Consider the following 115,343-nt stretch of genomic DNA (forward strand, 5'->3'; position numbering starts at 1 on the left):
ACCGACGAGCGATTATCACGCCTCGACTGGAGCACCACGCAGCGCGCCTCTCTGGTGGAAGCGATGCTGGAAACCGGCGTGGCGATCCCTTCTATGTGCTTGTCTGCCCACCGTCGTTTCCCGTTTGGCAGCCGCGATGAAACCGTGCGCGAACGCGCCCGTGAGATCATGAGCAAAGCCATCAGGCTGGCGCGTGATTTAGGCATTCGCACCATCCAGCTTGCCGGGTATGACGTCTATTACGAAGCGCATGACGAGGGGACGCAACAGCGCTTTGCCGACGGGCTGGCCTGGGCCGTAGAACAGGCCGCCGCCGCACAGGTGATGCTGGCGGTGGAGATCATGGACACCGCGTTTATGAACTCCATCAGCAAGTGGAAAAAGTGGGACGACATGCTCGCCTCACCGTGGTTCAGCGTTTATCCGGACATCGGCAACCTGAGCGCGTGGGGTAACGACGTCACCGCCGAGCTGACGCTGGGCATTGACCGCATTGCGGCTATTCACCTGAAAGATACCCAGCCCGTCACCGCACAAAGCCCCGGGCAGTTCCGCGACGTGCCGTTTGGCGAGGGCTGCGTCGATTTCGTTGGCGTGTTTAACACGCTGCATCAACTGAACTATCGCGGCGCATTTCTGATTGAAATGTGGACCGAAAAAGCAAAAGAGCCGGTGCTGGAGATTATCCAGGCGCGCCGCTGGATTGAAGCCCGTATGCAGGAAGGAGGCATGACATGCTAGACGAACTTAAAGCCGAGGTACTGGCAGCAAACCTGGCGTTGCCCGCCCACCAGCTGGTGACGTTTACCTGGGGCAACGTCAGCGCAGTGGACCGCAAAAGCGGCATGATGGTCATTAAACCGTCCGGTGTGGAATACGACGTGATGACGGCGGAGGATATGGTGGTGGTGAATATCGCCACGGGCCAGGTTATTGAGGGGAATAAAAAGCCCTCTTCAGACACGCCCACCCATCTTGCGCTGTATCGTCGTTACCCGGAGATTGGCGGCATCGTGCATACCCATTCGCGCCACGCCACTATCTGGTCCCAGGCGGGGCTGGATTTACCGGCCTGGGGAACCACGCACGCGGACTATTTCTACGGGACCATCCCCTGCACACGCCTGATGACCACAGCAGAGATTGCAGGGGAATACGAATACCAGACGGGTGAAGTGATCATCAAAACCTTCGAGGAGCGCGATCTTAGCCCGATGCAGATCCCGGCGGTGCTGGTCCACTCCCACGGTCCGTTCGCCTGGGGTAAAGACGCGGCCGATGCGGTTCACAATGCCGTGGTGCTGGAAGAGTGCGCCTATATGGGCCTGTTCTCTCGCCAGCTCGCGCCACAGCTTCCGGTTATGCAGCAGGAACTGCTCGACAAGCATTATCTGCGCAAGCATGGGGCCAATGCCTATTACGGACAGTGATCATTGATAGAGGTTTTAGGGAACAGCAGTACAGGCACGATCGTAGGCCGGGTAAGGCGAAGCCGCCACCCGGCTTTACCACATCAGAAACGCCAGGTCAGGCCGGTCATCAGCGCGAAGCTGTCGTCGCGGTCGATCATCGGGCTGTTCTTCACGTCGTCAGGCAACACGGTGTAGACCGCACTGGCATTGAGATACAGCTTCTGGGTTAACTGATATTTAGCCGCCAGACCAACGTATGGCGTCCAGCTGTCACCAGCGGTGTATTGATCCAGCCCGGAGCGGCGAGACTCGCTGCCGGATACGCCGTAGTAGTAGTCGTTATAGCTTTCGTCGCTGTAGAACACCCCCACAGAAGGCGTCAGGGTCAGGCGATCCATTTTGATTGGACGGAAGTATGATACTTCGCCGATCACGCCGCTGCTTTCATCCGTGGCATCACCAGAGACCGCCACTTTCAGCGACCCCCAGCTTTCGTGGCGGTAGTACGCACCGCCGAGGAAGGCGGACGCTTTACGCTCATCCAGCTGCTTCATCTGATGGTCGTCATTATCGTCAGGGTCGAAATGCAGCGGCATCCACGTTGCGGTCAGGCTTAATTCATTTTTTGCATCTTTCCACAGGATCCATCCGCCCGTGGTCTGGCGAACGTAAAAGCGATCGCCTTCGTAGCTAATTAACGGTACCGCAGTCGTATTTTCGTTATAGCCTTTGTATGGAGACTCATTAAATACAGCCCCCGCTCCAAGTGAAAATTCACCGGCCATGGCAGACGTTGATGCAAATAACGTGGCAGCGATGAGTAAATTGTATTTAATAGTCATTCTATGTAATCCATTTAAATGCCAAACAAGCGAGGCGCATAATAATGGTTACAAAATTGCCAATGCAACGCTGCGGTTTATATAATATTATATATAAAATCATATAGATGGATGTGCATGATGAGTACATTACAGCTAAAACCACGCGAATTAAAAATTATCTCCGTCATCGCCGCCACCCACAGCATTGGTGATGCCGCCGCCCTGCTGGGTATGGCGCAGGCCAACGTGAGTAAATATCTGTCTGATTTTGAAACGCGGGTTGGGCTCAAGGTTTTTGAGCGCACCACGCGCCAGCTGGCCCTGACCCAGTTTGGTGAAGCGTTACTCCCCTACGTGAACGCCACGCTGGATAAGAACAGCCAGCTTGTTAATTTCATTGCTGATTATAAGCATGAAAAGCGCGGAAAAGTGACGATCTATGCCCCAACAGGTATCGTGACCTACCTCGCGCGACACGTGATCCATCAGATAGAAGACATCGGCGACATCCGCATCTCCCTGAAAACCTACAATCTGGACCGGAATGAATTTTCAGAAGGCGTTACCTTTCCGGATGACTGCGACATTTTAATTACCTATGCTCAGCCAAAAGACGAAAGTCTGGTTGCCAGCGTGCTGACAAAATATTCCGTTACGGCCTTCGCAACCGTAGAATATTTAAATAAACATCCCTTAACCGGACCTGAAGATTTAATTAATCACTCCTGTATTCTCATTGACTCCATGCTGGTCGATGATGCCAACATCTGGCGTTTCCGCGTGCACGGCAGCGATGACGTGCATGACTACCGGGTGACCGGTAATTATATTTGCGACAATACGCAGACGGCCCTGGAGTTGGCCAGAAATAATCTTGGGATTGTTTTTGCACCAAAAGAGAGTCTGAAAAAAGAATTAACGAAAGGCATGCTGGTCCCCTGCTTCCCGCATCAGGAGGAGTGGTGGCTCGATCTGACGGCCATCTTCCGCAAACGCGAATACCAGCCCTGGCGCGTGCAATACGTTCTGGATGGCGTCCTTAACTGTCTGCGCCAGCAAATTGCTCAGGCCGCCCACGGACGGCCTGAGCTGGGCGACTAGAACAGCCCCAGTGGCTTATCGGAATAGCTGACCAGCAGACATTTGGTCTGCTGGTAATGCTCCAGCATCATCTTGTGGGTTTCACGTCCGATGCCCGACTGCTTATAACCGCCAAATGCCGCGTGCGCCGGATAGGCGTGGTAGCAGTTGGTCCAGACGCGCCCGGCCTGAATGCCGCGGCCCATTTTATAGGCCAGATTACCGTTGCGACTCCAGACGCCTGCGCCCAGGCCATACGGCGTGTCGTTGGCAATCTCCAGCGCCTCCTCTATCGTTTTAAAGGTGGTCACGGCCAGCACCGGGCCGAAAATCTCCTCCTGGAAAACGCGCATGTTGTTCTGGCCGAAGAGGATCGTCGGCTCAAGGTAATAGCCGTCCTGCAGATCCCCTCCCAGCACCTTACGACGCCCGCCGGTGAGAATATCCGCCCCCTCTTTCTTGCCGATGTCGATGTAGTTGAGGATCGTTTCCAGCTGTCCGTGCGAGACCTGCGCCCCCATCTGTGTAACGTTATCGAGCGGGTTACCGCTGCGAATAGACTCAACGCGGCGAATGGCCCGCTCCATAAAGCGCTCGTAGATGGATTCCTGCACCAGCGCACGGCTTGGGCAGGTGCAGACTTCGCCCTGGTTAAACGCAAACAGCGCAAACCCTTCCAGGGCTTTATCGAAGAAGGCATCCTCTTCCTCCATCACGTCCGCGAAGAAGATGTTCGGGGATTTCCCGCCCAGTTCCAGAGTCACCGGGATAATGTTCTGCGTGGCGTACTGCATGATCTGCTGGCCCACTTCCGTCGACCCGGTAAACGCCACTTTGGCGATACGTTTTGAGGTAGCCAGATATTCGCCTATCTCCCCGCCCGCGCCGTTCACTACGTTAATCACGCCCGGCGGCAGGAGATCGCCAACGATTTCCATCAGCAGCAGGACCGAGAGCGGGGTCAGACGCGCCGGTTTGAGCACAATACAGTTTCCGGCCGCCAGCGCGGGCGCCATTTTCCAGCTCGCCATCAGCAGCGGGAAGTTCCACGGAATAATTTGCCCGACGACGCCCAGCGGTTCGTGGAAGTGATACGCCACGGTGTCGCTGTCAACTTCGCTGATCCCGCCCTCCTGAGCGCGAATACAGGAGGCAAAATAGCGGAAGTGGTCAATAGCCAGCGGCACGTCAGCCGCCATCGTTTCCCGGATCGGCTTGCCGTTATCCCAGGTTTCCGCCGTCGCCAGCAGCTCCAGATTCTGCTCCATCCGGTCGGCGATTTTGAACAGGATCGCCGCCCGGTCCTGCACGGAGGTGTGAGCCCATTTCTCTTTCGCTTTGTGCGCCGCATCCAGCGCCAGGTCGATATCACGCTTACCGGAGCTGGCAATCTCGCACAGCGGCTGGCCGGTAACCGGGGTCAGGTTGGAATAGTATTCGCCGTCGACGGGAGCGACCCAGTCGCCGCCAATAAAGTTGTCATAACGGGGCTTCAGCTTGAGGGGAAAACCATACTCGCCGGGCTGGATACGCGATGAGGGAGGATTGTTTGTCATGTCCGTCTCCTTGCTGTTGGTGTACAACAAGGGTAGTTCCGGCTGGCGATTTTCTCGCCAGCCGGTAACGGTGTTTACGACGGAGGTCACGGAGTTTCAGGAAATAATAACGAATCGCGTAACAGATGATCGTTACCGCGACGGCGGGTAAAGCCGATGCGGTTGAAGTATTCCAGGATCTGGATCGCGAGCTTGCGCCCCACGTTCAGCCGATCGCGGAAATCCGCGGCGCAGGTCGAACCGCGCGCCTGATCCAGCTCGCGGATCAGGTTGGCAAACGCCACAATGCGATCGTTACGGTAGTAACGATCTTTCACGATCGCGACGATTAGCCCCTGCTGCGCCGCATGGCGCAATACCTGGCGCATCACCTGCTCATCGGTGTTGGTTTCGCGAGCCAGATCGCGAACCCACCACGGCTCATCGCCAAACAGCGGGGCCGCTTTTTGCCATATGGCCTCTTGCTCGGCGGTGAACCCAGCCTTGTGATCCGGCAGGTGCAGCCAGCCGTGGTGGCTTTTAATCACGCCGCTTTCGCGCATGTTTTCGATCAGCAGCAGCACCAGCGCATCGTCTTCCATCGGCAGCGCCATGCGTCGCAGACGCTCGCGCCCCGGGCCAGGCTCGTCCTGATGCTGTTCATGGTAAGTCGCAAGCGTGTTCAGTATCTTACGCTGCCATTGCGCAGCAACCGGGGCATTGAGCAGGCTGTTGCCGGCCTGAATAAAGCCCGGCTCCTGGGTCAGCTGCCGTAAGCCTTCCCCACTCAGCTGGCGCGCCCATGCAAAATCACGCAGACTCACCGCCCCGCGATCGAGGTGCACCCGCAGCACGGCGTTATCATCGCTGGCCTGCGCCAGCGCGGCCAGCCACTGCAGATATTCAGGTTTACGCTTGCCGCGTCGGGGTGGGTTAAGCGCCACCACGCGCGCACCCGCCAGCGTTTCCCTTGCAGAAATGTCACGCAGTACCAGACGATCGTTATCTGCCAGCCAGAGCGGCGAATCGAATACCAGCTCGGCAAGGTCGTTTTCCAGCAGCGACACGCGCCCGGTGATATGGCTGGCCGCGTGGTGAATATGCAGCGGCTGCCATTGGGTCAACGGCATGTGTGTCTGCAGGGAGACAATCACGCGTTCAGACGGTTCCGGCGGGGCATCGGCCAGCAGCCAGTCTCCGCGATTAAGCTGCTCTTTTTCCGCATCCCCGGCAATGTTCAGCGCGATACGCTGCCCGGCGTGGGCATGGTCAGCGGGCTGGTTTTGTGCGTGCAGTCCGCGCACGCGCATCGGTTTGTTCACGCCCGTCAGCCAGAGGGTATCTCCCACGCTGACTTCACCACTCAGCGCGGTGCCGGTCACGACCAGCCCCGCACCTTTTACGGTAAACGCCCGGTCGATCGCCAGACGGAAACGATGATGGCTGGCGTGGTCGCGTGATGAAAGGTGCTGTAAATGGTGGCGAAGTTCGTCGATACCATGCCCTTCTGTCGCCACGGTGACAAAAAGCGATGCGTCGGCAAAACCATACTCCCGCAGGGTCGCCTGGACCGTTTCGCGCACCTCGCTGACGCGCGCGTCATCCACGCGATCGGCTTTGGTCAGCGCCACGGTCAGCTGCGGGTTGCCGGTTAGCTGCAGGATCGCCAGGTGCTCGCGGGTTTGCGCCATCACGCCGTCATCGCAGGCCACCACCAGCAGGGCATGATCGATGCCGCCCACGCCCGCCAGCATGTTGGACAGAAACTTTTCATGCCCCGGCACATCAATAAAGCCCAGCACGCGACCATCAGGCTGGGGCCAGTAGGCATAGCCCAGATCGATGGTCATGCCGCGCTTTTTCTCTTCCGGCAGGCGATCGGCGTTTACGCCGGTAATGGCCTGCAGTAACGTGGTTTTTCCGTGGTCGACGTGACCGGCGGTGGCAATAATCATTTCAACAACATCTCCAGAAATCGCTCTTCATCTTCAAGGCAGCGCAGATCCAGCCACATTCGGCCGTCGTAAATCCGCCCGATAACCGGCGTCGAGAGACCGCGCCAGCGCGACGACAGCGCCTCAAGCTGGCTGCCGCGCCCGTCACGCGGCGTGAACGTCAGCGCCTCACTCGGCAGCCTGTCCACCGGCAGCGACCCGCTGCCAATCTGCGACTGGCAGGGCTCAATGCGAACGTCAAAATCGGGGTAGTGCGCGGCGACGCGCGGCAGCAGCAGTTCGGCCTGGGCGCGAATCGAGGCGGCATCGCGGCTTAACAGACGCAGCGTGGGCAGACGGTCAGCCAGTTTTTCCGGGTGGAGATAGAGCCGCAGCGTCGCCTCCAGCGCGGCAAGCGTCATTTTATCGGCGCGCAGGGCGCGCTTAAGCGGGTGCTGCTGCAACTGCGCAATCAGCTCGCGCTTGCCGACGATAATCCCGGCCTGCGGCCCGCCCAGCAGTTTGTCGCCGGAAAAGCTGACCAGGCTAACGCCCGCCGCAATCATCTCCTGCGGCATCGGCTCTTTTGGCAGCCCGTACAGGCTCAGATCCACCAGCGAGCCGCTGCCGAGATCGGCAATCACCGGTATATTCAGTTCGCGCCCAATCGCCGCCAGCTCCGCCTCGTCAACCGTTTTGGTGAAGCCTTCAATATGGTAATTGCTGGTGTGAACCTTCATCAACAGGGCGGTATTTTCATTCACCGCCGCGCGATAATCTTTCGCATGGGTACGGTTTGTCGTGCCCACTTCATGCAACGTGCAGCCTGCCTGGCGCATCACGTCCGGAATACGAAACGCCCCGCCAATCTCCACCAGCTCGCCGCGGGACACCACCACCTCTTTGCCGCTGGCGGTGGCCGCCAGCATCAGCAACACCGCGGCGGCGTTGTTATTCACAATGCAGGCATCTTCCGCGCCGGTCAGCTGGCACAGCAGCTCCGCCAGCGCGCGGTCGCGGTGCCCGCGTCCGGCGCCGTCCAGATCGTACTCCAGCGTTACGGGCGCTTGCATGGCCTGCACGACCGCGGCAACGGCCTCTTCCGCCTGCTGCGCGCGCCCCAGGTTGGTATGCAGCACGGTTCCGGTCAGGTTTATCACCGGGCGTAACGCGCTTTGCGCCTTCTCATCCAACCGCTGTTCAACTTCCTGCTCCCACGCGCTACACCAGTCGGGCAAGGCGTTTTCTGCCTGAATCGCGCAGCGGGCTTCGTCCTGAAGCAGGCGTAACATTTCCACCGTCGCGGTATGGCCGAAACGCTCAACAACAGCATGAATGCGGGGTTCGCGAAGAAGACGGTCGGTAGCGGGGATCTGGCTGTACAGCGAATGATGAGTAGTCATGAAAGCGCCTGGCGAGTAAATATCTTCCCCCCTCCCGACGGGAGAGGGAGTTAACATGTGAGGGGATTGTACCGCCTCCGACGGCGAAGTGTTATAACCCGCGTCAAGCCTTTGGCGGTTCGGTACGGGCAAAGCTCTCGCGACTAAACAGCGTGTCTGCAAGCTTCACCAGCAGCGGACGGTCGACGCACCAGCCCGGGGAGACGCGGCGGAAGTTGAGATAACCAATCGCGCAGGCGATGGCGATGGTCCCCAGGTTCAGGCTGTCGGTGTCGATCTTACCCTCCCGGATTAGCTGTTCGCATCTGTCCAGGCTGCGGCTGATTTTTTCCCGCTGGCGTAACAGTTCCGTTTCCGACTGCTGGGCGGCGGGCCTTGCCTGTTCCCGTACGGAGGTTAACGCCGCATCCATAATGCCATCGGCCAGGGCTTCAACCTGCTTCACCGCCAGCGCCGCTTTTGGGTCTGCTGGCAGCATTGCCGGGGCAACGCCCAGCAGCTCGATATACTCCGCAATAATCGGGGAATCAAACCAGTATTCGCCCTCGTCCGTGACCAGCGCCGGGACTTTCCCCAGCGGGTTGTACTGCGCGACGCCGTTTTCCGCGTTGTAGGGCTGTTCATTCACGAATTCAAATTCAATCCCCTTCTCCAGCAGGAGAATCGAGATTTTTCGCACGAAGGGACTGGTATAGCTGCCGATGAGTTTCATTGCCTGATCCTTGATGCCGGAAAAAAGTCAGTATGGATCAAGCGATGAAAAAAGGGCAGGTCTGCGTGTCGCATTCCTGCCCTGGAAGGATTAGTGATCGAGGTAGAGGTAGTGCATCCAGCTGGTCATACGCAGCAGTACTTTACGCATAACCGAGACGTGGGCGAAGTGGTCCGAATAGACCGCCACCTGGGCATAGATACCATCCGGCAGGGCATCGACTTCGGCGTTGGGTTCCAGCTCAATAAGTGCCTGAACGCCGTCCGTTCCCGGCACCACCGTCAGCGACTGCAGCGCACCCTGCGCCTGATAGGTTCCCCCCGGCACCACCGGCAGAATTGCGGTGAGCTTCCCGGAGAATACCTGGCCCGGCAGCGCGTTAAACACCACTTCCGCTTCATCGCCCGGCTTCAGACGCAGCAGCGAGTTCTGGCGGAACTGGGCCACAATCTGACGCTTCTGTTCAGGAATGAAGACCATCACCGGACGCAGAGGCAGCGCGGCGGCATAGGTTCCCGGACGAATCAGTACCTGAGTGATATAACCATTGCTCGGCGCACGCACCACGGTCTGGTCCAGGTTATATTTGGCTTCGGCAAGCTGGGCGCGTAACGACGCAATCTGCGACTGTTCACCGTTCACCATGCTGTCTAACTGGCTTTGGATCTGCACCTGTTCAGCCACGGAGCCTTTCACCAGCGCATCCTGTGCCAGATAGTTCTGACGCGCGTTGTCGATATCGCTTTCAGAGAACGGATTCACCTTCGCCTGGCTGCCTTTCAGGTAGCGCTGATAATCTTTATAGAGGCGATCGCGTTCAGCGGAGACGCGTGTGGTATTGGCAACGGCTTCCGCCAGCTGCGCTTTCAGATTATCGATATTGTGCGTCGCGGTCACCAGGTCAGCCTGAAGTCTGTCGACGCGCGCCTGATAGCGGCCTGGATCCAGTTTAAATAACACTTCGCCTTTTTTAATTAGCTGGTTATTTTTATCGGTCACTTCGCTGACCACACCGGTCACCTGCGGCGTGATTGGAATAGAAATAACCGCTTTTTGCGCCGTAAAGGTATACGGGTGGTTATAGTTCATTAGCAGAATAAGTCCGGCAACAATAAATACGCCGCCTAATGTTGCGGTGGCAAGCGTCCACTGGTTGACCGGAATTCGGAATATTTTAAAGATGGCCCAGGCAAATGCCACGTAGGTCAAAATAATCAACAGATCCATGATTAGCGCTCCAGCGTGTTCTTATCAGCAGCAGGCTTTACCGCGGCCAGCTTTTGTTCAAGTTCCGCCACGCGTTTGGCGAGCGCATCCATGCCCGGGACCTCATCAGGCTTTGTGATGTGGTTTTGCATGCCCCAGCCGCGATCCTCGCGGTACAGCGTGGCCCAAATCCACAGGAATGGCCAGATGGCATGGAGCGTAAACAGGCTAATCCAGCCAGCCGTATGAATGGCATCGGCATGCGGATGGTTACGCTTTTTGGCCATATTATAAGGAATATCATGGATGGCGATGATTCCGTAAAAGAGAACCAGAAATACAAAAATCAATACGCCCAGCGCAAAATAGTTGAGAAACATATTCTCCTCACTTAAACAACGTCAACTCATTAAATTAATAAAACGGTACGCAACCTAATTAATTTTTTATAAACACGGGGTTGTGCTTACTATTTCCGAGCCGGGGAGTATCGGTTTTTATAATATCTCCATGCAAGTTTATAAGCGTGTCAAAATATATCCTGAATAATAATAGACTTAACCTTACAATATGAGCGTAATCCACCTTTTAACTTTTCGCCATACCACACATCAAAAGTGGTTTTTTAGCTTATCGTGTCGTGCAATATCATCCTGGCGCTGAATCGCGAAGCAGAGTTTGCCGCCGATCACAGCCGGAGAAATCTGCATAAAAATATTTTGTGAAATCAGTCACAATCCAGAAACAAACTCACCAGAACAAAACGTGACAACAATCACATAAAAGGGTGGATTTTGCTTTTTTTGTCGCCATTGTGTTTTTTTTGTCCGCAGATTTTGTGATTGAGATCACTCCATTGATATCCCTACCCCCTGCCTTTACGTGACACGCATCACACAAATTTTCCCTGTCTGGACAGTTGAACGATTCAGTGCCAGATTTCACAGCATCAGAACAGGGTCCGGCTACCTCTGCCGCCTCATTAACAATAAACCTCGGGCCGCAAGCCTAAGCGTAAACAGAAGAAGGGGTGTTTTATGTCATCCGATTTCAAGATCAAAGTTCAAAGCTTTGGTCGTTTCCTCAGCAACATGGTGATGCCAAATATCGGCGCGTTTATCGCGTGGGGTATCATCACCGCATTGTTCATTCCGACAGGGTGGTTGCCTAACGAAACGCTGGCGAAACTTGTTGGCCCAATGATTACCTATCTCCTGCCGCTGCTCATCGGTTTCACCGGGGGTCGTCTGGTGGGCGGTGACCGTGGTGGCGTCGTGGGTGCTATCACAACCATGGGTGTTATCGTCGGTGCAGATATGCCGATGTTCCTCGGTGCGATGATTGCCGGTCCTCTGGGCGGCTGGGCGATTAAGAAATTCGACGTCTGGGTTGATGGTAAGATCAAATCCGGCTTCGAAATGCTGGTGAACAACTTCTCTGCGGGCATCATCGGGATGATCCTCGCCATTCTGGCGTTCCTCGGCATTGGCCCTGCGGTTGAAGTGCTGTCCAAAATTCTGGCGGCAGGCGTTAACTTCATGGTGGCGCACGAGATGCTGCCGCTGGCGTCTATCTTCGTTGAACCGGCGAAAATCCTGTTCCTTAACAACGCCATCAACCACGGCATCTTCTCGCCGCTGGGTATCCAGCAGTCTCACGATCTCGGCAAGTCTATCTTCTTCCTGATTGAAGCCAACCCGGGTCCAGGTATGGGCGTTCTGCTGGCGTACATCTTCTTTGGCCGTGGCAGCGCTAAACAGTCTGCTGGCGGCGCGGCGATCATCCACTTCCTGGGCGGTATCCACGAAATTTACTTCCCTTACGTGCTGATGAACCCACGTCTGATCCTGGCCGTTATCCTCGGCGGTATGACCGGTGTGTTCACCCTGAGCGTGCTGGGCGGCGGTCTGGTTTCTCCGGCCTCTCCGGGTTCTATCCTGGCGGTACTGGCGATGACGCCAAAAGGCGCTTACTTCGCGAACCTCGCGGCTATCTTTGCGGCAATGGCCGTCTCCTTCGTGGTCTCTTCTATCCTGCTGAAAACCAGCAAAGTGAAAGAAGATGATGACATCGAAGCCGCAACCCGTCGTATGCACGACATGAAAGCCGAATCCAAAGGCGCGACGCCACTGGCAGCCGGTGATGTCTCTAACGACCTGAGCCACGTGCGTAAAATCATCGTTGCCTGCGACGCCGGTATGGGTTCCAGCGCAATGGGTGCAGGCGTGCTGCGTAAGAAAGTGCAGGATGCGGGCCTGACCAACATCTCCGTGACCAACAGCGCCATTAACAGCCTGCCGCCGGATGTTGACCTGGTTATCACGCACCGCGATCTGACCGAACGCGCCATGCGTCAGGTACCACAGGCACAGCACATTTCGCTGACCAACTTCCTCGACAGCGGCCTGTATACCAGCCTGACCGAACGTCTGGTTGCCGCGCAGCGTCACGAAGACAACGAAGTGAAAGTGCGTTCCAGCCTGCAGGACAGCTTTGACGAGAGCAACGCCCACCTGTTTAAGCTGGGTGCGGAAAACATCTTCCTCGGTCGTACCGCGGCCACCAAAGAAGAAGCGATTCGCTTTGCCGGTGAGCAGCTGGTGAAAGGCGGCTACGTTCAGCCTGAATATGTCGACGCGATGCTGGAACGCGAAAAACTGACCCCAACCTACCTGGGCGAATCCATCGCGGTGCCGCACGGTACGGTTGAAGCGAAAGATCGTGTCCTGAAAACCGGCGTCGTATTCTGTCAGTATCCGCAGGGCGTGCGCTTCGGTGAAGAAGAAGACGACATCGCCCGTCTGGTGATTGGTATCGCCGCTCGCAACAACGAGCACATTCAGGTGATTACCAGCCTGACCAACGCGCTGGATGATGAGTCCGTCATTGAGCGTCTGGCCAACACCACCAGCGTTGAAGAAGTTCTGGCTCTGCTTAACAAATAACGGTACTCCTCCCTCTCCCCCCGGGGAGAGGGCTAGGGTGAGGGGAAAACGTTCCTCACCCCAGCCCTCTCGGGTAAAAACATTGATGAAGGTTAACACTATGAAAGCATTACATTTTGGCGCAGGTAATATCGGTCGTGGTTTTATCGGTAAACTGCTGGCAGACGCGGGCATTACCCTGACATTCGCCGATGTGAATCAGGTTGTCCTGGATGCCCTGAATGCCCGTCATAGCTATCAGGTCCATGTGGTCGGTGAAAACGAGCAGGTTGAGACGGTATCTGGCGTCAACGCGGTCAGCAGCATCGGCGACGACGTTATTGACCTTATCGCCAGCGTCGATCTGGTCACCACCGCCGTAGGTCCGGTTGTGCTTGAGCGCATCGCCCCTGCGGTCGCGAAAGGCCTCGCAAAACGTAAAGAGCAGGGTATCGATACCCCGCTGAACATCATCGCCTGTGAAAACATGGTGCGCGGCACCACGCAGCTAAAAGGCCACGTGCTCAACGCTGTGGCAGACGAAGACAAAGCCTGGGTTGAAGCGCACGTGGGTTTTGTGGATTCCGCCGTGGATCGCATCGTTCCGCCTTCCGAATCCGCGACCAACGATCCGCTGGAAGTGACCGTAGAAACCTTCAGCGAGTGGATCGTCGATAAAACCCAGTTTAAAGGCGCGCTGCCGACCATTCCGGGAATGGAATTAACCGATAACCTGATGGCATTTGTCGAACGCAAACTCTTCACGCTGAACACCGGGCATGCTATAACCGCGTACCTCGGAAAATTGGCCGGTCATCAGACCATTCGTGACGCGATCCTCGATGAGAAGATCCGCGCAGTGGTAAAAGGGGCAATGGAAGAGAGCGGCGCGGTGCTGATTAAACGCTACGGTTTCGATGCGGATAAACATGCAGCATACATCCAGAAAATCCTCGGTCGCTTTGAAAACCCTTATCTGAAAGATGACGTTGAGCGCGTGGGCCGCCAGCCGCTGCGTAAGCTGAGCGCGGGCGACCGCCTGATTAAGCCGCTGCTGGGCACGCTGGAATACGGCCTGCCGCATGCCAATCTGGTGAAAGGGATTGCCGCCGCAATGCACTACCGCAGCGAGCAGGACCCGCAGGCGCAGGAACTGGCTCAGCTGATTGATACCCAGGGCGCGCAGGCTGCGCTGGCGCAGATTTCCGGTCTGGACGCCAACAGCGACGTGGTTGTGGAGGCGGTTAACGCATACAACGCAACCAAATGATGCAGAATGCGGCGCAGGTTAGCCTGCGCCCGGATAACAGATTGTCAGATATGCAGGCAATAATGGAACAAACCCAGGCCTTTGAAAATCGTGTGCTTGAGCGTCTGAATGCTGGCAAAACCGTACGAAGTTTCCTGATTGCCGCCGTCGAGCTGTTAACCGAGGCGGTGAATATCCTGGTGCTTCAGGTGTTTCGCAAAGACGACTACGCGGTAAAATATGCTGTAGAACCGTTACTGGACGGAGACGGACCGCTGGGCGATTTATCCGTGCGTCTGAAGCTGATTTATGGTCTTGGCGTGCTGAACCGACAAGAGTATGAAGATGCAGAGCTGCTAATGGCGCTGCGCGAAGAACTCAATCATGACGGTAATGAATACACCTTTACCGACGATGAAATCCTGGGGCCGTTCGGCGAGCTGCACTGCGTCACCGCGCTTCCTCCGGCACCGCAGTTTGATAACAGCGACCCTGAGCTCTACGCGATGCAAAAGCTGCGTTATCAACAGGTTGTCCGTTCCACGATGGTTCTCTCCCTGACTGAGCTGATTTCCCGAATCAGCTTAAAAAAAGCGTTTCAGAAGTAAGCCTGCTCACATTGGTGTATCCTTCCCTGTAAATTCCCCGTTTTCAGAGTTATTTGTCATGAAAGAAGTCGAAAAGAACGAAATTAAACGCCTGAGCGACCGCCTGGATCTCATCCGCCACCAGATGGCGGGCCTGTCACTGGTCGAGTCCGCCGAGAAGTACGCCGAGCTTGAAAAAGAGACCGCGAAGCTGGAAGCGGAGATCGAGCGCCTGCGCGAGGTCAAAGGCCAGAAGCTGAGCAAAGAAGCGCAGAAACTGATGAACATGCCGCACCGCCGTGCGATCACCAAAAAAGAGCAGGCCGACATGGGCAAGCTGAAGAAAAGCGTTCGTGGTCTGGTGGTGGTTCACCCGATGACCGAGCTTGGCCGCGAAATGGGCCTGAAAGAGATGACGGGTTTTTGTAAGACCGCGTTCTGATTTCATGCCGGGTGGCGCTGCGCTTACCCGGCCTACTCTTTTCCCCTTCGCGTGAATTGGTCCAACCAATAGCGCAATCAATCCTCCCCCGGTTCACAATTCCATTATTTCCGCTCACAAAACCATTGCTAGCCCATAACATCTGGTTAACCATTCATTGTCATTAACCCTACAACACAACATTGGCAGGACCACTTTTACACAGACTGTGACGCAGAGATGAGCGGAGACTCACCCGCAGCGCAGGCTGTCTGGTCCCCAGGAGACCTGCATGAGCCTCTGGCAACAAAACTACGACCCGGCCGGCAATATCTGGCTGTCGAGCCTGATCGCATCGCTTCCGATCCTGTTCTTCTTCTTTGCGCTGATTAAGCTCAAACTGAAGGGCTACCTTGCCGCGACGTACACCGTAGCCATCGCCCTGCTGGTGGCGCTGTTCTTCTACAAAATGCCGGTCGATCGCGCGCTGGCCTCCGTCGTCTACGGTTTCTTCTACGGCCTGTGGCCGATTGCGTGGATCATCATCGCGGCGGTCTTTGTCTATAAAATCTCGGTGAAAACCGGGCAGTTCGACATTATCCGCTCGTCGATTCTCTCCATTACGCCGGACCAGCGCCTGCAGATGCTGATTGTCGGCTTCTCCTTTGGGGCGTTTCTGGAAGGCGCGGCAGGCTTTGGCGCACCGGTGGCGATCACCGCCGCGCTGCTGGTGGGCCTGGGCTTTAACCCGCTGTATGCCGCAGGCCTGTGCCTGATTGTGAACACCGCACCGGTGGCGTTTGGTGCAATGGGTATTCCGATTCTGGTTGCGGGCCAGGTGACCGGCCTGGACAGCTTTGAGATTGGCCAGATGGTGGGTCGCCAGCTGCCGTTCCTGACCATTATCGTCCTGTTCTGGATCATGGCGATTATGGACGGCTGGCGCGGCGTGAAGGAGACCTGGCCTGCGGTGATGGTGGCGGGCGGTTCGTTCGCGATTGCCCAGTACCTCAGCTCGAACTTCCTTGGCCCGGAACTGCCGGACATCATCTCTTCGCTGGTTTCCCTGGTCTGCCTGACGCTGTTCCTGAAACGCTGGCAGCCGGTCCGTATTTTCCGCTTCGCCGACATGGGCGCCTCGCAGGTCGATCAAACCCTGGCCCGCACCGGTTACACCGCAGGACAGGTGATTCGCGCCTGGTCGCCGTTCCTGTTCCTGACCGCCACGGTTACGCTGTGGAGCATCCCGCCGTTTAAAGCCCTGTTCGCCCCGGGCGGCGCGCTGTACGACATGGTGATTAACATCTCCGTACCGTTCCTCGACAAGATGGTCGCCCGTATGCCGCCGGTAGTGCACGCCGCCACGCCGTATGCCGCGGTCTATAAATTCGACTGGTTCTCCGCCACCGGGACCGCCATCCTGTTTGCCGCTATTCTTTCCGTGGTGTGGCTGCGCATGAAGCCTGCGGCCGCGGTGCAAACCTTTGCGGCGACCGTTAAAGAGCTGATGCTGCCGATCTACTCCATCGGCATGGTGCTGGCGTTCGCGTTTATCTCGAACTACTCCGGCCTCTCATCAACGCTGGCACTGGCGCTGGCGCATACCAGCCACGCCTTCACCTTCTTCTCGCCGTTTCTCGGCTGGCTGGGGGTGTTCCTGACCGGTTCCGATACCTCGTCTAACGCCCTGTTTGCCGCGCTGCAGGCCACGGCAGCCCAGCAGATTGGCGTGTCGGACGTCCTGCTGGTGGCCGCAAATACCACCGGCGGCGTGACCGGGAAAATGATCTCCCCACAATCCATCGCCATTGCCTGTGCGGCGGTGGGACTGGTCGGTAAAGAGTCGGATCTGTTCCGCTTTACCGTGAAACACAGCCTGATATTCACCTGCATGGTCGGGGTGATCACCACCCTGCAGGCCTATGTCTTAACCTGGATGATCCCATGATAGTGATGCCCAGACGCCTGTCCGACGAGATTGCCTCTCGCGTGCGGGCGCTGATTGAAGAACAACAGCTGGAAGCGGGCATGAAGTTGCCCGCCGAACGCCAGCTCGCCGCCCAGCTTGGCGTGTCGCGCAATTCACTGCGCGAGGCGCTGGCGACGCTGGTCAGCGAAGGGGTGCTGGTAAGCCGTCGCGGCGGCGGCACCTTTGTACGCTGGCAGCATGACGACTGGTCCGAGCAAAACATCGTTCAGCCGCTGAAAACGCTGATGGAGAACGACCCGGACTACAGCTTCGACATCCTTGAAGCGCGTCACGCCATCGAAACCAGTACCGCCTGGCACGCGGCCATGCGGGCAACCGACGCCGACAAAGAGAAACTCATCGCCTGCTTTGAGGCCACGCAAAGCAGCGACCCGGACATCGCCTCCCAGGCGGACGTGCGGTTCCATCTGGCGATTGCCGAGGCGTCGCACAACGTGGTACTGCTGCAAACCATGCGCGGGTTCTTCGACCTGCTGCAATCCTCCGTGAAGCAGAGCCGCCAGCGCATGTATCTGGTTCCGCCGGTGTTTGCCCAGCTGACCGAACAACACGAGGCGGTGCTCAACGCCATTCTGGCCGGTGATGCCGAAGCCGCGCGCAAAGCGATGATGGCGCATCTCGGTTTCGTGCATACCACCATCAAACGATTCGATGAAGACCAGGCCCGACAGGCGCGTATTACCCGTCTGCCTGGCGACAGTGATATTTCCAGGGAGAACAAAGCATGATCATTTCAGCAGCCAGTGACTATCGCGCCGCGGCGCAGCGCATTTTGCCCCCGTTCCTGTTCCACTACATTGACGGCGGGGCGTATGCCGAATACACCCTGCGCCGCAACGTGGAGGATCTGTCGGAGGTGGCTCTGCGCCAGCGCGTGCTGAAGAATATGTCTGACCTGAGCCTTGAGACAAAACTGTTTAACGAAACGCTTTCCATGCCGGTCGCGCTCGCACCTGTCGGTTTATGCGGCATGTACGCCCGTCGCGGTGAAGTGCAGGCCGCCGCCGCCGCAGATGCTAAAGGCATTCCGTTTACCCTTTCCACCGTGTCCGTCTGCCCGATTGAAGAGGTTGCCCCGACCATCAAGCGGCCGATGTGGTTCCAGCTGTACGTCCTGCGCGATCGCGGCTTTATGCGTAACGCGCTGGAGCGCGCCAAAGCGGCGGGCTGCTCCACGCTGGTCTTTACCGTTGATATGCCGACCCCCGGCGCGCGCTACCGCGATGCGCACTCCGGCATGAGCGGCCCAAATGCGGCGCTCCGCCGCTACTGGCAGGCGGTAACGCATCCACAGTGGGCGTGGGACGTTGGCCTGAACGGTCGTCCACACGATCTGGGCAACATCTCGGCGTATCTGGGTAAACCCACCGGGCTGGAGGATTATATCGGCTGGCTGGCGAACAACTTCGATCCGTCCATCTCCTGGAAAGACCTGGAGTGGATCCGCGAATTCTGGGATGGCCCGATGGTGATCAAGGGGATCCTCGACCCGGAAGATGCCCGCGATGCGGTCCGCTTTGGCGCAGACGGGATTGTGGTCTCTAACCACGGCGGACGCCAGCTCGACGGGGTGCTCTCCTCCGCCCGCGCCCTGCCGGCCATTGCCGATGCGGTGAAAGGCGATATCGCCATCCTGGCCGACAGCGGGATCCGCAACGGGCTGGACGTGGTGCGCATGATTGCACTGGGTGCCGACAGCGTGCTGCTGGGACGCGCGTATCTGTACGCCCTGGCGACGGCTGGTCAGGCAGGCGTGGCGAATCTGCTTAACCTGATCGAAAAAGAGATGAAGGTGGCGATGACGCTGACCGGTGCGAAAACCATTAGCGAAATCAGTAAGGATTCCCTGGTGCAGGAGTTAAGCAAATTACCGGCCGCGCTGGCTCCGCTTGCTCAGGGAAACGCGGCCTGAATTCTCACCCACTTTAAATTCTCTTTCTCACGCGTCCGATCTCCCCCTCGGACGCTTTTTTATGCCAAAAATAACATCCAGATAACATATTGGATAAGAAAATTTGACATCCACCTGCCGCCCGCAATTGTATAGACAAGCAAAGACAAGAACACAAAAACAACATCACATCAGAGGGGAGCGTATGACCTATTCAGGTAAGGTGGATATTCAGCAGGTGATCGACGACAGTCGCTTTTCAGGGTTTCACTGGCTACTCATTGTGCTGGGCTTTCTGGTTCTGGCGATCGATGGCTTTGATACGGCGGCAATGGGCTACATCGCGCCCACGCTGTCGGCAGAATGGGGGATCCATAAACAGGATCTGGGGCCGGTGCTGAGCGCGGCGCTGCTGGGGCTGTCGTTGGGCGCGCTGATCGCCGGTCCGGTATCGGACCGGATGGGCCGCAAGCGCGTACTGGTCTTTTCGTGTCTGTTCTTCGGCCTGGCAAGCCTGGGCACGGCCTGGGCGCAAAGCCTCAACACCCTGACGCTGTGGCGCTTTCTGACGGGCCTGGGGCTCGGCGCCGCCATGCCGAATGCCATTACGCTGATCTCCGAGTTTGCCCCCCAGCGCTGCCGCGCCATGGCGATTAATACCATGTACTGCGGCTTCCCTCTGGGTGCGGCGGGCGGCGGCGCGATCTCGTCCTGGCTTATTCCCCACCACGGCTGGCGAAGCGTGCTGCTGACCGGCGCAATTGCGCCGCTGATTTTAACGCTGCTGCTGGCACTGCTGTTGCCGGAGTCGGTGAAGTTTCTGGTGCAGCGCGGGAAAGACGTCATGCAGGTTCGCCGCATTGCCAGCCGGTTCGCCCGCGGTACGCTGGAGGGCGTCACGGGCTTTTTCCTGGCGGAGGAGAAAACCGCGTCTAAAAAGGGGAGCGTGTCGCAGCTGTTTTCGATGCCCCGGCTGCCCGGCACCCTGATGCTATGGGTGACCTACTTTATGGGGCTGGTCATCTACTACGTCCTGCTGAGCTGGATGCCGACGCTGATGCAGGGTATGGGTTATGCGCTGGCGGAGTCCGCCTGGCTCACCTCGCTGTTCACCTTCGGCGGCACGGCCGGCATTCTGCTCGCTGGCTGGATGATGGACCGCTGGGAAGCGCACAAGGTTGTCGCGGGCGGGTTTATCCTGACGATGGGGCTGATCCTGCTACTCGGCATGGAGCATAACCATATCGCCCTGTTTGGCGGGTTGATTTTCCTGATGGGGATCGCGATGAACGGCGCGCAGTCGGGTATGCAGACCCTGGCCGCCACCTTTTATCCCACCGAGTGCCGCGCGACGGGCATCGCCTGGATGCAGGGGATCGGCCGCTTTGGCGGCGTGGCGGGCACCATGACCAGCGCCCAGCTTCTTTCGATGCAGTGGCAGGCAGACAGTATTTTAATGATCCTCAGCGTACCCGCTCTTGTGGCCGCAGCGGCAACCGTCTACAAAATGCTGTACAGCCGCTCGCAGGAACCCGGCGTCGCGTAGGTCCTCTCTTTTCTGCTATCCTGCCCCCGCAATTAAGGGGGCAGCATGCTTAACATCGTTTTATTCGAACCAGAAATTCCGCCGAATACCGGCAATATTATCCGCCTGTGCGCCAACACCGGTTTTCGTCTGCACATCATTGAGCCAATGGGCTTTACGTGGGACGACAAACGTCTGCGCCGCGCGGGGCTGGATTATCATGAATTTACCGCCGTTATTCGCCACCACGATTACGCCGCGTTTCTGGAAGCCGAGCAACCGCAGCGCATTTTCGCCCTGACCACCAAAGGTACGCCAGCGCACAGCGCCGTAAGCTATCAGGAGGGTGACTATCTGATGTTTGGCCCGGAAACCCGCGGCCTGCCGGCCACGATTCTGGATGCCCTGCCCGCTGAGCAGAAAATCCGTATTCCGATGATGCCGGATAGCCGCAGCATGAACCTGTCGAATGCGGTGTCGGTAGTGGTGTATGAAGCATGGCGCCAGCTTGGGTATCCGGGCGCCATTCTCAGACGTTAAATGCCGTCACCATACTCAAACGTATGGTGAATACCGTTGAAGTGCTGATCCATATCCATGGACGGCTTATCGCTGTCTGGCTTACCGACGATGCGCGCCGGTACGCCAGCGGCGGTGGTGTGCGGCGGAACCGGCTGGAGCACCACGGAGCCTGCGCCGATCTTCGCGCCGCGCCCGACTTCGATATTGCCGAGGATTTTGGCACCCGCGCCTATCATCACCCCTTCGCGAATTTTCGGATGGCGATCGCCGCTGGTTTTCCCGGTACCACCCAGGGTAACCGACTGCAGGATCGAGACGTCGTCTTCAATCACGGCCGTTTCCCCGACAACAATCCCGGTGGCGTGGTCGAGCATGATCCCACGGCCAATCTTCGCCGCCGGGTGAATATCAACCTGAAACGTCACGGAAACCTGGTTTTGCAGGAAGATGGCCAGCGCGCGGCGGCCTTCATTCCACAGCCAGTGCCCAATGCGGTACGCCTGCAGAGCGTGGAAGCCTTTCAGGTACAACAGCGGGGTAGAATATTTATCGACCGCCGGGTCACGCGTGCGCACGGCCTGGATATCACAGGCGGCAGAGGCGATCATTTCCGGGTCAGCGGCGTAAGCCTCCTCCACCACCTCACGAATGGCAATCGCGGGCATGATCGAGGACGCCAGCTTGTTGGCGAGCATATAGCTGAGCGCGCTGCCGAGGTTTTCGTGCTTGAGTAGCGTTGCGTGGTAGAAACTGGCCAGCATAGGCTCACAGTCGGCCAGCGCCCGGGCTTCGGCTTTAATGTTGTTCCAGACGATATCCAGTTCTTCACACGGCATTGCTAACTCCAGACGATAGTATAATGACCAGCCAGTTCTGCGCTGGCTGGGTCATTCAGGTGACAACGGTTCCGACTAGTTACTGCTGCGCTCGTCCTTGCGCGCACGACCTAATAAGGTCAATGCTGCCTCGCGCGCATTTTTTCCGCAATACAATACCTGATAAATTTCCTCGGTTATTGGCATTTCGACACCGAAACGGTGCGCCAACTCGCGGACTTCTTTGGTATTGCGGTAGCCTTCAACCACCTGGCCAATCTTCTCCTGCGCGTCTTTCACATCGCTGCCCTGTCCGAGCATCATGCCAAAGCGGCGGTTACGAGACTGGTTGTCGGTACAGGTCAGCACCAGGTCGCCCAGGCCAGCCATCCCCATAAAGGTGGCCGGATCGGCACCCAGCGCTTCGCCCAGGCGGGACATCTCGGTCAGACCGCGGGTGATCAGCGCCGTACGGGCGTTGGCACCAAAACCAATGCCGTCGGACATCCCGGCACCAATCGCAATCACGTTCTTCACCGCCCCACCCAGCTGCACGCCGATAAAATCGGGGTTGCTGTAGACGCGGAAGCTCTTGCCGCAGTGCAGCAATTGCTGGAGATCGTCGGAGAAGGCCTGGTCGGTGGAGGCCAGCGAAATCGCCGTCGGCAGGCCAGCGGCCAGCTCTTTGGCAAAGGTCGGGCCGGAGATGACCGCCAGCGGGATCGCATCACCCAGGGCTTCGCGGGCAACGTCCTGCAGCAGGCGTCCGGTTTCGGCTTCCAGTCCTTTTGTCGCCCAGACAATGCGCGCATCCGGGCGCATCAGCGGCTTAATCTGACGCAGCACGTCGCCAAAGACATGGCTCGGAACCACAATCAGAATGTTGCGGCTGGCCGCCAGCGCGGTCGCAAGGTCGCTTTCAAGGTGCAGGGAGTCAGGGAACGGAACGTCCGGGAGAAACGCGACGTTGCAACGATCGCGCTGCAGCGTGGCGATATGTTTTGGGTCGTGGCCCCACAGGACCACCTCGTGACCATTTCTTGCCAGAGTAATGGCAAGAGCGGTGCCGTATGAGCCGGCACCGATCACAGTCATTGACGCATTAACAGTGCTCATCAGGCATCCTGATGTTGTTCAGCACCTTCGCCAGCCTGCTGCTGCAGATAGTTCATGAACAGCGCATCAAAGTTAACTGGCGCAAGGTTCAGTTGCGGGAATGTACCGCGAGAAACCAGGCTGGTGATGCATTCACGCGCATACGGGAACAGAATGTTCGGGCAGTACGCACCCAGGCAATGCGCCATCTGGTTGCCTTCGATGCCGCCGATAGAGAAGATACCGCCCTGCTGTACTTCACACAGGAATGCAGTTTCTTCGCCCAGAGAGGCGGTAACGGTCACACGCAGCACGACTTCATACACGTCATCTGCCAGCTGGGTAGATGCGGTATCCAGATCAAGTTTAACCTCTGGCTGCCAATCTTTCTGGAAAACGTGTGGCGCATTTGGCGCTTCGAAAGAGACATCTTTGGTGTAGATACGCTGGATCTGGAAAGTCATCTCGGTGTTGTTTTGTTCTGACATGGAAATACCCTTTTTAATTGTCCTAAAGTCTCTTAGCTCAGCAGCGGATCGAGTCCACCACGGGCGTCGAGCGCATACAAGTCATCACAGCCGCCAATGTGCTGCGCATCAATAAAAATCTGTGGAACCGTCGTACGACCACTACGTTGGATCATCTCTTCGCGTTTAATCGCGTCACCGTCGATCGGCAGTTCCTGGAACGTGACGCCTTTACTGTTCAGCAGCGCTTTCGCACGATGGCAGAACGGGCACGTCGCTTTGGTATAGATCTCAATATGGGCCATGACTGAACTCCTTATTTACCGCGCACCAAAGGAAGATTTTCCCCGCTCCAGCCGGAAATACCTTCTTTCAGCACCGTTACGTTTTCGAAGCCTGCTTTATGAAGCGCGCTGGCAGATTCCTGTGCCTGCATGCCGGTCGCATCCACAACGATAATCGGCTGGGCTTTGTGTTTTTCAAGCTCACCGACGTTGTTCGCTTTGATTTCAGCTGGCAACAGGTTGATTGCGCCCGCAATGTGACCTTTGCGGAAATCGTCACGCTGACGCAGATCGACAACGACGGCATCTTCTTTGTTAATCAGACGCGTCGCTTCACCACGGGTGATAACCTTAATCTTAGACGTCAGGCTCTTAAATGTGGTGAACAGCACAGCAGCCAGCAGGCCAATCCACGCGATGCTCAGAACCGGATGGCGGCTAACGAATTGCATAATTTCTTGCATGGAGGGTAACTACTCCCGACTAAGTGATAAAAAAAACCAGGACAGGAGTATACCTGTGCGTTCTGGCAAATACAGCCAGCGACCCTAACCTAATCCATTTTCTGCGGCATGCCACCTAAAAAAATGCCTCAAAATGGTCTGGTCAGCACCTTGCCCCTGCGCTTTCTTTGATCTTCTGCGGCTATTTGATCGATTCAGCTGTAGTAAAATTACGCAAATTTTGACTCTTGAGCATGAGGTTGTCGCAATGTCGGTTTCTAAAAAACCTATGGTACTGGTGATTCTGGATGGCTATGGCTACCGTGAAGACAGCCAGGATAACGCTATTTTCAACGCCAAAACCCCGGTCATGGATGCCCTGTGGGCAAAACGTCCGCATACGCTGATTGACGCGTCTGGCCTGGAAGTGGGCCTGCCGGACCGCCAGATGGGCAACTCCGAAGTCGGTCACGTTAACCTGGGCGCTGGGCGTATTGTGTATCAGGACCTGACGCGTCTGGACGTTGAAATCAAAGAACGCACCTTCTTCTCTAACCCAACGCTGTCTGGCGCGGTTGATAAAGCCGTTGCCGCTGGCAAGGCCGTTCACATTATGGGCCTGCTCTCTGCAGGCGGCGTTCACAGCCACGAAGATCACATCATGGCGATGGTTGAGCTGGCCGCTGAACGCGGTGCGGAAAAAATCTATCTGCACGCCTTCCTGGACGGCCGCGACACGCCACCACGCAGTGCAGAAGGCTCCCTGAAAGCCTTCGAAGACAAATTCGCCGCGCTGGGTAAAGGCCGTGTGGCCTCCATCATTGGTCGTTACTACGCCATGGACCGCGACAACCGCTGGGATCGCGTTGAACAGGCCTATGACCTGCTGACCCTGGCAAAAGGGGAATTCCAGTTCGCGACCGCCGTTGAAGCGCTGGAAGCCGCCTACGCACGTGATGAAAACGACGAATTTGTGAAAGCATCCGTGATCCGTGCTGAAGGCCAGGCCGATGCCGCGATGGAAGACGGCGATGCGCTGATCTTCATGAACTTCCGCGCTGACCGCGCGCGCGAAATCACTCGTGCGTTCGTCAACAGCGACTTCGACGGTTTTGCCCGTAAGAAAGTGGTAAACATCGACTTCATCCAGCTGACCGAATACGCGGCAGACATCAAAGCCCCATGCGCTTACCCACCCGCCTCGCTGGCCAATACCTTCGGTGAGTGGATGGCGAAGAACGACAAAACGCAGCTGCGTATTTCCGAAACGGAAAAATACGCGCACGTGACCTTCTTCTTTAACGGCGGCGTTGAAGAGCCGTTCAAGGGCGAAGAGCGCATTCTGATCAACTCCCCGAAAGTCGCCACTTACGATCTGCAGCCAGAGATGAGCTCTGCAGAATTGACTGAAAAACTGGTTGCGGCCATCGAGAGCGGTAAGTACGACACCATCATCTGTAACTACCCGAACGGCGACATGGTCGGTCATACCGGGGTGATGGAAGCGGCAGTGAAAGCGGTTGAAGCGCTGGACCACTGCGTTGAGCAGGTGGCGAAAGCGGTTGAATCCGTTGGCGGCCAGCTGCTGATCACCGCGGATCACGGTAACGCTGAACAGATGCGCGACCCGGCGACCGGCCAGGCGCACACCGCCCACACCAACCTGCCGGTTCCGCTGATTTATGTGGGTGATAAATCAGTGAAAGCCGTAGAAGGCGGCAAGCTTTCTGACATCGCGCCAACCATGTTGTCGCTGATGGGGATGCCGATCCCTGAAGAGATGACTGGTAAGCCGCTGTTCATCGTGGAATAATCGCTCCCCATGAGGGGAAAGGCGATTTTTTCAATCACATGGGTCGTGAAGCCGCTTAGGTTATCAGTCAGACCTCTGTTTTACGCCAGCGCACTCAGCGCTGGCGTATTGCTGTGCGCCGCATCCGCCCACGCGGATGACCGCGACCAGCTGAAATCCATTCAGGCCGATATCGCCGCCAAAGAGCGTGCGGTACGCCAGCAGCAGCAGCAGCGCGCCGCCCTGCTCGCCCAGCTTAAGCAGCAGGAAGAGGCCATCTCCGCTGCCACGCGTAAACTCCGTGAAACGCAAAACACCCTCGCCCAGCTGAATAAGCAGATCGACGAGATGAACGCGTCGATTGCCAAACTCGAGCGCCAACGCGATGCGCAGGAGCGCAATCTTGCGGCACAGCTTGATGCCGCATTCCGCCAGGGTGAACATACAGGACTCCAGCTGATCCTCAGCGGCGAAGAGAGCCAGCGCGGCCAGCGCCTGCAGGCCTACTTTGGCTATCTGAACCAGGCGCGTCAGGAGACGATCGCGCAGTTGAAGCAGACGCGCGAAGAGGTCTCCACGCAAAAAGCCGAACTGGAAGAGAAGCAGAGCCAGCAGCAGACGCTGCTCTACGATCAGCAGGCCCAGCAGGCGAAGCTCGAGCAGGCGCGCAACGAGCGTAAGAAAACCCTGGCCGGTCTCGAGTCTTCGATTCAGGAAGGGCAGAGCCAGCTGAGCGAAATGCGCGCCAACGAATCCAAACTGCGTAACAGCATCGCCCGTGCGGAAGCCGCGGCGAAAGCGCGCGCCGAAAAAGAGGCTCGCGAGGCGCAGGCCGTTCGCGACAAGCAGCAGGAAGCCTCCCGCAAAGGCACCACCTACAAGCCAAGCGAAAGTGAACGTTCCCTGATGTCGCGTACCGGCGGCCTGGGCTCACCTCGCGGTCAGGCTTTCTGGCCCGTTCGCGGTTCAATTCTGCATCGCTATGGCGAACAGCTGCAGGGTGAGCTACGTTGGAAAGGGATCGTTATCGGTGCGTCTGAAGGTAGCGAAGTGAAAGCGATTGCCGATGGTCGCGTGATTCTGGCCGACTGGCTGCAGGGTTACGGACTGGTGGTGGTGGTCGAACACGGTAAAGGTGATATGAGCCTTTACGGCTACAACCAGAGCGCGCTGGTCAGCGTCGGCACGCAGGTGCGCGCGGGCCAACCCATCGCCCTTGTGGGCAGCAGTGGCGGTCAGGGCCGCCCGTCACTCTATTTCGAAATTCGTCGTCAGGGTCAGGCGGTCAATCCACAGCCGTGGTTGGGAAGATAAGTTTTGCTTCAATTTCGTCGAATCGTTTTCTCCGTCGTCAGCGCGCTGGCGCTGGCTGCACCGGTATACGCAGGTAAGCTCGCTATCGTGATTGATGACTTTGGTTATCGTCCGCACTATGAAAATCAGGTGCTGGCGATGCCGTCAGCCATCTCCGTTGCCGTCCTGCCAAATGCCCCCCACGCGCGTGAGATGGCGACCAAAGCCCACAGCAGCGGGCATCAGGTGCTGATTCACCTGCCCATGGCCCCGCTCAGCAAGCAGCCGCTGGAAAAAGATACCCTGCGCCCGGATATGAGCAGCGAGGAGATCGAGCGCATCATTCGCGACGCCTACAACAAGGTGCCGTATGCCGTAGGGCTGAACAACCATATGGGCAGCGCGATGACCTCCAGCCTGTACGGGATGTTAAAAGTGATGCAGGCGCTGGAGCGTTACAATCTCTACTTCCTCGACAGCATGACCATCGGCAACAGCCAGGCGATGCGCGCCGCTCAGGGAACGGGCGTAAAGGTGATTAAGCGCAAGGTGTTCCTGGATGACACCCAGAACGAAGCCGATATTCGTATGCAGTTCAATCGCGCGGTACAGCTGGCCCGCCACAATGGTTCGGCCATTGCCATCGGTCATCCGCACCCGTCGACCGTCCGCGTCCTGCAGCAAATGCTGCCGACCTTACCTTCCGATATCACGCTGGTGCGCCCGAGCGATCTGCTTAACGAGCCGCAGGTGGATACCTCTACGCCGAATTCTGTGCAGCCCGTGCCGACTGCACCGCGTAATCCGTTCCGCGGCGTGAAGCGCTGTGTACCGAAGCAGCCGCTTGAACCGGTCTACGCGACCCGCTTCTTCTCTGTCATCGGAGACAGCATCAGTAACAGTACGCTGGTGAAATACGTCCAGCAGCAGTGGCAGGGATGGGGTAAGAAAGCCTGACCGCCTGACGCTTATTTCGCAATCTGAGAGTCCGTCTGCTCATTCGCAACGGGCTCTTTTTTCTCCTGATGCTGATACCAGGATTTGAAATACTTCAAAAAGCTGTAGGCTGTGGCATACAGTCCCGTCACGACCCCAACCTTGCCCTGACGCCAGGCTCCGCTGAACAGATACCATTTGAAGAACGCCCCGATAGCGCTGATGATGCCGCGTCCGATCGAAGGGCGAGCCGGCTGGTACTTCACCAGCCGGGTGGTGTAGCTGTTGAGCTTGTTGAACACTTCATGAAGGTTATAAAACGTGTCGTGACGCACCCGCCCCGGCATTTTCATGGCGACAATCTTGCCTTCAACTTTGTCATCCACGGGTCGTTGGTTGAAGCGAGCCTGGGTACGATTGAACAGCCGCACCGGGAAATCAGGGGAGGAAACAGGGTAGATTGTACGCACCTCTTCACCCAGCACGTGCCAGTACCGGGCGATACGCCAGGCGCGATCGGCGGAAGGTTCATCCCCGGCTTTCAGGGTCAGAATAAAGTCGACAGTCTCCGCGTCCAGAATCTCGTCGCTATCCATGCAAAGCACCCAGTCATTGCTCGCCAGATCGATCGCATGGTTCATCTGCACGCCATGCATAGCATAGGGGTGATGATGAAGGGAGAGCCCGTACTCGCGGCAAATAGAAAGAGTGGCATCCGTACTGCCGGAATCCAGAACGACAATTTCATCTGCCACCGTCAGCAGCGGAGGAATCACCTCGCGCAGCAAACGCGCAGAATTACAGGTCAATAAACAAACGGTAAGCTTGAACATAGGCGCTGTAAACTTAAACGGATAATCAACAAACTTTATAAGTGTGCGGGTAAAAAAGCGAAGGAAAAATCGAAATAATCTGATTGCGGATGTAAGAAACGTGAAGAGGTCGTAAAAAAAGCGCCCGAAGGCGCTTTCTCTGTTACTCCCAGCTCAGGATCACTTTCCCTGACTGGCCGGAACGCATCGCGTCAAAGCCCTGCTGGAACTCATCGATGGAGAAACGGTGAGTAATAATCGGGGACAGATCCAGACCGGACTGAATCAACGCCGCCATCTTGTACCAGGTCTCAAACATCTCGCGGCCATAGATGCCCTTGATGAACAGCCCCTTGAAGATCACTTTGTTCCAGTCGATAGACATATCCGACGGCGGAATGCCCAGCATCGCGATACGGCCACCGTGGTTCATGGTGTCGAGCATGGTGCGGAACGCCGGCGGCGCGCCGGACATCTCCAGACCCACGTCGAAGCCCTCGGTCATGCCCAGCTCTTCCATCACGTCGGTCAGGTTCTCTTTCGAGACATCCACCGCGCGGGTGACGCCCATTTTGCGCGCCAGCGACAGGCGGTATTCGTTCACGTCGGTGATCACGACGTTGCGTGCACCCACGTGCTTCGCCACGGCCGCCGCCATAATGCCGATTGGGCCCGCACCGGAGACCAGCACGTCCTCACCCACCAGATCGAAGGAGAGCGCCGTGTGTACCGCGTTGCCAAACGGGTCGAAGATGGAGGCCAGATCGTCAGAGATATTGTCCGGGATTTTGAAGGCGTTAAAGGCCGGGATCACCAGATATTCCGCGAAGCAGCCCGGACGGTTTACGCCCACGCCGATGGTATTGCGGCACAGATGCGTACGCCCACCGCGGCAGTTACGGCAGTGGCCGCAGGTAATATGACCTTCACCGGAAACGCGGTCGCCAATTTTGAAACCTTTTACTTCCTGGCCGATGCCCACCACTTCGCCGACATATTCGTGACCGACAACCATCGGTACCGGAATGGTTTTCTGCGACCACTGGTCCCAGTTGTAGATGTGAACGTCAGTACCGCAGATAGCCGTTTTACGAATTTTGATCAGCAGATCGTTATGACCGACTTCCGGTTCCGGCACGTCGGTCATCCAAATCCCTTCTTCCGCTTTCAGTTTGGATAACGCTTTCATCACACGTCCTCAGGCAATGACGCCCAGCTGTTTACCGATGCGGGTAAAGGCTTCCACCGCACGTTCAATTTGTTCAGGCGTATGCGCCGCAGACATCTGGGTGCGGATACGCGCCTGACCTTTTGGCACCACCGGGAAGAAGAACCCGGTGACATAAATCCCTTCTTTCTGCAGTTCACGGGCAAATTGCTGCGCCACGACCGCATCGCCCAGCATCACCGGAATGATCGCGTGGTCAGCACCGGCCAGGGTGAACCCTGCTGCGCTCATTTTTTCACGGAACAGACGGGCGTTAGACCACAGACGGTCGCGCAGCCCGGCACCGGACTCCACCATCTCCAGCACTTTGATAGAAGCGGCAACAATCGCCGGCGCCAGGGAGTTGGAGAACAGATACGGACGTGAGCGCTGACGCAGCCACTCAACCACCTCTTTGCGCGCAGCGGTATAGCCGCCGGATGCGCCGCCGAGCGCTTTGCCCAGCGTACCGGTGATGATGTCCACGCGGCCCATGACGTCGCAGTATTCGTGGGAGCCCCGGCCGTTTTCGCCGACAAAGCCCACCGCGTGAGAGTCATCGACCATCACCAGCGCGTCATATTTATCTGCCAGGTCACATACGCCCTTCAGGTTGGCGATCACGCCGTCCATGGAGAACACGCCGTCGGTGGCGATCAGCACATGGCGAGCGCCCGCTTCACGAGCCTCTTTCAGGCGCGCTTCCAGCTCAACCATGTCGTTGTTGGCGTAGCGGAAACGCTTCGCTTTGCACAGGCGCACGCCGTCAATGATGGACGCATGGTTCAGGGCGTCGGAGATAATGGCATCTTCTGCGCCGAGCAGGGTCTCAAACAGGCCGCCGTTGGCGTCAAAGCAGGAGGAGTACAGAATCGCATCTTCCATTCCGAGGAAGGTTGCCAGCTTTTGCTCAAGCTGCTTATGGCTGTCCTGGGTTCCGCAGATAAAGCGTACGGAGGCCATGCCGAAGCCGTGGGTATCCATGCCGTTTTTGGCAGCGGCAATCAGCTCAGGGTGATTCGCAAGACCTAAGTAGTTGTTCGCACAAAAGTTGATCACATGGCTGCCGTCGGCAACGGTGATGTCCGCCTGCTGGGCAGACGTGATAATACGCTCTTCCTTGAACAACCCTTCCGCACGTGCGGTCTCGAGGTCGCTGTTTAACTGTTTGTAAAAATCACCACGCATTGCAATTCTCCAGACTCGGCAAATTTCGGGACATATTACCCAAACCTATAGTTCATGACGAGATGACACGTCATCTCTTGTCGTTTTTGCAGCATAAATCACGTGTACCCTTGCGCTATGTCGGTGAATGGCTGAAGGGCAGCCATACTAATGATATGATAGAAACATTAGCGTCCGGGATTGTCCCCGGGCTCCACACTTCAAAGGTTACAGTTATGATCATCGTTACCGGCGGCGCAGGCTTTATCGGCAGCAATATTGTTAAGGCTCTCAATGACAAAGGCATCACCGACATCCTGGTGGTTGACAACCTGAAAGACGGCACCAAGTTCGTTAACCTGGTGGATCTGAACATCGCTGACTACATGGATAAAGAAGACTTCCTTATCCAGATTATGGCAGGTGAAGAGTTCGGCGAGATCGAAGCCATCTTCCACGAAGGTGCCTGCTCGTCCACTACCGAGTGGGACGGCAAGTACATGATGGACAATAACTATCAGTACTCTAAAGAGATCCTGCATTACTGCCTGGAGCGTGAAATTCCGTTCCTGTATGCCTCTTCTGCTGCCACCTACGGCGGGCGCACCTCGGACTTCATCGAGTCCCGCGAATATGAGCAGCCGCTGAACGTCTACGGTTACTCCAAGTTCCTGTTCGACGAATACGTACGTCAGGTACTGCCAGAAGCGAACTCGCAGATCGTCGGTTTCCGCTACTTCAACGTCTACGGACCGCGCGAAGGCCACAAAGGCAGCATGGCGAGCGTAGCGTTCCACCTGAACACCCAACTGAATAACGGTGAAAGTCCAAAACTGTTCGAAGGCAGCGACGGCTTTAAGCGTGACTTCGTCTACGTGGGTGACGTGGCCGCCGTAAACCTGTGGTTCTGGGAAAACGGCGTGTCCGGCATCTTCAACCTCGGTACCGGCCGCGCAGAGTCCTTCCAGGCGGTGGCTGACGCCACGCTGGCGTACCATAAAAAAGGCAGCATCGAGTACATTCCGTTCCCTGATAAGCTGAAAGGCCGTTACCAGGCGTTCACGCAGGCCGATCTGACTAACCTGCGCGCCGCAGGTTATGACAAGCCGTTCAAGACCGTTGCCGAAGGCGTAACGGAATATATGGCCTGGCTGAACCGCGACGCGTAAGTATGAGAATTCTGGTGATCGGCCCGTCATGGGTGGGCGACATGATGATGTCGCAAAGTCTCTATCGCACGCTCAAGGCGCGTTATCCCCAGGCGATAATCGACGTGATGGCACCCGCGTGGTGCCGTCCGCTGTTATCGCGTATGCCGGAAGTGAATGAAGCGATCCCGATGCCGCTCGGCCACGGAGCGCTGGAGATTGGCGAGCGCCGCAAGCTCGGCCATAGCCTGCGCGAAAAGCGGTACGATCGTGCGTATGTCCTGCCCAACTCCTTTAAATCCGCGCTGGTGCCCTTCTTTGCGGGCATCCCGCATCGCACCGGCTGGCGCGGCGAAATGCGCTACGGTTTGCTGAACGATGCGCGGGTGCTGGATAAAGCGGCCTGGCCATTAATGGTGGAGCGCTACGTGGCGCTGGCCTATGACAAAGGCGTGATGCGCAGTGCGAAAGACCTGCCGCAGCCGCTGCTCTGGCCCCAGCTTCAGGTTAACGACGGTGAAAAATCCCAGACCTGCAGCGCGTTTGGCCTTTCGTCTGAACGTCCGATGATTGGCTTCTGCCCTGGAGCCGAGTTCGGTCCGGCAAAACGCTGGCCGCACTACCACTATGCGGAGCTGGCGAAACAGCTGATCGACGAAGGCTACCAGATTGTCCTGTTCGGTTCGGCAAAAGACCACGAGGCGGGCAACGAAATTCTCGCCACACTCAGTAATGAACAGCAGGCCTGGTGCCGCAACCTGGCGGGAGAAACGCAGCTTGAACAGGCCGTTATTCTGATTGCCGCCTGTCACGCCGTGGTCACCAACGATTCAGGCCTGATGCACGTCGCCGCTGCACTCAACCGCCCGCTGGTAGCGCTGTATGGCCCAAGCAGCCCGGACTTCACGCCTCCGCTTTCCCATAAAGCGCGCGTCATCCGCCTGATCACCGGCTACCACAAGGTGCGCAAAGGCGATGCCGCAGAAGGTTATCATCAGAGCCTGATCGACATTACGCCAGCGCGCGTTCTCGAAGAACTCAACGCACTGCTGTTGAGCGAAGAAGGATAACGAATGCGGGTATTGATCGTTAAAACCTCTTCGATGGGTGATGTTCTGCATACGCTGCCGTCGCTGACGGACGCCATGCGGGCCATCCCCGGCATTCGTTTTGACTGGGTGGTGGAAGAAGGCTTCGCGCAGATCCCCACCTGGCATGAAGCGGTTGACCGCGTGATCCCGGTGGCGATTCGCCGCTGGCGCAAAGCGTGGTTCTCCGCGCCGATTAAAGCCGAACGCAAAGCCTTCCGCGAGGCGGTGCGGGCACAGCATTACGACGCCATCATTGACGCGCAGGGGCTGGTCAAAAGCGCCGCGCTGGTAACGCGTCTGGCACACGGCGTAAAGCACGGAATGGACTGGCACAGCGTCCGCGAACCGCTGGCGAGCCTGTTTTATAACCGCCACCACCACATCGCAAAGCAACAGCACGCGGTGGAACGTACCCGAGAGCTGTTTGCCAAAAGCCTGGGCTATGCGAAACCGGAAACCCAGGGCGACTATGCGATTTCCCGGCATTTCCTGCACACCTCATCGCAGAAAAGCGATCCTTATCTGATTTTCCTTCACGCGACAACCCGCGATGACAAGCACTGGCCGGAAGCGCACTGGCGCGAACTGATCGGCCTGCTGGCAAGCGCGGGGCTGCGTATCAAACTCCCGTGGGGCGCACCGCACGAAGAGGCACGGGCCAAACGTCTGGCAGAAGGGTTTGATTACGTGGACGTTCTGCCGCGCATGAAACTTGACGGCGTCGCTCAGGCGCTGGCAGGCGCTACGGCTGTGGTCTCCGTGGATACGGGCCTCAGCCACCTGACGGCGGCGCTGGACCGTCCTAACATCACGCTTTACGGCCCAACGGACCCGGGCCTGATCGGCGGCTATGGAAAAAATCAGTATATCTGCCGCCCGGAACACTCATCGCAGTTGAGCGATCTCAGCGCCGCTGCGGTATTTGCGCAATTAGAGCCTTTGCTGGCAGCAGAGAGAGCCTATGTCTGATTTTTTCTCAGCGGAGCGCCCGCCAAAGCGCGTGCTGATTATTAAGCTGCGTCACCACGGTGACGTTCTGCTTACCTCGCCGGTGTTTACCGTGCTGAAAAAGAACTGGCCGAACGTGGAAGTCGATGCGCTGGTTTATGACGATACCCAGGCGATGCTGACCAGCCATCCGCATATCGACCAGGTGCATACTATTGGGCGCAACTGGCGCAAGAAGGGCTGGTTTGAACAATTCCGCCTCTACCGCGCCCTGCTGAATACCCTGAAAGGCCGTCAGTATGACGTGCTGATTAATCTGACCGAACACTGGCACGGCGCGCGTCTGGCGCGTCGCCTGAAACCGCGCGTCTCCGTCGGCTTTAAGCCGGATAAACGCGGGGGCCTGGCACGTCGTCGCTGGGTGAAATCGTTCACCACGCTCTACCCGGCCATTCAGGACAACAGCCGCCATATGGTGGAAGTCAATCTGGATGCCCTGCGCCGAATCGGTATTCATCCGCAGTCCGACGCAGACAAGCATACGCTTTTTGTGCCTGGTGACGCGGCAGAAGCTTCTGTGGCCGAAAAACTGGCCGGGTTTGGGCTCACGAGTAAATCCTACATTCTGGTTCACCCGACCTCGCGCTGGATGTTTAAGGCCTGGGATATCAAAAAACTGGCAGCGACCATTGATAACCTGGCGGCGCGCGGCCTGCCGATCGTCCTTTCCGCCGCACCGTCAAAAGAAGAGAAGGCCTACATGGATGAGTTGCGCGCAGCCCTCACCCAGCCGGTCTTTGATTTAAGCGGTCAGCTGAACCTGAAAGAGCTGGGTGCGCTGATGAAGCACGCCCGGGTGTACTTTGGCGTGGATTCCATGCCGATGCACCTTGCAAGCGCCGTCGGTACGCCGACCGTTGCTATCTTTGGCCCTACCGGCGCCATCAAATGGGCGCCGTGGGGGGTAAATTATCGTGTGATTGTGGCCGGGTTTACCTGCCAGCCGTGCGGCAAAGCGGGCTGCGGAGACAGCGGTGTCTCAGACTGCATTACGGCCATTACCCCACAGCAGGTGCTGAGCGCAATCGATACGATGCTTCTGGAAACGGAAACCCCTGCATGAAGCTGGCCATTGTTCGACAGACCTACAACCCCAACGGTGGCGCAGAGCGTTTTGTCTCACGTGCGCTGAACGTGCTGGCGCAGGATTCCTCCCTTGATGTCACGCTGATTGCTCGCCAGTGGGAGGATGCCGCAGGCTGGAAAACGTTGACGGTCAATCCGCCGTTTCGCAATCGCATCGCGCGTGAATCCGGTTTTGCCGTCGAAGCCGCCGCGCATTTTGCGCAGTTTGATATTGTGCAAAGCCACGAACGCATACCGGGCGCCACCATCTTCCGGGCGGGCGACGGTGTTCACGCCACCTGGCTTGAGCAATATGGTCGTATTCTGTCGCCACTGGCGCGTTGGGCGCAGTCTCTGAGCCGTTATCACCGCTACATTCTGCAGGCTGAGGCGCAGATGTTTACCCATCCGCAGCTGCGCAAGGTGATCTGTAATTCGAAGATGGTTCGCGATGATATCGCCCGTCGCTTCGGACTGTCGGAAGACAAGCTAACGGTGATCTACAACGGCGTAGACACCGTTCAGTTTAGTCCTGAGGTCCGCGCCCTTTCGCAGCGTGATGCACTGGGTATTCCCCGTAACGCACCGGTACTGGCGTATGTTGGGTCAGGCTTCAGCCGCAAAGGCGTCGCCACCGCGCTGCGCGCTATTGTGGCGCATCCTGACGTCTGGCTGCTGATTGCCGGCCGCGATAAACATGCGCGGAAGTTCGAAAAGCTGGCGCAGGCGCTGGGAATTTCCTCTCGAGTGAAGTTCCTGGGCCCCGTAGCCAACGTGCGTGAAGTGTATGGCACGGCTGATGCCCTTATCCTGCCGACGCTCTACGATCCCTTCCCGAACGTCTGCGTGGAAGCCCTGGCCTGTGGTTTGCCACTGCTCACCAGCCACGGTTGTGGCGCGGCGGAGTGGATAACCGAGGGTCAAAACGGCTGGGTACGCGATGCGCTGGACAGCAAAGGTTACCAGCAGGCCATCTCGCTGTGGCTAAAAGGCCGTGAACAGGGTGTCGATTACGCCGCTGCCGCGCGTGCGACTGCGGAACCTTTCACCCTGGACAGAATGGCCCGAGAGCTACAGGCGCTTTATCGCGATTTGCTGCGCTGAGCGGCATCGGAGAAGACCTTCTCCATCGCGTCCAGCATACATTCGCGGGTAAAGTGCGTGCTCAGGTAGTCATACCCCTGTTGCGCGAGCGTCTCGCGAAGGGCTGAGTCGGCATAGAGTTTCATTATGGCATCGCGCAGTGCGTTTTCGTCGCGCTGGGCGACCAACAATCCCGTCTGCCCGTTAATCACCGCATCCCCCGTTCCACCGGCGTCCGTCGCAATAGTTGCAATACGGGTGGCTAACGATTGCAGGACGCCCTGCGGCACACCTTCCATATCATGCGAAGGACTCAGCGCAATATCAAAGGCCGGAAACCAGCGTTCCGGATCGGGTTGATGTCCCGCCATGACCACGCGCTGCTGTAATCCCAGCGCGGCGATTTCCTGTTCCAGCGTCGCCTTGTGCGGGCCTTCACCCACAATCGCCAGCTTGATGTGTGGATTGTCGATTTTCGCCAGGGCGCGCAGCAGTACGCTATGGCCTTTGTTCGGGCGCAAATGCGACACCACGCCCAGCCAGAAATCTTCCTCAGACAGGCCACAATGCGCGCGAGCTTCGTGCTTATCTCCCGGGTGAAAGCGTTGCGTATCGACCCCGCTTGGCACCGACGTACTCTGGGACATCGGCACGCCGATATTTGCGACCTGATGGCGCAGCGCCTCCCCGGTAGTCACGATGTGCGCGCAGGCGGTGCGGAACAGCCAGCGTGTCGTCCAGTTGTTGCGCGGTACGCCGGACGCATGACGAGTTCTCACCAGTGGTACAGGGTTGGAGAGCGTCAGATTCGCCAGCGCCACCAGCCAGGTATCGGCAGAGTTATGGCTATTGATGACGTCAATCGACTGACGGTTATCCTGCAGCCAGCGACGCAGCAGCTGCAGGTTTTTAAGGTTCTTACGCTTCAACGGCATCGTGACCACCGTCAGACCGGCATTGCGTGCCAGCGCGTGAAGCGGCGCAGTTTCCGGACAAAGGAGAGTCACCTGATGGCCACGCTGAATCATCCCAAGCGATTCGTTGATAATGCGCAGAGGCTGCCCGCCTTTGCCGCCGTCTGCTTCAGTGTGAACAATGTGCATATATTTCCTGTCGTTTAGCTGAAACCGCTGTCCAGGCTGCCGATTATATACGTGGGTATTACGATAATGCACAGGCGGATTAATCTTGCTTACAAACATTGTCCTTCTGTAGTTATGGCTTCTGTGGTAATTTTCTCAGGCTTTTATTCCACTCAAAATCAGTGGAATCTGCGTATGGCATTGTTAACTAACCGGTATTAACGCCGAGATCCTTTACCAGTACCAAAATTATGACAAATACTCGTAACATCCTGACAGGTCTTTTAGTGCTGTCTGTACTGGCTTTATGTTTTATCTGGCCAATCCCAAACGATCAGCTACCTTTTCATCGTAATGGACTGATTTATCCTAATATTGTGGTGGCGCTCGGTCTTTTCTTTAGCTCCTCAGTGGCGAGAAAAGCGCTGGACTTAAACAAAATTAAGTTCGTGCTTATTGTGCTCTGGGCATTAACCTTCTTTATCCTGATTAACGGCTTTTTTGTCGCGCCAGATATTAAAGAAATGGTGTCGACCTGGGATGGTCAGTGGCTACGTCCGGTATTACTTTTCTGTGCGGGTCTGGTGTTATTACCGGTGATTCAGGAGCGCTTCCCCTCTTTATCGGCAGCCCGTTTCTTTACTCTCGTCGTCCTTTTTTTCTGGGGCGTCGTCTGTATCCATCTCCTTGATACCGTCTGGCTTTACTGGCGAGACGGCGTAATCCACTGGGGCGAAACGCGGATTGTTTATAACCGCACGCGCATGAGCTTCCAGGTCAATATGATCACCGGTTTCCTGCTCGCTGAACTGCTTGCGCGCGGCCTGCTTCATCAGCGTTTCTTACGCCTGAAGACACCGTTCCTCGCCTTTATGCTGCTGTGTAACCTTGTCTGCACGGCGTTAGTCGATACCCGCTGGGGAACGATCGGCCTGGTTGGCAGCCTGTTCTCCACTTTCATTCTGCTTAGCCTGCACAGCATGCGTCGCAGCCGGGTGTTGCTCACAGGCGGCATTCTTTTGGGCATTACTATCGCTTCTGCGCTTCTGGGCTATGCTTCCTGGAAAACCGATCCGCGCTGGCAAAGTCTGGAAGATGATGCCGTAACCGGCTGGAACGCGCCTTTCACCAGTTTTTGCTATAACAAAACCAACGGAACAGTACCGACTAACGATCTCGGTCGTCCAATGAACCACTCCAACGGCTGTCGCGCGAGTTTCTTCCATCAGGGCTGGAAACTGGTGGGTGAACATCCTGCGGGAATGGGACCTCGCAAAGAGGCCTTCCGCTATGTGCTGCGTCGCGACACGCAGGACAATCGCATTGATATTCCACACAGCCACTACGGCCTGATTGAGTTTGGTATCCAGAACGGGGTTGTGGGCATTGCAGGCTGGCTGATTCTGCTGGCAGGCTGCTGGTACATCGGCTGGCGCGAGTTCCGCCATGGCAATATGATGGCAGGCATGTTCTTGCTGCTGTTTACGGTTGGTTTCTTCTCCCGAACCATGGTTGACCACAATTTGAAAGATCACTACCTGGAACAATATATGCTGTTAACCGGGTTACTTGTGGGAATGTGCGCGTTACGACCCGCTAAACGGACAGAAACAACCTCCTGATAGCGTATATTGCGCCGATGATAACAGGCATCGGCGCAACGTTACTCATCAGAACTCTTTTGCCTGCCGGCTGTCGAAAAGCCATTGCACATTGCTGTATCGCTCGTTAGCCGCATCTCACCGCGTTAAATTACGGAGTAAGCATGTCTGGAACGCCTCAATTAAGCCTCGTTGTCGCCGTCTATAATGGCGAGAATTTCCTGAGCGCTTTTTTTGACAGCATAAAGAAACAGAATCTGCCCAGCCTGGAACTTGTTATTGTTAATGACGGCTCAACTGACGGCTCCGCAGATATCATCGCCCGCTACGCCAGTGAATTCAGTCATTTTAACGTCATCGACCAGCCTAATGGGGGTGTCTCTGCGGCCCGTAATACCGGTCTGGCCGTGGCTACGGGCGAGTACGTCGCGTTCCCGGATATTGATGACGTTATCTATCCGGGTATGTATCCGCGCCTGCTGGAGATTGCACTCGCCGGGCAGTTGGACGTCGCGACCTGCAACGGTACCTATATTTATGATGACGGACGCCCGTCGAAGAAGATTTTCCCTTCAGATAAACTTGCGTCAACCGGCGTGCTGGACGGCCCGACCTGGCTGCAGATGGCGCTCGAATCACGCAAGTTCCTGCACGTAACGTGGCTGAATATCTATCGACACGCCTTTATAAAAGAGCAGGGCTTCAGCTTTGAACATGGTCTGCGCCATCAGGACATCCCCTGGACTACGGAAGTGCTGCTCACCGCCAGACGCGTGCAGTATATTGATGAGGTCTATTACGATTACCTGATCCATTCCGCTTCCGTTTCCCATACGCCAGGCACGGACGACACGCGCATGCGCTCTTCGCGCCATTACATGAAGATTCTGGAGATGCTGGACGCCATCAACAAACGCTATCCGGAACAGGTGAAACGCGTATCCGCCTGCCGCTGGCAAATCGCCAAAGAGGGTCTGGGGATCCTGCATAGCATTAACAACATTGACGATATGGCCAAAAAACGCGAGATCACCCGTGAGCTTTTCGATCGCGGTATCTGGACGCTGATTTGGCAAAATGCGCGCGGCTTCCGCCAACGGTGGCGTCTGGGACGTCGCTACTTCCGTCTTAAAAAACTGGCTGGCTAACGGAAATTATGAACAAACTTAAATTACACGCGGTTTCCCGCGCGGATTTCATCGCTAAAAACTACGCAGATTTCCAGACCCTTCTGGATAACCATGTCAATCCTGACGACATTCCGGAGCGATTTTATTGCGGTGGTCGCGGAGGCTGGACGTTCCAGACCACCCTGGCGCTGAAGCACTATTATGGTGATGCAATCGAATGTTCGTTTGGCTCTGAATGCAGGCCGGATGCCATTAACCTGATGCATAACGATGACTTTGGTTCCCGAGTGAAGCCGTGGCGTGGCTTCACCGTAGTCGCGCGTGCGGACCGCCCTCCCGTCATTGGCGCAGATGTTGTCGTCGACCAGAATCCGGAAGTGGACAATCATAGCAATCGTATCTTCGTCCCCTACTGGCCACAGCCGGGCGTAAAACCGCGTGAGCGCAACGACGAGACAATCAAAACCGTCGCATTCTTCGGCCGTGTAGACAGTTTCCCGGACCAATACCGCGAAGGGAACTTTAAGCAACGCCTTGCCGAACAAGGTATCGAGCTACGCATCTCGTTCGATAACTGGACAAACTACCAGGACGTGGACGTATGCATCAGCTTCCGCAAATCACACGATCATAAACTGGCGCGTAAGCCTGCCAGCAAGCTCATTAACAACTGGCTGGGGAAAACGGTGATGGTCTGCGATGACGAGCCGTCTTATCGCGCGATCCGCGAAAGCGAGCTGGACTACCTGATCGCCAAAAACCCTGATGAAGCCTTCGATGCCATCATGCGTCTTAAAAATTCCCCTGAACTGTATCGTCAGATGCGCGAACAGGGTGAAAAACGCCTACAGGTCTATTCCCGCGAAGCGGTCGCCGCACGCTGGTACGCCCTGTTTGAGGATATCTGGCGTAAAGGATTGCACAATCGTCCTACGGTAGTTCGCGCACTGCGCTTTGGTTTTGGTAAAGCCATTCGCCCGCTGACTAAAAAGTTCTGATCGGAATAGAGCCCTTCCATGTTCAAAACAACGACACACTCTTCGTTCACCCCACGCAGCAATCTGTTGCGCACCCTGGGGTTAACGCTGGCATTCTTGCTGCTGTTCTCGCTCTCAGAAATCATCATTCTGCTGAAAGATCATGTCTACCAGCCGAAATCCGGTGATATCTCGCTGTATCTGATCATCTCCCTGCTTGCCGCGGCCAGTGCGCGTTTCTTCCTGACTCGCCTGCTGCTGGCCGTCACGTTTATCGTTCAGATATCGGAAGCGGTGTACTACCAGTTCTACGGTCAGTTCTATGGCCCGAGTGAAGTCTGGCTGGCGTTCGTGGAAACGAAAGATATTGCCAGTGGGATCACCGACAGCCTGGGTTCACTGGGCATCTACTTCGCCATCATGATTGTGGCGGTCGTGTTTGCGCTGGGCTTTGCGCGTCGTCTGGCGCCGCTTTGGCACAAATGGATTGCGCTTCCTTGCCTGCTTGCCATCGTCGTGATGTTTGTCGGCCAGTTCTACAAAGCGGTCGACGGGCAGATGTACAAGTTCAACCCGGACCTGCGTCACTCACTGCTGCGTAACGGCCTGTCTGCGATGAGCTTCAGCGCCATACGCCTGATCCCGGAAGCGATGTCAGGAGAAAACCAGAATCTGACCCATTACGATCCCTACCAGGTCAAACCTGTTAAGGATACGCGTGCGGGCAAATATTCGATTATTCTGGCGATAGGTGAAAGCCTTAACCCGCACCACGTCAGCGCCCTGGGCTACGAACGCGATACCACGCCCGAGCTGAAAGCGCTGCTCCAGCAGTATCAAGGTACGGGCCGTCTGATTGTCTCCAACGCCGTATCCACCCGCGTGGCCATCCCGATGCTGGTGAATAATCTGCGCGAGCCGGATAACTACGGGGCCTATAAATCGAAATCCACCAATATCTTCGCCAACGCGAAGAAACAGGGTTATCAGACCGCCTTTATCTCCGCCCAGGGACTGGAAGGGCTCAGCAACTGGATTGGTATCCATGATATTGATCTGTGGGAAGATACCCAGATACGCCCGGCACCGGATGTCGGCGCGGACGTTGTTCTGACGCCATCCGTTGAGAAAGCAACGCTGGACTGGAACAAACCGTTCCTGATGGTGCTCAACAGCCGTGCTCCACATATCCCGTACGAGCGTAATATCCCGCAGGGCTTCGCGAAGTTCTCTACACCACGTCTGAGTGATGATGTGGCGCAGAAGAAAAATGAGTATGACGATGCAGTCCGCCTGTATGACAAAGAACTCGCGTCCGCGATTCGCACCGCGCTGGCAAAATCCAAACTGCCGGTGCTGGTGTTTATCACCTCCGATCACGGGGAACGCGTGGGCGATAACGGTCTGTTTGGCCATTCGGTTGTAGAAATGCCAATTGCTCAGGTACCGTTCCTCTACTTCAGCAACGATCCAGCTTACGCCATGAAGGAGATCAGCCCGCAGATGCCGCTTAACCATTATCAGGTGGCAACGCTCATCAACAAGATGCTGGGCTACGACGTCAGTAATCCAAATCAAAAAGATGACAGCTTCTTTATCACTGGCGGTGACATTCGCGGCCTTTCGGAGCGCGTAACCTACCATCTGAACACCCTCCCCGAAGCGGAGCGCTAAACGGTGAGACAAGAAACGGGCAAGAAATTGCCCGTTTTTTTTCAGGCGAATGAGCGTAACGCAGGCAAATGGGTGTCTTAAAACACCAAAGAGATAGCTTTAGACGGCTCAAATGCTTAGAATTTGCCCGCCGAAACTAAAAAAACGGATAATCGCTTGGAATTGTTGTATACCGCTCTGCTCTACATCATTCAGCCACTGGTGTGGCTGAGACTGTTGCTTCGTAGCCGTAAAGCGCCTGCGTATCGTAAACGCTGGGCTGAACGCTATGGCTTCTGCCGCAATAAAGTCGCGCCGGACGGTATTTTGCTGCATTCCGTTTCTGTCGGTGAAACGCTGGCGGCAATCCCGCTGGTTCGCGCCCTGCGTCACCGCTACCCGTCGCTGCCGATCACCGTCACGACGATGACGCCAACCGGCTCGGAGCGCGCGTTATCCGCTTTTGGCAAAGACGTTCATCACGTCTATCTCCCTTACGACCTGCCCTGCGCCATGAATCGTTTCCTGAATACCGTTCGCCCGAAGCTGGTGATTGTGATGGAAACCGAACTGTGGCCGAACATGATTTCCGCCCTGCATGCCCGTAAAATCCCGCTGGTGATTGCCAACGCGCGCCTGTCAGAGCGATCGGCGAAAGGTTACGGCAAGCTGGGTAAATTTATGCGCCGCTTGCTGAGCAAAATCACGCTGATCGCCGCGCAGAATGAAGAAGATGCGGCACGCTTTGTCTCTCTGGGCCTCAAACGCAACCAGCTTGCAGTGACGGGTAGCCTGAAATTTGATATTTCGGTTACCCCGGAACTCGCCGCCCGCGCGATCACGCTGCGTCGCCAGTGGGCCCCGCGTCGTCAGGTCTGGATTGCGACCAGTACCCATGACGGTGAAGAAGAGATTATCCTGCAGGCGCACCGCAAGCTGCTGGAAAGCTTCCCTGATTTACTGCTGATCCTCGTGCCCCGCCATCCGGAGCGTTTTAAGGATGCCCGTGAAATGGTGCAGAAAGGCGGTTTCAGCTTCACGCTGCGCAGCAGCGGGGAGATCCCGTCTGGCAGCACCCAGGTGGTGATTGGCGATACGATGGGCGAGCTGATGCTGCTGTACGGCATTGCTGACCTCGCGTTTGTCGGCGGCAGCCTGGTGGAGCGCGGCGGTCATAACCCGCTCGAGCCGGCCGCCCACGCCATTCCGGTGCTGATGGGTCCACATACGTTTAACTTCAAAGATATCTGCGCGAAATTACAGCAGGCCGATGGTTTAATTACCGTGACCGATGCGGATTCGGTAGTCAAAGAGGTATCGACCCTTCTAACTGATGAAGATTATCGCCTGTGGTACGGGCGTCATGCCGTTGAAGTGCTGCATCAGAACCAGGGCGCCCTGACCCGTCTGCTGCAACTTCTGCAACCTTACCTGCCCCAGCGGAGCCACTGATGTCAACGCGTCTGTCGGTCGTGATGATCGCCAAAAACGCCGCCGACCTGCTTCCGGACTGCCTGGCATCAGTTGCCTGGGCTGACGAGATAGTCATTCTTGACTCCGGAAGTACGGACAACACGGTGGACGTTGCCCGGGCAGCGGGCGCAAAAGTGTTTACCGACGCTGACTGGCAAGGCTATGGCATCCAGCGCCAGCGCGCGCAGGGGTTTGCCACCGGTGATTATGTCCTGATGCTCGATACTGACGAGCGTATTACGCCAGAACTTCAGCAGGCCATTCAGGCGGTGCTTGCCTCACCCCAGCCTGGCGCTGTATACAGCATTGCCCGTCGTAACTATTTCCTTGGCCGATTTATGCGCCACAGCGGCTGGTATCCAGACCGCGTGACGCGCCTTTACGAGCGCGAGCGCTATCAGTACAACGACAATCTGGTGCATGAATCCCTGAGCTGCGACAACGCCCAGGTCATCCCCCTGACGGGCGATTTGCTGCACCTGACCTGCCGGGATTTCGCGAGCTTCCAGCGTAAACAGCTTAACTATGCCACGGCTTGGGCGCAGGAGCGTCACCAGCGCGGCAAGAAGGCCTCACTGACCGGTATCTTCACCCACACGCTGGGCGCGTTCCTGAAAACGCTGCTGCTGCGTGGTGGCGTTCTGGACGGTAAGCAGGGCTGGTTACTCGCGGTAGTGAATGCCCAGTATACTTTCAACAAATACACCGAGCTGTGGGCGCTCTGCCGCGGCTACTCAGAGAAAACGTGAGCCATGAGCACAAAAGCGATTTATCCGGGTACCTTCGATCCGATCACCAACGGTCATCTTGATATCATCACCCGTGCGGCGTGCATGTTTGACAAGGTGATCCTGGCCATTGCCGCGAGCCCCAGCAAAAAGCCAATGTTTGACCTCCACGAGCGCGTGCAGCTTGCCACCGATGCCATTTCGCACCTGCCGAATGTTGAGGTGGTCGGGTTTAGCGACCTGATGGCTAACTTCGCCCGCGCCCAGCAGGCGAACATTCTGATCCGCGGCTTACGCGCGGTGGCAGACTTTGAGTATGAGATGCAGCTGGCGCACATGAACCGCCACCTGATGCCGGAGCTGGAGAGCGTGTTCCTGATGCCCTCCAAAGAGTGGTCGTTTATCTCGTCCACGCTGGTAAAAGAGGTGGCGCGTCATCACGGGGACGTTACCCATTTCCTGCCGGTTAACGTCCACCAGGCGTTGATGGAAAAGCTAAAGTAGCCCTATTTCTGGCACTGACGGCAGTAGAACGTGGCGCGCTGGGCGTGCTTCGTGGCAATAATGGGCGTACCGCACACTCTGCACGGTTCGCCTTTACGGCCATACACCTGCAGCTCCTGGGCAAAATAGCCCGGCTTGCCGTCACTTTGCAGGAAGTCCTTCAGCGTTGTTCCCCCCTGTTCAATCGAGCGCAGCAATACGGCTTTAATCACGCGGACCAGCAGCTCACACTCCTGCGCCGACAGCGAAGAGGCCAGCCGATCGGGATGGATCCCGGCGGCAAACAGCGATTCGCTGGCATAGATATTCCCCACGCCGACCACCAGCTTGTTATCCATCAGCCACGGCTTAATCGGGCTTTTCTTTTTCGCGCACTTCGCTTTCAGGTATTCCGCGTTAAACGCGTCTGAGAGCGGCTCCGGGCCCAGATGCGCGAGCACGTTATGCCCTTCCAGCTCTTTCGTCCACAGCCACGCGCCAAAGCGCCGTGGGTCGGTATAACGGAGCACTTTGCCGTTACTCATCACCAGATCGACGTGGTCGTGCTTTTCCGCCGGCAGTTCTTCGGTAAGAACGCGCAGGCTCCCGGACATCCCCAGGTGGATAATGATCCAGCCGTCGGGCAGTTCCAGCAGCAGGTATTTCGCGCGACGCTGCACGCTAAGGACGGGTTGATCGCTCAGGGCGTGGATCTCATCGGACACCGGCCAGCGCAGACGCCCGTTACGGACAACCGCGTGAAGAATCGTCGCGCCGACCAGATGGGGCTCAATGCCGCGACGGCTGGTTTCTACCTCAGGTAATTCAGGCATGGTTCCTCCGTTGAGATACAGAATGCAAAAAACCCCGCAGTTGCGGGGTTTTTCGATACAAGGAGACTAAAATTATTTGATTTTAGCTTCTTTGTACAGTACGTGCTGGCGTACAACTGGATCGAATTTTTTCAGTTCCAGTTTTTCCGGCTTAGTACGTTTGTTCTTCGTGGTGGTGTAGAAGTGACCTGTACCAGCAGAAGAAACCAGCTTGATTTTCTCGCGAATACCTTTAGCCATGATTTATTTCCTCTTTAAGTACTTAGTACTTTTCGCCACGGGCACGCAGTTCGGACAGAACTGTATCGATGCCTTTCTTATCGATTACACGCATACCTTTAGCAGATACGCGCAGGGTGACAAAACGCTTCTCGCTCTCAACCCAGAAACGGTGAGAGTGCAGGTTCGGCAGGAAACGGCGTTTAGTCGCGTTCAGTGCGTGGGAACGGTTGTTACCGGTCACCGGACGCTTGCCAGTAACTTGGCAGACTCGGGACATGTCTATTCTCCAAAAATCAAATTAGCTCGAGCTTCGTATGGGGTATCGGCGCCTCGTCAGGCTTTACAGCCCGGTCATCGCATAGTTCTAAGTGAACTCTCGATTGCCAGGCCCAAATGCCAAACCCGAGATTCTCAAAGGTGGCGTAGTATACGCTGACTCGGCGGTGTGCTCAAGTCCCGAACAGACAAAGATCCCGATGGATCGCGAGAAATAGCCTAAATCCAGCCATGTTCTGCAAAAGAAATGTACTCTCCGCGGCCAATTATCAGATGGTCCAGCACACGAATGTCCATGAATTGACAGCATTTGATAATGCGCTCGGTGATTTCTTTGTCCGCTCTGCTCGGTTCTGCACAGCCAGAGGGGTGATTATGCGCGAGGATCACGCCCGCTGCATTCACTTTTATCGCTTCCCGCACAATTTCACGCGGATGCACCTCAACGTGGCTTAACGTACCGGCAAAGAGGCAGCTATGTTTTAGTACCCGGTTTCGGTTATCGACAAAGATCACCATAAAGATCTCGCGTTCGATATCGGTTAACTGGCTTTGCAGGTATTCACGCGTCATCGCTGGCGTCAGGATCGGATCGTCCTTCTCCATGCGGACATTGTAAAAACGGCGGGCAAGTTCGGCAATGGCCCTCAACTGGGCATATTTCGCCACGCCGATCCCCTCAACATGCTTAAACTGCGCCAGCTCGGCGGTCAGTAAACCGTACAGCGAACCGAAACGTGCTATCAGCTCTTTTGCCAGCGTAAATACCGTTTTGCCGGGCGTTCCGGTACGTAAAAAGAGCGCCAGCAGTTCATCATCTTTTAACAGGGTGACGTCGTAGCGCAGCAGTTTTTCACGCGGCAGCAGCTGCTCATCCTCTTCTTCCATGCTCTTTCTCCCTTTTTAACCGCATGCTGCCACAGGCCCATCCGGCGCTCGACGGCCACGTTGCGTTCTTGCGTAGCGTCTCGCAAAGTGGTCGAAGGACAAAATCACCCCGTTTTGGGGATTGTGATAAAATGCCCGCTCTCTGGTGAAACCCAACAGGAAAGAATCATGATGAGCCTGGCCGGTAAAAAAATCGTTCTTGGCGTGAGCGGCGGTATTGCTGCCTACAAAGCGCCGGAGCTGGTGCGTCGTCTGCGCGAGCGCGGGGCAGATGTGCGGGTCGCGATAACCGAAGGCGGTAAAGCCTTTATCACTCCTCTGAGCCTGCAGGCCGTTTCAGGATACCCGGTATCTGACAGCCTGCTCGATCCGGCTGCCGAAGCCGCGATGGGCCATATTGAGCTTGGGAAATGGGCAGACCTGGTTATCCTCGCCCCCGCCACCGCGGATTTAATCGCTCGGGTGGCGGCCGGTATGGCAAACGATCTGGTTTCCACCATTTGTCTGGCTACGCCTGCCCCTGTTGCCGTCGTTCCGGCCATGAACCAGCAGATGTACCGTAATGCCGCCACTCAGCACAATCTTGAGACGCTGGCCTCACGCGGCCTGCTTATCTGGGGTCCGGACAGCGGTAGCCAGGCCTGCGGCGATGTTGGCCCGGGCCGCATGCTTGATCCGCTGACGATTGTTGATATGGCCGCAGCCCATTTTTCGCCTGTCAACGATCTGCAACATCTCAACATCATGATTACCGCGGGCCCCACGCGCGAGCCGCTGGATCCGGTGCGCTACATCACCAACCATAGCTCCGGCAAAATGGGCTTTGCGATTGCCGCTGCCGCCGCGAAGCGTGGCGCGAACGTCACGCTGGTGAGCGGCCCGGTCTCTCTGCCTACCCCTGCGTTTGTGAAGCGAATTGACGTTACCACCGCGCTGGAGATGGAAGCCGCCGTGCAGGCACATGCGCAAAGCCAGCAGATTTTTATCGGCTGTGCGGCCGTTGCAGACTATCGCGCCGAGACGATCGCCGAGGCTAAAATTAAAAAGCAAGGCGATGAATTAACACTAAAAATGGTGAAAAACCCGGACATTGTTGCCGGTGTCGCCGCACTAAAAAGCCACCGTCCATACGTTGTTGGGTTTGCCGCAGAAACGAATAATGTGGAAGAATATGCCCGGCAAAAACGTACCCGCAAAAACCTCGATTTGATTTGCGCGAACGACGTATCGCTGGCCACACAAGGATTTAACAGCGACAGCAACGCACTGCACCTTTTCTGGCAGGATGGAGATAAAGTCTTACCGCTTGAGCGCAAGGAACTCCTGGGCCAACATTTACTCGACGAGATCGTTACCCGTTATGATGAAAAAAATCGACGTTAAGATTCTGGACCCGCGTGTTGGCGAGCAATTTCCGCTGCCAACCTATGCCACCTCCGGCTCTGCCGGTCTTGACCTGCGCGCCTGTCTCGATGACGCCGTAGAACTGGCTCCGGGTGCCACGACCCTGGTTCCGACTGGCCTGGCGATTCACATCGCTGACCCGTCGCTGGCGGCGGTGATCTTGCCGCGTTCTGGCCTGGGCCATAAGCACGGCGTTGTGCTGGGTAACCTGGTGGGACTGATCGACTCCGACTACCAGGGTCAGCTGATGGTCTCCGTCTGGAACCGTGGTCAGGACAGCTTCACCATTGAACCGGGCGAGCGTATCGCACAGATGGTCTTTGTACCGGTGGTACAGGCAGAATTTAACCTGGTGGCAGATTTTGATGCCACCGACCGTGGCGAAGGCGGCTTCGGCCATTCCGGGCGCAAATAACTGCCCGACAGACACGTATCCCACAGCGTCATAATGCAATAACAAATCGCAAACGTCCGTTTGCGGTCGCTGTGTGGATGCCAGCCTGGCAAGTGCTTATTTTCAGGGGTATTTTGTAACATGGCAGAAAAACAAACCGCGAAAAGGAATCGTCGCGAAGAAATACTTCAATCTCTGGCTCTGATGCTTGAATCCAGCGATGGTAGTCAACGCATCACCACCGCTAAACTGGCCGCCTCCGTAGGCGTGTCTGAGGCGGCGCTGTACCGTCATTTTCCGAGCAAGACCCGGATGTTCGACAGCCTGATCGAGTTTATTGAAGACAGCCTGATCACACGCATCAACTTGATTCTGAAAGACGAAAAAGACACCACCGCGCGTCTGCGTCTGATTGTGCTGTTAATCCTGGGCTTCGGTGAACGCAATCCGGGCTTAACCCGCATCCTGACCGGCCACGCGCTGATGTTTGAACAAGACAGACTGCAGGGCCGCATTAACCAGCTTTTCGAACGCATTGAAGCGCAGCTGCGCCAGGTGCTGCGCGAGAAGAAAATGCGTGAAGGTGAAGGATACAGCATTGATGAAACGCTGTTGGCGAGCCAGATTCTGGCGTTTTGTGAAGGGATGCTCTCCCGCTTTGTGCGTAGCGAGTTCAAATACCGCCCAACGGACGATTTTGACGCCCGCTGGCCGTTAGTCGCAGCACAATTACAGTAACGCCATCGCCGGATGGCGGCATCGCCTTATCCGGCCTGCGAACGGGTAGGCCCGGAAAGCGTAGCGCTACCGGGCAATGCAATTAAACCCCGAACGCTTCGCGATACGCTTTTACCGCTGCCAGATGGTCCGCCATCTCAGGCTTCTCTTCCAGATACGCAATCAGCTCTTTCAGGGTGATAATCGACGTCACTTTGCAGTTGTAGTCGCGCTCCACTTCCTGAATGGCGGAGATTTCTCCACGACCACGCTCCTGACGATCCAGCGAAATCAACACGCCAGCCAGCGTTGCACCGTTGGCCTGGATAATCTCCATTGATTCGCGGATCGCCGTGCCTGCGGTGATCACGTCGTCCACCAGCATGACGCGGCCCTGCAGCGCGCTGCCGACCAGATTCCCGCCTTCACCGTGGGTTTTAGCCTCTTTGCGGTTAAAGCAGTACGGCACGTCGCGGTCATGGTGTTCCGCCAGCGCCACCGCGGTGGTGGTCGCAATCGGAATGCCTTTATAGGCCGGGCCAAACAGCAGGTCAAAATCAATCCCGGAATCTACCAGCGCTTCGGCATAGAAACGGCCTAACAATGCCAGATCGCGCCCGGTATTAAACAGCCCGGCGTTGAAGAAATAGGGACTCTTACGCCCGGATTTCAGCGTAAATTCGCCAAACTTAAGTACCTGCTTGTTAAGCGCAAACTCAATAAACTGGCGCTGATACGATTTCATGGATTTGCTCCTTTGGTTTTCTGTCTTACAGGCAAAAAAAAGGCGACTCATTGGTCGCCTTTAAAATCAATTTTCTAACGCCGCTTTCTGCGTCGTGACAATGGATTCGATTCCCCCTCGGGCCAACGCCAGCAGGGAGAGAAGTTCTTCGTGAGTGAACGGCTCGCCTTCTGCCGTGCCCTGCACCTCAATGATGCGACCGTCTTCGGTCATCACCACGTTCATGTCTGTCTCTGCCGCGGAATCTTCAACGTATTCCAGATCGCAAAGCGCTTCACCGTTAACGATGCCTACGGAGACCGCCGCAACCATGCCTTTCATTGGGTTGGTTTTCAGCTTACCGGCTGCAACCAACTTGTTCAGGGCATCGGCCAGCGCTACACAGGCGCCGGTAATAGAGGCCGTACGCGTACCACCATCGGCCTGAATCACGTCGCAGTCCAGAGTAATCGTGAATTCGCCGAGGGTTTTCAGGTCAACGGCGGCGCGCAGCGCACGCGCGATCAGACGCTGAATTTCCATGGTACGACCGCCCTGCTTACCCTTCGCCGCTTCACGGGCATTACGGGTATGGGTCGCACGCGGCAGCATGCCGTATTCTGCGGTGATCCAGCCCTGACCCTGACCTTTCAGGAAGCGCGGAACGCCTTCTTCGATGGAGGCGGTGCACAGCACTTTAGTGTCACCAAACTCAACCAGCACGGAGCCTTCAGCGTGTTTTGTATAGTTACGGGTCAGGGTGACGGGACGCACCTGGTTGGCGCTACGACCTGATGGACGCATGATGGATTCTCCGGCTTGAAACGAATGTGGCTGCGCATTATACGGATAAAGGACGCTTATTCCTATCCTGAGAAGCCCCCGAAAGCTATAATCCCCCCATCTCTCCTTTAAAAACGGGAATGTCTATGATCCGCAGTATGACCGCCTACGCCCGGCGTGAAATCAAGGGTAGCTGGGGTAGCGCTACATGGGAAATGCGCTCGGTAAACCAGCGTTACCTGGAAACGTATTTCCGTATGCCGGAGCAGTTCCGCAGCCTTGAGCCTGTTGTACGCGAGCGTATCCGTACGCGCCTGACGCGCGGTAAAGTGGAATGTAACCTGCGCTTTGAGCCTGATGCCAGCGCACAGGGCGAGCTGATCCTCAACGAAAAACTGGCGAAACAGCTCGTCAATGCGGCGAACTGGGTCAAAATGCAGAGCGATGAAGGCGAAATCAACCCGGTTGATATTCTGCGCTGGCCTGGCGTCATGGCCGCCGGTGAGCAGGATCTGGACGCCATTGCCGCTGAAATTCTGGCCGCCCTCGACGGCACGCTGGATGACTTTATCGTTGCCCGCGAAACCGAAGGTCAGGCGCTGAAAGCAATGATTGAGCAGCGCCTAGAAGGCGTCAGCGCTGAAGTGGCTAAGGTTCGCACCCATATGCCGGAAGTGCTGCAGTGGCAGCGCGAGCGCCTTGTCGCCAAACTGGAAGAAGCAGAAGTTCAGCTGGAAAACACCCGTCTGGAACAAGAGCTGGTGCTGATGGCGCAACGTATCGATGTCGCTGAAGAGCTGGACCGTCTGGAAGCGCACGTTAAAGAGACCTACAACATTCTGAAGAAGAAGGAAGCGGTGGGCCGCCGTCTGGACTTTATGATGCAGGAGTTCAACCGTGAGTCGAACACCCTGGCGTCTAAGTCTATCAATGCAGAAGTCACCAACTCCGCGATTGAGTTGAAAGTGCTGATTGAGCAAATGCGCGAGCAGATCCAGAATATTGAGTAATGCCTTTCCGGGTGGTGTCGACGGCGCCACCCATTATTATTTCTAATCCATCCCAACACCTGATTTTGCGTTTCACCGCCGTTCATCAAGCTCATTCAACTTAACTTGATAAAAATATATAGGGCAAACCCCGTCGCCTTAGAAAAACTCAATCGTGATCTTGCGCACAAATCGCTAACCTCCCCGCATTCACACCGGAGGGTATATGCTGCTTCACATTCTTTATCTCATTGGCATCACCGCAGAAGCCATGACCGGCGCACTTGCCGCCGGACGTCGCCGTATGGACACCTTCGGCGTGATCATTATTGCTACAGCGACCGCGCTGGGTGGCGGATCGGTACGAGATATCCTGCTGGGACATTATCCGCTCGGCTGGGTAAAAAACCCTGAATACATTGTTATTGTCGCGATTGCCGCCGTGTTGACCACCATCGTGGCGCCCGTTATGCCCCATCTTCGCCGTCTTTTTTTAGTCCTTGACGCTTTGGGTCTGGTGGTTTTCTCCATTATCGGGGCGCAAATCGCGCTGGATATGGGCGAAAGCCCGGTCATAGCCACTATCGCCGCGGTCGTAACAGGTGTATTTGGCGGCGTACTGCGCGATATGTTCTGCAAGCGCATTCCACTGGTTTTCCAGAAAGAGCTTTACGCTGGAATATCCTTTGCCTCTGCCGTTCTGTATATTGCTTTACAACATTATGTTTCGAGCCATGATGTTGTGGTCATTGCCACGTTATTATTTGGTTTTACGGCTCGCTTGCTGGCGCTGCGCTTAAAACTGGGATTGCCCGTTTTTCATTACACGCAGGACACCCATTGAATTCTCAACAAAACCACAACAAAGTAGTAAAAAGCACCTTTTGTTATCCCATATAACCGGGCCAAACGCGATAAAATGTCGCCACTTTGTCCCCATAAACTTGCGTTAAAACAATGTCCTTTGCCAAAACGTCAGCACTGATTATTAATAAAAAACTCAGCAGCCATTTTTTAATTTTGCTGCTCGTTTCCGTGCTGATTCAGTTATGGCCAGTATTTTTAACACAACCTGCGCGATTCGCAGTGCGCATTGCGATTTGTAATGCGCTCTTACTGGTATGCGCCGCAGCGATCTATCGCACGCTTCCCGGTAAGATCGTCGCATTTGTTTTAACCGCCCTGCTTACGTTAAATTTTGCGGTTGCTTACAGCACATGGAGTGTCTACCAGAGCGAATTTAACACCGTATTTGCGATGAGTATTCTCGGCACTCACGTAGCCGAAGCGAAAAGCATGTCAGGTTTATACCTGCACTGTTTACCAGCCGCGGTTGCTTACTTTGTTGTCACCTGGTACGCAATCAAATCGACGAGCGAGCATGTTTCTTCCCGTGTGAGAACTGTCGGCTTCGTTCTGCTTGCCGTTTATTTGGGCTGGTATTCAACGGCAAACTGGCTAAAAAAACGCCACGATCTTGAAGTTTATTATCCGCTAAGCTCGCGGATTTTAACCAATACGCCGTTTTACACCGGTGCAGAGTTCATTATTGCCCATCGCGATAACGCGCTGGCGGAGAAAATTAGCCAGCACAGCGTCAATTATCCTGCGTTGCAATATCATGATACGGGCATCGAAAACTATGTTGTTATCGTGGGTGAATCCGCACGTCGCAGCAATATGAAGCTCTACGGTTTTCACCTGGATACCACGCCTGTGGAATCCAGGCTGGCGAAGGACGCCCTCATCTTTAGCAATGCTATTGCCCCCGCGTCAGCCACCGTGCTTTCCGTGCCGATGATTTTAAGCAAAGCTGATCCAGACCACTTCACCACCGATAAGCTTGCTGACAATATCGTTAGCGTCGCTAAAAAAACGGGCTATCACACCGAGTGGATTAGCGCCCAGGGTAACACAGGCAAGAGCAATAACTACATTGTGGCCATTGCCTCTATCAGCCATAAAGCCCAGTGGATTGATACCCGTTATGACACCGAGCTTTTACCGGCCCTGGATGAGGCGCTTAAAGCCCCCGGCAAGAAGTTAATTTTCCTGCATATCAACGGCAGCCATGAGATGGCCTGCGATCGGTATCCGGCATCAGCGAATATTCTGCATACCGGCAACAAATATGAAGATTGCTACAATAACGCGATTCTGTTTACCGACTACTTCATTGGCGAAGTGGCTAAACGTCTGCAGGGCAGCGCATCCTCTCTGCTCTATTTTTCAGACCATGGGCTGGAAAAAAACCCGCAATTGAATTCCATCTATATGCATGGCTCACGCAACCCAAGCAAAGAGGCTTACCAGGTCCCCCAGTTTATCTGGTATAGCCAGCAAGCCCTGAATGCCCAAAAAAGAGCGGTAGGGTGGGTACATGAAGCGTGGCCCACAGCAAGCAATTATGAGTTGATGTTAACGTGGCTTGGAATCACAACGGGTGTTGATCAATGCAGCTCGGTGCTTGCACCGTGCTATCAGGCTCCTACACTGATCCCGGTAATTGATGGCGGCCGCCACATCTATGACTACGATCAGCTTCGCGAAACCTTCAGTTCACCAGACAGACATACCCCCTGGCGCAAAGCTAAAGCAAGCTCGCTCTAAAATCCGGGTAGACCCTGCTTGCCTAGCCAGGAAGCCAGGCCGGCAACGCCAGGGTCATGGATGAATGCAACAATTTGTCGCGCCTTCTTCTCTCCCGTTCCCGGCAGGCTCTGCCAGTCCTTTGCGCTACGTCCGCTCAACGTTTGCCACGTTACGTCCCCCATCGCCTTCAGCGAAGCCTGCGTCAGCGGAACACCCAGTGCCATGAGCCAGCGGATAAAAGGCTTCTCGCGTAACAGATTAAATCGATGCCAGAGCGCCAGCCCGCGCGCGGAGGAAAATCCAGGCGTAGCCTGCATTTGCGCCTGCGTTAATAACAGCCACGAAAAGAGATGTTCAAAATGATGCGCCTGCCAGAGGGTCCGCCAGCCTGACTCACCTAATCCTTCAATATCAAATACCTGCTTTGAGCTGAGCCACGCCAGTCGGGCAAAGAATTGCTCCATACATTCCGGCGAAGCATAGAAACAGCTAAGCGCATGATACCGCGAGGCGGGAGGCTCAGGTTTATGTCTGTCCGTCCCGCGCCAGACCACCTTATCAAACCGGGGAATACCCTGCCCGGCCAGGCTGACCTGGATCTGATCCCCCGGGGCAACATCCAGCCGCTGCCAGCGCTCAACTGAGCCCAGACTCACCCGCTGCACCTGTTTATCATCCAGTTGCACGGGTTCCAGCGCGGCTACAACGGACATTTTGCCCGTTCGCCCCACGGAAAAATGAATATCACTCACCTCGGCTACCTGGGCTGCTGGCATATATTTCCACGCAACCACCCAGTTGCCTTCGCCCGGCAACCAGCCTTCCCCCGCGGGCGCATCCTCCGACCGCACCACAATGCCATCCGTGGCAAAGGGTAATGCAGCTACGTGCCAGGCCGCGCGTTGTTTCTCGACGGCGTCAACAGATTCGACGGGTAGCGTATACCGTGCCGACAGCGTAAAACCGGCCTGAGACAGTTCAGTTAAAGATGTCTGCATATTTTTCGGCCCATCCGGCCAGGCCCAGATGAATACGCCGAGCTTATTCAATAGCGCGTTATCGTTTTGGCGCATCATCGCACCTGCCACCTTTGCGCGAGCGTTCATCCCACCCATCTGCCGCTGAATGTGACTGTCGCTTAGCCAAAAAAGCTCGCCCTGTAAGACGCTGTTCGCCAGCTTGCCGGTGAGCTTTTGCGGAACAGACGGGATTAAACGTACCTTCCCGGTCCAGTCCTCCCCTTTCAGGCCATCACCGCGACTGATGGCCTGGATTAACTTTCCGTCACGGTAGACCAGCGTTACCGCCACACCGTCAACTTTGGGCTGCATCCACAGATGTTGCCGCGCACGCATCCATTGTTTCAGCTCCTCTTTGCTGGCCACCTTATGTACGCCCGTATGGGCAACAGGATGTTTGACGCTCCCGGTCAGCGGAGGAAGTTTCTCTCCTGAGAGTTCAGTGCCAAAACAGCGCTGCCACTGCGTTAACCGCCCGTTAAGCTGATCGTAAACCTCGTCGTTAACTTCGCTCACGCCTTGCTTCCAGTAAGCGTCATCCCAGCGTTTGATTTGCGCGCTTAATGACGCCATCTCTTTCTCTGCTTTTGCCTGCGACCAGACCGGGCATACCGCCGCGCCATAGCCACACCACAACAGCATTAACCCGCTTATCCATCGCCACATCGCTACCCCTCCTTTGCGTTGCAGGAGGTATACACCGATGTCTGAAACAACGCTAACGGCAACGGTTCACACTGCGAGACGCTATCCGGTATTTCCTGGGGGTTGCTGAAAACCACGGATAAAACCTGAAAACGGCACGCAAAATTCAATAATCCGGGGGAAAAAGTGTGACAAAGGCTACGTCACACGGCAGTGACGTGTATAATAAGCCCGTATGTAGGACTTCTTCGTTAACACATACAAAAGACTCTCATGGCTCAAGGCACGCTTTATATTGTTTCTGCCCCTAGTGGCGCGGGTAAATCCAGCCTTATTCAGGCACTGTTAAAAACCCAACCGCTGTACGACACACAGGTTTCTGTTTCTCACACCACGCGAGCGCCGCGTCCGGGTGAAGTGCACGGTGAACACTATTTCTTTGTGGATCACGACGAGTTCAGAGCGATGATCGGCAGAGATGCGTTTCTTGAACACGCTGAAGTATTCGGTAATTACTACGGTACCTCGCGTGAAACCATTGAGCAGGTTCTGGCCACGGGCGTGAATGTGTTCCTGGATATCGACTGGCAGGGTGCACAGCAAATTCGCAAGAAAATGCCTGACTCGCGCAGTATCTTTATTTTACCGCCATCGAAAGATGAGCTGGATCGCCGCCTGCGTGGCCGCGGTCAGGACAGCGAAGAAGTCATCGCAAAGCGTATGGAACAGGCTGTTGCAGAAATGAGCCATTACGCGGAATATGATTACCTTATTGTGAATGATGATTTTGATGCCGCGCTGAGCGATCTCAAAACCATTCTTCGTGCAGAACGTCTGCGTATGAGCCGCCAGAAGCAGCGACATGACGCATTAATCACCAAACTGTTGGCAGACTGAACCCACTTTCAGTATCATGCCCAGTCATTTCTTCACCTGTGGAGCATTTTAAGTATGGCACGCGTAACTGTTCAGGACGCTGTAGAGAAAATTGGTAACCGTTTTGACCTGGTGCTGGTCGCCGCGCGTCGCGCTCGTCAGATGCAGGTAGGCGGTAAAGATCCGCTGGTACCGGAAGAAAACGATAAAACCACCGTTATTGCACTTCGCGAAATCGAAGAAGGTCTGATCAACAACCAGATCCTCGATGTGCGTGAGCGCCAGGAGCAGCAAGAGCAGGAAGCCGCAGAACTGCAGGCCGTAACCGCTATTGCTGAAGGTCGTCGTTAATTAAACCTGCGGGTCGCCCTTGTATCTGTTTGAAAGCCTGAATCAACTGATTCAAACCTACCTGCCTGAAGACCAGATTAAGCGTCTTCAGCAGGCGTATCTCGTTGCACGTGACGCTCACGAGGGCCAGACACGTTCAAGCGGTGAACCCTACATCACGCACCCGGTAGCGGTGGCCTGTATTCTGGCCGAGATGAAACTCGACTACGAAACGCTGATGGCCGCGCTGCTGCACGACGTGATTGAAGATACCCCTGCCACTTACCAGGACATGGAACAGCTGTTTGGCAAAAGCGTTGCCGAACTGGTGGAAGGGGTCTCTAAGCTTGATAAGCTGAATTTCCGCGACAAGAAAGAGGCGCAAGCCGAAAACTTCCGCAAGATGATTATGGCGATGGTGCAGGATATCCGCGTCATTCTCATCAAACTCGCTGACCGCACCCACAACATGCGCACGCTGGGCTCACTTCGCCCGGATAAACGTCGCCGCATTGCCCGTGAAACCCTCGAAATCTACAGTCCGCTGGCGCACCGTTTAGGTATTCACCACATTAAAACCGAGCTGGAAGAGCTGGGTTTTGAAGCGTTGTACCCGAACCGCTATCGCGTGATTAAAGAGGTGGTGAAAGCCGCACGCGGCAACCGTAAAGAGATGATTCAAAAGATCCTCTCTGAAATCGAAGGGCGTTTGCAGGAAGCGGGGATCCCGTGCCGCGTCAGCGGTCGCGAAAAACACCTGTACTCCATCTACTGCAAAATGGTGCTCAAAGAGCAACGTTTTCACTCGATCATGGATATCTACGCCTTCCGCGTGATTGTCCACGATTCAGATACCTGTTATCGCGTGCTGGGGCAGATGCACAGCCTCTATAAACCGCGTCCAGGACGGATGAAAGATTACATCGCCATTCCAAAAGCGAACGGCTATCAATCTTTGCACACCTCGATGATCGGGCCGCACGGCGTGCCTGTTGAGGTGCAAATTCGTACCGAAGACATGGACCAGATGGCAGAGATGGGTGTGGCCGCGCACTGGGCCTATAAAGAGCACGGTGGCGAAAGCAGCACGACCGCACAAATCCGCGCCCAGCGCTGGATGCAGAGCCTGCTGGAACTTCAGCAGAGTGCGGGTAGCTCGTTTGAATTTATCGAGAGCGTGAAATCCGATCTCTTCCCGGATGAGATTTACGTTTTCACCCCAGAAGGCCGCATTGTCGAACTGCCTGCGGGCGCAACACCGGTCGACTTCGCTTACGCCGTGCATACCGATATCGGCCATGCCTGCGTGGGCGCGCGCGTCGACAGACAGCCTTACCCGCTGTCTCAGCCGCTCTCCAGCGGCCAGACGGTGGAAATCATTACCGCGCCGGGCGCACGTCCAAACGCGGCCTGGCTGAACTTTGTCGTGAGTTCTAAAGCACGCGCCAAAATTCGCCAACTGCTGAAAAACCTCAAGCGTGATGATTCCGTCAGCCTTGGGCGTCGTCTTCTCAACCACGCGTTGGGCGGCAGTCGCAAGCTGGCTGAAATCCCGCAGGAGAACGTCCAGCGTGAACTGGAGCGCATGAAGCTCGCGTCGCTTGATGACCTGCTGGCAGAGATTGGCCTCGGCAACGCCATGAGCGTGGTGGTGGCGAAGAACCTGCAGCAAGGCGACACGACAGCCGTGCCTGCAGCTACGCCAGGCCACGGACATCTGCCGATTAAAGGCGCGGACGGGGTGCTGATCACCTTCGCAAAATGTTGCCGTCCAATTCCTGGCGACCCGATTATTGCGCACGTCAGCCCGGGTAAAGGGCTGGTTATCCACCATGAATCCTGTCGTAACATCCGCGGCTACCAGAAAGAGGCCGAGAAGTTTATGGCGGTCGAATGGGATAAAGAGACCGCGCAGGAATTTATCACCGAAATTAAGGTGGATATGTTCAACCATCAGGGTGCCCTGGCGAACCTGACGGCAGCGATCAACACGGCGTCTTCCAATATTCAAAGCCTGAATACGGAAGAAAAAGATGGCCGCGTGTACAGCGCCTTTATTCGTCTGACCGCCCGCGACCGCGTGCATCTGGCGAATATTATGCGCAAGATCCGCGTCATGCCGGACGTGATTAAAGTCACCCGTAACCGAAACTAGCGGCATGAATTCACAACGTTACGCGCGGATATGCGAAATGCTCGCCAGGCGTCAGCCTGACCTGACGGTCTGCATGGAGCAGGTCCATAAACCGCATAACGTCTCTGCTATCGTTCGTACCGCCGATGCCGTCGGTGTGCATGAAGTGCACGCCGTCTGGCCGGGTCACCGGATGCGAACCATGGTCTCTGCCGCGGCAGGCAGTAACAGCTGGGTTTCCGTCAAATCTCACCAGACGATTGGCGAAGCCGTATCGCACCTGAAAGGGCGCGGTATGCAGATCCTTGCCACTAACCTGTCCGCTAAGGCCGTGGATTTCCGCGATATCGACTACACCCGCCCGACCTGCATTTTGATGGGCCAGGAGAAAACCGGGATCACCCAGGAAGCGCTGGATCTGGCGGATCGGGACATCATCATTCCGATGATTGGCATGGTCCAGTCACTCAACGTCTCCGTGGCCTCCGCGCTCATTCTGTATGAAGCGCAGCGCCAGCGTCAGAACGCCGGCATGTACGAGCGCAGCAACAGCATGCTGCCGGAAGAGGAACAGCAGCGCCTGCTGTTTGAAGGTGGCTATCCGGTGCTGGCTCGCGTTGCGAAGCAGAAAAAATTGCCTTACCCCCACGTCAACGCGCAGGGCGAAATTGAAGCCGATGCCGAGTGGTGGGCCACCATGCAGTACGCCGGGTAACCGATGAAAGGCCGCCTGCTGGATGCCATCCCGCTCAACAGCCTGACGGGCGTGGGCGCGGCGCAAAGCAATAAGCTGGCTAAAATTGGCCTGCACACGGTGCAGGATCTCCTGCTTCACCTCCCCCTGCGTTACGAAGACCGCACCCAGCTTTACAAGATCGGCGATCTCCTTCCCGCCATTTACGCCACCGTTGAAGGCGAAGTTCTGAACTGCAACATCACCTTCGGCGGACGCCGGATGATGACCTGTCAGATCAGCGACGGCACCGGCATTCTCACCATGCGTTTCTTCAACTTCAGCGCGGCGATGAAAAACAGCCTGGCGACAGGCCGCAGGGTGCTGGCCTATGGCGAAGCCAAACGCGGGAAGTACGGCGCAGAGATGATCCACCCCGAGTACCGCGTGCAGGGCGATCTCAGCACGCCAGAGATGCAGGAGACGCTCACCCCGGTTTACCCGACGACCGAAGGCATCAAGCAGGCGACGCTACGTAAGCTCACCGATCAGGCGCTGGAGCTGCTGGATACCTGCGCCATTACCGAGCTGCTGCCGCCCGAGCTGGCACAGGGCATGATGAGCCTGCCCGAGGCGCTGCGTACCCTGCACCGCCCGCCGCCAACGCTGCAGCTCAGCGACTTAGAAAGCGGCAAACACCCCGCTCAACAGCGTCTTATCCTTGAGGAATTACTGGCCCATAACCTGAGCATGCTGGCGCTCCGCGCCGGCGCGCAGCGTTTCCATGCCCAGCCATTAAGCCCGCGTGATGAGCTCAAAGATAAGCTGCTGGCCTCCCTGCCGTTTAAACCCACCGGCGCACAGGCGCGCGTCACCGCCGAGATTGAACGCGATATGGCGCTCGACGTGCCGATGATGCGCCTGGTGCAGGGCGACGTAGGGTCCGGTAAAACGCTGGTTGCCGCGCTGGCCGCCCTGCGCGCAATTGCCCACGGCAAACAGGTCGCGCTGATGGCACCAACCGAACTGCTGGCTGAACAACACGCCAATAATTTCCGCGCCTGGTTTGCACCGCTCGGGATTGAAGTCGGCTGGCTTGCCGGAAAGCAAAAAGGCAAAGCGCGTCTTGCGCAACAGGAGGCCATCGCCAGCGGGCAGGTGCAGATGATTGTCGGCACGCACGCTATCTTCCAGGAGCAGGTGCAGTTCAACGGCCTTGCGCTGGTGATTATCGATGAACAGCACCGCTTCGGCGTGCATCAACGTCTGGCGCTGTGGGAAAAGGGACTGCAGCAGGGCTTCCACCCGCATCAGCTGATCATGACCGCCACGCCGATCCCGCGCACCCTGGCGATGACGGCTTACGCCGATCTGGATACCTCCACCATCGACGAACTCCCCCCTGGCCGTACGCCGGTCACAACGGTTGCCATTCCTGACACGCGTCGCAGCGATATCATCGATCGCGTGCGCAACGCCTGCACCCACGAAGGGCGTCAGGCCTACTGGGTTTGTACGCTGATAGAAGAGTCGGAACTGCTGGAAGCGCAGGCTGCCGAAGCCACGTGGGAAGAGCTTAAGCTGGCACTGCCGGAGCTGAACGTGGGCCTGGTTCACGGACGCATGAAGCCTGCCGAAAAGCAGGCGGTGATGCAGTCGTTTAAGCAGGGCGAGCTGCATTTGCTGGTCGCCACGACGGTCATTGAAGTGGGCGTGGACGTCCCGAATTCTAGCCTGATGATTATCGAAAACCCGGAACGCCTGGGCCTGGCCCAGCTCCACCAGCTGCGCGGACGCGTTGGCCGTGGCGCGGTAGCGTCCCACTGCGTCCTGCTCTACAAAGCCCCGCTCTCGAAAACCGCCCAGATGCGTTTGCAGGTGCTGCGCGACAGTAACGACGGTTTTGTGATTGCGCAAAAAGACCTTGAGATCCGCGGCCCCGGTGAACTGCTGGGCACGCGTCAGACGGGGAACGCGGAATTCAAAGTCGCGGATTTGCTGCGCGATCAGGCCATGATCCCCGAGGTTCAGCGCCTCGCCCGCCACATTCATGAACGCTACCCAGAACAGGCGGCAGCGTTAATTGAGCGCTGGATGCCGGAAACCGAACGCTATTCCAACGCCTGATTCAGGCAAACATCGGCAGCATCAGGTACAGCTTAATCACCAGCGCGTTGACGATATCAATAAAGAACGCCCCGACCATCGGGACCACCAGAAACGCCATGTGCGATGGCCCGAAGCGTTCGGTGATCGCCTGCATGTTGGCGATAGCCGTTGGGGTGGCCCCCAGACCAAACCCGCAGTGACCCGCCGCCAGCACCGCCGCATCATAGTTTTTGCCCATCATCCGCCAGGTGACAAACATGGCGTACAGCGCCATAAACAGGGTCTGCACCGCCAGAATCGCCACCATTGGCAGCGCCAGCGAGGCCAGCTCCCACAGCTTGAGGCTCATCAGCGCCATCGCCAGGAACAGCGACAGGCAGACGTTGCCGAGCACCGACACCGCCCGTTCAAATACGCGGTAGAAGCCCATTAGCGCCAGACCGTTGCTCAGGATCACCCCGATAAACAGCACGCAGACAAACGTTGGCAGCTCAAACGCTGAGCCCGCCAGCCATTGCGCAACCACTTTGCCCACGGTCAGGCAGATGGCGATCATCGCGATGGTTTCAATCAGCACCAGCGAGGTAATACTGCGCCCGACGTCCGGCTTTTCGAATGCTGTGGGCACCAGCTCATCGTCCGGCCTGCCGTCCGGCGTGGTGGAGTGCTTCACCAGATAGCGAGCCACCGGGCCGCCAATCAGGCCACCCAGCACCAGACCAAAGGTCGCGCAGGCCATCGCCACTTCCGTCGCGTTTTCAAACCCGTAGCGCTCGATAAACAACTTGCTCCACGCGGCCCCGGTACCGTGGCCGCCTGACAGGGTAATCGACCCTGCCAGCAACCCCATCAGCGGATCCAGTCCCAGCAGCGACGCCATCCCGATACCAATGGCGTTTTGCATCAGCAGCAGCCCCACCACCACAATCAAAAATACACCGAGCACCTTACCGCCCGCCCGCAGGCTCGCCAGGTTGGCGTTCAGGCCGATGGTGGCAAAGAAGGCCAGCATCAGCGGGTCTTTCAGGGACATATCAAAATCAATTTCCCAGCCCATGCTTTTTTTCAGCACCAGCAGGGCCAGCGCCACCAGCAGACCACCGGCAACAGGTTCAGGAATGGTGTATTTCTTCAGAAGGGAAACGCTATGTACCAGCTTACGACCAAGCAGTAAGACCAGCGTTGCGGCAACAAGGGTCGACAACGTATCGAGATGAATCATAGAAGGCTCCTTTTTTGCGCGTGTTCCCTACACACGCGGCGTTATCCTGGGCCGGTTTGCGCTCTTCATGAGCCCCCGGCGCAAAAAGTGTAATTTTTTTTCCCGATGCGTTGTAGAAAACCTGCTCACAGCGGCAGATTTTCTTGCCTTTTTTTGCTGGCAATCGTTTGCTTTTACCAGGTGGTCAGATAAAATGCCCGCTTTTCCACCGTGGGATTGCTGCCGATGTCCGTTAACACCATAGAGTCGCCTGATGCGCAACCGATTGCGCAGAAGCAAAATAGCGAACTGATTTACCGCCTTGAAGATCGCCCGCCGCTGCCGCAGACGCTTTTCGCCGCCTGCCAGCATCTTCTGGCGATGTTTGTTGCGGTGATCACCCCGGCGCTGCTGATTTGCCAGGCGCTCGGCTTACCGGCGCAGGACACGCAGCACATTATCAGCATGTCTCTTTTCGCCTCTGGCGTGGCCTCGATTATTCAAATTAAAGCGTGGGGTCCGGTGGGGTCGGGATTATTGTCGATTCAGGGCACCAGCTTTAACTTCGTGGCTCCCCTGATCATGGGCGGTACGGCCCTGAAAACCGGCGGCGCGGATGTCCCGACCATGATGGCGGCGCTGTTCGGCACCCTGATGCTGGCCAGCTGTACGGAGATGGTGATCTCCCGCGTTCTGCATCTGGCTCGTCGCGTTATCACCCCGCTGGTTTCCGGCGTCGTCGTGATGATTATCGGCCTGTCGCTGATTCAGGTGGGCCTTACCTCCATCGGTGGCGGCTATGCCGCGATGAGCGACCACACCTTCGGCGCGCCAAAAAACCTGCTGCTGGCAGGCGTCGTGCTGGCCATCATTATTCTGCTTAACCGTCAGCGTAACCCTTACCTGCGCGTCGCCTCGCTGGTGATTGCCATGGCGGCGGGTTACCTGCTGGCCTGGGCGCTGGGTATGCTGCCGGAAAACACCGCGCCGACCAACAGCGCGCTGATCACCGTCCCCACGCCGCTGTACTACGGTCTGGGCATTGACTGGGGCCTGCTCCTGCCGCTGATGCTGGTCTTTATGATCACCTCTCTGGAGACCATCGGCGACATCACCGCCACCTCCGACGTCTCCGAGCAGCCCGTTTCCGGCCCGCTGTACATGAAGCGCCTGAAAGGCGGCGTGCTGGCAAACGGTCTGAATTCGTTTGTCTCTGCGGTCTTCAACACCTTCCCGAACTCCTGCTTCGGTCAGAACAACGGCGTGATCCAGCTGACCGGCGTGGCCAGCCGCTACGTTGGCTTCGTGGTGGCGCTGATGCTGATCGTCCTCGGCCTGTTCCCGGCGGTGAGCGGCTTTGTACAGCACATTCCGGAGCCGGTGCTGGGCGGCGCAACGCTGGTGATGTTCGGGACGATCGCGGCCTCCGGCGTGCGTATCGTCTCCCGCGAGCCGCTGAACCGCCGCGCGATCATGATTATCGCGCTGTCGCTGGCCGTCGGTCTGGGCGTTTCTCAGCAGCCGCTGATCCTGCAGTTTGCCCCGGACTGGGTGAAAAACCTGCTCTCTTCCGGCATTGCCGCAGGCGGTATCACCGCTATCGTGCTGAACCTCGTTTTCCCGCCTGAGAAAAACTGATTTCTCTCACGGCAGGCAGTCAATGCCTGCCGTGACATCTAATTACACCATTCCCGCCTTGAGGATTGCGCATAAATCGTGCATAACTCCCTTATGTGCGTTTTGCGGGATGGAAGACCATGAAATTTATTGGAAAGCTACTCGTCTATCTTCTAGTAGCCCTGCTGATTGTGATGCTGGCGCTCTATATTCTGCTCCAGACCCGCTGGGGTGCGGCTCAGGTCAGCAGCTGGGTAACGGTGAATACCGATTACGAACTCAGTTTCGACAAGATGAATCACCGCTTTTCGTCGCCTTCCCACCTCATTCTGGAAAACGTTACCTTCGGTCGGGACGGAAAACCCGCCACCCTGGTAGCCAAAAAAGTGGATATCGGCCTGAGTAGCCGCCAGATAACCGATCCGCTGCACTTGGACACCATCACCCTGTTCGACGGCACGCTTAATCTCTCCCCGCAGACCGCGCTGCTGCCTTTCCAGGCCGATCGTCTGCAGTTGAACAACATGGCGTTCAACAGCCCGAATACCGAATGGGATCTGAGCGCGCAGAAGGTGACGGGCGGCGTCAGCCCATGGCAGCCGGAAGCGGGCAACGTGCTGGGTAATCACGCGCAGATCCAGATGAGCGCAGGCTCGCTGACTCTGAACGGCGTACCGGCCACCAACGTGCTGATCGAGGGCCAGCTTAACGGCAAGGAGGTGGTGCTGAACACGATTGGTGCCGATATGGCCCGCGGCTCACTCACCGGCTCCGCTCTGCGCAACGCCGACGGGAGCTGGATTATCGACACCATGCGCCTGAACGAAATCCGCCTGCAGAGCGATAAAACGCTGACCGCGTTCTTCGCGCCGCTGGCCACTATCCCCTCTCTGCAGATTGGTCGTCTGGACGTGACCGACGCCCGGCTTCAGGGCCCGGACTGGGCGGTGACCGATCTCGATTTAAGCCTGCGCAACCTGACGCTAAGCAAAGGCGACTGGCAGAGCCAGGAGGGCCGTCTGTCGATGAACGCCAGCGAGTTTATCTACGGCTCGCTGCATCTGTTTGATCCGATCCTGAATGCGGAGTTTTCCCCGCAGGGCATGGCGCTGCGTCAGTTCACCTCCCGCTGGGAAGGCGGCATGGTGCGCACGTCCGGTAACTGGCTACGCGACGGCAAAGCGCTGGTGCTGGACGATGTCGCCATCGCCGGGCTGGAATACACTCTGCCGCAGAACTGGAAAACGCTGTGGATGGAGCCTCTACCGGAATGGCTGAACAGCGTCACGCTGCAAAAATTCGGCCTGAGCCGCAACCTGGTGATCGACATCGATCCTGCCTTCCCGTGGCAGATCACTTCTCTGGATGGCTATGGCGCAAACCTGCAGCTGGTGAAAGATCGCCAGTGGGGCGTCTGGGGCGGCAGCGCGACCCTGAACGGCGCGGCAGCGACCTTTAACCGCGTCGACGTACGTCGTCCGTCGCTGGCGCTGAATGCCAACGCCGCCACGGTGAACATTACCGACCTCAGCGCGTTTACCGAAAAAGGCATTCTGGAAGCGACGGCGACCGTTTCACAACTCCCGCAGCGGCAGACCGCGGTGAGCCTGAACGGGCGCGGCGTCCCGCTCAATGTGCTGCAGCAGTGGGGCTGGCCTGCGCTGCCGATTGCAGGCGACGGCAATATTCAGCTCACCGCCAGCGGCAGCGTGCAGGCCAGTGCGCCGCTGAAGCCAACGGTGAATGGGAAGCTGAGCGCGGTGAATATGGACAAGCAGCAGGTAGAGCAGACGATGACGGGCGGGGTGGTGTCGGCGGTGGCGCCGGCACAGTAAAAAGCCGGGTGGCGGCTTCGCCTTACCCGGCCTACTAGGTTTTGGTTCCCTCTCCCTGTGGGAGAGGGTCAGGATGAGGGCATCAGAGCGCATAATTACCGTAGGCCCGGTAAGCGAACCGCCACCGGGCATTTTCCACCTCAGAGCTGAACCACCACCTCATTCCCTTCGGCTTTCACCACCACGCCCCACTCGCTGCCCGCCTGTGAGCCGCCCTTCACGCCGCTCACCGTCTGCACGTTGCGCAAACACACCGACCAGTTTTGCGCGTCTCCCGTGCCGGTAAAGGTCACGATGTCGCCCTGACGCGATGCCTTCAGCGTAAACGCCACCGCGCCGTCCGCCGAAGGCACTTCGCTCACTGCCGTTGCGCCATCATCCAGGTTAAACAGCTGGAAGGCCGTCCCCTCGTGCCACGCGTAGTCGGGCTTCTGGTTATTAATGCCCAGCGCCAGCAGCGTGTTGTCGCGCACGTAGACCGGCAGGCTCATGAAATCGTGCTGCTGCTTATGCCAGCGGCTGCCCTGGATTTCGTCGTTGTGCCACAGGTGCGTCCAGCGCCCTTCCGGCAGGTAGAACTGCACGTCGCCCGCCTCGGAGAACACCGGCGCCACCATTAACGAATCCCCCAGCATGTACTGACGGTCGAGGTAATCGCACGCCGGATCGTCCGGGAACTCCAGCATCATCGCCCGCAGCATCGGCGTGCCGAACTCGCGGGCCAGCGTCGCCTGACGGTACAGATACGGCATCAGCTGGCACTTCAGCTGCGTGAAGTGGCGCACCACGTCGCAGGACTCGTCATCGTACGCCCACGGCACGCGGTAGGATTTGCTGCCGTGCAGGCGGCTGTGGCTGGAGAACAGCCCGAACGCGCACCAGCGCTTGTAGACGTGCGCCGGGGCGGTGTTTTCGAACCCGCCGATATCGTGGCTCCAGAAACCGAAGCCGGACAGGCCAATCGACAGCCCGCCGCGCAGGCTTTCCGCCATTGATTCGTAGTTGGCGTAGCAGTCGCCGCCCCAGTGCACCGGGAACTGCTGTGCCCCCACGGACGCGGAGCGGGCAAACAGCACCGCCTCTTCTTCCCCCACCGTCTCTTTCAGCACGTTCCACACCAGCTCGTTATAGATGTAGGCGTAATGGTTGTGCACCTTCTGCGGATCGGACCCGTCAAACCACTGGACGTCGGTCGGGATACGCTCGCCGAAGTCGGTTTTGAAGCAGTCGACGCCGATATCCACCAGGCCTTTCAGCTTGTCGGCATACCACCGGCACGCGTCCGGATTGGTGAAGTCGTAAATCGCCAGCCCCGGCTGCCATTTGTCCCACTGCCACAGGGAGCCGTCAGGGCGCTTGAGCAGGTAGCCCTTCGCTTTCAGCTCACGGAAGATCGGCGACTTCTGGCCAATGTACGGGTTAATCCACACGCAGACCTTCAGCCCTTTCTCCTTCAGGCGGCGGATCATTCCTTCAGGGTCCGGGAAGGTCACCGGATCCCACTCGAAGTCACACCACTGGAAGGCCTTCATCCAGAAGCAGTCGAAGTGAAAGACGTGCAGCGGCAGGTCGCGCTCGGCCATACCGTCGATAAAGCTGTTCACCGTCGCTTCGTCGTAGTTGGTGGTGAACGAGGTGGTGAGCCACAGGCCGAACGACCAGGCAGGCGGCAGCGCCGGACGCCCGGTGAAGCGGGTATAGCGGTTCAGCACCTCTTTCGGCGTCGGGCCGTCGATCACGAAGTACTCGAGATATTCGCCTTCAACGCTGAACTGCACCTTAGAGACTTTCTCAGATCCCACTTCAAACGAGACATTTTCCGGGTGATTCACCAGCACGCCGTAGCCGCGGTTGGTCAGGTAGAACGGGATATTTTTATAGGACTGCTCGGTGCTGGTGCCGCCGTCGCGGTTCCAGGTCTCGACCATCTGGCCGTTGCGCACCAGCGCGGTGAAGCGCTCGCCCAGACCATAGACCGTTTCCCCCACGCCCAGATCCAGACGCTCAAAAACGTAATTGCGGTGGGTATTGCTGTCCTGCACGTAGCCGTTATTTTTCAACTGGCTGCCGGTAATACGCTGGCCGTTGCGCAGGAAGTCCAGCGCCCAGAACTCGCCTTTGGTGACGCGCACGCTGACGCTGCCGCTTTTCAGCTCAGCAAATTCGGCGTTGTTTTCGATCTCAACCTTCACGTCTTTCAGGACGTTCAGCGGATAATGTGGACCATTGTTCAGCGCGCCCTGGAAGTGCTCGATGCGCACCCCGACAATCCCTTCCTGTGGAGCAAACAGGCGCACCGTGAACATCAACGTGTCGAGCTGCCAGGTGCGTTCGCGCACGTCACGCGGCGCCACATACACCACCAGGTCATTCCCCTGCTGCTCCACGTCGAACACCTGAACCGGATAGGTCACATTCAGGCCCGGTTGAATAAGCCAGTTTCCATCACTGATTTTCATGCTTTCATCCTCTTAGTTCTGCAATTCTTTGCTGACCGGCAGGGTTTCAAATTCCTGCTGATTACGGCGCGCGCCCTGTGCCAGCTCGCCCAGGATTTTGGTCAGGAAGGGGGTTTTCAGCGTGTAGTAGCGTTTGGCGATGATGGCGCTCAGCACATAGCAGACCGCCGGGGCCAGGGTAAACAGGCCGATAATGATGCTGATGGTCGCGCTGTTCTGGGTTTTGGCCGCCGCGTCGTAGCCGCCGCCTGCCAGCATCCAGCCGATCATCGCCCCCCCCAGCGCCAGACCCAGCTTCAGCACGAACAGCGTGCCTGCAAAGCTGATGCCGGTCAGGCGCTTGCCGTTGGTCCATTCACCGTAGTCGACGGTATCGGACATCATGACCCACTGGATCGGCGTCACCAGCTGGTGCAACACGCCAATGACGAAGATAAAGGCGAACATCACCACGGTGGCATGCATCGGCACGAAGAACATCGCCACGCTGACCACCGCCAGCGCGGCGTTGGTCCACCAGAAGATGCTGACCTTGCACTTCCAGTCGGTGAGCGGTTTCGCCAGCGCGGAGCCAATCAGGTTGCCGACGCAGTAGGTGGTGAGGAACGCGACGAACACTTCCGGCGAGCCCATGATCCAGGTGCAGTAGTACATCATCGCGCCGCCGCGCACGCAGACGGCAAGGATGTTGAGGATGGTGAGCACGCCCACGATGCGCCACTGGTCGTTTTGCCAGATATCGCGCAGGTCTTCCCGCATGGAGGTGGTGCTCGGCGGCACCTGGATGCGCTCTTTGGTGGTGAAGAAGCAGAACGCCAGCATCAGGAATGCGACCACCGACAGCACGGCGATGCCGCCCTGGAAGCCGAACGCCTTATCGTCGCCGCCAATCAGCTTCACCAGCGGCATCATCAGCACCGTGGAGAGCATGCCGCCCGCCGTCGCCAGCACGAAGCGCCAGGACTGAAGGGAGATACGCTGCGTCGGGTCACTGGTGATCACGCCGCCCAGCGCGCAGTAAGGAATATTGACTACGGTATAGAGCAGGGTCAGCAGCGTGTAGGTCACGGCGGCATAAACCATTTTGCCGTTGAGGCTGAGGTCCGGCGTGGTGTAGGCCAGCACGCAGACAATGCCGAACGGGATCGCGCCGAACAAAATCCACGGTCGGAACTTGCCCCAGCGGCTGCGGGTGCGGTCGGCAATCAGCCCCATGCACGGGTCGGAGATCGCATCCAGCGCGCGCGCCAGCAGGAACATGGTGCCGACAAATCCGGCGGGAATGCCGAAAATATCGGTATAGAAAAACATCATGTACAACATGACGTTATCAAAAATGATGTGGCTGGCGGCGTCTCCCATGCCGTAGCCAATCTTCTCTTTTACTGACAAAACTTCGCTCATCTTTTTTTATCCTTCACGCTATAGGGGGCGCTGAGACCGGTTACAGTGTTTTTAAACCATTGTTTCTTGAGCGGGTATTGCGTTTTCTGGTTAGCAGATTACGTTTCTTGTTTTTTGTGATCGCGGTAAATATTGGGGAGCACAAAGGGCTAACATGAGGATTTTCTTAGGAATTAACTGAAACAGGGGGGTACAGGTCAAAAGAGAGGTGAAAAAAGTGGTGTGGGGTATGTGGTAAATGCCTGAAAGTAGCTATAATGCGCCCCGCCTCCATGTAGCAATGCAGGCGCGGAAGATCGTCATCTCCGGTGAGGTGGCTGGACTTCAAATCCAGTTGGGGACGCCAGCGTTCCCGGGCAGGTTCGACTCCTGTGATCTTCCGCCAAAAATTCTTATAATTAAATTTTAAACTATCCATTCTTAAAGCATATAATATTTCTATAACTATCACTCGGGAAGTGTTATATGAACATATTATTTGGCATGGAATCAAAAGATATAATTATGACAGCAGCAGTTATAATAGGTCCTATTCTTGCTGTTCAAATACAAAAAACATTAGAGCAATTTTGAGAAAGAAAACAAAGCCGCTTATCTATTTTTAGAACGCTAATGTCTACCAGAGCTCAAAGATTGCATAGAGAACATGTACAAGCATTGAATATGATCGATATAGAGTTTTATGGAAGAAAAATCCCAATAATAAAAATAAGATATCAAACCAAGAAAGAACAAACTGTTACTCACGCCTGGAAAAGTTATAACAGCCATCTAAATAAAATACAAGACTACCCTGATATTAACATTTGGATATCTAAATCCGATGATCTCTTTACTGACTTACTCTACGCTCTTTCTCAAGCAATGAATTATGATTTTGATAAAGTACAATTACAAAGAGACTGTTATAGGCCAATTACTCATGGCGATTTAGAAACAACACAAGCAAATATCTTAAAGGGTTTAGAAAAAGTTTTCTCTGGCGATACGGCCTTACCGATGTTTATTACTAATGCCCCCCTGAATAAGGCCAATCCGGATGATGAGGTCGTTTCTAAAAATACAAATGATTTCAATAAAGAATCACACTGATATGTTCATGCTTTTGGTGAAATACGTTTAGCTCGTAACGCCTCCCTCGCCAGTTCTTTCAACCAACTGGCGAGCCCCCCCTTCCTCAGCCGCCACAGCATCCAACTGCTCCTTCAATGCCGGATCAATACGCATCTTAAACTGCGGAGACTGCCCGCCGCCTTTTGTTTTTTTCGCGCGATATAATTGACATAAGGTCACCTAAACCTCCTGTATTAGCAACGCCTCGATGTGCGGGAACACAACCGGAGCGTCAAACCTCACCAACTATCAAGAAGTTAATTATGGCTGATTCACATTCTACCCCAGACCCCGACCAATCCGGAACCGAGCGTTCGTTAATTGTGGGATACCGCCCGAATGTTTTCGACAAATCCACGCCGAAAATCATCCTTTCCGGCAAGTGGCTGCGCGCTGCAGGTTTTGATATCGGACAGCAGGTCACGGTAAAGGTCATGAAAGGATGCATCGTTCTGCTGGCGTATAACTTGCAAGACCTGCGGTTGCAGGACGATTATAAACGGACGAAGGCAAAGCTCATTGAGATAGAGGACGCGCTTGCGGCGATTCAAACTCCGCGCCCTGGAAAGCGGCTCGCAAACGTGAGTACAAACCACCGAGCTTAACGTTAAGAATATGGAGGTGGCATTACTGATAATGATGTCATCCATTATCCGGCAGGGGAAAATGATTAGCATTCTACTATCCGGAAATCTCGGATAGTTCGCCTGAAGGGAAGCATCAGGTTTTCAGAAAAATAGTTAACCATAACGGGTACCGCTCTCCCGAGGCGCCCAGTTCCAACAGGAACCCTCAAACGCCCCAGTATTACCAGAACGAACGCCAGCCTCACTCTCCAGCATGAATGAAAAAACGCTGGAAAGCGCCTCGCAATTTCTTAATTGCACGATCCGTTTGAAATCCCCTCTTTGTCATACTCCTGCCACTAACAGCCTGGCTGTCGATGACTGCCATTGCATTTATTAACTACAGCTTATATTCTTTTTATAAGCTACAGATTATCATGGACGAAAGCATGTGGACGGTTCGGTTCGGAAAGGTATTCGAGCAGTGGTTGTTTGAACAAGAAGAAGGATTACAGGATAAGGTACTGGCAGACCTGCTAAATCTGCAACACTATGGGCCACGTCTTCCTCGTCCCTATGCAGATACGGTTAAAGGCTCACGGTATAAGTATATGAAAGAATTACGTATTCAATATGCTGGTCGTCCTGTTCGTGCTTTCTTCGCATTTGATCCTGTACGTCAGGCCATTGTGCTTTGCGCGGGCGATAAGAGTAACGACAAAACCTTTTATGAAAAAATGATTCGCATCGCAGATGCCGAATTTTCCCTTCATCTGACAAGCCAAGAGGCAGCCAAGTGAAAACCTTAAATGAAGTGATTGCGTCACGTTCACCGGAAAGCCAACAACGTATTAAAGAGATGGCAGATGAAATGATCCTCGAAACGGGTCTGCAACTTTTACGCGAAGAGCTCAGGCTTTCGCAAAAAAAAGTTGCTGACCTGATGGGGGTGAGCCAGCCCGCAGTAACTCAGATAGAGCAACGTGGAAATGAACTAAAAATTGCCACGCTTAAGCGTTACATCGAGGCAATGGGTGGGAAACTCTGTATCGACGTTGAACTTCCCACAGGAAAACGCGTTGCATTTCATATCTAACAAGCGTTATTCCTGCGTTAAGTGAATATTCACTTAGCCAACCGCATATGCAGCAACGGAAACGGATTCCCCTGCCCGTCCTGTTCCGAGCGTCCGACCTGCTCAAACCCCATATGGCGATAAAATTCAACGCCCTGCGGGTTCTGCTCATTCACATCCACTTCGTTCGCGCCGAACGCTGCGATGGCGTGTTGCAGCAGCAATTTCCCGACGCCTTTCCCCCGGCTCGCATCATCAACAAACAGCATTTCAATACGGTTTTCATCCACGCCTAAAAAGCCGTGAATAATGCCTGCGTCATCCTGGGCCATCACAACGCTGAGGTTTGGCAAATACGCGTTAAGCAATAACGGGCGCAGCGCCGCGATATCGCTTTCCTGTAAAAAGTGATGGGTGGCGCGGACGGAGGATTCCCAGATCGCAACCAGACGTTCGAAGTGTGAGGGGAGTGCGGTTTCAATTTTCATGGGGGGATCATTATAGAGCGTGGCGATTAAATCAAGTATCCAGAAGCATGGAGGTAATAAACTGAAGACCTTAAATGCAGTTTTAAACTCTCGTACACCTGAAAGCCGAGAGCGTATCAGTGAAATGGCCCGGAAGTTGGTTCAGGAAACTGGGCAGAAGATAGATCATGACAAGCAAGAATCATCATCAGGGAATGAGAACAAGGAAAAGAGTCAATCTTTCATGGCAGTTGTTCGGTTTAACCGAACAACTGAGGAACAGTGAATATTGTAGTGGACTGCTCCCCCTCACCCTAACCCTCTCCCTCAGGGAGAGGGAACCGATTGTGCGGTTTGTCCCCCCACTCAGCTCGCGCTAAACCCTAATCTCCATCACCGCGTACACCCCGTCCTTCGGCACCACCACGGTGACGTTTTCCACCGGCACGCCCGCCGCGAGGTGGATGTCCTGCAGCTGCTGCAGCGTCCTTGGGTGAATATCCTCCCAGCCGATACCGCGCAGCACAAAGTCAATGTGCGGGCTACTGGTGAGCATGTTCGACACAATCACCGCCCCGCCGGGTTTGACCAGCCGTAGCGCGCGCTGGAGGAAAATCACCGCATCGGTATCGTTGAAGTATTCGAAAATCCCCAGCGCGTCGACCAGTTCGGCCTGATGCTCGCCCAGCTCCAGCAGCAGGTCCTCGTTACGCACCAGCGTATGGAGCAGGTTGCGCCTGAGCAGCGTCAGCTGTTCGCCCACCACAATGCCTTCCTGCGCCGCCATGGTTTCCGCCCAGCTCAGCGCTACGGGGTCTTTGTCCACCAGCGTGAGATAGACCTGCTGGCCGCCGAGCTTTGCTTCACGCAGCGCCTCCAGCACCGGGATGGCGGCGCCGCTCGCGAGACTGACCCAGTTGTTCTCGCTCTCATTGTGAATGTATTTATCCACCAGCGCGGCCAGCACCCGGGCGCGGGAACGCATGCCGATGGCATCATTTGCGTGGATAAACCACTGGCGGCTGTCGCTGTCCATTTTTGTTCCGTCGGGCAGGCGGTCTTCCAGCGGGTTTTGCACCACAAACAGCGCCAGCGCGGAGGGGACCAGCCGGGTGCGCCACGCGGTGAGGGCCGGGCGGTTACGGAAGGCCTGTTCGGAATAGCGGTTCTGGGGGACAAGCACGGCCTGCCCGCCCTCGTCGTATACCACCCGCGGCGGCCGAAGCGCTGGCTCGGCTTTCAGCGCGCGGTCAAGGGAGGCGATCTCCCGGGCAGCATCGTCTTTCATCGGCCACTGGTCGCTGACGTCGGGAAATGACGCGCTGAAAATCGTCATATTTTCCGGCGCATCGCCGCGAAAAGGCTGCCAGTTCATGTCGTCTTCTCCCCGTTAGGCTTTTAACGGAAGTCTATCCAGGCGAGCCAGTAATGCCCCAGGAAGAAAGCACGATTTTTATTGCTTCACCCACACCAGTTGGTCAACCCGGAAGCCCAGACTGCGCGCGGTATTCAGGTAATCCTGCTTAACCGCATCCGGGATGGTCGGCGTGCGCGACAGGATCCACAGGTAATCGCGGTTTGGGCCGCTGACCAGCGCGTACTGGTACTTGTCATCCAGTCTGATCACGTTATAGCCGCCGTAGAACGGGCCGAAGAAGGAGACCTTCAGCGCGGCCGTGGTCGGTTCGCCGGTAAAGTACGCTTTCCCCTCGCTCTCGTTCCACTTGTTCTTCACCGGATCGTAGCCCCGGTTGAGCACGCTAATACCGCCGTCGCTGCGCTTGCCGTAGGTCGCCGTCACCTGCTCCAGCCCGCGTTCGAAGCGGTTTTCCAGACGGGCGACTTCGTACCATTTGCCGAGATAGCGGCTGGCGTCAAAGTGGGTAATAGGCTGAACGCCTTTCGGCGGCGTGGGGGATTTACAGGCGACCAGCGTCAAAGCAATCGCAACACCGGTCACAACAGGCCATAGCTTCATGAGAATTCCTTTCATTTGCACGGTTGGATGTTAAGTGTAGTGCACCGTTTCGGCGCTTCATCCCGTTCGGGAAAATTCGTAGTATATTGAGAGTATTCCTCCACTCTGGACACGGACATGGCTTACTCCATCGGCGAATTCGCCAGACTCAGCGGCATCACCGCCACCACCCTGCGGGCGTGGCAGCGTCGCTATGGTTTACTCAAGCCACAGCGCACGGAAGGCGGCCATCGCCAGTACAGCGATGAGGACGTCCAGCAGGCGCTCAAAATCCTCGACTGGGTAAAAAAAGGCGTCCCGATCGGCCAGGTCAAACCGCTGCTGGAACGCCCGACGCCGGGCCGGACCAACAACTGGCAAACCCTGCAGCAGAACATGCTGCAACGCCTGCAGGACGGCAAAGTCGAGTCCCTGCGCCAGATGATTTACGACGCCGGACGCGAGTACCCAAGACCCGAACTGGTCGCGAACGTGCTGCGCCCGCTGCGCAGCCAGGTATCCGCCAACGTGGCCGCCGCCATGACCCTGCGCGCAATCCTCGACGGCATCATCATCGCCTACACCTCGTTTTGTCTCGAGGGTGATAAAAAAGCGCCGGGCGATAATATTCTGCTCAGCGGCTGGCACCTGAACGACGCCTGTGAGATCTGGCTCGAAGCCTTAACGCGCACCGGACAGGGACACCGAATCGACATTTTGCCCTCGCCTCCGGCCGCGCTGGCCCCGGAAATTTTCCCGGAGCGCAAATGGCTTCTGGTCACCAGCGGTAAGCTCACCGCGGCGCGGAAAAAGCAGGTGGAGCAGTGGCAGCAGCAGGTATCGCTTGAAGTGATTATCCTCTGATCATTTTCTCCTGCGGGAATCTTCACGAAAAGTTGAATATTTTCCCGCGCCGCAGATGCTAACGTTTTCCTGTGACGAATAACTCCACAGGAAAACACCATGAAAAAAACTACCCCTCTGCTGATGCTGGCCGCGATGGCCTTTACCCCTGCCGCCTTTAGCGCCGCTCCTGCTGGCACCCTGAGCGTACACATCCTCGACCAGCAAACCGGCACGCCTCCACCGGGCGTCACCGTCACGCTGGAAAAGCAGCAGCAGGACAAATGGACCCCGATCGCCAGCGGTAAAACTGACCAGGATGGACGCATCAAATCGCTCTATCCGCAGGACCAGGACATGCAGCCTGGCGTGTATAAAGTGACCTTCAAAACCGCAGAGTACTTCCACGGCAAAAAGCTCGACTCCTTCTTCCCGGAGATCCCGGTGCTGTTTACCGTGACCCGCACCAACGAGAAACTACACATCCCGCTTCTGCTGAGTCAGTACGGTTACTCGACCTATAAGGGCAGCTAAGACGCATTGATTCTAAAGGAATAAAAAAATAGTTCCGCTAATACTTGGACAAATTAGTCATGTTGTGTAAGTTTTAATTATATGAACGGGAGGACGACACCATGACGACGAAACCAGTGCTGGGTATTAGCGGATGTTTGACCGGATCCGCCGTTCGCTTTGACGGCGGACACAAGCGTATGGGCTTCGTCATGGATGAGCTGGCCCAGTGGGTGAATTTCAGGCCCGTCTGTCCGGAAATGGCCATCGGCCTGCCAACCCCTCGCCCGGCGCTGCGTCTGATCGTGACGGAACACGGTGAAACGCAGATGCGTTTTAGCCATGCGCCTCACGAAGACGTTACGCAGAAAATGGCGGATTTTACGGCAGATTTTTTGCCGAAAATCGGCGATCTCGCCGGTTTTATCGTCTGCGCTAAATCCCCAAGCTGCGGCATGGAACGCGTGCGTCTGTATGATGAAAACGGCAACCGGGGCCGCAAGGAGGGGGTCGGGCTGTTCACCGCCGCCCTCCTTGAAACCTGGCCGTGGCTGCCCGTGGAAGAGGATGGGCGTCTGCACGATCCGGTGCTGCGGGAAAACTTTGTCGAACGTGTTTTTGCCCTGCACGAACTGAACACGCTGCGTAAAAATGGCCTCACGCGCCGCGCGCTGCTGGACTTCCACAGCCGTTACAAACTCCAGCTGCTGGCGCACCATCAGGCGGGTTACCGTGAAATCGGCCCGTTCGTTGCCTCGCTGCACGAGTGGGAAGATCTGGACGCTTTCTTCGTGGCGTACCGGGAAAAGCTGATGACCATCCTGAAAAAACCCGCTTCGCGTAAGAATCACACCAACGTGCTGATGCATATTCAGGGCTATTTTCGTAACCAGCTGAACACCCGCCAGCGCGGCGAGCTGCGCGACGTGATCCTGCATTATCGCAACGGACAGTTGCCTATCCTCGCCCCGATCACGCTGCTGAAGCACTACCTGGCCGAATACCCCGACCGGTATCTGATGACGCAAAACTACTTTGATCCCTATCCTGATGATTTGGGTCTGCGTCTGGCAGTCAAGTGATCATAAAAATGCGAAGGCCCCATTGACCCGTAGAGGCCCAAAGCAGTACCCCGTTTAGACGACATCCTCACTGTCGTCTCTTTTTTGCATTTCATCTCAAAGACTGTGATTATATACAGGCTTATTCTGCGAAAGGGGCCTGCCTGTGATCAATACCCTGCACATTCAAAACTACCGCTCCATCCGCGAGATGTCGCTGGAGCTGGAGCAGCTCAATTTCGTCTTCGGGCCGAACGGGACCGGAAAATCGAATATCTACAAGGCGATACACCTGATGCACAGCGCCGCGCAGGGGCAGTTTTCCCAGGCGCTGGCGAACGAGGGCGGCATTCTGAAGGTGTTCTGGGCAGGCAAAACCCGTAGCTACCAGCTGCGGCGGATGAATCTGGCGGTAGAAACAGAGACCTATGAATACGAGCTGCAGGTCGGGTTTGTGGAGAAGCTGCCCTATCCCTCGCAGTTTCAGCTCGATCCGGTGATCAAAGAAGAATCTCTCTGGCTGAGCGGCCAGCACCGTCGACCTTCGTCACAGCTGATGAAGCGTAAGAACCAGGCGGTGTTTCTGAATAACGTGCATCACGAGAAAGTGACCCACAGTGGCACGCTGTACGAGAACGAATCGGTATTCGGCCAGCTCGGCGAACCGCACCTTTACCCGGAAGTGTCGCAGATGCGCGAGTCCCTGCGTAACTGGCGCTTTTATCATGAGTTTTCTGTATCAATCGGCTCAGCGATGCGGGCCCCGCAGGTCGGTTTTCGCTCCCCGGTGCTGGCCAGCGACGGCTCCAACCTGGCGGCCGCGTTTCAGACCATTGTCGAGATTGGCGACGAGCTGCTGCTGATGCGCATCCTTGACCAGGCCTTCCCCGGCTGCGTGTTTTACAGCGACAACACCGGCGGACGTTTTCGCATGATGATGCAGCGCGAGGGGCTGAGCAGACCGCTGGAACCGGCGGAGTTCTCCGACGGCACACTGCGCTTTCTGTGCCTGGCGGTAGCGCTGTTAAGCCCCCGCCCACCGGCATTTATCGCGTTGAACGAACCGGAAAATAGCCTGCACCCGCAGATGCTGCCCGCCCTGGCGAGCTTAATCGCCGAGGCCAGCCGCTACTCGCAGATCTGGCTCACCAGCCACTCGCCGGAGCTGGCGACGTTGATTGAGAAGCAGCGATCATTTTCGCTGTATCAGCTGTCGATGACGGAAGGGGAGACGCGGGTGGAGAGGCTGGGGTAAGCCGCATTCTCTTCCCTAGAAGCCCAACAAAAAGAAACACAGTCCCATACTCGACATTACTCCGGGGGCTTCTTTCGTATCTTGCGCTCATCGAGTAAGGCATATAACCACGATCTGACGCCTGCCGCGGTTGCTGCAATAGCGCTTACAACGACAACCTGCTTAATATCTGACCGGTCAAAAACAACGTCATGGCTGATGATGAATTTAACGACAATCAGGGCCAGAGAAAAAAACGCCAGGCAGCAAACAAACAGGTATGCAATGCTGAACAATAACCTGGCGATAGTAAGTTTATTTTTTGTCATTTTGTTCACATCATCTTTATCGGCATTATCGAAAACGCCCTTCTCAGAGAACCAAAAATATCATCAATATATACCTTTCCCGAGTCTGGTACAGGGCTAAACAGTGGTTGATATGAAAGGCCTGCAAATGTACGAACAGGGTTATAATTTTTATCTTTCCGATAGCAATGTGTGGTTAGTGAATTTAAGTTCTCTGCCCTGATTTATACACAGCAGATTCATTTTCTGCAGCTGCAAACCACGCGTTAAAGTTAGCTGCTGTACCATGGTCCTCCCACCCCGGTGATGCAAAAGCATGAACATAGTAAACTTTAGGATCGCCAGATGTAGAGTGGCCGTCAAAACAAGCAACATCGTCAGAGTCACTCTTTTTTGCAAACGGTATCAAATTTCGTTCCGGGTATAGCTTTTTAATTTCATCAAACCACTGCTGAGAATATCCCTCGAACTCGCACAGGAACCACCAAGGTTCCAGATCAATAAGATCGTCTTCATCTATAACATTCAGAAAGCTCTGTGGATACTGAAACCCATTCTCAAAAGTCGTTACTGGGCACAAAAAACGTTTCATCTCTTAACCTTTTGGTTTGCCTGTTACTCTAAGGGGGCATTTCCCCCATACGGATTTCAATGCTGAAACCCCATGACAACCTCTTAATTCGACCAGTGGTCGCCTCACCCATGTTGTTGGTGCTAAACCTTTTTTTTAGGCTGTAGTAATGGAATATTTCAGCCACTTTTAGTTTATCAATTAAATATCACGTTGAACGAACCGGAAAATAGCCTGCACCCGCAGATGCTGCCCGCCCTCGCGAGCTTAATCGCCGAGACCCGCCGCTACTCGCAGATCTGTCTTACCAGCTTCGATGGCGGAGGGGGAGACGCGGGTGGAGAGGCTGGGGTAGTCTCAATGGGCACGGAGGCTGTTTTTTCGCATCTCGCTTCAGTGAAGCATGCCAATAAAGAACCACAGATACCCGGCCCTGATTAACCATATAAAAGGGCTGGTAATGCCGGATCGCCGGATATTAATCAACTCTCTCATGGAGGCCAGACCATCATTTTTGATGATGACATTTTTTGCACAATAGCGGCAATGCATAATCAGAAATAAAATCCCGAGGATCGCAAAACCAAAATAACTTTCGCGACTTCCCCAAAAATGAGTGCTTAACTTTAAATAAGTTAATCCCCAGATACTGACTAAGAAGACGATAAATGAAGATGCTGCAATGTTCATGTCTCGCTTACTACCCAGACCAAAAAAGAGCGCATCAAAGAAAAACATTGTGGTAAGAGGTGACTGAACGCTTCTTCCCGTCACTTTACTAAAACGGACAAACACGACAGTTCCGATGAAAAATGCGAACAGCGCAATTCCTAACAGCAGATAAATCATTTGATTAGTCCTTTTTGAAGGGCCAGGATATGAGGTCGGGACTGTTAGAGCCGTTAAGTTTTGAGAGAAATGGCTCAGCAAATACTGTAAAAAACTTTCTTCAATCCTGCTTGGGGCGCTATTTTATACTAACCAACATCCACTAAGCGATTGTTTTTGCTCATCTGCGTCCTGCTTTTTCAGTTCAGACAGAAGCTGATATATCTCGCCCTCAGCCTTCTTACTTGCGTATTTTGCAGTGGAGGTTGTGATATCCTTATCACCCAAAAACCGATTCTCAACAACAACCAAGTCCTTTGATATGTATTTTTTCATTTCAGTTTTCCCCTGGCAAAATCTTCGCCTGCTTTTCCTGCTCTCTCAGATAGATAGCCACCTACTGTAGCACCTGCTATTACCGGTAATTGGTTTACGGTACCACACCGCTATCTAGTCCCGAGCCGAAGTGCATCGATTGGAAATAGTGGTTGCAAAATCATACTTTCATTAAAAATGAACATTTTTGGTGATAATGCCGCGACATCATAAATATTTTCAAGCACTAATCTCAAATTAGTTCTAAATAAAGGTATATTTGCATCGTCTGCAATGACATAAACATCTTCATTTTTTAGCCTGGATTGACAGAGTAACTCATCACTGGTTTCAAAGTCTCTAAAGCTTATTTCAGACCAAGAAATGTTTCCGCTAACAAAGGGGTATCCTTCCAGAATAGCAGTTACTCTCGCTTCGTCTTCTTTATCAATAATAGTGAAATCAGCACTAAGAGCTTCTCTACACTCTTCAAATAAAGTCATAAGATCTACCTGTTCAATTGTTTCAATATAGTCTTAAAGGCGTTTTCATTATCCTCAAATGGTATCACTTTCTTAACACCTTTCCTGTCCCTTGCTATAATCCCATCTATTAATATGGGTGCCTTTTACAGAATCATAATCGACTCGCCAACCGACCACCCGCTGCGAAAACTTCCGCCGTTCCATGCATAATGCGCTATTTTTTACGCAGCGAGTAGATAGTCCCAAAGCAAGCAGCCCGGCGATATAATCCAGCGAATTATTCTCAACAACAACTCGATCCTGTACACTTTGCTGTGATGATAACTGTTTTTAACTTTACTATCAGATATCTAAATCCGTTTTCTCTGTTGTAATTTCGGAACGGCAAATTTTTGCCCCGACGTACCTTTTTCGCCAGAGTAAACTACCGCCTCGACGACAGTCGGGAATGTTTACTGGATAATTAATTTTCTTAAATGTTTTAAGCTAATGTCATTAACATCCATTTTAAGGTCATTACAAATTTTTATGGCTAAATCGTACTCAGACTGACTAATCGGTACGTCATACTCGCTTAAATGATCGCAAATCGTTTCAAAAGCTAACCCTCTTTCACCATGCCCTACATACTCAATGGCATCCTGGAGCATTTCATTATCTAAGCGCCCCTTAAAAAGGTCGCCGAATAACACTATTTTTTCATCTAAATCAATCATTTGAACACCCATCTTATTTAATCTTTTTATAACTGCTCGGCATCGGTCCATTATCAGGAAAGGTTATAAAAATTTTTCCTGTAGCAGGCTGGTAAACAACCCTAGTTCTTACGCCATCCCTAGTTTCATAGGACACCCAGTTAGCAGGTTTCCCTTTACTGGTGTTTACACCCCCAGTTCCCGTTTGAGCAAACCATTGTGTATCAGGAGCAGTAGCAATATCACCAACAGCATGTACTACTTTGTCTGTAGACCAATCTTGTGACGGGTGTGGGGATTTTGAGGTGAGAAGCAGGCTATCGTAAAATAGCCTGCCGGGATGAGTTCAGATATTTCCAAACAGTATTGCGGAACAAAAAAACGCCGCAGGAGCTGGGATCTTCTCAAGCCATCATATTGGCTAAAATTTGGCCTATATCATTAAGTAAGGCACAGACATCTTCTTTAGAAGCCCCAATCCTGGTTTCAAATTCAGGAAAAGAGATACCATTACAGATTTCATTCAAAGCTGAATTCAGGATCAATAACTCATTTTCATCAATGGTTAATTGAGCTTGTTTCCCAGCAAGAGATATTAAATCCATTCATCACCTCAAATTATCAAAGTACGCCCTACCGTTTACAGGCCTAAAAGCGGTTCCACCATCTGATGCTTAAGGATTGCGTGACCTGGCCGTTTTGGAGTACCGTCGCGGACGGCGGTACTCTAAAAACACATCTTGTCTGGAAGTGAGAAATGCAGGGCAAAAAAATCCCGCGGACAGTTGGCAGGATGTGTACTCACACAGGTAGCCGAGCAAGTAAGCTATTTACCTTTTCCGTATCTTCCGGGTGAAGCCGCAAATACTTTTCACTTGCAAGTCGTACGTAGTGATAGCAGATTTCTTCACTAACGATAGTAGTATCTGCTTCAGAGGGAGGATAACCAACAGCAAATTCAACACCCTCAAAATGTTCACTTTCGTCATAACTTTCCATATCAGGAAAGAAGCAGTAAACCCCATCTCTCATAAATGAATGCTTTTTAATAATACTTTCAATAGACATCAAGAAATCACCATCATTATACATGAGGTCAAAGTAAGTTTTTATAACCACGTAAGGGTCTGATTTTATATAAGGTAAACCAAATAAAAATTTCATTCATTTAATCCTATTTGGGATGGAAGTTTGTGACTCGACCTGTATTTTTATCGAGATAAACTCTAAAATTCAACCCGCCAGCTGTAGCGTCATATGCTGACTGACCATTGAGCATTGCATCTCTATACCCTTTCACTGCAGCCTCTTGCCCAAGATCTAACATTACTTTGTCAGTATATATTTTCGGATCATAGATAGTTTTCTTTTCTGGACTTGGTTTATATTTTCCATCTAAATTCCCCGTGCGATCTTTGGTAGGAACTAAGTATTCAACTTCAGAAATACCTTTAACATTTGTAGGTTTCTCGCTTACGATTTTTACGCCATATTTTTTAACGGCATCATAAAACGCATCAGCATTATGCCCACCTGAAATCCCACTCTTTTGCGTAAACCCATCAACCGTTGCCAGATGTTTTGGTTGATCAATTCTGATACTCATCCCATCAGGATAAATGATTGTCGTAATGCCCTTCTCTGTACTGGTTTTATATGGCAGCGAATTTCCGTCGTACTGACCGCCAGGATACTCTACATTTTTAATATCCTTACCCGGTTTTACTGAATACTCGCCATCGCCAGCAGTCCATGTGATCGATGGATTTTCAGGAATAACTTTGTCTACTTTGGAAGTGACTTTTGCAACAATCTTCTCTGTCAGAGCCGTACCTGTTTTTGCAACACCAACACCACCGGCAACAGCAGTAATGAGATCGGACATGAGTTTACCCGCCTCAAGACCTGCATTGTACGCACCTCCCGCACCTGCCCTCTGATACTCTGATTCCATCAGATTGATACGATCAATATAACTTTGTTTAACGGCATCCGACATCGTACTGAACATGTCGTCGCTCGTGATTAATTGCTTAATCGCATCATAAGTGGCGGCAGGATTTGTGATGGCTTTCGATAAACTCTCGACGGAATCACTAATCCCCTGAGGAACACCAACCAGCATACCAGCCCCGTAGGCGGCCTCCTGCCCGATATCAATAGCATCCCATTTAGCACCGACTTTCAACTGGCATGAGGTGTTACCTTTACAGGCATCAAACTCTTTATCCCGCTCAGAACGTTGTTGGTTGCTAAGATAGTTATTCTCAACCGTCGTTTTGCCCGCCTGAGCCGCCGCTACCGCGTTCGCGCTGCTGTCTCCGACAAGCCCACCAGCCAGGCCAGAAGCCAGTGTCGCCAGCGCAGATACCGCCTGTTTTTCTTCCTCGCTCAGTTCGCTGACCTGTTTGCCAAAACCGTCAACTGCAATCTTACCAGCCAGCTCACCCACCGCTGCACCGGCTGCGGCCGACGCCGCATCTCTTCCTGAAGCGGCTGCAAGTGCGGCGTTGACAACCGCATGGGCCAGCACGCGTCCCTTAAGATCCTTCTCCGGGATGGCATTCGCGATGGCATTGGCGATATACGGCGCGGCACCGCCCGCAATCGCAGCTTTAATATCACCACCTGCCAGCGCCTGAATGGCCGCCGTTGCTGCCGTGATGGCGCGCTGGGTGCTCTGCCCCGTTCCCATGCCAGACTGGTTAAACGCTTCGTTATAGAAGGTCTGGTACATCTGGTCATGAATCGCCTGATCGGTAACCTCTTTACCGTCTTTTTTCAGCTGGCTAATGGCGGCGTTACGCGCATCGCTGCCCGCGGTTTTCATCTTCTCGTTGGCCGCTTCCGTGGCCGCAATCTTGCCGTTGGTGCGCGCAATATCCGCAACCTGATTGCCGATCTCGCCAATCATTTGCGCGGTTTGCAGGCGTTTCTGCTCTTTCTCTTTGTTAAAGATCGGGTCGATGCTGCCGTTGGCATGGTCAGTGTCACGGCTGAGCGTGCTGACGTCCTGCTTCTGGTTAGCCTGGTCGCGAACAATGATAGCACCGTCGGCTACCGCTGATTGCGTGGTCCCTTCAGCATGGCCGCTGCCGCCCATTCCTGCCAGCATTGTGCTGGCCATGTTGCTAACCAGATTACCCGCAACCCCGGCGCCGCTGCTGAAGCCGACACCCTGATGTTCAACCTTATACTCCGCCTTATTGTTGATGTCCGTAAAGCCCAGCGTACCGGTCTCAAGACGGTTTTTGTCTGCATCAGCACGGCTGGCAATCACCGCACCGTCCAGCTGCGTATGGTTGCCAACGTTAATATCAAAGCCGCCTTTGCCAGCGAAGATCCCGGTCTGCTCCTGGACCGAGTCGTAGTTGCTCTTCATCTTGTCGCGGCTGATGCTAAAGCTGCCGCTACCGCTGCCCGCTCCCCAGGTGTAGCTTGCACCCGCATTCATACTCTGCTGTTTGCTGTTGTATTTGTCGCTATCCTGCAGGCTGCTGAGGGTCAGGTCGCGCCCGACATCCGCCGTGACCTTATCGCCGTTGACCTGCGCGCCTTTAAGTACCGTATCGCGGCCGCTGGTCAGGTTGACGTTCTGTCCGGCATCCAGCGTCGTTTCGTTCCAGGAGGTTCCATTGCCTTTTTCGCTGCCTCTGGCGGCGTTTACGCTGGCAGAGACGGTGATGCCCGCGCCATTCGGACCGGCGGTAATACCGATCCCGATTGAGCCACCCTTGCTGGAGTTACTGCCCGTCAGTTTGTTGGTGTCGGCTGCACTCGTCAGGTTGATATCCTGAGCCGCATTGAGCGTCAGATCCTTGCCAGCCTTCAGCTGACTGCCCGCCACGGTAATATCACCGCTGTTGGCAGCGTCGCCCTGACCTGTCGCCGTGATGGCGAGGTTACCCCCGGCATTCAGCGTGCTGCCGGTCGTTTTGTCCTGCTCCGAGTGTGAGGTGGATTTAGAGGACTGTCCGCCAATGGAGGCCATCACGCCGAACGCGCCATTGTTGGTGGGATCGCTGCCGTTAGCCGCTTCAGCGAGACGGTTGGCCTGCACGGCCTGAACACCCGACAGTGCCGCTTTGGTCGCCTGAAGTGCGGCGAGACGGCCATCGCTCTGGTCTTTCACCGCCATTGCCGTGCTGGCCGCAGTGTTCACCGCGTCACCCACTGCGCCGGAGAGGGCAATCGTCAGGCCACTGCTTTTCTGCTTGAAGGTTTGATCACTGGTGAGCCTGTCGTGGCCCGGCTCGATCGTCACGCTGTCTCCGGTGAGCGCCATATTTTTGCCAGCCACCAGATCCGCGCCGCCGACATGCAGCTGATTACCGGCGGCAATATCAACGCTCCCCCCCGTCGAGCCCACCGTACTGAAACTCTGGCTCTGGGTGGTGCCCTTCTCACGGAGATCCTGGGTACTTTTGCTGCTGCCGATGGTGAAACCAATCCCGCCCGAGCCCATCAGGCCGGATTTTTTCTCTTCCTTAAAGCGCCAGGAGGTATCGCTGTTCGTCGCTGCCACGATATCGACGTTGTTGCCCGCCTTAAGCTTCACGTTGCCATCGCCCGCCACGGCGGAGCCGTTCACCAGCAGGTTATTGCCCGCAACGACCTGCACGTTATCACCGCTCAGCAATGAGCCGGATTCACGCGTCGCGCTGTTCTCCTCGATGGTATGGGTGGTTTTCTTGCTCAGGAACCCTTTTTTGGTTTTGGTCTGCTCTTTGTAGTGATAATCGCTTTCGGTTGCGGTATTGAGATTGACGTCACGGCCTGCCGCCACGCCGATATCGCCCTTCGCCGTTACCTGCGCGGCTTCGGTGGTGACATCGCGCCCGGCGAGGATCTGGGTATTCGCCCCGCTGGCGATCTCGGTTCCCTGCTGGCGTACCGATTCGTTGATGACGGTTTTCTTGCCTGACTTATAGCTATCGCCCTGCGTGGTCTCTTCCGCCGCCAGATTCACGTCGCGACCCGCCTGCAGCCCGACGCTTTTCTCCGCTGCCAGCGCGGCGGCCTGAGCGTTGATATCCTGCCCGGCCTTCAGCACCAGGTTATCGCCTGCGGAAATCGTGGTGCGGTCGAGCCCGGTGCTGTGGGACTCGCTTTTCCCTTTACGGCTGCTTTCGCTGGTCTGTGCCGCGTTCAGATTGAGATCGTTGCCCGCGCTCATCCCCGCGCTGCCGCCCGCCTTCAGGTCGCTGGCGGTCACGTCAAGGTTGTGCCCGGCGTTCACCAGCAGGTTGCCGCCCGCGGTGACGTTACTGCCCTGATACGTGACGGACGAACGGCTGGTTTTCGCCCGGCTGGAGCTGAATGCGTCGTTGATCTGATTCGCGTTGACGGCAATATCGCCCCACGCGTTCAGCAGCATATCGCCGCCGGAGGCCAGGTTCGCCCCGGTAACGGTGATGTTTTTCCCCGCCTCAAGCGACAGGCCATCCTGCGCGGTAATAGACGCCGTGTTGCCCAGCAGGGTGTCTTTCAGGCCGATCTTGCCGTACTTCCCGCCGGCGTTGATATCAATCTGCTCAACCTGGGTCAGGTTGTTGATGCTGCCGTCCAGGCTCTCCAGCGCGACCGTTTTGCCGCTGATGGTGGAGCTGATGTTATTAATATCGCCGATGGCGCTCAGGTTCAGGTCGCCGCCCGCTTTCATCAGGCCGTTGTTGAGGTTGCTGATACTGTTCTGGCTGTCGAGCGTCAGGCTGTTTTTCGCCAGCAGCGAGCTGCCGCTGTTGGTGATGTCGCCGCCCTTCAGGGTGACGTTGTTGCCCGCGATTACGCTGCCGTTATTGACGGTGACGTCCTTCGGCGACAGGTAGAGTTTCGGCACCATCACGGTTTCGCCGTTGACGGTGGCTTTCTCCCACCACAGCAGGCTGTGGTCGAGCGCGGCAATCTGATCGGCGGTCAGCGAGACGCCAAACTGCAGGCCCAGCGACTGCTGCGCCGCCGCCGCGTTATCCATCAGATAGCGCATCTGATCCAGATCGGAACCGATGCCGTTCAGGTAGCGGTTACCGGTCTGGTTGAGCACCACGTTGGAGACATAGCGAGTATCGAACGCCGCATCACCGAGGAAGCGGTAATCGTAATCCGGGTTCAGGTTGAGACGGCCGAGCATGTAAGACGAGCCGAGGAACTGCTTCTCGTCGGTAAACGCCAGCCGCGTCTCCTGCGGTGCCGTGGACGACGGTTTGACCCCGAGCATTGCGTTCAGGTCGGCAAACAGGGCGGGATCAAGCTGTCCGAGACCGTTCAGTTTCGGGTTGATGCTGATCAGGTACGGGCTTTTCGGGTTGTCGGAGAAGACAAAATAGCCGTTGTTGCCCGACGGAAGCGGGTAAGCGCTGGTATCGACGCGCTGGCCCTGGTAATGCCCGACGGCGCCGCCCTGAGCGGTTCTGAGATCGGCGGTGGTGACCCCGGCGTTCGCCAGTGCGCCCAGCTGGCCGAGGTTCGCGTTGCCTTTCTGCCTGGTGCCAATGTTGCTGAGAGGCGTGCCGGACGCGCCGCCGTTTTCCAGCGCGCCGCCGCCGTTAAGCTGCTGTAGCGCACCCTGGAGCTGATCGTTCCACTGCAGCGAGTTCACCGCCACGGTGCCGGTATTGCTCAGCCCCTGTTTTTGTACGCCGCTGCCGACGCTCTGGTTGCTGAGGGTGTTCAGCGACGGCGTGGAGATAACGTTGCTGACGCCGCCCGCGTTCGCAGTGGTATTGGTGTTGCTGATGTTACTGGTGAAGTTTGCGGTAACGTTACCGCCCGCCTGGATGACGGAACGATATATTGTTCCTCCGGATCCTTCGTCCCGATCATCACCCTGTGCAACATAGTGAATGGGGGTCTTCTTATAAACATCTGCGTCGACCGACGCGGAGGGATTTGCTTTACGATTATATTGCTCACGGTCGGCAACATATGTCCTGTAACGCGTCACCGTACCATCAGTCCATGACTGATTTTGCAGAGTCGTACCAGAAAGGAACATATCTTTCGCGGCAAGCAGTGTACTGGCATTATTTTCCAGTTGTCCCGCCTGAATGACCATCCCCTGAGCTGAACTAATCCGTCCCGCTCCACCATTTGCGGACACAGTTTGTGTCGTTCGTAAAATCGCAATCTCTTTCGCCGGACTGTTTTTCATCGGCATCGGAGTAGCTATATCCCTGCATGTAGGACCAGCTCCGTGCCCGGGACTGCCACCGCCGGTACAGGATTCCATGACGATATAGCCATAATCGGTTCCCGCGATCAGCTCAGAAAGAGGGATATCCGCATAGCCGTCCTTCAACCACTTGACCTGCTCCATCAGGTTTTCGGTTTTGCTGTTAAGCACCACCAGACCATCCCTTTGGTTCAGCAAATGCCCCGTCCTGATCGCAATATCCCCGCGCTGCGTCTCAATATTCCCCGACGTGTTCACCACCTGGCTGTTCGCATTTCCCGCCGCATCTCGCTGCATCCACAGGTTGTTTCCCGCCATGATGTCGCCGCGCTGGTTGGTGATGCTGTCGGCAAACAGCGCCAGATTATTCGCCGCGTACAGCAGCGCGGTGTTGACGATGGCGCCCGGCGCGCTCAGGGTCAGCGAGCCGCGCGTGCCGGTGAAGCCGTCCACGGTAATATTGCTCCGGCTGGCCACGGTGATGTCACCTCCACCCTGCACCGAGCCCGCGCCGTTCAGCGCCACGCTGCTGCCGGAAAGCGTACTCGCGCCGCCGCCAGTGGTGATTTGTCCGTTGTTGCTGAGCTGCCCGCCCGCATTCAGGTTGACCGCCTGCCCCTGCAGCACGCTGCGGTTATCGATGTCGCCGCCGCTGTTGATGGTGAGGGTTCTGCCTGCCGCCACAGCGGTTCTGCTGGTAAACGCGTTCGTCAGCTGCAGCGTTAAGTCCCCCAGGGACACCAGCTGGCCGGTAAGGTCCAGCCCACGGCTTTGCAGCCACAGGTTGCCGCCGCTCAGCAGCTTGCCGCCCGCGCTCTGGGTTACCTGGTCCGCGCCAATATTCAGCTGCGTGTTGCCGAGCAGCGTGCCGCTGTTGTTCAGCTGGCTGTAGTTAACCGTCAGCTGTCCCGCCTGGGTGGTGCCCTGGCTGGCGAAATTGGTGCCGGTCAGGGTGGCGCGATCGGCCACCCACGTGCCGCCGTTGGTAGCGTTTGCCGCATTCAGGATCAGGTCGGTGGCCTGCAGCCAGCCGGTGCCGGTGAACTGCGGCGTGCCGAGCGTCAGGCGCGCGCCGGAGAGGAGTCTGCCGTCGTTACGCGCCTGCGAGGAGGCGGTCACGCGCGTCTCGCCGCCGCCCTGGATCAGGCCGTAGTTAAACAGCGCGGGCGTGGTCAGCGTCAGCGCATCGCGGCTGACGATCTCGCCTCCGCTGTTGTTGGTCAGCGTCCCGCTGAGGGCCAGCGTCGCGCCGTTATCGCCCTGCAGACGTCCGTTGTTGGTGAGCGCCCCGGTGGTGATGCCGAGCGTGCCCCCCTGCATTTTGCCGTCGCTGGTGACGGAGGCCGCCGTGATGTTCAGCGCCCCGCCGGACAGCAGGGTGCCGCCAGACTGCTGGCTGACCGCGCCGGTCTGGCTGAGGGTCAGGCCATTCACGCCGCTGATGGCGCCGCTGTTGCTGAGCGTACCGCCTGTCAGCGTCAGGTTTTTCGCCGCCCACTGGCCCTGGTTCGCCAGCGTCGCGGCCTGCAGCGTGGCCGCACCCAGCGCGGTGATCCTGCTGCCTGCGGTTCCGGTGAGCGTATCGGCCAGCGTCATCTGCAGCGCGTCGGCGCTCTGCACCGCGCCGCTGTTGGTGAGCGACCGGGCGTTAAGCTGGATGTTCTGTGCCTGCCAGCTGCCGGCGTTGGTCACCGCGCCGGACGCAATCGTCAGCGCGCCCTGGGTGAGAAGCTTGCCGCCTGCGCCGTTGATCAGCTCCTGCTGCGGCGCGGCCATCGCCATGCGCGCCATCAGCCGCTGCTGCCCCTGAACGGTCAGGCTCTGCAGACCGGTTAAGGTGCCCTGGTTGTTAATGCTGTTCTGATGCAGCGCGAGAGTGTTCCCCTGCACGGTGCCGCTGTTTTTTAGGGTGCTGCCGCCGAGCGTCACATCGCCCTCGCTGAGGAGCTGCCCGCGGTTATCCAGCGTCTGTGCGGTGATGTCCGCCCGGCCCTGGCTCATCAGCGAGCCGGTTGAGGTCAGCGTGCCGCCGGTCGTGGCCGTCAGCGTTCCCTGGCTGAGCAGAGACCCGCCGTGCGTCCAGTCGCTGGCGCGGATGTCCACGCCGTTCCCCTGCAGCGTGCCCTGCGTGGTCAGCTGGCCTGCATCCAGCGTCAACATGCCGCCGGAGAGGGTGCGCGAGGTCGCGCCCGTGGTCAGCGTGGTCCCGGTGAGCGCCAGGCCGTTCGTTCCCTGCATCAGCCCGCCGTTGTTCATATCGCGGGCAGTGAGGGACAGCGTACCGCCGGTGATGCGCCCCGGGTTCGCCAGGGTGTCCGCGGTGAAGGCGGTCGCGCCGCCGCTCTGCAGCAGCCCGGTATTCGTTAACGCCCCGCTGAGCGTGCCGCTGAGTCCCGTCTGCCCGTTCACCGTGCCGCTATTGGTGAGGGTGGTGCCGGTCATGCCCAGCGTCGCGCCCTGCAGCGTACCGGCGTTGGTCAGCTGTCCGCCCGTCAGCGTGAAGCCGCCGCCGGAGAGCCATTTACCGTTCAGCTCGTTGATAAAGCGGTCGGCGGTGGCGTTAACCGCGTTGCTGCCCTGCATCAGGCCGCTGTTGCGCAGCTCAGTACCGCCTGCTGTCAGCGTTTTGCCCGCCACCGTGCCGCTGCTGGTCAGCGTCGTCGCGTTAAGCACGGCATCGTCGGTGGCAACGATGTTCCCCGTGTTGGTCAGGGCATTGCTCAGGCCCAAATCCAGGCTCTGCGCCTGAATATCGCCCCGGTTCGTCAGGTCGCTGCCCCGCAGGGTGAACCCGCCCTTCACCAGCAGCAGGCCGGCGTTATCGAGCGTGTCGAGGGATAAGTTCAGAGGACTGCCGCTCACCAGCTGCCCGGTGGCGCCGTTGCTCAGCGCGCGGGTGGTCAGCGTCAGCGTGTCGTTGCCCTGAAGAATCCCGGTGTTGTTCAGCTGCGCAGCCTTCACCGTGAGGGCTTTCCCGGCCAGCTGGCCGTCGTTGAACAGCTGGGCCGCCGTCAGCGTGAACAGATTCTGGCTGAGCAGGGCGCCCGTGTTATCCAGCCTGCCGGTCGCGGAAAGCGTCAGGGCGTCCAGCGTCTGAACGCTGCCCTGGTTATTCAGGCTCACGGCGTCAAGCGTCGCGCTGCGCCCCTGAAGGCTGCCCGCGTTGCTGAGGGTTTGTCCGCTCAGCGTCAGGCTCTCGCCGCCCGTCACCTGGCCCTGAGGCTGGTTCGTGAAGGTGTTCCCGGACCAGGCCAGCGTGCTGCTGCCCTGAAGCAGGCCGCTGTTCTGCAGGTCGCCCCGCAGGGTCAGCACTTTCGCCAGCAGCTGGCCACGGTTATCGGTCCTGTCGGCCTGGATGTCCAGCGCCTGCTGGCTGAGCACCTTACCGCTGTTGATCAGCGTGCCGGTTACCGCCGCCGTCACGCCCGTTTCCCCCAGCGCGTTACCGGTGTTCATCCACTCACCGGTGGCGAGGTTCAGGGTGTTGCCCTGCAGCAGCCCGGCGTTGTTCAGGGTGGTGTGATTCAGGGCGAGCGCGCCACCGGAGAGCAGCATGCCCGCCTGCTGGTTGCTGAGCTGTGCCCCGGTCGCCGTCAGGGAATGTGTCCCCTGCAGCGTGCCGCCGTTGGTCACCGACGCGCTGTTAAACTGCGCGTCGGTACCGGCCATCAGCCCGCTGTTCGTCAGGCTGGCGGTAGTCAGCGTCAGGCCGTTTCGGGCAATCACCCGCCCGTCGGCATCGTTGCTGGCCTGTCGGGTCAGGTTCAGCAGCAGCGCGGTGGCGCTGAGCTCGCCGCTGTTGACCAGCGTTTCACCGCCGAGCGTCAGCGTTCCGCTGCTGCGCAGCGCGCCACGGTTAGTGAGGTCTGCCACGCCGAGCGTCAGCGCCGAGTCCCCCTCGACGGTGCCCTGGTTTTGCAGGCTGTTCGCCGTGATGTGCAGGTCGCTGGCCGCAATATTGCCCGCGTTAGCAAACGCAGTGCCGTTCAGGGTGAGCCGGTCGTCCGCCAGCAGGCGTCCGGTATCGGTGTTGGTCAGGCTGAGGTAGTCGCTGCTCAGGCTGACGCCGTTGATTTCACCCTGGTTTGTCAGCGTGTCGCCCCGGAGGCGCAATGTGCCGTCAGTGGTGATAAGCCCGCTGTTAGACAGCACCGGAATGTTCAGCGTTAAATCCTGCGTGCTGTAGACCGATCCGCCCGCGAGGTTTGTGAGTGACCCGGTCTTCAGGCCGAGCAGAGTGGTCCCCTGCAGCAGTCCGCTGTTCTCCACCGAGGCAGCGTCCAGCGCCAGCGTACCGGCAACCAGCGTACCGCTGTTGGTGATGCGATCAGGAGCCGTCAGGGTCATGCGATCCGCTTTTGCGACGCCGGACTGGAGGATGTTCTGTCCGCTGAGCGCGATGGCGCTGGCGGTAAGTTCTCCGCCGCTGGTCAGGTCGCCGGTCGCGTTAAAACTCAGCGCGTTACCGGTGGATTTCCCGGCGTGCGCAATCGTGCCCGCCGTCACCGACAGAGCCCCCTTCGCCGCCTGCGTGCCGTTCAGCGCGGCATTCTGCGCCTGCAGAGTGAGCCCCTGCCCGCTCTGCAGATGCGCATCCTGGCCGGTGGTCAGGTCGCCGGTACTGACGGTTAATGCCCCCGCCGCATCCGTCTGCCCGTTCAGGCTGGCGCTGCGGGTCGCGGTAATCTGTACATTGCCCTGACTGGTGGTACGGGATGCCTGACCGCTGGTCAGGGTGCCGGTCTGCACCGTCAGCGCCGTCGCGCCGGACAGAGTACCATTCTGTTCAAGCGCGTCTGCCGTCACGCTCATCGCCCCGTCAGCCAGCAGGCTGCCGCTGTTACGGAGGGTCTGCTGCGCCGTGACGTTTGCATTGCCTTTCGCGCTCAGCGTGCCCCGCTGTTCCAGGGTACCGGCGCTTAGCGCCAGGTTGCCGGCGCTCTGCAGGGTACCGCTGTTAGTGACCGTCTGCCCCTTCAGGGTGACGTCGTTACCCTGCACCGTGCCGCCGTTTGTCAGCTCTCCTGCGTTCACGTCAAGGTGGCCTTTCGCTGCCAGCTGGCCGCTGTTGGACACCCTGTTGCCGGAGAGGGCAATGTCGCGCCCCGCATTCACCTGCCCCTGATTACTGACGGCGCTGCCCGTCAGGCGGACATCGCCCGTGGCATCGGCCCGGCTCTGGCCGTCCATCACCAGCTGTCCGCCGCTCAGGGCCAGATTCTCTCCTGCCGAGACCGCACTGGCCGTGGATGACAGCGTGCCGCCGCTGCTGAGGGTCGCGCGGGTATCGCTACCGCTGCGGGTATTCGTCAGCGTGATATCTTTCCCGGCCGCCACGCTGAGCGCGCCTTTGCTGGTGACGCTGCCGCCGCGCTGCGTCAGGCTGCCGTCGGTGGACAGCGTGGTGTTGGCCTGGCCTGTCAGCGTCGCATCCGCAAGCGCCATTCCCTGTTTGCTCGTGACGGTTAGCGCCCCGCCCTGTGCCGACACGCCGCCGCCGTTTACGGTCAGGGTATCTTTACTGTCCAGCGTCGCCGCACCGCGGGAGACCAGGGAGGTATTGCTGAGCGTCATCCCCTGCCCGCTGCTCACCGACAGCACGCCCGCGCTGTTTGTCCCGCCGCCCGTCGTCTGCACTTTCCCCGCAGCGGAAAGGCGCATATCGCCCTGGCTGGCGAGCGTGCTGTTATTGAGTTCCACATCCTGCGAGCTGGCCACATTCAGCGCGCCCCCGGCCTGATGGCTGCCGTTGAGGACCACTCCCGCGCCATTCGCGGTAATCGAGCCGCTGGCCACGCTGTTCGTGACCGTCAGTTTCCCGCCCGCGTCCAGCTGAATGTCGCCCTGGCGCGCGGTGAGGTTGCCGAGGTTCACCCCCACGCCCGTCTCGCTGGAGACCAGGCGGATACGGTTGGCATACATCCCGCCGAGCGCGCCGGTATCCACGGCCACCACGGGCGCGGCACCCTCACCGGCAATCGGCTTGACGCTGCCGTCTGCACCCACGCGGTTCGCCCCTGCCGTTACCGTCAGGTCGTTCGCATGTATCGCGGCGTTCACTTCCGTCGCGCGCGCAATGATCGACAGCGCGTCGCTCTTGCTGGCATCCAGCCCCTGGCCTTCAACCGTGATGGCGCCTTTCGTCACCTCCAGCGCCTGCAGGTTACCGCTGGCGTCGAACTGCGGTTTCCCCGTGGTCAGGGTGACGTTCGGGGTGTTGATAAATCCGCACCCGTTACAGGTAATGCCGTACGGGTTGGCCACCATAACGTTTGCTGCTTTACCGGCGACTTCCGTGTAGCCCTGCAGCTGCGAGCGGTTGGCGCCCGTGACTTCGTTGATAATGCCTTTCGCTTCCCGCCCGGCCTGCAGGTTGGGGTTGTTCTGGATAAGCCCGCCCAGTTGGGTCTGGGTTAAACGGTCCGTGCCGTTATTGAGGATAAGCCCCTCTTTGCCGACGTTATACTCACCGAACTGGTTATGCGAGATACCCGCCCCGTTGGGCGTGGCGATGTTGACGACCGGCACCCCGTTCCCCGCCTGATCGACCGTGGTCTGCCCGGTCGGCGTCAGCGCCGCCGCGACGGCAGGTGCCATCGGCTGCCAGACCATTAAGCCGCAGACAATCCAGCTGATCAGACGCTGCGAGAAACGAACGGGTGGGTGACGGGTATCCATAGTCGTAGAGTCTCTTAAAGCATGAAGGCAATGCGCCAGTTAACGCTCACATGATCCGGGCCGAGCCAGTCGGGGTAGTGCAGGGGCGTGCCGACCGAAATCTGGCTGCTGTACCAGCGCCCTGCGCTGCTCAGCCCCACCGAGCCTCCCCATAACGTGCCGGAGGCAAAACGGTCCTGACGGTCTTTTTCCAGCCAGCCGCCGTCAACGGCGACCGTTGCGCTCACTGCGCCAATCACCGGAAGGGTGAAGAGGGAATACCCCAGCTCGTTACGCCAGTAGCCGCCGTTATCCCCGGACAGGTACTGCTCTTTAAAACCGCGCACGGAGCTTTCGCCGCCGAGCGTCAGGCGCTCGGAACCGTACAGCCGATCGGGCGACCACTGGCCGTAGGCGCTGGTCAGCCACCAGGCATTACGGGTAATCGGCCGCTGGAAGCTGGCGTTCAGACTCCATTTGCGGAATTCCGCACGCGGCACATCCCCGGACTTATCTTCGTCGGTTTCGGCATTGAACCACGGCATGCCGTGGCTCCAGGTCGGGTTGAAGGTCGCCACGCCGCCCAGCATTTTTTGCGTGTGCGTGATCCCAAGAATCAGGCTGGAGAGGTTGCGCGTGCTGCTCTGAAGCGGCGCGTCGTTGAGCCAGTTGCGACTGGAGCGCTGAACCACGCCAGCCGCAATGCCGGTTTTCACCTCCCCGTTGCGGAAGACCACCCAGGACGCGTTAACGCGGTGGGTTTTGGTATCGCCCGTGGAGAGCCAGTTGAATCCCTGGTTATTGATGGTGGTCCGGTAGTTACTCCAGGCGTAGCTGTAGTCCAGTAATCCGTAGCCAAACGGCACGCTGACGCCCGCCTGGAAATTCTGCGCATCGTACGCGCTGGCAAAATCACTGCTGCGCCCGCCGCTGATAAACCATTTATCCGCCAGCCCCAGCATATTATTGGCGGTGAGCACGCCACTCAACTGATCTTCGCCGGTACTCTTCTGCCCGCTATTATCCAGACTTACGGATACACTTAAGGGAAATTCCGGTTTTGCCGTGAGATTAACGATGGAATATCCGGCCTGCGTTCCCGGAAGAATTTCAATCTGAACCGGGTCGGTACGCAAACGGTTAATTTGCTCCATGCCCTGTTCGATGTCGCGTAAATTAAGGATGCCGCCCACCCGTCCCGGAAACGCCATTTTCAGCATACGCGGCGTTTCGCCTTCCAGACGGATCGCTTCCAGTCTGCCTTCCAGCACAACAATATTCAGCTGACCGCCGGAGAGATCCTGCTCGGTAAGAAAAGCGCGGCTGGTGATATATCCCCGGCTGATATACCAGTCAGAAATATGGGCGAGAAGTTCCGTTATTTTCGCCATATCCAGACAGCGGCCCTGCCACGGCGCGACAAGGGTCTGCCGGTTTTTCGGTGAGATTAAGGTCGCACCGGAAAGGGTAATGGTATGAATGGTGAAACAGGGCCCGGAGCCGGTAACAGGCAGCGGTCTGGCGGGCGCAGGGCGAGGAATACTGCGCTCCAGCTCCTCACGCTGTTGCTGGTTCTGTAATAAAAGCTGCTGCTGTTGCTGTTGAATGGAATCGCGATCGGCCGGCGACAGCGGCGCAGCATTGGCGCGCGCTAAAAAAAAGACGGCCAATAAGATAGCAGCAGCATAATTTACTAATGAAATTATTCTATTTTTTATTTTGGAGCTATTCATCCATGCCACAAAAATGTCCGCAATGATTATTTGCGTAATATAAGAGCATTCTTAAAGCGAGTATATCTAATTTGCGTTAGGGCATCTGAAATAAATTTTTCTTTCAGAAAAATGAGAAGGGTATTAAGAAAAAATACGAACTAATTTAACTAAGCCTTAAATCTTGAGTTAGCCCGAAGACACTAGCTGTGAAGACGGAAAGTTTTTCGCCACTCTGCGGGACTCACCCCAAAACGCGCTTTAAACTGCTGTCGCCAGGTGACAGCGGAATTAAACCCCACCAACTCAGCCACGCGTTCAATCGGCATATTTCCGGCTTCCAGTAAGATCTGGCTGCGCCGCAGGCGTTCGGCGGTCAGCCAGTCGGTGACGCTCATCCCCGTAGCGTTAACAAAATGACGGGTCAGGGTGCGGCGGCTCATCGAGACCACGTCCGCCAGCGAGTCCAGACTATGCGGTTCGGTGATGTGCTGCTGCAGGTAGTCGATCAGGCAGTTAATGCGTCCGTCGCGGGTATCTTTGGGTACCGGCTGGGCGATGAACTGCGCCTGCCCGCCCTCGCGGTGGGGCGGAACAATCATCCGACGGGCAATCTGGTTAGCGACCACGCTGCCAAAGCGCTGGCGAATGATATACAGGCAGCAGTCGAGGGCTGCGGCAGTCCCGGCGGAGGTGATGATATTGCCGTCATCCACGTAAAGGGCATTAATATCCAGCTGAACGTTCGGGAAGAGCGACTGAAACTGACGTTCGAACTCCCAGTGGGTGGCCGCACGTTTGCCGTCGAGGATCCCCGCCCAGGCCAGCACAAACGACCCCAGACACAGCCCGACGATTTCCGCACCGTGGTCTCTCGCCTGTACCAGGTTGTCGAGCAGCGACTGCGGCGGGCGTTCAAGAACGTGCTGCCAGTAAGGAACGACAACAATATCGGCCTGCCCAATGGCGGTAAAATCCTGCGTGGCGTTGAGAGCAAATCCGTCTTTTGAGGTGAGAAACCCTGGCGTTTCGGCGCAGATCGTCACGTTAAAGCGCTTTTCTCCGGAGACCGAGTCGCCAAACAGAATGCAGGGAACGGAGTAGTGGAACGGGCTGAACCCGTCTACCGCGACAATCGCGACGTTGATTAGCGACATCTGTCTCTCCTTTCCCTTTCAGACACTCAGAATATAACGGTTTCGCCATCCTGGGGAATGCTCACTGCGTCACTCACCTGGTTGGCTTCAACGTACTCCCGCAGCGCGCTGCGGGTTAACAGACAGTGGTTAATGGCTTCCATATGGATCGCCACAATTTTAGCCTGCGGCAGCAGGAAATGGACGTTGAGCACATCCTCCTGCCCCATAATAATGGGCCCAAAACCAATGACGTGGGCATAGCCGGCGTTCAGCACCACCACGTCCGGCTGATGCTTTTGCAGATCGGCCGCCACCTCGTCACGCCAGACGGTATCCCCGGCAATATAGAGCGTCTTCTCATCAGGATGACGCAGCACCACACCACAGGCCTCGCCCAGCCGCTCCGCCAGTTCGGGCACGGCGTATGCGCGATCGGTACCGTGCTGGCCGCCGTGGGTCTTCGCAATTCGTATCTCGCCGAAGGTGGTCTCGTCGGTCATGACCGTCAGGTTGCTGAACCCCTGGCTGCGCAGCAGCGCGGCGTCGCGGTCATTTTGTACGTAAATGGGTTTGTCTTTGGCGATCAGTTTCGCCGCGGCGCGATCCCAGTGATCGTCATGGGTATGGGTGACGATCACCGCGTCGGCGTCCAGCAGCGCGTTGACGTCAACGGGGAGTTCGACCGTCGGGTTGCGGCGTTCGGCATGGGCCGTGCCAGGGAAGCCCGGATAAGCGCCCTGTGGGGCCAGCATCGGGTCGACTAAAAGACGTTTTCCGGCATAGGTAATCAGTTGGGTGGCATTGCGAATGTGGGTGATGTTCATGGGCTATCCTCCGGTTGGTGTGATAAGGAGGATAGCCAGCCGTCGCGCGTCACGCTGTGGGTTAAAGAGCGATTACCGATGAAATCGGGCCAATTTACGTCACCGTGCTTTATGCTGGTACTTTTACCAGCCCGGCACCGCCCCGCCGTTAAAGATCGTCTCCGCTGCTTTCGCTACTTCAGGGGACTGATACGACTGGATAAATTCCTTCACGTTCTCCGCGTCTTTGTTGTCTTCGCGCGTCACCACGATGTTCACGTACGGCGAATTTTTGTCTTCGATAAAGACGCTGTCATGCACTGGCGAAAGCCCGGTTTGCTGAATATAGGTGGTGCTGATGATGGCGACATCCACTTTCGGGTCGTCCAGCACGCGCGGCAGCTGCGCCCCTTCCAGCTCCATGATTTTCAGCTGCTTAGGGTTGGCGGTAATATCCAGCGCCGTCGGCAGCAGCCCGGTATCTGGCTTCAGGGTGATGAGCTTCTCTTTTTGCAGCAGCAACAGCGCGCGTCCCAGATTAGTCGGGTCGTTTGGAATGGCAATGGTTGCGCCGTCCTTCAGGTCAGACACGGATTTGATTTTGCGGGAATAGCCAGCCATCGGGAAAACAAAGGTGTTCGCCACGGCCACCAGCTTGTAGCCATGCGCCTTGTTATCCTCTGCAAGGAACGGGCGATGCTGGAAGACGTTGGCATCCAGTTCCCCCTGGTTGGTGGCATCGTTAGGCAACAGCGAGCCGCTGAAGCCCACCAGCTCCACGTCCAGGCCATATTTCTCTTTCGCCACCTTTTTGGCGACTTCCGCCACGTCCTGTTCGGCGCCGTTGATGACGCCAACTTTAATGTGTTTGGCATCGCTGCCACTTTGATCGCACCCTGCCAGCAGCAGGCCAGCCAGTACCAGAGCACCCAATCGACGTTTCACAAGACAGTTCCTTTTGCTGAATGTTGTAGTGACTATATCGACAACGAGGCGGGGAAATAAAAACCGAAAAAGAATCAATAAGAAGGATCGGTTATATGCGGGTATGGCCGGGTGACGCTGCGCTTATCCGGCCTACGGATTCAGGGCTTAAAGGGCTTTCGCCAGGTAATGTCGCTGCATGCCCGGGTACGGATAATCCTGCAAAGACATCTGCAGCTGGTACCCCTGCTTTTCATAGAACGGACGCGCCTGGAAGCTGGCGGTATCGACCAGCGCGTGCTTGCAGCCTTTGCGCCTGGCTTCTTCTTCGGCCGTTCTGATGAGCTGGCTGCCCACGCCAGTTCCCCGTACGGTGTCGCTCACCCAGAGGTAATCAATATTCAGCCAATCGCCTTTGCGCACCCCAATGAGCCCGCCGAGCATGGTGCCGTTTTCGTCCCGCACGTAAACGCCAACATCGCCGCTAAAATTTGTCAGATCGAGAAACTTTCCGTTAAAAGCCCTCAGCCCCGTCAGTAACTCCTCTTTATCCTGCGTCGTAACATTATCAGTAATGCTCAGGTGCATATTTTTTCTCCTTGTTATCTGTGCCGTTTCACTATCTCACACACGCATCGTGGAGAAAATTCATACTTTCGGCTGGCGTCGCTACACTGAATGTAACGATATATTTCATGGGAAGCCTGTGACTTCTAATGGGGGTTGTTGATGAAAGCTGCGCATCTGGTCTGCCTGCTGGTTTGTCTGCTCTTCGCCGCGTTTGTCCATGCTCAGGAAAAGGAGGATCCGGCGAAAGAGGCGCAGATTAAGCAGCAGGTCATGAAAGATATAAAGAAAACCTGTACGCCACAGAAAAAGCAGAGCGATAAGGCCTGGCAGGCGATGATTTTGTCATCAGAGGCCAATCAGCTGCTGATCAAAAATGCCGTTACCGCCGTGAAGCGCGACAACCTGGACGCCTACTGGGCGGCGGTTGGTCAGGTGGATTGTATGGAAGATTATTGAATGCTGCTTGCCGGGTGGCGGCTGCGCCTTACCCGGCCTACACAATATTTTTAACGCTTACGCACGTCTGGAATGATCAAATCCCCGCGCAGCACATACGAGCCCAGCATCTGCGTTTTCTCCGTCAGCCAGCTCACGATACGCGCCGCCATGGCATCCATTGAATATTCAATCGCCGGGATCACCGGAATACCCGGCAGGTGCAGCGATCCGGCCAGGCTAAAGACCATAATGTCGTCCGGCACGGATTTATTAAACGCCTGCAGCTGCGGGATCACCCGCTGGGCTTCCTGCTCGTCCGCCACCAGCAGTGCGTTGAAGTTCAGCGTGCTGGCGTTATTCAGCAGCTCCTGTAGCGCAACGGACGAGGAGGTCGCGTCCATGAACACAAGGTTGCGATTAAAGGGCAGGAAATTTTTCTCCAGCGCGTGCTTGTAGCCGAGCAGAACCTGGTCGGCAAACCCGCTGCCGTGCGGGTGGATCAGGGCAATCTGCCGTCGCCCCTGGCTGGTCAGGTAGTTACAGGCGGTTTCGGCTGCGAAGGCGTGATCGAACTGAATGCTGTTGGAATTATCAGACTCCATGCAGTCGACCAGGATGACGTTGTCCATATCGACGTCCAGCGGGAAACGCGCGCCAATCACCAGGATGTCATCGCAAAGCCCGCGAGAGAGTTCTTCAAGGGCGTGCATCACTTCCGCTTTACTGTGCGCGAAGCGCAGCAGCAGGTGTTTTTGATGCTGGCTGAGCTGTTTTTCCAGCGCGTAGAGATAACCGGTGGTCTGATTAATATTTTCCTGCGCGCAAATGACCCCGATACAGCCCGTCGACTGGCTCAGCAGCGACTGGGCAATCACGTTAGGCCGGTAGTTCAGCTCATCCACTGCCTTCAGAACGGCCTGACGGCTGGCTTCCTTTACGCCACGCGACCCACTCAACACTCGCGATACCGTGGCTTTAGACACCCCGGCAAGACGTGATACATCATTGATTGTCGACATCTCTTTCCCCTGGCAGGCTTACCTCGCGCCTGCAAATTCCATGACCGCTTCGGCTCACATTATAGCCAGAACGGAGTATATCCGTTTCCGTTTTCCATGGAAACCGATTTTCCGCTTCCACTCAAAATGATGTCAAAACAGCCAAATTATGTGACCTGCATCCGGTTAATTAGCCTCATAAGTATTGGATCTTGATGGTTGTCACAGTTCTGCCTTTTATGAATGGAAACCGGTTTCCGTATCATGTCCAATCATCCTCGCAATAACTTTTTACATTTAGAGGATGGTTGTCGATGTTCAAGATTATGCTGTGCTGCTCTGCCGGGATGTCCACCAGCCTGTTGGTCAGCAAAATGGTCGATGTCGCGAAAGAACGTGGTTTGCCGGTGAAGATTGATGCGTACGGTGTTTCCGAATTTGATACGCAGTTTCCGCAATACCAGGTGGTACTTCTCGGACCGCAAGTGAAATACATGTTACAGACACTCTCAGACAAGGCGGCGACGCATGGCATTCCGGTGCAGCCCATCGACATGATGGACTACGGCATGCAGCGTGGCGATAAAGTACTGGACTTTGCTCTGTCGCTCATCGAAGCGGCACACTAAAAGGTGTTCACATGAGTTCGTTATATCAATCCATGGTCGCGGTGATTGAGCAGTCAATTACCCCGCTGGCCGCGAAGCTCGGCCAGCAAAAGTACGTGATTGCCATCCGCGACGGCTTTACCGCCGCGCTGCCGTTTATGATCATCGGCTCGTTTATGCTGGTGTTCATCTTCCCACCGTTTTCGGCGGATACCACCAACAGCTTCGCCCGCGGCTGGCTGGATTTCTCCCAGACCTACCGCGAACAGCTGATGCTGCCGTTTAACCTCAGCATGGGCGTGATGACCTTCTTCATCTCGGTAGGGATTGGGGCGAGCCTGGGGCGTCAGTTTAACCTCGACCCGGTGATGTCCGGCCTGCTGGCCTTTATGGCCTTCCTGCTGGTCGCCGCGCCATATGCCGACGGCAAAATCTCGACCCAGTATCTCTCTGGCCAGGGCATCTTCACCGCGCTGATTACCGCGATCTACGCCACCCGCGTCTATGCCTGGCTGAAGCAGAACAACGTCACCATCCGCCTGCCGAAGGAAGTGCCCACCGGCGTGGCGCGTTCGTTTGAGATCCTGATCCCGGTGATGGTGGTGATCGGCACGCTGCATCCGCTGAACCTGTTCATTGAAGCGCAGACCGGGATGATCATCCCGCAGGCGATCATGCACCTGCTGGAGCCGCTGGTGTCCGCGTCTGACTCCCTGCCCGCCATTCTGCTCTCCGTGCTGCTGTGCCAGATCTTCTGGTTTGCCGGTATCCACGGCTCGCTGATTGTCACCGGCATCATGAACCCGTTCTGGATGGCCAACCTCTCGGCAAACCAGGCGGCACTGGCCGCAGGCGCGGCGCTGCCGCACGTTTACCTGCAGGGCTTCTGGGATCACTACCTGCTGATTGGCGGCGTCGGTTCCACCCTGCCGCTGGCGTTCCTGCTTCTGCGCAGCCGCGTTACGCACCTGCGCACCATCGGCAAAATGGGCGTGGTGCCAAGCTTCTTTAACATCAACGAGCCGATTCTGTTCGGCGCGCCGATCATCATGAACCCGATGCTGTTTATCCCGTTCGTGTGCGTTCCGCTGGTCAACGCCTGCCTGGCGTACGGTGCAACTAAGCTCGGCTGGCTGGCACAGGTCGTCTCGTTAACCCCGTGGACTACCCCTGCACCGATTGGCGCCTCGTGGGCGGCGAACTGGGCGCTGAGCCCGGTGGTAATGTGCCTGGTCTGCATGGTGATGTCGGCGCTGATGTACCTGCCGTTCCTGCGCGCCTACGAGCGTACGCTGATTAAAAACGAAGAGCAGAAAGCCCAGGCTGCAACCGTGGGTGCCGCTGAAGCCACAAGCAATTAAGTCAAAGAGGAAGGGTCATGAAATACGCATTTCCCGATAACTTCTGGTGGGGCAGCGCAAGCTCCGCTCTCCAGACGGAAGGGGCAAGAGAGGGTGAAACCACGTGGGATGACTGGTTTGCCCGCGAGCCGAACCGTTTTCACAATGGCGTGGGGCCGCAGCAGACCTCCACGTTTTATCAGCACTGGAAAACGGACATTCAGCTGTTGAAACAGCTGAACCACAACAGCTTTCGCACCTCGATTAGCTGGGCGCGCCTGATCCCCGACGGTATCGGTGAAGTGAACCCGGACGCGGTCGATTTTTATAATCAGGTCATTGATGAACTGAATGAACAGGGCATCACGCCGTTCATCACCCTGTTCCATTTCGACATGCCGATGGCGATGCAGGAGATAGGCGGCTGGGAAAACCGTGACGTGGTGGACGCGTACGCCCGCTATGCGCAGATTTGCTTCGAGCTGTTCGGCGACCGCGTGCTGCACTGGTTTACCTTCAACGAGCCGATCGTGCCGGTGGAAGGCGGTTATCTGTACGACTTCCACTATCCGAACGTGGTGGATTTCCGCCGGGCGGCTACCGTGGCGTATCACACGGTGCTGGCGCATGCGAAGGCGGTTCAGGCTTACCGCGCCGGGCATTACGCGGGGGAGATCGGCATCGTGCTGAACCTGACGCCGTCGTATCCGCGCTCGCAAAACCCGGCTGACGTGAAGGCGGCGCACGTTGCGGACCTGATGTTTAACCGCAGCTTCCTCGACCCGGTGCTGCGCGGGGAGTATCCGGCCGACCAGGTGGCGCTGCTGAAATCTTACGATCAGCTGCCCGCCTGCAAGCCGGAAGACGGTTTCCTGATTGCGGAAGGGAAAATCGACCTGCTCGGCATTAACTACTATCAGCCGCGTCGCGTGAAGTGCCGCGACAGCGCGGTGAACCCGCAGGCGCCGTTTATGCCGGAATGGTTCTTTGATAGCTACGAGATGCCGGGCCGCAAGATGAACCCCTACCGCGGCTGGGAAATCTACGCGCCAGGTATCTACGATATTCTGATTAACCTGCGCGACAATTACGGTAACCCCCGCTGCTTTATTTCTGAAAACGGGATGGGCGTCGAAAACGAGCAGCGCTTTATTGAAAATGGCCAGATTAACGATCAATACCGCATTGAGTTTATCTCTGAGCATTTAACCTGGCTGCATAAAGGCATTAGCGAAGGGTGTAATTGTCTTGGCTACCATATGTGGACATTTATCGATAACTGGTCGTGGTGCAATGCCTATAAAAATCGCTACGGATTTATCCAGCTCGATCTGGAGACGCAGCAGCGCACCATTAAGAAAAGCGGAGAGTGGTTTGCCGCCACCGCCTTAAATAATAGTTTTGAAAAAGAGTAATGATAATGATCGCATTAGAAGAAGCCGTAATGGAAATTATCGTCAATGCCGGCCAGTCCCGCAGCCTGTGCTTTGAGGCGCTGCACGCGGCGCGCCAGGGCAACATTGACGAAGCCAAAAGCCTGCTGCGCGAAGCCGACGGCTATGCGCGCCAGGCGCACAAGATGCAGACCAAACTGATCGAGCAGGACGCGGGTGAAGCCCGCCAGCCGATGACCTTAATTATGGTGCACGCGCAGGATCATTTAATGAATTCGTTATTAGCGCGTGAATTGTCTGAAGAAATTATTCATTTATATCAGAGATAGTCTATGGCGAAATAAATTAATGTAATACCTCTGTACCTAAAACTAGAAATCCACTTGTTCTGATGATAGCGACATATTCTGTCAGATCGGAGCGGGATGGTTATTGTCTGAATAAAATTAAACTATATTGAGATAACCATGAATACGATTAAAAAACTTCCATTAACCATGGCGGTTATCGCCGCGCTTTGCCCAATTTCCGTGCTCGCACAAGAATTCACCCAGGAGCAAATCGACGCCATTGTGGCGAAAGCGGTGGATAAAGCCCTGGCCGAGCGCCAGGCCAAAATGGATGCCGCCGTCGCGAAAAAAGCGGACGTGGTGACCGAGCCGCAAAGCGCGGCGCAATCCCCGGACATGGCGATCCCGTTCGGGATTAAATTTACCGGCTACGCCCGCTACGGCGCGCACTTCCAGGCCGCCGATCAGAAATACGTGGCTGTCGATGGCTCCTACAACGGCGCGTCCGCGATCGGTCGTCTGGGTAACGAAGGCAACGGCGGCGAGTTCCAGCTCTCTAAAGCCTTCAAGGGCGAAAACGGCGCCATCTGGGACATCAACGTGATGATCGACCACTGGGGCGACGAAGTTAACCTGAAAAAGGCCTACGCCGGGGTGACCAATATTATGGCCTCCAACCCGAACGCCTACTTCTGGGCCGGTCGTGACTTCCACCAGCGTCCGCAGCAGGGCATCAACGATTACTTCTGGATGAACCACGACGGCCAGGGCGCCGGGGTGAAGAACTTCGACATCGGCGGCGTGCAGTTTGACGTCGCCGCCGTGGCGGCGGTGGAATCCTGTAGCCCGGAAGTGATGGAAGACGAAGCGAACCCGTCGCGTATCACCTGTACCGGCGGGTCCGGTACGGGCGACAAAGGCAACTACGCCGCGACGTCTAAAATCCACGGCATGAAGCTCGGTCCGCTGGATCTGGAGCTGTACGCCAACTACGGCTTTGACTCGAAAGCGGTGGAGAGCGACGAGCGTCTGAACGCCTGGCAGGGCGGCGTGGTGCTGAGCCACACCAACGACAGCGGCGTGAACAAGGTGATTGCCCGCTACTCCGATAACGCGGACAACAGCGTGTTCAACAAAACCGAGGATCTGACCACGGTCTACGCCAGCTTCGAAGGGCTGTATAAATTCACCCAGGCGACGCAGGTGGAGTACATCCTCGCCTTCCACGATTATGACAACAGCCGCGATAAGACCGACAACCGTAAGAACTACAACGCCATCGTGCGCCCGATGCACTGGTGGAACGACGTTCACTCCACCTGGCTGGAAGCAGGCTGGCAGCACGTTGACTACGATAACGGCGGCGACAACAAGGGCTGGAAGCTGACCCTGTCGCAGAACATGTCTATCGCCATGGGGCCAGAGTTCCGTCCGATGCTGCGCTTCTACGTGACCGGCGGCAAAGTGGATAACGCACGCACCGCGCGCGTGAACAACACCAAAGACGAGACGCTCGACGACTTCAACGTCGGCGCAATGTGGGAGGCGTGGTTCTAGTAGAGCGTCGTTTGTTTCGCCCGGCGGCGCTGCGCTTGCACGGGCCTACAAGGTTTTGTAGGCCGGGTAAGCGCAGCGCCATCCGGCAAGATCCCATGTTATGCTAGAAAAAAATCAACATAGCAGGGGAGAAAATGGGTTCCACACGTAAAGGGATGCTGAACGTCCTGATCGCCGCCGTTTTATGGGGCAGTTCCGGCGTTTGCGCGCAGTACATCATGGAGAAAAGCCACATTTCTTCGCCTTACCTGACCATGGTTCGCCTGCTGTTTACCGGCGTGATCCTCCTGACGCTCTCCTTCGTTCACGGCGACAAGATTTTCTCGGTCATCAAGCATCGCAAAGACGCCCTCAGCCTGCTGTTTTTCTCGCTGGTCGGCGCGCTCACCGTGCAGCTCACCTTCCTGCTGACGATTGAAAAATCCAACGCCGCTACCGCCACCGTGCTGCAGTTTCTGTCGCCAACCATTATCGTGGCGTGGTTCGCGCTGGCGCGGAAAACGCGCCCCGGCGTGTTTGTTCTGTCCGCAATTGTGACCTCGCTTGTCGGGACGTTCCTGCTGGTGACCCACGGCGACCCAACCTCGCTCTCCATCTCGCCAGCCGCGCTGTTCTTTGGCATCGCCTCGGCGTTTGCCGCGGCGTTTTACACCACCTATCCGTCAACGCTGATTGCCCGCTACGGCACATTGCCGATTGTCGGCTGGAGTATGTTGATTGCCGGGTTAATGCTGACGCCGTTCTACGCCGGGCGCGGGACTACCTTCGTCATTGACGGCAGCCTGCTGCTGGCGTTTTTCTATCTGGTGGTGATCGGCACCGCGCTGACCTTCAGCCTGTATCTGAAAGGCGCGCAGATGATCGGCGGGCCGAAGGCGAGCATTCTGAGCTGCGCCGAGCCGCTGAGCAGCGCGTTGCTGTCGGTGATGTTGCTGGGCGTGGCGTTTACCCTGCCGGACTGGCTGGGGACGCTGCTGATCGTGTCGTCGGTGGTGCTGATTTCGATGGATTCAAGAAGACGGGTGAGGACATCGGCTTAGCCTGATGTCCCCTCATCCCGGACCGTACACCCCAAAGGGGCGAGGGGGAAAAGACCGCCCCGAGCAGTCCCCTCTCCCCTGTGGGGAGAGGGTTAGGGTGAGGGGAAAATTGACTACTTGGCTTTAACCTTCCCTGCCACCAGCAGCGCGGTCAACAGCATCAGCGTGCCGGAAATCACCAGCGGTGACGTCAGCCCCAGGTGGTCGAGCGCCACGCCGCCAATCGCCGCGCCGCAGGTGTTTGCCAGCTGGATCACCGCCACCTGAATCGACCCGGCTTTTTCCGCCTGATCGGCGAGCGAGCGGGTGATCCACGTTGACCAGCCCACCGGCACCAGCGCAAAGGCAAAGCCCCAGATAATCGCAATGGCAGACGCGACCCACTTATCGCTGCCCCACAGCACCAGCACCGTGGCGCTCACTGCCAGCACCAGCGGCGCCCCCGCCAGCGCCACCTTCAGGGAGCGCTTCAGGAACTGGGACGACAGAGAGGTGCCGACAAAGCTGGCAATACCGAAGCTCAGGAGCACCAGCGTCAGGCCGTCGACGTCAAAGCCCGCCATGGTCATATACACCGGGCGAATATAGGTGAAGAAGGCAAACTGCCCGGCAAAGGACATAAAGATCGCGGTCATCCCCGCCAGCACGCCGGGGCGCTTCAGCAGGCTGAACATGTTTTGCTTGTGGTGCGCCGCTTCACCCGGCAGGGACGGCAGCGCCTTCCACACCCAGATAACGCAGAGCAGGCCCATCACCGCCGCCGCGTTGAAGACGTTACGCCAGCCGATAATCCCGCCGAGGAAGCTGCCCAGCGGCGCGGCAATCACCAGCGCGATAGAGACCGCGCCAAAGATGACGGACAGCGCTTTCGGCACGGTGCGCGCAGGCACCAGGCGCATGGTCAGCGAGGCGGACATCGCCCAGAAGCCGCCGAGCCCCAGCCCCAGACAGGCGCGCCCCAGCAGCAGCAGGGTAAAGCTTTCCGCGAAGGAGACCAGCAGGCAGGAGAGCGTCAGCAGCACGCTGAACAGAATGACCACTTTGCGGCGGTCGATGGTGCCAATCACCTGGGTGATAAACAGACTGGCAAACATCGCCACAAAGGCGGTGACGGTAACGGACTGCCCCGCCACGCCTTCGGAAATGCCCAGATCCTGCGCCATCGGCGTCAACAGGCTCACCGGCAGAAACTCAACGGTAATCAGGCAGGCGACGCAGAATGCCACGGCGAAAACGGCCGACCAGTTGGGGCGTGAAACCTCGCTGGTCTGCGGTCTGGTCGAGGGCTGGATATGTTCTGTCATGGCGTCACCTGAAGATAAAAACGTGCGGAAAAGTCGCGCAGTTTATCATCAAAAGTGTGACGAATTTAACGTTTAGACAACTTTTGTGGTTTTTAGAGGAGATCAGTGCAGGTAAAACACGCCCTCTTCCGGCAGGAAGAGCTGGTTATAGCGCAGCTGGAAGGCGTTCAGCTCCTGCGGATCGGGCTCCATCTCGCGCATAAAGCCGAGCGCCAGACGAATTTGCGCATCGGTGATCGGCGCGGCCAGGCGGGCTTTACGCAGCAGGCGGTGCCACGTGTGCAGGTTCTCTTCACTGCCGTCGACAATGCAGACCTGCCAGATCAGCAGCACCTGTGCGGCGTTTTGCAAATGCGCCTCGTCGGGGCGCTCAAGGTAGCGGATAAACTCATTGCCCGGCGTTTTACCGAACTGATCGATCATCGACTCGACCGGCATCGGGGTGATGCCCAGACGCTCGCTTAAACGTTTGATGGCGCGGCGGGAATCTGAGGTCAGGACGCGAAATCCCACCACAAACACCACGGCAAGCGTTGCCAGCATTATCCAGACCATGCGTTCTCCTTTGACTAGCCGCTCATCATAGCGGGAAACGCACGGCGTCAACAGCGGGCAGAACCAGAATAGTGCACTGAAAAGACGTTGCAGAACGGGGGATAAGGTATTAATGCCGTCGGCGGAAATAAAAAAGCCCGGCATCACACACCGGGCAAAGAAGTTACCTGCACACTCAGGCTGTTTTTAATTTCTGCGCACGATTCTCACGGCGAATTTTACGTTCTTCCAGTACGGCAACCATCGCCATCAGGACGATACAGCCGATCGCAGCTGCATCCAGCGCCGCGAAGGTGCCCGCCCAGCCGGTGAGGCCGAAAATTGGCGTGCCGTCGGCGATCATTCCCAGACCCAGCTTGGCGAAGCTGTCGCCGATCAGGTAGGCGAAGGTGCCCTTGATCCCGTCGGCGGCGCCGATCGCTTTTTTCGGGACGAACCCTACGGCCGCCACGCCGATCAGCAGCTGCGGACCAAACACCAGGAAGCCGAGCGCAAACAGGGATGCGAGGTAAACGTACTGGTTGCTGGCGTGTTGGTAGACGCCGAGGGTAGCGATAATCAGCGCCAGCGCGATGCAGGCCACCAGCGCGCGACGGCCGTTGGCGAGGTCGGAGAGCCAGCCCCACAGCAGCGTGCCGACCAGCGCGCCCACTTCGAACAGGGTGAAGCCCTGAATCGCCACCTCTTTAGAGAGCTTAAGCTCCTGGAAGGCGTACACGGTAGACCACTGGTCGATGCCGATGCGCACCACGTAGAGGAAGATGTTTGAGAAGCAGAGCAGCCAGATCACTTTGTTTTTCAGCACGTACTCAACAAAGATCTGCCATTTGGTCATCTGGTTCTCTTCGGTCTCTTTGTCCTCTTCGCTGATCTCCTCGCCGAACAGCTCTTCAGCTTTGCCGAGGCCGTAGGATTCGGGGGAGTCGCTGCCGAAGCGCAGGCCGATAAAGCCGACAATCAGGGCGATAATCGACGGGAAGATAAACATACCGATCACGTGGCCGTCGAACAGGTAGTTTGCGCCAAACAGCGCCACGCCTGCCGCACCCGCCCCGCCGAGGTTGTGGGAGATATTCCACATGCCGAGGTACGACCCTCGCTTGCGGCGCGGCGTCCATTTGGTGATGGTGGAGTAGCTGCACGACCCGCCGGTACTCTGGAAGAAACCGCTCAGGGCGTAGAAGGCGATCATCAGGAACAGGCTGACGGAGCCCGCGCCCATGCTGGCGCTGAAGCCGAGCATACAGATGGCGGAGAGGATCAGCATAAACGGCAGGAACTGCTTGGTGTTTTTGCCGTCCGCATAGTAGGAAACGACAGTTTTTCCCACGCCGTAGGTGATGGAGAAGCCCAGGCCAATCATCCCCAGCTGCGTCATGCTCAGCCCGTAGGTGGAGATCATGTCGTTCTGCGCGATGTTAAAGTTCTTGCGGATCAGGTACATGGTCAGGTAGCCGATGAAGACCACCAGATAGGACTGCATGAACGGTTTGAACCACATCTTGCGCCGCACGTCGAGCGGCAGATCCAGGGTCGGCTTGCGCACCTGATTTAAGAAGGCCAGCATGGTTGGTTTACTCCTGAGCTGATTTTTGCAGCATTGTAAAAATCAGCCGGGAGAGATGCCTGAGACAGCGTCCAGGTAAAACCGGGAAAATTTCTTAGTTTTGCGCCACTCGGGGTGAAAAGGTGAGGCGCATCACATCACACTGGCTTCACGCGGTGCCTGCGCATGTAAAAACGGCAGCAGCAGGAGGGCGGAAATTCCCGCCGCGATGGCAATCACTGCGAAGAAGCCGCTCCAGTGCCAGATGTCGATGACCCGCGCCAGCGGCCAGCCGGAGAGCGATGCGCCGAGGTAGGCAAACAGCCCGACAAAGCCCGTCGCCGCGCCTGCCGCCTCTTTGTGGGAGCACTCTGCCGCCGCCATGCCGATGAGCATCTGCGGGCCAAAGACGAAGAAGCCGGTGGTGAAGAAGCACGCCGCCTGCATGACGTAGCTGGCGAACGGCATCAGCCACAGCGAGCCAACAGAGAGCAAAATCCCGGCGGCAAAAATCAGGTTCATCGGGCCGCGGTTGCCGTTGAACAACTTATCCGAGCCCCAGCCCGCCACCAGCGCGCCGATAAACCCACCCAGTTCGAACATCGTGACCGCCGAGTTAGCAGTGACCAGGTCCACGCCGAGCGTCTCGGACATGTACAGATTGCCCCAGTCGTTGATGGCCGCGCGCACCACGTAGACCAGCACGTAGCAAAGCGAGAGGAGCCAGATGTAGGGGTTTTTCAGCACGTATTTGGTGAGGATCTCCTTGCGGGTCAATCCCGCGCCCTCCTGCTGCTGGGCAATCTCCATCTCGTCGTGCCGCCAGTCGCCCACCGCAGGCAGGCCCACGGTCTGCGGCCTGTCACGCAGGCGCCAGCAGAGGAACAGCCCGGCGACAATCGCCAGGCCACCCGCAATCATCATCCCCGCGCGCCAGCCGTAGTGCAGCGCCGCGGCACCCACCACCATCGGGATCAGCGCCCCGCCGACGTTGTGCGCGGTGTTCCAGACGGCCCACCAGCCGCCGCGCTCGTTGCGAGAGTACCACGCCGTAAGCAGGCGGGCGCAGACCGGCGCACCCCAGCCCTGGAAGA

General features: G+C 56.6%; 102 protein-coding genes, 1 tRNA gene and 3 pseudogenes (2 of these 106 cut by a window edge). 57 read left to right on the plus strand and 49 right to left on the minus strand.

From position 1 onward, the window contains the following. Nucleotides 1-741 carry the 3' portion of an L-ribulose-5-phosphate 3-epimerase gene (locus F3J31_RS18750; RefSeq protein ID WP_167214678.1) on the plus strand. It extends 120 nt beyond the left edge of the window, so the window shows 741 of its 861 coding nt (coding positions 121-861); its start codon lies beyond the left edge, outside the window; its stop codon occupies nucleotides 739-741. Further along, a complete protein-coding gene (gene araD, locus F3J31_RS18755; RefSeq protein ID WP_048028083.1) occupies nucleotides 735-1,430 on the plus strand; it encodes an L-ribulose-5-phosphate 4-epimerase in 696 nt (231 codons plus the stop codon). Before F3J31_RS18750 ends, araD begins: the two co-directional genes overlap by 7 nt. Nucleotides 1,431-1,513: 83 nt before the next feature. Here araD and F3J31_RS18760 read toward each other — a convergent pair whose 3' ends face one another. Then, the gene (locus F3J31_RS18760; RefSeq protein ID WP_045907889.1) at nucleotides 1,514-2,254 is read right to left on the minus strand and encodes a MipA/OmpV family protein; all 741 of its coding nucleotides are present in this window, start codon (nucleotides 2,252-2,254) and stop codon (nucleotides 1,514-1,516) included. Nucleotides 2,255-2,371: 117 nt separating this feature from the next. On the opposite strand from F3J31_RS18760, the gene F3J31_RS18765 reads away from it, so the two are divergent. Then, nucleotides 2,372-3,337 carry a LysR family transcriptional regulator gene (locus F3J31_RS18765; RefSeq protein WP_063622816.1) on the plus strand — a complete coding sequence of 322 codons (966 nt, stop codon included), beginning with the start codon at nucleotides 2,372-2,374 and terminating at the stop codon, nucleotides 3,335-3,337. Here F3J31_RS18765 and aldB read toward each other — a convergent pair. The 6 genes from aldB to F3J31_RS18795 form a co-directional block, all read right to left on the minus strand. Beyond that, a complete protein-coding gene (gene aldB / locus F3J31_RS18770) occupies nucleotides 3,334-4,872 on the minus strand; it encodes an aldehyde dehydrogenase AldB (protein ID WP_048028094.1) in 1,539 nt (512 codons plus the stop codon). The two genes, F3J31_RS18765 and aldB, sit on opposite strands and share 4 nt — an antisense overlap. A gap of 86 nt (nucleotides 4,873-4,958) precedes the next feature. Beyond that, complete coding sequence (gene selB, locus F3J31_RS18775; RefSeq protein WP_167214680.1) at nucleotides 4,959-6,806, minus strand: selenocysteine-specific translation elongation factor; 1,848 nt, start codon at nucleotides 6,804-6,806, stop codon at nucleotides 4,959-4,961. Beyond that, nucleotides 6,803-8,188, minus strand: a complete 1,386-nt coding sequence (gene selA, locus F3J31_RS18780) for an L-seryl-tRNA(Sec) selenium transferase (protein ID WP_167214683.1) — start codon at nucleotides 8,186-8,188, stop codon at nucleotides 6,803-6,805. Before selA ends, selB begins: the two co-directional genes overlap by 4 nt. A 103-nt stretch (nucleotides 8,189-8,291) precedes the next feature. Then, on the minus strand, nucleotides 8,292-8,900 hold the full coding sequence (locus F3J31_RS18785) for a glutathione S-transferase (RefSeq protein WP_045907894.1): 609 nt from the start codon (nucleotides 8,898-8,900) through the stop codon (nucleotides 8,292-8,294). 90 nt (nucleotides 8,901-8,990) lie between these two features. Then, nucleotides 8,991-10,127 carry an HlyD family secretion protein gene (locus F3J31_RS18790; protein WP_167214686.1) on the minus strand — a complete coding sequence of 379 codons (1,137 nt, stop codon included), beginning with the start codon at nucleotides 10,125-10,127 and terminating at the stop codon, nucleotides 8,991-8,993. 2 nt (nucleotides 10,128-10,129) lie between these two features. Beyond that, entirely contained in the window at nucleotides 10,130-10,486 is a 357-nt protein-coding gene (locus F3J31_RS18795) for a DUF3302 domain-containing protein (protein WP_024906600.1), read from the minus strand. A 657-nt stretch (nucleotides 10,487-11,143) separates the two neighbouring features. Here F3J31_RS18795 and F3J31_RS18800 point away from each other — a divergent pair. The 9 genes from F3J31_RS18800 to trmL all read left to right on the plus strand — a co-directional run bounded on the left by F3J31_RS18800 (nucleotide 11,144) and on the right by trmL (nucleotide 21,233). Continuing rightward, entirely contained in the window at nucleotides 11,144-13,051 is a 1,908-nt protein-coding gene (locus tag F3J31_RS18800; protein ID WP_045907896.1) for a PTS mannitol transporter subunit IICBA, read from the plus strand. A gap of 100 nt (nucleotides 13,052-13,151) precedes the next feature. After that, complete coding sequence (mtlD, locus tag F3J31_RS18805) at nucleotides 13,152-14,300, plus strand: mannitol-1-phosphate 5-dehydrogenase (protein ID WP_167214688.1); 1,149 nt, start codon at nucleotides 13,152-13,154, stop codon at nucleotides 14,298-14,300. Next, a complete protein-coding gene (gene mtlR / locus F3J31_RS18810) occupies nucleotides 14,297-14,887 on the plus strand; it encodes a mannitol operon repressor MtlR (RefSeq protein WP_047071159.1) in 591 nt (196 codons plus the stop codon). The genes mtlD and mtlR overlap by 4 nt, the downstream gene beginning before the upstream one ends. Nucleotides 14,888-14,945: 58 nt before the next feature. Continuing rightward, the gene (locus tag F3J31_RS18815; RefSeq protein ID WP_021242435.1) at nucleotides 14,946-15,308 is read left to right on the plus strand and encodes a YibL family ribosome-associated protein; all 363 of its coding nucleotides are present in this window, start codon (nucleotides 14,946-14,948) and stop codon (nucleotides 15,306-15,308) included. A 271-nt stretch (nucleotides 15,309-15,579) separates the two neighbouring features. Continuing rightward, nucleotides 15,580-17,235, plus strand: coding sequence for an L-lactate permease (gene lldP, locus F3J31_RS18820; protein ID WP_032644436.1), 1,656 nt, complete (start codon nucleotides 15,580-15,582; stop codon nucleotides 17,233-17,235). Next, nucleotides 17,232-18,005 carry a transcriptional regulator LldR gene (gene lldR, locus F3J31_RS18825; protein ID WP_023294814.1) on the plus strand — a complete coding sequence of 258 codons (774 nt, stop codon included), beginning with the start codon at nucleotides 17,232-17,234 and terminating at the stop codon, nucleotides 18,003-18,005. Before lldP ends, lldR begins: the two co-directional genes overlap by 4 nt. Next, nucleotides 18,002-19,189, plus strand: a complete 1,188-nt coding sequence (lldD, locus tag F3J31_RS18830) for a quinone-dependent L-lactate dehydrogenase (RefSeq protein WP_023334042.1) — start codon at nucleotides 18,002-18,004, stop codon at nucleotides 19,187-19,189. Before lldR ends, lldD begins: the two co-directional genes overlap by 4 nt. Nucleotides 19,190-19,373: 184 nt before the next feature. Continuing rightward, nucleotides 19,374-20,714, plus strand: coding sequence for an aromatic acid/H+ symport family MFS transporter (locus F3J31_RS18835; protein WP_167214691.1), 1,341 nt, complete (start codon nucleotides 19,374-19,376; stop codon nucleotides 20,712-20,714). Nucleotides 20,715-20,759: 45 nt separating this feature from the next. Beyond that, nucleotides 20,760-21,233, plus strand: a complete 474-nt coding sequence (gene trmL, locus F3J31_RS18840; protein ID WP_167214695.1) for a tRNA (uridine(34)/cytosine(34)/5-carboxymethylaminomethyluridine(34)-2'-O)-methyltransferase TrmL — start codon at nucleotides 20,760-20,762, stop codon at nucleotides 21,231-21,233. On the opposite strand, the gene cysE is transcribed toward trmL, so the two are convergent. The 5 genes from cysE to F3J31_RS18865 form a co-directional block, all read right to left on the minus strand. Beyond that, nucleotides 21,230-22,051: a serine O-acetyltransferase gene (gene cysE, locus F3J31_RS18845; RefSeq protein ID WP_008502718.1), complete on the minus strand. Its 822-nt coding sequence runs from the start codon at nucleotides 22,049-22,051 to the stop codon at nucleotides 21,230-21,232. The genes trmL and cysE overlap by 4 nt on opposite strands. A gap of 75 nt (nucleotides 22,052-22,126) precedes the next feature. After that, nucleotides 22,127-23,146, minus strand: a complete 1,020-nt coding sequence (gpsA, locus tag F3J31_RS18850) for an NAD(P)H-dependent glycerol-3-phosphate dehydrogenase (RefSeq protein WP_045907901.1) — start codon at nucleotides 23,144-23,146, stop codon at nucleotides 22,127-22,129. Continuing rightward, entirely contained in the window at nucleotides 23,146-23,613 is a 468-nt protein-coding gene (secB, locus tag F3J31_RS18855) for a protein-export chaperone SecB (protein ID WP_003860835.1), read from the minus strand. Before secB ends, gpsA begins: the two co-directional genes overlap by 1 nt. 32 nt (nucleotides 23,614-23,645) lie before the next feature. Further along, the gene (grxC, locus tag F3J31_RS18860) at nucleotides 23,646-23,897 is read right to left on the minus strand and encodes a glutaredoxin 3 (RefSeq protein WP_008502715.1); all 252 of its coding nucleotides are present in this window, start codon (nucleotides 23,895-23,897) and stop codon (nucleotides 23,646-23,648) included. Between the two features lie 11 nt (nucleotides 23,898-23,908). After that, on the minus strand, nucleotides 23,909-24,340 hold the full coding sequence (locus tag F3J31_RS18865; RefSeq protein WP_023309913.1) for a rhodanese-like domain-containing protein: 432 nt from the start codon (nucleotides 24,338-24,340) through the stop codon (nucleotides 23,909-23,911). Between the two features lie 247 nt (nucleotides 24,341-24,587). On the opposite strand from F3J31_RS18865, the gene gpmM reads away from it, so the two are divergent. From gpmM to F3J31_RS18880, 3 genes are read left to right on the plus strand one after another with little or no spacing between them, the layout of a single operon-like run. Then, nucleotides 24,588-26,132, plus strand: coding sequence for a 2,3-bisphosphoglycerate-independent phosphoglycerate mutase (gene gpmM / locus F3J31_RS18870; protein WP_023345210.1), 1,545 nt, complete (start codon nucleotides 24,588-24,590; stop codon nucleotides 26,130-26,132). A 33-nt stretch (nucleotides 26,133-26,165) separates the two neighbouring features. Then, nucleotides 26,166-27,425: a murein hydrolase activator EnvC gene (gene envC, locus F3J31_RS18875; RefSeq protein ID WP_025910576.1), complete on the plus strand. Its 1,260-nt coding sequence runs from the start codon at nucleotides 26,166-26,168 to the stop codon at nucleotides 27,423-27,425. Between the two features lie 3 nt (nucleotides 27,426-27,428). Then, nucleotides 27,429-28,361, plus strand: a complete 933-nt coding sequence (locus tag F3J31_RS18880) for a divergent polysaccharide deacetylase family protein (protein ID WP_167214698.1) — start codon at nucleotides 27,429-27,431, stop codon at nucleotides 28,359-28,361. Between the two features lie 11 nt (nucleotides 28,362-28,372). Here the strand turns inward: F3J31_RS18880 and F3J31_RS18885 are convergent, their stop codons facing one another. From F3J31_RS18885 to kbl, 3 genes are all read right to left on the minus strand, one after another. Continuing rightward, nucleotides 28,373-29,173, minus strand: a complete 801-nt coding sequence (locus tag F3J31_RS18885) for a glycosyltransferase family 2 protein (RefSeq protein ID WP_045907904.1) — start codon at nucleotides 29,171-29,173, stop codon at nucleotides 28,373-28,375. Nucleotides 29,174-29,315: 142 nt separating this feature from the next. Then, on the minus strand, nucleotides 29,316-30,341 hold the full coding sequence (gene tdh, locus F3J31_RS18890) for an L-threonine 3-dehydrogenase (protein ID WP_167214701.1): 1,026 nt from the start codon (nucleotides 30,339-30,341) through the stop codon (nucleotides 29,316-29,318). Between the two features lie 9 nt (nucleotides 30,342-30,350). Further along, entirely contained in the window at nucleotides 30,351-31,547 is a 1,197-nt protein-coding gene (kbl, locus tag F3J31_RS18895) for a glycine C-acetyltransferase (RefSeq protein WP_048028122.1), read from the minus strand. A 215-nt stretch (nucleotides 31,548-31,762) separates the two neighbouring features. Between kbl and rfaD the strand changes: the two genes are divergently transcribed. From rfaD to F3J31_RS18920, 5 genes are read left to right on the plus strand one after another with little or no spacing between them, the layout of a single operon-like run. Then, nucleotides 31,763-32,695 carry an ADP-glyceromanno-heptose 6-epimerase gene (gene rfaD / locus F3J31_RS18900; protein WP_008502707.1) on the plus strand — a complete coding sequence of 311 codons (933 nt, stop codon included), beginning with the start codon at nucleotides 31,763-31,765 and terminating at the stop codon, nucleotides 32,693-32,695. A 2-nt stretch (nucleotides 32,696-32,697) separates the two neighbouring features. Beyond that, nucleotides 32,698-33,744, plus strand: a complete 1,047-nt coding sequence (gene rfaF / locus F3J31_RS18905) for an ADP-heptose--LPS heptosyltransferase RfaF (RefSeq protein WP_045907906.1) — start codon at nucleotides 32,698-32,700, stop codon at nucleotides 33,742-33,744. Between the two features lie 3 nt (nucleotides 33,745-33,747). Then, nucleotides 33,748-34,734, plus strand: coding sequence for a lipopolysaccharide heptosyltransferase RfaC (gene rfaC, locus F3J31_RS18910; RefSeq protein ID WP_167214703.1), 987 nt, complete (start codon nucleotides 33,748-33,750; stop codon nucleotides 34,732-34,734). Then, entirely contained in the window at nucleotides 34,727-35,836 is a 1,110-nt protein-coding gene (gene rfaQ / locus F3J31_RS18915; protein WP_126534967.1) for a putative lipopolysaccharide heptosyltransferase III, read from the plus strand. The genes rfaC and rfaQ overlap by 8 nt, the downstream gene beginning before the upstream one ends. Next, on the plus strand, nucleotides 35,833-36,942 hold the full coding sequence (locus F3J31_RS18920) for a glycosyltransferase family 4 protein (protein ID WP_167214706.1): 1,110 nt from the start codon (nucleotides 35,833-35,835) through the stop codon (nucleotides 36,940-36,942). Before rfaQ ends, F3J31_RS18920 begins: the two co-directional genes overlap by 4 nt. On the opposite strand, the gene F3J31_RS18925 is transcribed toward F3J31_RS18920, so the two are convergent. Beyond that, a complete protein-coding gene (locus F3J31_RS18925; RefSeq protein WP_167214708.1) occupies nucleotides 36,921-38,024 on the minus strand; it encodes a glycosyltransferase family 4 protein in 1,104 nt (367 codons plus the stop codon). The two genes, F3J31_RS18920 and F3J31_RS18925, sit on opposite strands and share 22 nt — an antisense overlap. 230 nt (nucleotides 38,025-38,254) lie before the next feature. Here F3J31_RS18925 and F3J31_RS18930 point away from each other — a divergent pair, with 230 nt between their 5' ends. The 7 genes from F3J31_RS18930 (at nucleotide 38,255) to coaD (ending at nucleotide 46,069) form a co-directional block, all read left to right on the plus strand. Then, nucleotides 38,255-39,625, plus strand: coding sequence for an O-antigen ligase family protein (locus F3J31_RS18930; RefSeq protein ID WP_069720513.1), 1,371 nt, complete (start codon nucleotides 38,255-38,257; stop codon nucleotides 39,623-39,625). A gap of 143 nt (nucleotides 39,626-39,768) precedes the next feature. Beyond that, nucleotides 39,769-40,752 (plus strand): glycosyltransferase, encoded by a 984-nt coding sequence (locus tag F3J31_RS18935; RefSeq protein ID WP_167214711.1) that lies wholly within the window; start codon nucleotides 39,769-39,771, stop codon nucleotides 40,750-40,752. 8 nt (nucleotides 40,753-40,760) lie between these two features. Next, the gene (locus F3J31_RS18940; protein ID WP_167214713.1) at nucleotides 40,761-41,732 is read left to right on the plus strand and encodes a glycosyltransferase family 4 protein; all 972 of its coding nucleotides are present in this window, start codon (nucleotides 40,761-40,763) and stop codon (nucleotides 41,730-41,732) included. 18 nt (nucleotides 41,733-41,750) lie between these two features. Further along, nucleotides 41,751-43,385, plus strand: a complete 1,635-nt coding sequence (locus F3J31_RS18945; protein ID WP_167214716.1) for a sulfatase-like hydrolase/transferase — start codon at nucleotides 41,751-41,753, stop codon at nucleotides 43,383-43,385. A 156-nt stretch (nucleotides 43,386-43,541) separates the two neighbouring features. Then, nucleotides 43,542-44,816, plus strand: a complete 1,275-nt coding sequence (gene waaA / locus F3J31_RS18950) for a lipid IV(A) 3-deoxy-D-manno-octulosonic acid transferase (RefSeq protein WP_024906625.1) — start codon at nucleotides 43,542-43,544, stop codon at nucleotides 44,814-44,816. After that, the gene (locus tag F3J31_RS18955; protein WP_167214719.1) at nucleotides 44,816-45,586 is read left to right on the plus strand and encodes a glycosyltransferase family 2 protein; all 771 of its coding nucleotides are present in this window, start codon (nucleotides 44,816-44,818) and stop codon (nucleotides 45,584-45,586) included. Before waaA ends, F3J31_RS18955 begins: the two co-directional genes overlap by 1 nt. Before the next feature lie 3 nt (nucleotides 45,587-45,589). Further along, nucleotides 45,590-46,069, plus strand: coding sequence for a pantetheine-phosphate adenylyltransferase (coaD, locus tag F3J31_RS18960; RefSeq protein WP_008502695.1), 480 nt, complete (start codon nucleotides 45,590-45,592; stop codon nucleotides 46,067-46,069). Between the two features lie 2 nt (nucleotides 46,070-46,071). Here the strand turns inward: coaD and mutM are convergent, their stop codons facing one another. From mutM to radC, 4 genes are all read right to left on the minus strand, one after another. After that, entirely contained in the window at nucleotides 46,072-46,881 is an 810-nt protein-coding gene (mutM, locus tag F3J31_RS18965) for a bifunctional DNA-formamidopyrimidine glycosylase/DNA-(apurinic or apyrimidinic site) lyase (protein WP_032675725.1), read from the minus strand. Nucleotides 46,882-46,953: 72 nt separating this feature from the next. Then, complete coding sequence (gene rpmG / locus F3J31_RS18970; protein ID WP_003024094.1) at nucleotides 46,954-47,121, minus strand: 50S ribosomal protein L33; 168 nt, start codon at nucleotides 47,119-47,121, stop codon at nucleotides 46,954-46,956. A 22-nt stretch (nucleotides 47,122-47,143) separates the two neighbouring features. After that, nucleotides 47,144-47,380, minus strand: a complete 237-nt coding sequence (rpmB, locus tag F3J31_RS18975; RefSeq protein WP_002436699.1) for a 50S ribosomal protein L28 — start codon at nucleotides 47,378-47,380, stop codon at nucleotides 47,144-47,146. 218 nt (nucleotides 47,381-47,598) lie between these two features. After that, nucleotides 47,599-48,267 (minus strand): DNA repair protein RadC, encoded by a 669-nt coding sequence (gene radC / locus F3J31_RS18980; protein ID WP_032675724.1) that lies wholly within the window; start codon nucleotides 48,265-48,267, stop codon nucleotides 47,599-47,601. 171 nt (nucleotides 48,268-48,438) lie between these two features. Between radC and coaBC the strand changes: the two genes are divergently transcribed. The 3 genes from coaBC (at nucleotide 48,439) to slmA (ending at nucleotide 50,803) form a co-directional block, all read left to right on the plus strand. After that, the gene (coaBC, locus tag F3J31_RS18985) at nucleotides 48,439-49,650 is read left to right on the plus strand and encodes a bifunctional phosphopantothenoylcysteine decarboxylase/phosphopantothenate--cysteine ligase CoaBC (RefSeq protein WP_115437283.1); all 1,212 of its coding nucleotides are present in this window, start codon (nucleotides 48,439-48,441) and stop codon (nucleotides 49,648-49,650) included. Continuing rightward, nucleotides 49,628-50,086 (plus strand): dUTP diphosphatase, encoded by a 459-nt coding sequence (gene dut / locus F3J31_RS18990; protein WP_008502691.1) that lies wholly within the window; start codon nucleotides 49,628-49,630, stop codon nucleotides 50,084-50,086. The genes coaBC and dut overlap by 23 nt, the downstream gene beginning before the upstream one ends. Nucleotides 50,087-50,206: 120 nt before the next feature. Continuing rightward, entirely contained in the window at nucleotides 50,207-50,803 is a 597-nt protein-coding gene (gene slmA / locus F3J31_RS18995; protein WP_008502690.1) for a nucleoid occlusion factor SlmA, read from the plus strand. 82 nt (nucleotides 50,804-50,885) lie between these two features. On the opposite strand, the gene pyrE is transcribed toward slmA, so the two are convergent. Both pyrE and rph read right to left on the minus strand, forming a co-directional pair. Beyond that, complete coding sequence (gene pyrE, locus F3J31_RS19000) at nucleotides 50,886-51,527, minus strand: orotate phosphoribosyltransferase (protein ID WP_048028136.1); 642 nt, start codon at nucleotides 51,525-51,527, stop codon at nucleotides 50,886-50,888. Between the two features lie 66 nt (nucleotides 51,528-51,593). Beyond that, a complete protein-coding gene (gene rph / locus F3J31_RS19005) occupies nucleotides 51,594-52,310 on the minus strand; it encodes a ribonuclease PH (protein ID WP_006812424.1) in 717 nt (238 codons plus the stop codon). A 125-nt stretch (nucleotides 52,311-52,435) separates the two neighbouring features. Here rph and F3J31_RS19010 point away from each other — a divergent pair, with 125 nt between their 5' ends. The 3 genes from F3J31_RS19010 to F3J31_RS19020 all read left to right on the plus strand — a co-directional run bounded on the left by F3J31_RS19010 (nucleotide 52,436) and on the right by F3J31_RS19020 (nucleotide 55,888). Continuing rightward, entirely contained in the window at nucleotides 52,436-53,299 is an 864-nt protein-coding gene (locus F3J31_RS19010) for a YicC/YloC family endoribonuclease (protein ID WP_008502687.1), read from the plus strand. Between the two features lie 205 nt (nucleotides 53,300-53,504). Further along, nucleotides 53,505-54,122, plus strand: coding sequence for a trimeric intracellular cation channel family protein (locus F3J31_RS19015; protein ID WP_045907917.1), 618 nt, complete (start codon nucleotides 53,505-53,507; stop codon nucleotides 54,120-54,122). Nucleotides 54,123-54,235: 113 nt separating this feature from the next. After that, entirely contained in the window at nucleotides 54,236-55,888 is a 1,653-nt protein-coding gene (locus F3J31_RS19020) for a phosphoethanolamine transferase (RefSeq protein ID WP_167214722.1), read from the plus strand. Here F3J31_RS19020 and ligB read toward each other — a convergent pair. Beyond that, complete coding sequence (gene ligB / locus F3J31_RS19025) at nucleotides 55,885-57,555, minus strand: NAD-dependent DNA ligase LigB (RefSeq protein WP_167214725.1); 1,671 nt, start codon at nucleotides 57,553-57,555, stop codon at nucleotides 55,885-55,887. The two genes, F3J31_RS19020 and ligB, sit on opposite strands and share 4 nt — an antisense overlap. A 252-nt stretch (nucleotides 57,556-57,807) precedes the next feature. Between ligB and gmk the strand changes: the two genes are divergently transcribed. Genes gmk through recG form a run of 5 tightly spaced genes read left to right on the plus strand, consistent with a single transcriptional unit; the run spans nucleotide 57,808 to nucleotide 63,674 of the window. Beyond that, nucleotides 57,808-58,431: a guanylate kinase gene (gene gmk, locus F3J31_RS19030; protein ID WP_010426438.1), complete on the plus strand. Its 624-nt coding sequence runs from the start codon at nucleotides 57,808-57,810 to the stop codon at nucleotides 58,429-58,431. 54 nt (nucleotides 58,432-58,485) lie between these two features. Then, complete coding sequence (gene rpoZ / locus F3J31_RS19035) at nucleotides 58,486-58,761, plus strand: DNA-directed RNA polymerase subunit omega (RefSeq protein ID WP_000135058.1); 276 nt, start codon at nucleotides 58,486-58,488, stop codon at nucleotides 58,759-58,761. A gap of 19 nt (nucleotides 58,762-58,780) precedes the next feature. Then, complete coding sequence (gene spoT, locus F3J31_RS19040) at nucleotides 58,781-60,895, plus strand: bifunctional GTP diphosphokinase/guanosine-3',5'-bis pyrophosphate 3'-pyrophosphohydrolase (RefSeq protein ID WP_045907920.1); 2,115 nt, start codon at nucleotides 58,781-58,783, stop codon at nucleotides 60,893-60,895. A 4-nt stretch (nucleotides 60,896-60,899) separates the two neighbouring features. Next, nucleotides 60,900-61,589, plus strand: coding sequence for a tRNA (guanosine(18)-2'-O)-methyltransferase TrmH (trmH, locus tag F3J31_RS19045; protein ID WP_167214728.1), 690 nt, complete (start codon nucleotides 60,900-60,902; stop codon nucleotides 61,587-61,589). A 3-nt stretch (nucleotides 61,590-61,592) separates the two neighbouring features. Continuing rightward, complete coding sequence (gene recG / locus F3J31_RS19050; protein WP_048028147.1) at nucleotides 61,593-63,674, plus strand: ATP-dependent DNA helicase RecG; 2,082 nt, start codon at nucleotides 61,593-61,595, stop codon at nucleotides 63,672-63,674. 1 nt (nucleotide 63,675) lies between these two features. On the opposite strand, the gene gltS is transcribed toward recG, so the two are convergent. Further along, complete coding sequence (gene gltS, locus F3J31_RS19055; RefSeq protein ID WP_048028149.1) at nucleotides 63,676-64,878, minus strand: sodium/glutamate symporter; 1,203 nt, start codon at nucleotides 64,876-64,878, stop codon at nucleotides 63,676-63,678. 225 nt (nucleotides 64,879-65,103) lie between these two features. Between gltS and xanP the strand changes: the two genes are divergently transcribed. Together xanP and F3J31_RS19065 are read left to right on the plus strand one after the other, a co-directional pair. Then, complete coding sequence (xanP, locus tag F3J31_RS19060; RefSeq protein ID WP_014881972.1) at nucleotides 65,104-66,495, plus strand: xanthine/proton symporter XanP; 1,392 nt, start codon at nucleotides 65,104-65,106, stop codon at nucleotides 66,493-66,495. A gap of 119 nt (nucleotides 66,496-66,614) precedes the next feature. Further along, a complete protein-coding gene (locus F3J31_RS19065) occupies nucleotides 66,615-68,309 on the plus strand; it encodes an AsmA family protein (RefSeq protein ID WP_167214731.1) in 1,695 nt (564 codons plus the stop codon). Between the two features lie 140 nt (nucleotides 68,310-68,449). On the opposite strand, the gene yicI is transcribed toward F3J31_RS19065, so the two are convergent. Further along, the gene (yicI, locus tag F3J31_RS19070) at nucleotides 68,450-70,768 is read right to left on the minus strand and encodes an alpha-xylosidase (protein WP_167214734.1); all 2,319 of its coding nucleotides are present in this window, start codon (nucleotides 70,766-70,768) and stop codon (nucleotides 68,450-68,452) included. A 12-nt stretch (nucleotides 70,769-70,780) separates the two neighbouring features. Then, a complete protein-coding gene (locus tag F3J31_RS19075; protein ID WP_063622793.1) occupies nucleotides 70,781-72,172 on the minus strand; it encodes a glycoside-pentoside-hexuronide family transporter in 1,392 nt (463 codons plus the stop codon). Nucleotides 72,173-72,462: 290 nt separating this feature from the next. Here F3J31_RS19075 and F3J31_RS19080 point away from each other — a divergent pair. Both F3J31_RS19080 and F3J31_RS19085 read left to right on the plus strand, forming a co-directional pair. Then, nucleotides 72,463-72,557, plus strand: a tRNA-Sec gene (locus F3J31_RS19080). A 98-nt stretch (nucleotides 72,558-72,655) separates the two neighbouring features. Beyond that, nucleotides 72,656-73,264: pseudogene (locus F3J31_RS19085) on the plus strand (DUF6680 family protein). Nucleotides 73,265-73,269: 5 nt separating this feature from the next. Here the strand turns inward: F3J31_RS19085 and F3J31_RS19090 are convergent. Continuing rightward, nucleotides 73,270-73,465, minus strand: a pseudogene (locus F3J31_RS19090) (hypothetical protein). A gap of 83 nt (nucleotides 73,466-73,548) precedes the next feature. Between F3J31_RS19090 and F3J31_RS19095 the strand changes: the two are divergent. The 3 genes from F3J31_RS19095 to F3J31_RS19105 all read left to right on the plus strand — a co-directional run bounded on the left by F3J31_RS19095 (nucleotide 73,549) and on the right by F3J31_RS19105 (nucleotide 74,947). Beyond that, nucleotides 73,549-73,890 (plus strand): SymE family type I addiction module toxin, encoded by a 342-nt coding sequence (locus F3J31_RS19095; protein WP_167214739.1) that lies wholly within the window; start codon nucleotides 73,549-73,551, stop codon nucleotides 73,888-73,890. 410 nt (nucleotides 73,891-74,300) lie between these two features. Further along, nucleotides 74,301-74,651, plus strand: a complete 351-nt coding sequence (locus F3J31_RS19100; RefSeq protein ID WP_167214840.1) for a type II toxin-antitoxin system RelE/ParE family toxin — start codon at nucleotides 74,301-74,303, stop codon at nucleotides 74,649-74,651. Beyond that, entirely contained in the window at nucleotides 74,648-74,947 is a 300-nt protein-coding gene (locus F3J31_RS19105; RefSeq protein WP_167214742.1) for a helix-turn-helix domain-containing protein, read from the plus strand. Before F3J31_RS19100 ends, F3J31_RS19105 begins: the two co-directional genes overlap by 4 nt. A 29-nt stretch (nucleotides 74,948-74,976) precedes the next feature. Here the strand turns inward: F3J31_RS19105 and F3J31_RS19110 are convergent, their stop codons facing one another. The 3 genes from F3J31_RS19110 to F3J31_RS19120 all read right to left on the minus strand — a co-directional run bounded on the left by F3J31_RS19110 (nucleotide 74,977) and on the right by F3J31_RS19120 (nucleotide 77,371). Next, nucleotides 74,977-75,414 (minus strand): acetyltransferase, encoded by a 438-nt coding sequence (locus tag F3J31_RS19110; protein ID WP_167214745.1) that lies wholly within the window; start codon nucleotides 75,412-75,414, stop codon nucleotides 74,977-74,979. A 355-nt stretch (nucleotides 75,415-75,769) separates the two neighbouring features. Continuing rightward, nucleotides 75,770-76,768, minus strand: coding sequence for a class I SAM-dependent methyltransferase (locus F3J31_RS19115; protein ID WP_167214748.1), 999 nt, complete (start codon nucleotides 76,766-76,768; stop codon nucleotides 75,770-75,772). A 78-nt stretch (nucleotides 76,769-76,846) separates the two neighbouring features. Beyond that, on the minus strand, nucleotides 76,847-77,371 hold the full coding sequence (locus tag F3J31_RS19120; RefSeq protein WP_063622787.1) for a lipocalin family protein: 525 nt from the start codon (nucleotides 77,369-77,371) through the stop codon (nucleotides 76,847-76,849). Between the two features lie 117 nt (nucleotides 77,372-77,488). Here F3J31_RS19120 and F3J31_RS19125 point away from each other — a divergent pair, with 117 nt between their 5' ends. The 4 genes from F3J31_RS19125 to F3J31_RS19140 all read left to right on the plus strand — a co-directional run bounded on the left by F3J31_RS19125 (nucleotide 77,489) and on the right by F3J31_RS19140 (nucleotide 81,022). After that, nucleotides 77,489-78,214 (plus strand): MerR family transcriptional regulator, encoded by a 726-nt coding sequence (locus F3J31_RS19125; RefSeq protein WP_048030818.1) that lies wholly within the window; start codon nucleotides 77,489-77,491, stop codon nucleotides 78,212-78,214. A gap of 99 nt (nucleotides 78,215-78,313) precedes the next feature. Continuing rightward, complete coding sequence (gene uraH, locus F3J31_RS19130; protein WP_048226512.1) at nucleotides 78,314-78,727, plus strand: hydroxyisourate hydrolase; 414 nt, start codon at nucleotides 78,314-78,316, stop codon at nucleotides 78,725-78,727. A 101-nt stretch (nucleotides 78,728-78,828) separates the two neighbouring features. Then, nucleotides 78,829-79,788 carry a DUF523 and DUF1722 domain-containing protein gene (locus F3J31_RS19135; RefSeq protein ID WP_048030819.1) on the plus strand — a complete coding sequence of 320 codons (960 nt, stop codon included), beginning with the start codon at nucleotides 78,829-78,831 and terminating at the stop codon, nucleotides 79,786-79,788. Nucleotides 79,789-79,933: 145 nt separating this feature from the next. Beyond that, the gene (locus F3J31_RS19140; protein WP_167214751.1) at nucleotides 79,934-81,022 is read left to right on the plus strand and encodes an AAA family ATPase; all 1,089 of its coding nucleotides are present in this window, start codon (nucleotides 79,934-79,936) and stop codon (nucleotides 81,020-81,022) included. A 56-nt stretch (nucleotides 81,023-81,078) separates the two neighbouring features. Here F3J31_RS19140 and F3J31_RS19145 read toward each other — a convergent pair whose 3' ends face one another. Both F3J31_RS19145 and F3J31_RS19150 read right to left on the minus strand, forming a co-directional pair. Beyond that, nucleotides 81,079-81,330 (minus strand): hypothetical protein, encoded by a 252-nt coding sequence (locus F3J31_RS19145; protein ID WP_167214754.1) that lies wholly within the window; start codon nucleotides 81,328-81,330, stop codon nucleotides 81,079-81,081. Nucleotides 81,331-81,514: 184 nt separating this feature from the next. Continuing rightward, the gene (locus F3J31_RS19150) at nucleotides 81,515-81,901 is read right to left on the minus strand and encodes a hypothetical protein (protein ID WP_069720529.1); all 387 of its coding nucleotides are present in this window, start codon (nucleotides 81,899-81,901) and stop codon (nucleotides 81,515-81,517) included. 186 nt (nucleotides 81,902-82,087) lie between these two features. On the opposite strand from F3J31_RS19150, the pseudogene F3J31_RS23465 reads away from it, so the two are divergent. Next, a pseudogene (locus tag F3J31_RS23465) lies at nucleotides 82,088-82,192 on the plus strand (chromosome segregation protein SMC); the annotation flags it as partial. 81 nt (nucleotides 82,193-82,273) lie between these two features. Here F3J31_RS23465 and F3J31_RS19155 read toward each other — a convergent pair. The 12 genes from F3J31_RS19155 to F3J31_RS19220 form a co-directional block, all read right to left on the minus strand. Then, complete coding sequence (locus F3J31_RS19155) at nucleotides 82,274-82,729, minus strand: hypothetical protein (RefSeq protein WP_167214757.1); 456 nt, start codon at nucleotides 82,727-82,729, stop codon at nucleotides 82,274-82,276. A 123-nt stretch (nucleotides 82,730-82,852) separates the two neighbouring features. Then, the gene (locus F3J31_RS19160; RefSeq protein WP_167214760.1) at nucleotides 82,853-83,044 is read right to left on the minus strand and encodes a hypothetical protein; all 192 of its coding nucleotides are present in this window, start codon (nucleotides 83,042-83,044) and stop codon (nucleotides 82,853-82,855) included. Between the two features lie 110 nt (nucleotides 83,045-83,154). After that, nucleotides 83,155-83,526, minus strand: coding sequence for a hypothetical protein (locus tag F3J31_RS19165; protein ID WP_167214763.1), 372 nt, complete (start codon nucleotides 83,524-83,526; stop codon nucleotides 83,155-83,157). A gap of 434 nt (nucleotides 83,527-83,960) precedes the next feature. Then, on the minus strand, nucleotides 83,961-84,224 hold the full coding sequence (locus F3J31_RS19175) for a MafI family immunity protein (protein ID WP_167214766.1): 264 nt from the start codon (nucleotides 84,222-84,224) through the stop codon (nucleotides 83,961-83,963). 383 nt (nucleotides 84,225-84,607) lie between these two features. After that, complete coding sequence (locus F3J31_RS19185) at nucleotides 84,608-84,808, minus strand: hypothetical protein (RefSeq protein WP_167214769.1); 201 nt, start codon at nucleotides 84,806-84,808, stop codon at nucleotides 84,608-84,610. A gap of 196 nt (nucleotides 84,809-85,004) precedes the next feature. After that, complete coding sequence (cdiI, locus tag F3J31_RS19190; protein ID WP_167214772.1) at nucleotides 85,005-85,367, minus strand: ribonuclease toxin immunity protein CdiI; 363 nt, start codon at nucleotides 85,365-85,367, stop codon at nucleotides 85,005-85,007. A 10-nt stretch (nucleotides 85,368-85,377) separates the two neighbouring features. Further along, a complete protein-coding gene (gene cdiA, locus F3J31_RS19195; RefSeq protein ID WP_167214775.1) occupies nucleotides 85,378-98,052 on the minus strand; it encodes a contact-dependent inhibition toxin CdiA in 12,675 nt (4,224 codons plus the stop codon). A 14-nt stretch (nucleotides 98,053-98,066) separates the two neighbouring features. Continuing rightward, nucleotides 98,067-99,764 (minus strand): ShlB/FhaC/HecB family hemolysin secretion/activation protein, encoded by a 1,698-nt coding sequence (locus F3J31_RS19200; RefSeq protein WP_167214845.1) that lies wholly within the window; start codon nucleotides 99,762-99,764, stop codon nucleotides 98,067-98,069. A gap of 182 nt (nucleotides 99,765-99,946) precedes the next feature. Continuing rightward, nucleotides 99,947-100,900, minus strand: coding sequence for a helix-turn-helix domain-containing protein (locus F3J31_RS19205; protein ID WP_167214778.1), 954 nt, complete (start codon nucleotides 100,898-100,900; stop codon nucleotides 99,947-99,949). Between the two features lie 26 nt (nucleotides 100,901-100,926). After that, complete coding sequence (locus F3J31_RS19210) at nucleotides 100,927-101,706, minus strand: MBL fold metallo-hydrolase (RefSeq protein WP_167214781.1); 780 nt, start codon at nucleotides 101,704-101,706, stop codon at nucleotides 100,927-100,929. Between the two features lie 123 nt (nucleotides 101,707-101,829). Beyond that, nucleotides 101,830-102,630: a lipoprotein NlpA gene (gene nlpA / locus F3J31_RS19215; protein ID WP_008500128.1), complete on the minus strand. Its 801-nt coding sequence runs from the start codon at nucleotides 102,628-102,630 to the stop codon at nucleotides 101,830-101,832. Nucleotides 102,631-102,777: 147 nt separating this feature from the next. Beyond that, nucleotides 102,778-103,197 carry a GNAT family N-acetyltransferase gene (locus F3J31_RS19220; protein WP_167214784.1) on the minus strand — a complete coding sequence of 140 codons (420 nt, stop codon included), beginning with the start codon at nucleotides 103,195-103,197 and terminating at the stop codon, nucleotides 102,778-102,780. A 141-nt stretch (nucleotides 103,198-103,338) separates the two neighbouring features. Between F3J31_RS19220 and F3J31_RS19225 the strand changes: the two genes are divergently transcribed. Next, nucleotides 103,339-103,635, plus strand: coding sequence for a YicS family protein (locus F3J31_RS19225; RefSeq protein WP_032654360.1), 297 nt, complete (start codon nucleotides 103,339-103,341; stop codon nucleotides 103,633-103,635). Nucleotides 103,636-103,685: 50 nt separating this feature from the next. Here the strand turns inward: F3J31_RS19225 and F3J31_RS19230 are convergent, their stop codons facing one another. Beyond that, nucleotides 103,686-104,636 (minus strand): LacI family DNA-binding transcriptional regulator, encoded by a 951-nt coding sequence (locus F3J31_RS19230; RefSeq protein WP_008500131.1) that lies wholly within the window; start codon nucleotides 104,634-104,636, stop codon nucleotides 103,686-103,688. A gap of 293 nt (nucleotides 104,637-104,929) precedes the next feature. On the opposite strand from F3J31_RS19230, the gene F3J31_RS19235 reads away from it, so the two are divergent. The 6 genes from F3J31_RS19235 to F3J31_RS19260 all read left to right on the plus strand — a co-directional run bounded on the left by F3J31_RS19235 (nucleotide 104,930) and on the right by F3J31_RS19260 (nucleotide 110,844). Next, a complete protein-coding gene (locus F3J31_RS19235) occupies nucleotides 104,930-105,244 on the plus strand; it encodes a PTS sugar transporter subunit IIB (RefSeq protein WP_008500132.1) in 315 nt (104 codons plus the stop codon). Between the two features lie 11 nt (nucleotides 105,245-105,255). After that, entirely contained in the window at nucleotides 105,256-106,584 is a 1,329-nt protein-coding gene (locus F3J31_RS19240) for a PTS cellobiose transporter subunit IIC (protein WP_008500133.1), read from the plus strand. Nucleotides 106,585-106,601: 17 nt separating this feature from the next. Continuing rightward, entirely contained in the window at nucleotides 106,602-107,978 is a 1,377-nt protein-coding gene (locus tag F3J31_RS19245) for a glycoside hydrolase family 1 protein (RefSeq protein WP_167214787.1), read from the plus strand. Between the two features lie 5 nt (nucleotides 107,979-107,983). After that, nucleotides 107,984-108,286 (plus strand): PTS lactose/cellobiose transporter subunit IIA, encoded by a 303-nt coding sequence (locus F3J31_RS19250; protein WP_008500136.1) that lies wholly within the window; start codon nucleotides 107,984-107,986, stop codon nucleotides 108,284-108,286. A 138-nt stretch (nucleotides 108,287-108,424) separates the two neighbouring features. Then, on the plus strand, nucleotides 108,425-109,804 hold the full coding sequence (locus F3J31_RS19255) for a carbohydrate porin (RefSeq protein WP_008500137.1): 1,380 nt from the start codon (nucleotides 108,425-108,427) through the stop codon (nucleotides 109,802-109,804). A gap of 134 nt (nucleotides 109,805-109,938) precedes the next feature. Then, nucleotides 109,939-110,844: an EamA family transporter gene (locus F3J31_RS19260; protein WP_008500138.1), complete on the plus strand. Its 906-nt coding sequence runs from the start codon at nucleotides 109,939-109,941 to the stop codon at nucleotides 110,842-110,844. A gap of 113 nt (nucleotides 110,845-110,957) precedes the next feature. Here F3J31_RS19260 and nepI read toward each other — a convergent pair whose 3' ends face one another. The 4 genes from nepI to F3J31_RS19280 all read right to left on the minus strand — a co-directional run. Next, the gene (gene nepI, locus F3J31_RS19265) at nucleotides 110,958-112,148 is read right to left on the minus strand and encodes a purine ribonucleoside efflux pump NepI (RefSeq protein WP_048030341.1); all 1,191 of its coding nucleotides are present in this window, start codon (nucleotides 112,146-112,148) and stop codon (nucleotides 110,958-110,960) included. A gap of 102 nt (nucleotides 112,149-112,250) precedes the next feature. After that, entirely contained in the window at nucleotides 112,251-112,703 is a 453-nt protein-coding gene (locus F3J31_RS19270) for a DUF1198 domain-containing protein (protein WP_008500140.1), read from the minus strand. Nucleotides 112,704-112,878: 175 nt separating this feature from the next. After that, nucleotides 112,879-114,270 (minus strand): hexose-6-phosphate:phosphate antiporter, encoded by a 1,392-nt coding sequence (uhpT, locus tag F3J31_RS19275; RefSeq protein ID WP_167214790.1) that lies wholly within the window; start codon nucleotides 114,268-114,270, stop codon nucleotides 112,879-112,881. Between the two features lie 132 nt (nucleotides 114,271-114,402). Next, nucleotides 114,403-115,343, minus strand: the 3' portion of a protein-coding gene (locus F3J31_RS19280) for an MFS transporter (protein WP_126288224.1). Its footprint extends 379 nt past the window's final position; 941 of the gene's 1,320 nt are visible here — the last part of the coding sequence; its start codon lies beyond the right edge, outside the window; it ends in the stop codon at nucleotides 114,403-114,405.

Source organism: Enterobacter sp. Acro-832, assembly GCF_011752745.1.
GTDB lineage: Bacteria > Pseudomonadota > Gammaproteobacteria > Enterobacterales > Enterobacteriaceae > Enterobacter > Enterobacter quasiroggenkampii.

Bases quoted from the DNA above. Each gene is read 5' to 3' on its own strand.
- araD (WP_048028083.1), top strand. From the start codon at position 735: ATGCTAGACGAACTTAAAGCCGAGGTACTGGCAGCAAACCTGGCGTTG.
- F3J31_RS18760 (WP_045907889.1), bottom strand. From the start codon at position 2,254: ATGACTATTAAATACAATTTACTCATCGCTGCCACGTTATTTGCATCA.
- F3J31_RS18765 (WP_063622816.1), top strand. From the start codon at position 2,372: ATGATGAGTACATTACAGCTAAAACCACGCGAATTAAAAATTATCTCC.
- aldB (WP_048028094.1), bottom strand. From the start codon at position 4,872: ATGACAAACAATCCTCCCTCATCGCGTATCCAGCCCGGCGAGTATGGT.
- selB (WP_167214680.1), bottom strand. From the start codon at position 6,806: ATGATTATTGCCACCGCCGGTCACGTCGACCACGGAAAAACCACGTTA.
- selA (WP_167214683.1), bottom strand. From the start codon at position 8,188: ATGACTACTCATCATTCGCTGTACAGCCAGATCCCCGCTACCGACCGT.
- F3J31_RS18785 (WP_045907894.1), bottom strand. From the start codon at position 8,900: ATGAAACTCATCGGCAGCTATACCAGTCCCTTCGTGCGAAAAATCTCG.
- F3J31_RS18790 (WP_167214686.1), bottom strand. From the start codon at position 10,127: ATGGATCTGTTGATTATTTTGACCTACGTGGCATTTGCCTGGGCCATC.
- F3J31_RS18795 (WP_024906600.1), bottom strand. From the start codon at position 10,486: ATGTTTCTCAACTATTTTGCGCTGGGCGTATTGATTTTTGTATTTCTG.
- F3J31_RS18800 (WP_045907896.1), top strand. From the start codon at position 11,144: ATGTCATCCGATTTCAAGATCAAAGTTCAAAGCTTTGGTCGTTTCCTC.
- mtlD (WP_167214688.1), top strand. From the start codon at position 13,152: ATGAAAGCATTACATTTTGGCGCAGGTAATATCGGTCGTGGTTTTATC.
- mtlR (WP_047071159.1), top strand. From the start codon at position 14,297: ATGATGCAGAATGCGGCGCAGGTTAGCCTGCGCCCGGATAACAGATTG.
- F3J31_RS18815 (WP_021242435.1), top strand. From the start codon at position 14,946: ATGAAAGAAGTCGAAAAGAACGAAATTAAACGCCTGAGCGACCGCCTG.
- lldP (WP_032644436.1), top strand. From the start codon at position 15,580: ATGAGCCTCTGGCAACAAAACTACGACCCGGCCGGCAATATCTGGCTG.
- lldR (WP_023294814.1), top strand. From the start codon at position 17,232: ATGATAGTGATGCCCAGACGCCTGTCCGACGAGATTGCCTCTCGCGTG.
- lldD (WP_023334042.1), top strand. From the start codon at position 18,002: ATGATCATTTCAGCAGCCAGTGACTATCGCGCCGCGGCGCAGCGCATT.
- F3J31_RS18835 (WP_167214691.1), top strand. From the start codon at position 19,374: ATGACCTATTCAGGTAAGGTGGATATTCAGCAGGTGATCGACGACAGT.
- trmL (WP_167214695.1), top strand. From the start codon at position 20,760: ATGCTTAACATCGTTTTATTCGAACCAGAAATTCCGCCGAATACCGGC.
- cysE (WP_008502718.1), bottom strand. From the start codon at position 22,051: ATGCCGTGTGAAGAACTGGATATCGTCTGGAACAACATTAAAGCCGAA.
- gpsA (WP_045907901.1), bottom strand. From the start codon at position 23,146: ATGAGCACTGTTAATGCGTCAATGACTGTGATCGGTGCCGGCTCATAC.
- secB (WP_003860835.1), bottom strand. From the start codon at position 23,613: ATGTCAGAACAAAACAACACCGAGATGACTTTCCAGATCCAGCGTATC.
- grxC (WP_008502715.1), bottom strand. From the start codon at position 23,897: ATGGCCCATATTGAGATCTATACCAAAGCGACGTGCCCGTTCTGCCAT.
- F3J31_RS18865 (WP_023309913.1), bottom strand. From the start codon at position 24,340: ATGCAAGAAATTATGCAATTCGTTAGCCGCCATCCGGTTCTGAGCATC.
- gpmM (WP_023345210.1), top strand. From the start codon at position 24,588: ATGTCGGTTTCTAAAAAACCTATGGTACTGGTGATTCTGGATGGCTAT.
- F3J31_RS18885 (WP_045907904.1), bottom strand. From the start codon at position 29,173: ATGTTCAAGCTTACCGTTTGTTTATTGACCTGTAATTCTGCGCGTTTG.
- tdh (WP_167214701.1), bottom strand. From the start codon at position 30,341: ATGAAAGCGTTATCCAAACTGAAAGCGGAAGAAGGGATTTGGATGACC.
- kbl (WP_048028122.1), bottom strand. From the start codon at position 31,547: ATGCGTGGTGATTTTTACAAACAGTTAAACAGCGACCTCGAGACCGCA.
- rfaD (WP_008502707.1), top strand. From the start codon at position 31,763: ATGATCATCGTTACCGGCGGCGCAGGCTTTATCGGCAGCAATATTGTT.
- rfaF (WP_045907906.1), top strand. From the start codon at position 32,698: ATGAGAATTCTGGTGATCGGCCCGTCATGGGTGGGCGACATGATGATG.
- rfaC (WP_167214703.1), top strand. From the start codon at position 33,748: ATGCGGGTATTGATCGTTAAAACCTCTTCGATGGGTGATGTTCTGCAT.
- rfaQ (WP_126534967.1), top strand. From the start codon at position 34,727: ATGTCTGATTTTTTCTCAGCGGAGCGCCCGCCAAAGCGCGTGCTGATT.
- F3J31_RS18920 (WP_167214706.1), top strand. From the start codon at position 35,833: ATGAAGCTGGCCATTGTTCGACAGACCTACAACCCCAACGGTGGCGCA.
- F3J31_RS18925 (WP_167214708.1), bottom strand. From the start codon at position 38,024: ATGCACATTGTTCACACTGAAGCAGACGGCGGCAAAGGCGGGCAGCCT.
- F3J31_RS18930 (WP_069720513.1), top strand. From the start codon at position 38,255: ATGACAAATACTCGTAACATCCTGACAGGTCTTTTAGTGCTGTCTGTA.
- F3J31_RS18935 (WP_167214711.1), top strand. From the start codon at position 39,769: ATGTCTGGAACGCCTCAATTAAGCCTCGTTGTCGCCGTCTATAATGGC.
- F3J31_RS18940 (WP_167214713.1), top strand. From the start codon at position 40,761: ATGAACAAACTTAAATTACACGCGGTTTCCCGCGCGGATTTCATCGCT.
- F3J31_RS18945 (WP_167214716.1), top strand. From the start codon at position 41,751: ATGTTCAAAACAACGACACACTCTTCGTTCACCCCACGCAGCAATCTG.
- F3J31_RS18955 (WP_167214719.1), top strand. From the start codon at position 44,816: ATGTCAACGCGTCTGTCGGTCGTGATGATCGCCAAAAACGCCGCCGAC.
- coaD (WP_008502695.1), top strand. From the start codon at position 45,590: ATGAGCACAAAAGCGATTTATCCGGGTACCTTCGATCCGATCACCAAC.
- mutM (WP_032675725.1), bottom strand. From the start codon at position 46,881: ATGCCTGAATTACCTGAGGTAGAAACCAGCCGTCGCGGCATTGAGCCC.
- rpmG (WP_003024094.1), bottom strand. From the start codon at position 47,121: ATGGCTAAAGGTATTCGCGAGAAAATCAAGCTGGTTTCTTCTGCTGGT.
- rpmB (WP_002436699.1), bottom strand. From the start codon at position 47,380: ATGTCCCGAGTCTGCCAAGTTACTGGCAAGCGTCCGGTGACCGGTAAC.
- radC (WP_032675724.1), bottom strand. From the start codon at position 48,267: ATGGAAGAAGAGGATGAGCAGCTGCTGCCGCGTGAAAAACTGCTGCGC.
- coaBC (WP_115437283.1), top strand. From the start codon at position 48,439: ATGAGCCTGGCCGGTAAAAAAATCGTTCTTGGCGTGAGCGGCGGTATT.
- dut (WP_008502691.1), top strand. From the start codon at position 49,628: ATGATGAAAAAAATCGACGTTAAGATTCTGGACCCGCGTGTTGGCGAG.
- slmA (WP_008502690.1), top strand. From the start codon at position 50,207: ATGGCAGAAAAACAAACCGCGAAAAGGAATCGTCGCGAAGAAATACTT.
- pyrE (WP_048028136.1), bottom strand. From the start codon at position 51,527: ATGAAATCGTATCAGCGCCAGTTTATTGAGTTTGCGCTTAACAAGCAG.
- rph (WP_006812424.1), bottom strand. From the start codon at position 52,310: ATGCGTCCATCAGGTCGTAGCGCCAACCAGGTGCGTCCCGTCACCCTG.
- F3J31_RS19010 (WP_008502687.1), top strand. From the start codon at position 52,436: ATGATCCGCAGTATGACCGCCTACGCCCGGCGTGAAATCAAGGGTAGC.
- F3J31_RS19015 (WP_045907917.1), top strand. From the start codon at position 53,505: ATGCTGCTTCACATTCTTTATCTCATTGGCATCACCGCAGAAGCCATG.
- F3J31_RS19020 (WP_167214722.1), top strand. From the start codon at position 54,236: ATGTCCTTTGCCAAAACGTCAGCACTGATTATTAATAAAAAACTCAGC.
- ligB (WP_167214725.1), bottom strand. From the start codon at position 57,555: ATGTGGCGATGGATAAGCGGGTTAATGCTGTTGTGGTGTGGCTATGGC.
- gmk (WP_010426438.1), top strand. From the start codon at position 57,808: ATGGCTCAAGGCACGCTTTATATTGTTTCTGCCCCTAGTGGCGCGGGT.
- rpoZ (WP_000135058.1), top strand. From the start codon at position 58,486: ATGGCACGCGTAACTGTTCAGGACGCTGTAGAGAAAATTGGTAACCGT.
- trmH (WP_167214728.1), top strand. From the start codon at position 60,900: ATGAATTCACAACGTTACGCGCGGATATGCGAAATGCTCGCCAGGCGT.
- recG (WP_048028147.1), top strand. From the start codon at position 61,593: ATGAAAGGCCGCCTGCTGGATGCCATCCCGCTCAACAGCCTGACGGGC.
- gltS (WP_048028149.1), bottom strand. From the start codon at position 64,878: ATGATTCATCTCGATACGTTGTCGACCCTTGTTGCCGCAACGCTGGTC.
- xanP (WP_014881972.1), top strand. From the start codon at position 65,104: ATGTCCGTTAACACCATAGAGTCGCCTGATGCGCAACCGATTGCGCAG.
- F3J31_RS19065 (WP_167214731.1), top strand. From the start codon at position 66,615: ATGAAATTTATTGGAAAGCTACTCGTCTATCTTCTAGTAGCCCTGCTG.
- yicI (WP_167214734.1), bottom strand. From the start codon at position 70,768: ATGAAAATCAGTGATGGAAACTGGCTTATTCAACCGGGCCTGAATGTG.
- F3J31_RS19075 (WP_063622793.1), bottom strand. From the start codon at position 72,172: ATGAGCGAAGTTTTGTCAGTAAAAGAGAAGATTGGCTACGGCATGGGA.
- F3J31_RS19095 (WP_167214739.1), top strand. From the start codon at position 73,549: ATGGCTGATTCACATTCTACCCCAGACCCCGACCAATCCGGAACCGAG.
- F3J31_RS19100 (WP_167214840.1), top strand. From the start codon at position 74,301: ATGTGGACGGTTCGGTTCGGAAAGGTATTCGAGCAGTGGTTGTTTGAA.
- F3J31_RS19110 (WP_167214745.1), bottom strand. From the start codon at position 75,414: ATGAAAATTGAAACCGCACTCCCCTCACACTTCGAACGTCTGGTTGCG.
- F3J31_RS19115 (WP_167214748.1), bottom strand. From the start codon at position 76,768: ATGAACTGGCAGCCTTTTCGCGGCGATGCGCCGGAAAATATGACGATT.
- F3J31_RS19120 (WP_063622787.1), bottom strand. From the start codon at position 77,371: ATGAAGCTATGGCCTGTTGTGACCGGTGTTGCGATTGCTTTGACGCTG.
- F3J31_RS19125 (WP_048030818.1), top strand. From the start codon at position 77,489: ATGGCTTACTCCATCGGCGAATTCGCCAGACTCAGCGGCATCACCGCC.
- uraH (WP_048226512.1), top strand. From the start codon at position 78,314: ATGAAAAAAACTACCCCTCTGCTGATGCTGGCCGCGATGGCCTTTACC.
- F3J31_RS19135 (WP_048030819.1), top strand. From the start codon at position 78,829: ATGACGACGAAACCAGTGCTGGGTATTAGCGGATGTTTGACCGGATCC.
- F3J31_RS19145 (WP_167214754.1), bottom strand. From the start codon at position 81,330: ATGACAAAAAATAAACTTACTATCGCCAGGTTATTGTTCAGCATTGCA.
- F3J31_RS19150 (WP_069720529.1), bottom strand. From the start codon at position 81,901: ATGAAACGTTTTTTGTGCCCAGTAACGACTTTTGAGAATGGGTTTCAG.
- F3J31_RS19155 (WP_167214757.1), bottom strand. From the start codon at position 82,729: ATGATTTATCTGCTGTTAGGAATTGCGCTGTTCGCATTTTTCATCGGA.
- F3J31_RS19160 (WP_167214760.1), bottom strand. From the start codon at position 83,044: ATGAAAAAATACATATCAAAGGACTTGGTTGTTGTTGAGAATCGGTTT.
- F3J31_RS19165 (WP_167214763.1), bottom strand. From the start codon at position 83,526: ATGACTTTATTTGAAGAGTGTAGAGAAGCTCTTAGTGCTGATTTCACT.
- F3J31_RS19175 (WP_167214766.1), bottom strand. From the start codon at position 84,224: ATGATTGATTTAGATGAAAAAATAGTGTTATTCGGCGACCTTTTTAAG.
- F3J31_RS19185 (WP_167214769.1), bottom strand. From the start codon at position 84,808: ATGGATTTAATATCTCTTGCTGGGAAACAAGCTCAATTAACCATTGAT.
- cdiI (WP_167214772.1), bottom strand. From the start codon at position 85,367: ATGAAATTTTTATTTGGTTTACCTTATATAAAATCAGACCCTTACGTG.
- cdiA (WP_167214775.1), bottom strand. From the start codon at position 98,052: ATGGATACCCGTCACCCACCCGTTCGTTTCTCGCAGCGTCTGATCAGC.
- F3J31_RS19200 (WP_167214845.1), bottom strand. From the start codon at position 99,764: ATGAATAGCTCCAAAATAAAAAATAGAATAATTTCATTAGTAAATTAT.
- F3J31_RS19205 (WP_167214778.1), bottom strand. From the start codon at position 100,900: ATGTCGCTAATCAACGTCGCGATTGTCGCGGTAGACGGGTTCAGCCCG.
- F3J31_RS19210 (WP_167214781.1), bottom strand. From the start codon at position 101,706: ATGAACATCACCCACATTCGCAATGCCACCCAACTGATTACCTATGCC.
- F3J31_RS19220 (WP_167214784.1), bottom strand. From the start codon at position 103,197: ATGCACCTGAGCATTACTGATAATGTTACGACGCAGGATAAAGAGGAG.
- F3J31_RS19225 (WP_032654360.1), top strand. From the start codon at position 103,339: ATGAAAGCTGCGCATCTGGTCTGCCTGCTGGTTTGTCTGCTCTTCGCC.
- F3J31_RS19230 (WP_008500131.1), bottom strand. From the start codon at position 104,636: ATGTCGACAATCAATGATGTATCACGTCTTGCCGGGGTGTCTAAAGCC.
- F3J31_RS19235 (WP_008500132.1), top strand. From the start codon at position 104,930: ATGTTCAAGATTATGCTGTGCTGCTCTGCCGGGATGTCCACCAGCCTG.
- F3J31_RS19240 (WP_008500133.1), top strand. From the start codon at position 105,256: ATGAGTTCGTTATATCAATCCATGGTCGCGGTGATTGAGCAGTCAATT.
- F3J31_RS19245 (WP_167214787.1), top strand. From the start codon at position 106,602: ATGAAATACGCATTTCCCGATAACTTCTGGTGGGGCAGCGCAAGCTCC.
- F3J31_RS19250 (WP_008500136.1), top strand. From the start codon at position 107,984: ATGATCGCATTAGAAGAAGCCGTAATGGAAATTATCGTCAATGCCGGC.
- F3J31_RS19255 (WP_008500137.1), top strand. From the start codon at position 108,425: ATGAATACGATTAAAAAACTTCCATTAACCATGGCGGTTATCGCCGCG.
- F3J31_RS19260 (WP_008500138.1), top strand. From the start codon at position 109,939: ATGGGTTCCACACGTAAAGGGATGCTGAACGTCCTGATCGCCGCCGTT.
- nepI (WP_048030341.1), bottom strand. From the start codon at position 112,148: ATGACAGAACATATCCAGCCCTCGACCAGACCGCAGACCAGCGAGGTT.
- F3J31_RS19270 (WP_008500140.1), bottom strand. From the start codon at position 112,703: ATGGTCTGGATAATGCTGGCAACGCTTGCCGTGGTGTTTGTGGTGGGA.
- uhpT (WP_167214790.1), bottom strand. From the start codon at position 114,270: ATGCTGGCCTTCTTAAATCAGGTGCGCAAGCCGACCCTGGATCTGCCG.